This window comes from Trabulsiella odontotermitis (assembly GCF_001297775.1).
GTDB lineage: Bacteria > Pseudomonadota > Gammaproteobacteria > Enterobacterales > Enterobacteriaceae > Trabulsiella > Trabulsiella odontotermitis.
The window spans coordinates 172,362-287,704 of the sequence record NZ_LIFX01000005.1 but is presented as its reverse complement, the minus strand read 5'-3'; the positions used below and the strand labels follow the sequence as shown (position 1 = coordinate 287,704).

Genomic DNA, 115,343 nt, shown 5'->3' with positions numbered 1-115,343 from the left:
GAGCATCTCCACAATCACCAGACCATTATTCAGGCGGTTGAGGTTAATTTTATTAGACGTATTGGAAACGCACACAGGAATAATCGGCACACCCGCCGCCAGTGCAGCGTGAAAAGCGCCGGTTTTAAACGGCAGCAGGCCACGGCCGCGGCTACGCGTTCCTTCCGGGAACATCCAGAAGGAAATCCTGCGTTTTTTGAAGTTTTTGACCACTTCAGCAATGGTGCCGTGCGCTTTCGCCCGGTTGTTGCGGTCAATCAGCAGGTTGCCCGTCAACCAGTACAACTGACCAAAAAACGGGATCCACAGCAGGCTTTTCTTGCCGACGGTGACCGTTGGCGGCTGAACAATGCTTGATGCCGTCACCATGTCGTAGTTGTTCTGGTGGTTAGCAATGTAAATGGCATTACCGTAGCTTTCCGCATCAGCAGGTTTACGCAGCTCCACCTTCAGGCCAAAAAGCGGCGCAAGTCGGCCAAACATATGGCCAAACGTCGCAACGTGTTTGGGATTGCGTGGACTGAACAGACAGTAAATGCAGCCAAAAATGCATACCAGAATGCAGTAGATCACGACGATGATTAATCGAAAAATTAATAACATAACATCCTCTGAAACCCAGGCCCTTGGGTCTTACCGCAAATTCTAACACGCCCCTCAAAAGTCGGGGCGTTTGTTTTTACTCTTCGCTATCGCCAGCGTCAGGGCGCTTCGGTGAGTCGATGTCAATGCGATCGATTTTTTGCAGACCGCGCATCAGCGTACCGCGGCGTCCGCGTTCGCCAGTGACTTTCTGCAACTCTTCCGGACGCAGCTTAATCTTACGCTTACCGACATGAATGGTCAGCGTGCTTTGCGGCGGCACTAAATAAAGGTGCGCCAGGCTGTCGAGACCTTTGGCGGCATCTGCCGAGGCGATGTTGATGATTTTATTGCCCTTGCCTTTCGACAGCTCAGGAAGGTCGCTGACCGGGAACATCAGCATACGACCGGCCGTGGTGATTGCCAGCAGCATGTCGGCGTCATTTTCGATGACCACCGGCGGCATCACCTGTGCGTTTTCCGGCAGAGAAATCACCGCTTTACCGGCACGGTTACGCGCCACCAGATCATTAAAGGTGCAGACAAAACCATAGCCCGCGTCAGACGCCATCAGCAGTTTTTGATCGTCCCCTTCCATCAGCATATGCTCGACGGTCGCACCCGGCGGCAGCGTCAGCTTACCGGTCAGCGGCTCGCCCTGACCGCGCGCCGACGGCAGCGTGATCGGGTCAATCGCGTAGCTACGGCCGGTAGTATCAATAAACACCACGGGCTGGCTGCTCTTGCCTTTCGCCGAGGCTTTCCAGTTGTCGCCGGATTTGTAACTCAGCCCCTGCGCGTCGATGTCGTGCCCTTTCGCGCTACGTACCCAGCCCATCTGCGACAGAACGATGGTCACCGGCTCGGACGGCAGCATGTCGTGCTCGTTCATCGCCTTCGCTTCTTCGCGCTCGTGCAGCGGAGAACGACGCTCGTCGCCGTAGGCTTCGGCATCCGCCTGCAGCTCTTTCTTCAGCAGGGTATTCATTTTGCGTTCAGAGGCGAGAATCGCCTGGATCTGATCGCGCTCTTTTTCCAGATCGCTCTGCTCGCCGCGGATTTTCATCTCTTCCAGTTTAGCGAGATGGCGCAGTTTCAGTTCGAGGATGGCTTCGGCCTGGGTTTCGCTAATGCCGAACCGCGACATCAGCACCGGCTTCGGCTCGTCTTCGCTGCGAATGATGTGGATCACTTCGTCGATGTTGAGGAAGGCTATCAACAAACCTTCAAGAATATGCAGACGACGCAGCACGCGTTCCAGACGATAGTTGAGGCGGCGGGTCACGGTATCGCGACGGAACGCCAGCCACTCTGTCAGGATCTCCAGCAGGTTTTTCACCGCCGGGCGACCATCCAGACCGATCATGTTCAGGTTGATGCGGTAGCTTTTTTCCAGATCCGTCGTGGCAAACAGGTGGTTCATCACCTGCTCCATGTCGACACGGTTGGAGCGCGGCACAATCACCAGACGCGTCGGGTTTTCGTGGTCTGATTCATCGCGCAGGTCGTCAACCATCGGCAGCTTTTTATTGCGCATCTGGCTGGCGATTTGCTCCAGCACACGGGCGCCGGACACCTGGTGTGGCAGCGCGGTAATCACCACGGCGCCGTCTTCTTTTTTCCACACCGCGCGCATGCGTACGGAGCCACGACCATTCTGGTAGATTTTGCGGATTTCGGCGCGCGGGGTAATGATTTCCGCTTCCGTCGGGAAGTCCGGCCCGTGCACGATATCCAGCAGCTCATCCAGCGAGGTTTTCGGTTTTTCGATCAGGGCAATCGCCGCGCTGGCGACTTCGCGCAGGTTATGCGGCGGAATGTCCGTCGCCATCCCGACGGCAATACCGGTGGTGCCGTTCAGCAGGATGTTGGGCAGACGCGCAGGCAGCATTTTCGGCTCCTGCAACGTGCCGTCAAAGTTCGGCACCCAGTCAACGGTTCCCTGCCCCAGCTCGCCCAGCAGCACTTCGGCATATTTCGACAGGCGGGATTCGGTATAACGCATGGCGGCGAAGGATTTCGGATCATCCGGCGCCCCCCAGTTCCCCTGCCCGTCAACCAGCGGGTAGCGGTAGGAGAACGGCTGCGCCATCAGCACCATCGCTTCATAACAGGCGCTGTCGCCGTGCGGATGGTATTTACCGAGGACGTCACCGACAGTACGGGCGGATTTTTTAAACTTGGCGCTGGCGCTCAAACCCAGCTCAGACATCGCATACACGATGCGACGTTGAACCGGCTTCAGGCCATCACCAATGAACGGCAACGCGCGATCCATGATGACGTACATGGAGTAATTGAGGTAGGCGTTTTCCGTAAATTCATGCAGCGCAAGGCGCTCTGCCATATCGCTCATTAACTGTGATTCCTTAATATATGCGCCGGTCTGGTGCAGGCGGCAAAACTACCCGCGATAATACCCTATCTGGCGCGCCGAGTCACAGGGGCGTCTGGCGTGAAAATAACAGACATCCGGGCGATCTCTCGCCCGGATGGAAAAGGGTGCTGCGTTAACGAAAAAACTTAGTTCGTTTTGCTGATCTGTTTGACGTCGATTTCCACCGAGTTCCAGTCTTTATCGACTTCGCCGCGGATCTCAACCTTGTCCTGCGGGGTGACGGTCACGCCGTTCCAGCGCTTGTGATCGATATCGACGTTAATCGTCCCGCTGGCGTCTTTGAAGACGTACAGATCGTCAGAAATACGCTCAACAATGTTGCCGCGCAGCGTCACCCAGGTGTCATCGCGCAGGGTTTTAGCGTTTTCAACAGTGGTGACGGAGCCGTCCGGCCCCTGGAATCCGCCGCTCTGCGTTTGTGTTGCGCCCGGACCGGTAAAGCCGCCCTGATTTGCCGCAAATACCGGGGCAGACATCAGCGCCAGAATGGCTGTCATAGCCGCTAATTTTTTCATTTTTTACTCTCCTTTTTCATCTCTGTGGCGTCCATTACACAGAATAAAACTTAACAACTTCTTAAGGCAAAAAAAGAAATTTTTTTGCTGTACAGCATCGGTTGCGCCGGGTTTACTGGGGGAAGAAACGCTTTACAAGGACGATCTTATGCGCATTTTACTGGTAGAAGACGACAAGCTTATTGGCGATGGACTGAAAACGGGCCTGAGCAAAATGGGCTTTAGCCTCGACTGGTTCACCCGCGGCGACGAAGGCAAAGCTGCGTTGTACGCCGCGCCGTACGATGCGGTCATTCTCGATCTCTCCCTGCCCGGCATTGACGGGCTGGATATTCTGCGCGAATGGCGCGACAAGGGCCGCAGCGAACCGGTGTTGATCCTCACCGCCCGCGATGCGCTGTCACAGCGTGTGGAGGGGCTGCGCCTCGGCGCGGATGACTATCTGTGCAAACCTTTTGCGTTGATTGAAGTGGCGGCGCGTCTCGAAGCGTTGATTCGCCGTTCGCACGGTCAGTCGAGCAATGAACTGCGTCACGGCGCGGTCACGCTCGATCCGGGCAAACTGACAGCGACGCTTTCCGGCGAGCCGCTGGCGCTCAAACCGAAAGAATTTGCCCTGCTGGAGCTGTTGCTGCGCAACGCCGGGCGCGTGCTGCCGCGTAAACTCATTGAAGAGAAACTCTATAACTGGGACGACGATGTCTCCAGTAACGCCGTGGAAGTGCATGTCCACCATCTGCGCCGCAAGCTCGGCACTGATTTTATCCGCACGGTGCACGGCATCGGCTACACCTTAGGTGATGTATGACGCTAATTCGCCAGCTCAGCCTCCGTCTGCGGCTGACCCTGCTGTTTTTCCTGCTGACGCTTGTCGCGTGGGGATGCGCCAGTTTTTTCGCCTGGCAGCAGACCTCGGAGAAACTCGACAAACTGTTCGACACCCAGCAGATGCTGTTCGCCAAACGCCTCAGCGCGATGGATTTTGCGAGTGTGCATTCACTTACCCCGATGGTGGCGGAGCGGAAAAAGATCAAGCACGGCCATCTTGATGATGACGCGCTGGCTTTTGCCATTTTCACCGCCGACGGCAAACGCCTGCTTGATGATGGCGAAAACGGTCGCGACATTCTTTATGACTATCGCCGCGATGGTTTCGACGATGGTCAACTGAAGGACGATGACGATGCATGGCGTTTTCTCTGGCTGACGACGCGCGACGGGCAATACCGCATCGCGGTCGGTCAGGAGTGGGATTACCGCCAGGAGATGGCGCTGGACATCATTACCTCGCAACTGACACCCTGGCTGATCGCGCTGCCGCTGATGCTCATTCTGCTGTTCGTGCTGTTGAGCCGTGAACTGTCGCCGCTGAAAAAGATCGCTCGTTCGCTACAACTGCGTTCGCCGGAATCCGCGGAGCCGCTCGGCACAGAAGGTGTGCCCAGCGAGGTGCGTCCGTTAGTGGATGCGCTGAATCAGTTGTTTCAGCGAACGCATGACATGGTGGTGCGCGAGCGCCGTTTTACCTCCGATGCGGCGCATGAACTGCGCAGTCCGCTGACGGCGCTGAAAGTCCAGACCGAAGTGGCACAACTTTCGGTGGATGATCCTGACGCCCGGGAAAAGGCGCTCGCCCAGTTGCACACCGGCATCGATCGCGCATCAAGGCTGGTCGAACAGTTGCTGACGCTGTCGCGCCTGGATTCGCTGTCGCAGCCTGATGACATCACGCCAATCCCGATGGAAGATCTGTTGCAGTCGGCAGTGATTGATATTTACGCTTCCGCGCAGTCCGCTGGCATCGACGTGCGTCTGCACACTGAAGCGCAGGGCGTTATGCATGCCGGGCAGCCGCTGCTGCTCAGCCTGCTGGTGCGCAATCTGCTCGACAATGCCATTCGTTACAGCCCCCGCGGCAGCCAGGTTGATGTCACCCTCAGCGCCCGTCAGTTTACCGTTCGCGATAACGGCCCCGGCGTGAGTGAAGAGGCGCTGGCGCGCATCGGCGAGCGCTTTTATCGGCCGCCGGGTCAGGATCAAACCGGTAGCGGGCTCGGGCTGTCTATCGTTCGCCGCATTGCCGCGCTGCACCAGATGTCGGTCACCTTTGGCAACGCGCCGGACGGGGGGTTCATCGCGCGTGTGTGCTGGTAAAACGTTTAATTATTGCGCCGGGAGCAAAAGACTTTGCACATTTTGCTCATTTTCCCCTTTCGTTAGTTCGCGTATTATCACTGCCAAACTCGTTACACTGGGAACAAAACATGAGCAACATTTTGATTATCAACGGTGCGAAAAAATTCGCCCATTCCAACGGCCAGTTAAATGACACCCTGACCGAGGTCGCGGACGGCGCGCTGCGCGACGCCGGGCATGATGTTAAAGTCGTTCGCGCGGACAGCGACTACGACATCAAAGAAGAAGTGCAAAAATTCCTCTGGGCTGACGTCATTATCTGGCAGATGCCGGGATGGTGGATGGGTGCGCCGTGGACCGTCAAAAAGTACATCGATGATGTCTTTACCGAAGGTCATGGTTCTCTGTATGCCAGCGATGGCCGCACTCGTTCCGACGCCAGCAAAAAATACGGTTCCGGTGGCCTGATTCAGGGCAAAAAATACATGCTGTCGCTCACCTGGAACGCGCCTGCAGAAGCATTTTCTGACGAAGCGCAGTTCTTCCACGGCGTTGGCGTTGACGGTGTTTACCTGCCGTTCCACAAAGCCAACCAATTCCTGGGAATGGAAGCATTGCCGACGTTTATCGTTCACGACGTGATCAAAATGCCGGATGTCCCCACGTATATCGCAGAATATCGCAAGCATCTGGCTGAAATTTTTGGTTAACTAGACGCAGGTAAAACAAAGGAGTTGAGTTAACCATGTTGACAGTGATTGCAGAAATTCGCACCCGTCCAGGGCAACACCACCGTCAGGCGGTGCTGGATGAGTTCGCGAAAATTATTCCGACCGTGCTAAAAGAAGAAGGCTGCCACGGCTATGCGCCGATGGTCGATCACGCGGCGGGCGTCAGTTTCCAGGCGACAGCGCCGGATTCCATCGTGATGGTGGAGCTGTGGGAAACCGTGGCGCACCTTGAAGCACATCTGCAGACCCCGCACATGAAAGCGTGGAGCGAAGCAGTAAAAGCGAACGTACTCGAAAGCCATATTCGCATTCTGGAGAGCGGGGTTTAATCCCTGCGGTATTGGTTTTACAGGCCCGGTAAGCGTCAGCGCTACCGGGCCTTTTGTTACGCTTCGATATCCGCCATATCGCCTTTTTCCTGCAGCCAGTTACGGCGATCTTCCGACCGTTTTTTAGCCAGCAGCATATCCATCATGGCGGTAGTCTGTTGCTCATCTTCATCGGTGATGATCAACTGCACCAGACGGCGGGTGTTCGGATCAAGCGTGGTTTCGCGCAACTGCATCGGGTTCATCTCGCCCAGCCCTTTAAAGCGCTGCACGTTCGGTTTGCCCTTTTTACGTTTGAGCTGTTCGAGCACACCGGCTTTCTCTTCTTCCGTCAGGGCGTAATAGACCTCTTTGCCGAGATCGATACGGTAAAGCGGCGGCAGTGCGACGTAAACGTGGCCTTCTTTTACCAGCGTGCGGAAGTGCCGTACAAACAGCGCGCACAGCAGCGTGGCGATGTGCAGACCGTCGGAATCCGCATCCGCGAGGATACAAATTTTACCGTAGCGCAACTGGCTGAGATCATCGCTGTCCGGATCGATGCCGATCGCCACAGAGATGTCGTGCACCTCCTGCGAGGCCAGCACTTCGTCAGACGAGACTTCCCATGTATTCAGGATTTTACCTTTGAGCGGCATGATCGCCTGATATTCACGATCGCGCGCCTGCTTGGCGGATCCGCCTGCGGAATCCCCTTCCACGAGGAACAGTTCGGTGCGGTTGAGATCCTGCGCGGTGCAATCCGCCAGTTTGCCTGGCAGCGCCGGGCCACTGGTCAGTTTTTTGCGCACCACTTTCTTCGCCGCGCGCAGACGGCGCTGGGCGCTGGAAATCGCCATTTCGGCCAGCAGCTCTGCGGCCTGGACGTTCTGGTTCAGCCACAGGCTGAAGGCATCTTTCACCACACCTGACACAAACGCCGCGCACTGACGCGAAGAGAGACGCTCTTTCGTCTGCCCGGCGAACTGCGGATCCTGCATTTTCACTGACAGCACGTAAGCGCAGCGATCCCAGATATCTTCCGCCGACAGTTTCACGCCGCGCGGCAGAATATTGCGGTATTCGCAGAATTCACGCATCGCATCCAGCAGCCCCTGACGCAGACCGTTGACGTGCGTACCACCCTGCAGGGTCGGGATCAGGTTGACGTAGCTTTCGGTCAGTAACTCGCCGCCTTCTGGCAGCCACAGCAGCGCCCAGTCCACCGCTTCGGTGTCGCCTTCAAAATTACCGACGAACGGCTTTTCAGGCAGCAACGGCAGACCGTTGACCGCTTCGCTCAGATAGTCGTTCAGACCATCTTCGTAGCGCCAGGTTTGCTCGGTGTTGTTGACGTTATCTTTAAAAACGATTTCGACGCCCGGGCACAGCACCGCTTTAGCTTTCAGCAGATGGGTGAGGCGGGAAACGGAAAAACGCGGGCTGTCGAAGAAGCTTTCGTCCGGCCAGAAATGCACGCTGGTACCGGTGTTGCGTTTGCCGCAGGTACCGGTGATATGGAGATCTTCCACCTTCTCGCCGTTTTCAAAAGCGATGCTGTAGACCTGCGCGTCACGGCGCACGTTCACTTCAACGCGTTTTGACAGGGCGTTCACTACGGAGATCCCCACGCCGTGAAGGCCGCCGGAGAACTGGTAGTTTTTGTTGGAGAACTTACCGCCCGCATGCAGCCGACAGAGGATCAGTTCCACCGCCGGAACACCTTCTTCCGGGTGGATATCCACCGGCATGCCGCGACCGTCGTCGATCACTTCCAGCGACTGATCGGCATGCAGAATAACTTCCACGCGTTTTGCGTGGCCCGCCAGCGCTTCGTCCACGCTGTTATCAATGACTTCCTGCCCCAGATGGTTAGGGCGAGTGGTGTCGGTATACATCCCCGGGCGGCGGCGGACCGGCTCTAGCCCGGTGAGTACCTCAATGGCATCAGCGTTATATGAAGATTGCGTCATGATCTGTTCGTAGATAGTTCAGTTTGCTCAGTGCAAACCCAGGAAATCGATAATCTGTGTGAAATGATCTTCGAAGCCAATAAATGCGTGGTTACCGCCCTCCTCCACCGTCTGACGGCAGGAGGCGTAATACTCTACAGCCTGGCGGTAATCAAGCACTTCGTCACCCGTCTGTTGTAGCAGCCAGATAAGATCCGGCGCCTCCAGCGGGTCGATCTGCATCACCTTGAGATCGTAAATATGGCGTGACTCTAGCACATATTGTTCACCGGTGTAGGGATTCTCATTCTGACCGAGATAGTTTAGCAGCAGTTCAAAGGGTTTAATCGCCGGATTAACGACCACTGCCGGTAACATAAAGCATTGCGACAGCCAGGTGGCATAGTAGCCGCCGAGCGACGAGCCGACCACGCCCAGCGGTTCGCCGCCGAGCTCCAGCACTAACCCTTCCAGCAGTTCAGCCGCTTCCGCCGGAAACGCGGGCAACTGCGGGACCACCATATTGATGTCAGGGTGCGCCTGCGCCAGCCAGTGTTTCATGGCCGTCGCTTTCTCTGAGCGAGGCGAACTGTTGAAACCGTGCAAGTAGAGAAGCGTAGACATGCGTAACCTTAATACCCTTCCGACGCGGTATCGGGACTGAACTGCGCCGCTTCGAGTCGACAAACTTCCGTGGTCAATGTGCCGTCAGGGTACAGCTCGATCCAACGCCAGCCCGGCGCGATGGTATCCAGCGTGAAATTGGCACAGTGCGGTTTAAACTGCACGCAGGTGGATGGCGTTGCCATCATTCGCCGCCCGTTCCAGTCAACGTCCATTTCCTGATGAATATGCCCGCAGAGCAGATTTTTGACCCGCGGATACGCACTCAGCACCTGATCCAGCGCCCCGGCATTACGCAGGCTATGTTGATCAAGCCAGCTGCAACCCGACGGCAGCGGATGATGATGCAACAGCAGTAATGTGTAGCGATCGGCAGAGTCCGCGAGCTTCTGCTCCAGCCATTCAAGCTGGAAGTCACTCAGTTCACCATGCGGGACGCCAAAAACCTGGCTGTCGAGCATGAGGATCTGCCAGTGGTCGCCCACCAGTACGCGCTTTGCGGGAGAGATTCCGGCATCCTGTAAGGTGCTGTACATCGCCGGCTGGAAATCATGATTCCCCGGCAACCAGACACAAGGTGCGGCAAAGCCCGCGATGCCTTCAGCAAAAAGCTGGTAGGCCGCGGAAGAGTGATCCTGTGCCAAATCCCCTGTTGCTACAATCAGGTCACACTCACGCTGTGAGGCGCGGATAGCCTCCAGTACCGCCTGGTAACTTTCCCAGGTGTTCACTCCCAACAGCGTTTCATGTTTCTCAGCAAACAGGTGAGTATCTGTAATTTGTAATATCCTGACCCTGGCCCCACCAGCCAGAGGAAGGTTTAACAGGCTTTCCAAATGGTGTCCTTAGGTTTCACGACGCTTAGTAAACCGGAATCGCCATCGCTCCATGTGCTAAACAATATCGCAGCCAATCAGCGAGAAACTGATTGATTTGATGCTTTTCGTCGCGTTGATGCAACTTCTTATTCGGGTAATCATACCGTGCTTTGAAGCGAAAGATCTGCTGGCTTGAACACACTTCAGCCACCATCGCATCATGATAAAGCCGCACGGTCATTGACGGCAGGCTCCAGTAGCTGATCGCGGGTGCCGTCTGTTCAATTTCCACCAGTGTAGTGTAGCGGGTGGTCTCGGTTATCGTTAACCGATATTGCGCATTCGCCACCTGATAGCTCACCGTTTCGCCGGGTGCGTCTGTACGAGGCAGCAGGCGGCGCAAATGTGCAAAATTAGTCTCGCACAGGCGCATCATTTCTGGAAAGTCAGGTGTATAACGCTTCATTATTTCCACTCGTTTCGTAAAGCCTGATAATGCAGTTGCAGCCATTGCAGAGCGATGACAGACGCTGCGTTGTCGATTTTCCCCTCTTCTACCCATTGATAAGCCTGTTCCCGACTTACCACATGAACCCGAATGTCTTCGTTTTCATCAGCCAGACCGTGAATGCCACTCGCGGTTGAGGCGTCCACTTCGCCCACTAAAATAGACAGGCGCTCGCTGGTTCCCCCCGGACTTGCCAGATAACTCAGCACCGGGCAGGTACGACCGACGATAAGGCCAGCCTCTTCGACCGCTTCGCGGCGGGCGACATCTTCTACCGTTTCGCCCTCTTCTATCATACCGGCAACCATCTCGAGCAACCACGGCGTCTCACTGGAGTCATACGCGGCAATACGGATTTGCTCAACCAGCACGACTTCATCACGTACTGGGTCAAAGGGTAGCAAGACTGCCGCATGACCGCGCTCAAAAATTTCTCGCGTCACTTCGCCGCTCATTTCGCCATTAAACAGACGATGGCGAAAGCGGTAAAGATCAAGCGAAAAAAAACCGCGGTAAAGCGATTCACGTGCAATAATTTCTACATCTTTTTTGGAGAAGGTAACGGCCTGTTCATGAGGCTGAGTCATTATTCGGTCCTGCCAGTGATTGTGGTGAAATTATGGATTTAAAGTCAGTTTGGCTACTGTTTTACTGACCATATGATAGATTGGTGCAAATTAACGCCAGATGGCACATTACGCCAACTTTTTCGAATGGCAGACTCTGGTACAATCGGCGAACATTTTTTTTGAATTAGATCAGCGCTAAATGCTTCACAACAAGGAATGCAAATGAAGAAATTGCTCCCTATCCTTATCGGCCTGAGCCTGTCTGGTTTCAGCGTCATGAGCCAGGCGGAAAACCTGCTTCAAGTGTATCAGCAAGCTCGTGTCAGCAACCCTGACCTGCGTAAATCAGCAGCCGATCGCGATGCCGCATTCGAGAAGATTAACGAAGCGCGCAGCCCACTGCTTCCTCAACTGGGCCTTGGTGCGGACTATGAGTACAGCAACGGTTACCGTGATCAAAACGGTGTTAACTCTAACGCTACCAGTGCGTCTCTGTCACTGACCCAGACGCTGTTTGATATGTCGAAATGGCGTGAGCTCTCGCTACAGGAAAAATCAGCAGGTATTCAGGATGTCACTTATCAGACTGACCAGCAAACACTGATCCTGAACACCGCGACGGCCTACTTCAACGTACTGAGCGCCATTGATTCCCTCTCCTACACTGAAGCGCAGAAACAGGCGATTTACCGCCAGTTGGATCAAACCACTCAGCGCTTTAACGTGGGCCTGGTTGCCATCACTGACGTGCAGAACGCCCGTTCGCAGTACGATAACGTACTGGCCAACGAAGTCACTGCCCGTAACAACCTCGACAACGCCGTTGAATCGCTGCGTCAGGTGACCGGTAATTACTACCCGGAACTGGCATCCCTGAACGTCGACAGCTTCAAAACCGACAAGCCGAACGCGGTCAACGCGCTGCTGAAGGAAGCGGAAAACCGCAACCTGTCGCTGCTGCAGGCGCGTTTAAGCCAGGATCTGGCGCGTGAGCAAATTCGCCTCGCCCAGGACGGCCATCTGCCAACCCTGAGCTTAAGTGCGTCTACCGCCGTGTCTGACACCTCCTACAGCGGTTCCAGCACTGGCGGCGCTAACGCTTCCCGTTATGACGACAGCAACATCGGTCAGAATAAAATCGGCCTGAACTTCTCTCTGCCGCTGTATCAGGGCGGAATGGTTAACTCTCAGGTGAAACAGGCGCAGTACAACTTCGTCGGCGCCAGTGAACAACTGGAAAGCGCGCATCGCAGCGTCGTGCAGACCGTACGTTCTTCCTTTAATAACATCAACGCCTCTATCAGCAGCATCAACGCCTACAAACAGGCCGTGGTGTCTGCCCAGAGTTCGTTAGATGCGATGGAAGCCGGTTACTCGGTGGGTACGCGTACCATTGTTGATGTGCTGGACGCCACCACCACGCTGTATAACGCCAAGCAGCAACTGTCCAGCGCGCGTTATAACTACCTGATTAACCAGCTGAATATCAAATCCGCGCTCGGTACACTGAATGAGCAGGATCTGGTCTCGCTGAACAGTGCACTGGGTAAACCGATCTCCACCACCCCGGAATCGGTGGCGCCGGAAAACCCGCAGCAGGACGCCAGCGCTGATGGCTACAGTGCCAACAACGCAGCGCCAGCGGCGCAGCCTGCCGCGACGCGCACAACGTCCAGCAGCAAGACGGCAAACCCGTTCCGCAATTAATCTTGCCTGTACCCGGCGCCGCCTGTGCGCCGGGTATATGTAAGGCAACGTAAAGATCCCCTCTCTGCCATCCCTGTCGCTTCAATTTCAACCACTCATCCTCTATCCTTGACCACTACCACTGGGTCCTGGAAGACAAAAATGAAACGGACAAAAACTATCAATCATGCGTCATTCCGCAAAAGCTGGGGCGCACGTCATCTGACTCCCGTCGCGCTGGCTGTTACGGCTGTTTTTATGCTGGCAGGCTGCGAAAAAACCGACGAGACGGTTTCTCTGTACCAGAACGCGGACGACTGCTCGGCAGCAAACCCGGGCAAGAGCGCGGAATGCACCACGGCGTACACTAACGCGCTGAAAGAAGCGGAGCGTACGGCACCGAAATACGCCACTCGCGAAGACTGCGTCGCTGAATTCGGCGAAGGTCAGTGCCAGCAAACGCCTGCACAGGCAGGTATGGCACCGGAAAACCAGGCGCAGGCGCAAAGCAGCGGCAGCTTCTGGATGCCGCTGATGGCGGGTTACATGATGGGTCGTCTGATGAGCGGCGGCGCAGGTTTCCAGCAGCAGCCACTGTTCAGCTCACGCAACCCGGCCAGCCCGGCGTACGGTAAATACACCGACGCAGGCGGCAGAAACTACGGCGCCGCACAGCCAGGCCGTACGATGACCGTGCCGAAAACCGCCATGGCGCCGAAACCGGCCACCACATCCACGGTCACCCGTGGCGGGTTTGGCGAATCCGTCGCTAAACAGGCCACCATGCAGCGCAGCGCGTCCGGTACGTCCTCACGTTCGATGGGCGGCTAAGCGACATGGAAAGAGTCAGTATCATCGAGCGCCCGGACTGGCGTGAGAAAGCCACCGAGTTCGGCTTCAATTTCCACACCATGTACGGCGAGCCGTACTGGTGTGAAGAGGCCTATTACAAACTCACCCTGGCGCAGGTGGAAAAACTTGAAGACGTGACCGCCGAACTGCACCAGATGTGTTTGCAGGTAGTCGATAAAGTGATCGCCAGCGACGCGCTGATGGCAAAGTTCCGCATTCCCAAACATACCTGGGGGTTTGTCCGTCAGTCGTGGCAAACCCATCAGCCTTCGCTCTATTCGCGTCTGGATCTGGCGTGGGATGGCGTGGGCGAACCAAAGCTGCTTGAGAATAACGCTGACACCCCTACCTCGCTGTATGAAGCGGCATTTTTCCAGTGGATCTGGCTGGAAGACCAAATCAATGCCGGGAATCTGCCTGACGGGAGCGATCAGTTCAACAGCCTGCAGGAAAAGCTCATCGAACGTTTTGCCGAACTGCGTGAACAGTTTGGCTTCCAGTTGCTGCACATGACCTGCTGCCGCGATACGGTCGAAGATCGCGGTACCGTGCAATATCTGCAGGATTGCGCCGACGAAGCGGGCGTCGCAACCGAATTCCTCTACGTTGATGACATCGGACTGGGTGAAAAAGGCCAGTTTACCGATCTGCAGGATCAGGTGATTGGCAACCTGTTCAAGCTCTATCCGTGGGAATTTATGCTGCGCGAGATGTTCTCCACCAAGCTGGAAGACGCTGGCGTGCGCTGGCTGGAACCCGCATGGAAGAGCATCATCTCCAACAAAGCGTTATTGCCGCTGCTGTGGGAGATGTTCCCCGACCACCCGAATTTGCTGCCTGCCTATTTTGCCGAAGATGATCATCCGCCGATGGACAAATACGTTGTGAAACCCATCTTCTCTCGCGAAGGGGCCAACGTATCGATCGTCGAAAACGGCAAAGTACTTGAAGAAGTGGAAGGCCCGTACGGTGAAGAGGGGATGATCGTCCAGCAGTTCTGGCAGTTACCGAAATTTGGCGACAGCTATACGCTGATTGGCAGCTGGCTTATCAATGATCAGCCCGCCGGGATCGGCATTCGTGAGGACAGAGCGCTGATCACACAGGATCTTTCACGCTTCTATCCTCACATTTTTGTCGAGTAACGATCAGCCGATTTGTACTGACAACATGCTCAATGAGCCCATCTCGAGACCGTCCACCGGGATCGTGATGGGTTCTTCACCATCCCACGCGCCCAGCACATACAGCAGCGGCAGGAAGTGATCCGGCGTCGGGTTAGAGAGAGAACCGCCTTCATGCGCCATGTAATTGACCAATGGATGCTGTTCCACCGGCCCTTTCCAGTCGAGGTTGGCTTTCACGTAGTCGTTAAACGACGTTGCCCACGGGTACGGCGTGTTGTCGCCATGCCAGCGTGCCGTGCGCAGGTTATGCACCACGTTGCCGCTTGCCACCAGCATGATGCCCTCATCACGCAGCGTCGCCAGTTTACGCCCCATTTCCATATGCCAGGCGGCGGGTTTAGTGCTGTCGACACTGAGTTGTACCATCGGAATGTCGGCGTTCGGGTACATCTTGATCAGCACACCCCAGGAGCCGTGGTCAAAGCCCCAGGCTTCTTTATCGAGCGCGACGGGAACGGGTGCCAGCAGCGACACCAGTCGTTCGGCCAGTTCGGGCGATCCCGGTGCCGGATAATGCGTGTCGTACAGCGCCTGCGGGAACCCGCCGAAATCGTGGATCGTTTTCGGGGTCTCCATCGCCGTAACGCCAGTCCCGCGCGTAAACCAGTGCGCAGAGACCACAACGATCGCTTTCGGACGCGGCAATTCCTCGCCCAGACGTTGCCAGGCGCGGGTATAGCGGTTATCTTCCAGCACGTTCATCGGGCTGCCGTGACCAAGAAACAGCGCTGGCATTCGGGTACGAGACATGATGTTATCCTTTGCAGGGAGTTTAAGGTAATGACTCCACATTACCCCTTTTTGGGGAAGGATAAACTCAGATAAGCGTGATGATCTTCATCAAATAGTTTGAATGAACGGATGTTGTCGCAGGAGAATGAAATGTCAGTACCTCTCATCCTGACCCTTTTAGCCGGTGCCGCCACCTTTATTGGCGCCCTGTTGGGTGTGCTCGGCCAGAAGCCGTCCAATCGCCTGCTGGCATTTTCCCTGGGTTTTGCCGCGGGGATCATGCTGCTTATCTCGTTGATGGAAATGCTCCCGGCAGCGCTGGCGACTGAAAATATGTCGCCGATGCTGGGCTACAGCATGTTTATCATTGGCCTGCTGGGTTATTTCGGCCTTGACCGCATTCTGCCGCACGCCCATCCGCAGGATCTCATGCATGGCGATAAAGCCGTGATGCCGCGTAACCTCCGGCGCACCGCCGTGTTGCTGACGCTGGGCATCAGTTTGCACAACTTCCCGGAAGGGATTGCCACTTTCGTCACCGCCAGCAACAACCTCGAACTGGGTATTGGTATTGCGTTTGCCGTGGCATTGCACAATATTCCTGAAGGTCTTGCCGTCGCCGGGCCGGTATATGCCGCGACCGGCTCCCGACGTAAAGCCATACTCTGGGCAGGCGTTTCCGGAATGGCGGAAATTCTCGGCGGCGTGCTGGCCTGGCTTATCCTCGGAAGTCTGGTCTCACCGGTGGTGATGGCCGCCATCATGGCCGCGGTGGCAGGCATTATGGTGGCGCTTTCGGTTGATGAACTGATGCCGCTGGCGAAAGAGATCGATCCCCACAACAACCCGAGCTACGGCGTGTTATGTGGGATGTCAGTGATGGGAATGAGCCTCGTGGCGCTGCAGGCGATGGGTATTGGCTAAACGTCGTGGCGCTGCGAAACGCCCCCGCAGCGCCTTTTGCATGTCATTTGATATAAAAGTGTTTAATTTAATTTCGCCTTAGCGATTTATTTATCATTATGAGAGCATAGCAAGCCAGGAATATTAACGTTATAAATACCTTCAACCTATAACCCAAACAATATACTGTCATATATATCTGCTGACATTTTTTATTTAACGCTCATGACAGAGGAAGTGAATAATAACTTACCCGCGATTTCTCACTGCGACTGCAACCGCGTTCATTCACATCAAATATAATATTAACATTACTACACCTTTTGCTTAGAAAAACTAAAAAGACAACTTTTTCAGCAGTGCTATTCTTCGCCGGAATAACGTTATCGTGTCTCGTTTAGCGACGTCGTTATTACTGCTTTCCTTATTAACAGACAAAGGATTACTCAGAATGTTCAGGAAAATATTAGCCGTAGCATTAACATCGGCGCTCCTCTCCGGTACCGCTTTTGCTGCACCCGACGTTCCGGAGCAAGGTTCAGGTCAGGTGACGTTTTCTGGATGGGTTATCGAATCCCCGTGTTCCATTCAACCCGGTGATGAAGATCTGCAGGTGGATCTCGGCGAAGTCGCCACCAGCGTGCTCAACAGCGAAAAAATGTCATTAGCCACCGACTTCACCATTCATCTTCAGGACTGCATCCTGTCAAAAGAGGTCGACGGGCAAACCGTCACGACCAACAAAGTTGACGTCACGTTTTCCTCCGCCAATGTCAACGCCACCGACTCCAGCCTGATGAAAAACAGCGCAGAAGATAACGAAGGCGGCGCGACCAACGTTGGCGTTCGTATTCTTGATGACGGTAATGAAAAAGTGACACTCGGCGATGCTGTTGCCATTACTTTCCCCAATCTGAATTCCTATCAGGAATTAAACTTCAAAGCCCGCATGGAAAAAACGCCGGATGCTACCGGGGATGCAACACCGGGTAACGTGAATGCCATCGCTAATTATATTCTTAATTATGAATAATACATTTTAGCGTTACCGGAATGGCCGGCGACCCGTTTGCCGGCTTTCAGGATACCCTCTCAAAAGAATGGACTCATGCGCAGATTCCTTTTTTCGCTGATCATCAGATTAGCGGCTTTTGCCAGAAACAGATTATTCATCCTGTTTATTTTCTCGGGTATGCCTGCCGTTTCCCTTGCTGTGGAATTTAATACTGACGCCCTTGATGCCGACGATCGCCAGAACGTCGATCTCAGCCAGTTCGAAAAGAAAAACTACATCTCTCCCGGGCACTATCTGGTACAAATCACCCTGAATAAAAACACCTTACCGGGCGACTGGAACGTCGAATGGCGGGCCACAAACGCGGAAAACGGTACTCAGCTTTGTCTCACCGCCGACCTGCTGTTGCAGTGGGGTTTTGACGACGCTTTTGTCCGTCAACTCAACAGCCGCGGTCAGACGGAATGTCTGGATATCATTGATAAACCTGAATTTAGCGCCAGACTCGATAAATCCACAATGCGCCTGACGTTGACCGCGCCACAATCCTGGATGAAATATCACGCCAAAAACTGGACCCCACCGGAATACTGGGACGAAGGGGTTAACGGCGCGCTTCTCGATTACAACATTTATGCCAGTCAGTACTCGCCTCACGACGGCGACAGCACACAAAGCCTCAGCGCGTACGGCACAGCGGGCATCAACCTGGGCGCGTGGCGTCTGCGTTCTGACTATCAATACAACCAGAACTTTATTAGCGGAAACAGCACCGACACCGACAGCCGTCTGGCGCGTACGTACCTCTTTCGCCCGTTACCGTCGCTGGCGTCAAAATTCACCCTCGGCCAGTACGATCTCAGTTCCGATATTTTCGATACCTTTCACTTCACCGGGACGACGCTTGAAAGCGATGAGAGCATGTTGCCGCCTGATTTACAGGGCTATGCGCCGCAGATCACCGGCATCGCACAGACCAACGCCAAAGTCACTGTTTCGCAGAATGGCCGCGTGCTCTACCAGACCACCGTTACGCCGGGGCCGTTTACCATTTCTGATATGGTCGACACACTGCAGGGGCAAATGGACGTCACCATTGAAGAGGAAGATGGCCGAACCAGCACGTTCCAGGTCGGCTCAGCGTCTGTGCCGTTTCTTACCCGTCAGGGTCAGTTGCGGTACAAAACTTCCGCCGGGAAACCCACCTCAAACAGCCATAACGATGTGCATAATCCGCTGTTCTGGACCGGGGAATTCTCATGGGGCTGGCTGAGCACCACTTCACTGTATGGCGGTGCCATCCTGACCGCCGATGACTATCAGGCGTTCACGTCGGGTATCGGTTTTAACCTCAACGTGCTGGGCGCAGTTTCCTTTGACGTCACGCGTTCGCAGGCCAACCTGACGCAGGAGACGGGCAATGATAGTCAGCATGGTTACAGCTATCGCATGAACTACGCCCGCCGTTTTGACTCCACCGACAGCCAGATAACCTTCGCCGGATACCGCTTCTCTGACAAAAACTATGTGTCGATGAACGAATATCTCGACTACCGTGAAGGCGATGACGGTAGCGATAACGAAAAAGAGAGCTACGTGCTGTCGTTCAGTCAGACCATCGCCCCCTGGGACATGAGCGCCTGGCTGAACATCAGCCGTAATACCTACTGGAATGCGTCAAGTAACACCAGCTACTCGCTTTCCCTCAACCACAGTTTTTCCATTGGCGAGCTGAAAGGGCTCTCCGCGTCGCTGGCCGTCACACGTACCCGCTGGGATGATACCGACGAAAATCAGTACTATTTCTCTCTCTCCGTGCCGTTAAGTACGGGACGCAATCTGGCCTACAACCAGCAGCGCTACGGCGATAACACCACACAGTCGCTGTCGTATTACGACGCTTCTGACCGTGATAACACCTGGAACCTCTCCGTTTCTGCCGATAGCGACCAAATCAGTGAAGGCGAACCGGCATTACGGGGAAGCTATCAGCATTACGCGCCTCCGGGCCGTCTCAGTCTTGCTGCCAGCATGCAACCCAATCACTACTCCTCAATGAATCTGGGCTGGAACAGCGCGATCACCGCCACCCGTTATGGTGTGGCAATGCATGACCGCCCCAGCGGGAATAATGCCCGCATGATGGTCGACGCCAACGGCGTGTCTGGCGTTGAACTGAACCGCGGGCGCACCGTTACTAACGCCTTTGGCATTGCGGTGATCCCGTCGCTCAGTAATTACCAGACCACCACCGTACAGGTTAACAGCAATACACTGCCGGAAGGCGTAGACATCAGCAGCCCGGTGTTCCGGACCACGCTGACGGAAGGCGCCATCGGCTACAAAGCGCTTAACGCCAGTCAGGGGTATCAGATTATGGGCGTGGTCAGGCTGGAAAACGGCACGTTTCCACCGCTGGGCGTTTCCGTTATCGATAGCAAAACTCGCAAAGACGTCGGCCTGATTGCGGACGACGGTTTTGTGTACCTCAGTGGCATCCAGGACAATAGCGTGCTCAGTGTAAGCTGGGGCGAACACACCTGCGAAATGATCCCACCCAACCACAGCAATCTCGACAGCGCACTCATTCTGCCGTGTCGATACACTCACCAGGCCAGAGTAAACCATGAAAGCGACTGATATCGCGAAAGGAATGATCCTTTTTTTGTCAGCCACCAGCCTGACGTACGCGGCCATTTTGCCCGATCGCACCCGGCTTATCCTCAACCAGGGTGATAAAAGCATCTCCCTGCGTCTCAGCAATAAAAGCCCGACGCTACCCTATCTCGCGCAATCCTGGATTGAAGACCAGACCGGGGTGAAAGATCGCGATTATATTTCCACCGTTCCACCGCTGGTCCGGCTTGAGCCGGGCGAGCAGACGCAGGTCAGGCTGATGGGATTGCCCGCGCTTGCCAGACTGCCGTCTGACCGGGAATCGCTGTTTTATTACAACGTCAGAGAGATCCCACCGCGCAGCGAAGGGCAGAACGTCGTGCAGATTGCGATGCAAAGCCGTCTGAAGCTGTTCTGGCGACCAAAAGCCATCCGCCTCAATACCGGACAGTCGCTACCCTGGAAGTCCATCAAACTCTCACGAACCGAAAACGGGTTGCACTTCATGAACAGCACGCCCTACCACATGACCATCGGCTACGTTGGCATTGACGGAAAAACACTGCTGAAAGGCACCACCAGCCTCATGCTTATTCCCTTCAGTGAGCAAACCTTGCCGGTGAAGGATCTGCCCTCGCAGTTTCAGATAGGCTACATCGGTGATTTTGGCGGGCTGAATTTATACAAAGTCAGTTGTAACGCCGTTCAGCGCGAATGCGACAGCCAGCCTGCACAGAAGGGATAAACATGCGTACGTTAGCGCTTTTGTTCACATTGCTGGTGACGTTATTCGCCGCTCCCACCTGGGCTGTTGATTGCTACCAGCGCGTACACGGCGGCCCAACCAACTACACCGTCACATTGCCGCCCTTCATGGTGCCGATCGATGCTCCGCTGGGCAGTAAGATCTGGGAGAGCCGGGATATTAACATCACAGTGTATTGTGATAACGCCCAGAGCTGGTCTTCCGTTAAACCCTCTGAGTCTCTCTTCGCCTGGCTTATGCTGGCCGCGACGAATAACGCTGATGTTCTTGATAATCCTTATTTTACCTTTGGCGTGACCTACAACGGTGTGGATTATACGGGGTCCGATATCGGCATTCCGGCCGGAGCCTGTCTCGACAAGCGACACGATGGCATATATGACACAAACTGTAACGGGGTGACGCCGCAGGAAAACACCACGTTCAACGCGCGCTTTCGCTTGTTCATTCAGCTTAAAGCCACACCCGCTAACACGGACGAACATTTTGACTTCGGCGTGATTAACGTCGTGCAGTTTGACGGTGAAGGCGGGGCGAACCTGATGAGCGACGCGAAAAACCTGCGTTTTAACATTGATGGCCTCGACAACATCACCTTCCTGGATTGCAGTGTCGACATCAGCCTCGAGCCGCAGAATCAGGTTGTCGACTTTGGTGTCCTTTCGCGAAGCGCACTACAGACCACACCAGCAACGCAGTCATTCAGTTTATCCGCCACCAAAGATCTGGCCGCGGGCTGTACACAGTCCTTTGAAGTCGAAACCAGTTTTTACGACAACGACGGCGCGCTGTATGACGCCACGCATCTGAATATGGGAAATGGTCTTTTGCTGCGCATCGCGGACGATACCACGCACACTGATACCCGTTTTAACGTATACCAGCCGTTTGAAACCTTCATTGCGGGGATGGAAGAACGTTTTACCCATGACTATACCGCCGAGCTGACGAAAAACCCGTCGCAGGACATTGCCGTCGGGCCATTCAGTAAAACGGTCACCATCAAGATCAACTATCACTAGAGGCAAAAAAGCCGGGAAATCTCCCGGCTTCTCATCTTCGCAGCAGCGTTAATTTCAGCTGGCTTTACGTTCGTGCTTTTGGCGGTAAGCCACCAGATCTTCGATAGTCACGACGGCCATATTGTGCTCACCAGCAAACTTGATGCACTCCGGCGCGCGCGCCATTGAGCCATCATCATTGGTCAGTTCACACAGCACACCTGCTGGTTTGAAACCTGCCAGCGTCACCAGATCGATAGTGGCTTCCGTGTGACCGCCGCGGGTCAGCACGCCGCCCGGCTGCGCACGCAGCGGGAACACGTGACCAGGACGGTTCAGGTCGGACGGCTTAGCGCCATCCGCAATCGCCGCGCGCACGGTAGTCACGCGATCAGCGGCAGAAACCCCAGTCGTTACGCCTTCAGCGGCTTCGATGGTAACGGTAAAGCCGGTGCCGTAGGCACTGGTGTTGTTCTCAACCATCATCGGCAGATCGAGCTGTTTGCGGCGATCTTCGGTCAGGCACAGACAAACAATGCCGCTGCCGTGACGAATGGTCAGCGCCATTTGTTCAACAGTCATGGTTTCGGCGGCGAAAATCATGTCACCTTCGTTTTCACGATCTTCATCATCCAGCACCATTACACCGCGGCCTTCGCGCAGTGCGGCCAGTGCGTTTTCCACACGTTCGAATGGCGTGCCAAAAGAGGAAAGTAGCGTCTGATTCATGGTAATAAAAACCTCATTAAATTTGTGGTTACCAGAATCAGGGCAGTCTTAGGAGTACCGTACAAGCGGCAAAAAAATAACGTGAGCGGGCGCAAACCCGACTGGATCGTTACTCTCTCCCATCCGGACTTTAACCGTCGGCCCCGGAATTACACCGGATCTGCTGACCTCCTGAAAATTCAGGAGCGCTCGCGGGCTTTCAGCGTAAGCTGATTTACCGCCGGTGGGGAATTTCGCCCCGCCCTGAGAATAAGCGGGTTAACTATAACGCGATTGACTATCCCGGGCAATGCATTGAGTTCAAACATTTGTATTTCTGGTTTATCGACTTCCGTTCAGGCACTACAATGAACATCAGAACAGAGACGATCAGGGAAACTACGATGATTGACCCGAAGAAAATTGAGCAAATCGCCCGCCAGGTACACGAATCGATGCCGAAAGGTCTGCGTGACTTTGGTGACGATGTGGAGAAAAAAATCCGTCAGGTGCTGCAGTCGCAGTTAACCCGGCTGGATCTGGTGAGCCGCGAAGAATTTGATGTGCAAACGCAGGTGCTGCTGCGCACACGCGAGAAACTGGCGCTGCTGGAACAACGCCTCAGTGAGCTGGAAAATCGCGCCAGCGCACCCGCAGCCGTCACACCGCCAGTAGAACAACAGGACTGAAAACAATAACGGGCCTTTCGGCCCGTTGTTACTTAGTGCTCTACCTCAGGGGATCTCACTCTCAGCGCCTGTTGACAGTAAAACTCATAGCGAAAGTAGAACCACTCTCGTTGCGCTTCATCCATATTCCCTGTGACTGCCTCGAGATCAACCGATTGGCCAAGCGAGTGCATTCTGGCAAAGCTACGGGCGATAAAATCGAAATTGTTCAAAATGTAGAGTTCGTGTTGGTTCATCGGCATACTCCTTCAGTCAATGCGTTTCTGAGTCGGCTATATGCTTTTTCCTGCTTCCAGTATTTATCTTACTTTAGGCTAAATGCACGCAAAACGTGCTCATTCATTCGCTAATTTATGCGCTGTGTCATAAACCCACACATTTGTCACGTTTTCTCGACGACGGGCACTGCGCGCCCGGTAAAGAACCGGGCGCGCAGTGTGGTATAGCGGGAGGTTTTTTCAGGAAAGCCTGTGGCGTTACTTGCCGCTGTCTTTCTGAATTTTCTTGATGATATTGGTGGTGGAGCAGCCATCTTCGAAGTTCAGCACCATTACGTCGCCGCCGTTGGCCCAGACTTCTTCGCTACCGGCGATCTCATCCGGCTTGTAATCACCGCCTTTCACCAGTAGGTCCGGCAGGATCCCGGCAATCAGGCGCTGCGGCGTGTCTTCTTCGAAAGAGACCACCCAGTCGACCGATTCCAGCGCGCCCAGCACGATCATCCGCTGTTCCAGCGGGTTAACCGGGCGGCTTTCACCTTTCAGGCGTTTGGTGGAAGCGTCGCTGTTCACTGCCACAATCAGGCGATCACCCAGCTTACGCGCGTTCGCCAGATAAGAGACGTGACCGGCATGCAGAATGTCGAAGACGCCGTTGGTCATCACCACTTTCTCGCCGCGTTTGCGCGCCGCGATAACCGCCTGCTTCAGCTCATCTTCGGTCATCACGCCAAAACCGGTATCGGCACGGCCACGCACCGCGTTTTCCAGTTCGACTGGCGAAACGGTCGAGGTACCGAGTTTGCCAACGACCACGCCCGCCGCCGCATTGGCGAAGTAGCACGCTTCTTCAAGCGTTTTTCCGGCCGCCAGCGTCGCCGCCAGCACGCCAATCACCGTGTCGCCTGCGCCGGTGACGTCATACACTTCCTGCGCCTGCGTCGGCATATGCAGTGCGTCTTTGCCCGGCTGCAGCAGCGTCATGCCCTGCTCAGAACGGGTCACCAGCAGCGCGGACAGCTCAAAATCGGCAATCAGCTTCATGCCGCGCTCAACGATCTGCGCTTCGTCTTTGCACTTACCAACCACGGCTTCGAACTCGGACAGGTTCGGCGTCAGCAAGGTCGCACCGCGATAACGTTCAAATTCCGCGCCTTTCGGGTCGATCAGCACCGGAACACCCGCTTTACGCGCCAGTTGGATCATCGACTGAACGCTGCTCAGCGCGCCTTTGGCGTAGTCGGAAAGCACCAGAGCGCCAATGTTACCCAGCGCCTGCTGAATACGCTCGTGCATTGGTTGCGGGTCAACATCCGCAAACCCTTCTTCGAAATCGAGACGGATCAGTTGCTGGTTGCGCGACAGGACACGCAGTTTGGTAATGGTAGGATGCGTCGGAACAGTAACGAAATCACACTTCACGTTGACGTCCGCCAGCGCTTTACTGAGCGCGCGAGCCGCATCGTCAATCCCGGTCAGCCCGACCAGACGTGCACCAGCACCGAGCGAAGCGATGTTCATCGCCACGTTCGCCGCGCCGCCCGGGCGCTCTTCGATAGTGTCGACTTTCACGACCGGAACCGGCGCTTCTGGTGATATACGGCTGGTCGGCCCATACCAGTAGCGATCCAGCATCACATCCCCGACGACCATGACGCCTGCACGTTCGAACTCTGGCAGCGTTACTTTCATTCCTGACTCCTGAAAGATTCACAATTTGCGCGCGATGATACCACCACTTACTTTGAACCGCACGACTCCACCAGCCACTTCTGCCAGCTGGCACTGACCCGCGCGCGTTCTTCACCGAAGGCATCCTGCGCCACGTGGCCCGCGGATTCCTGCAGCGCCAGATGATGCAGTTCATCACGCAACGTGGTGTAGGCCCGCGTGAGCGCCATCGCTTCGTCTTCATCCATAATGTCGTTCTGCGCCAGCAGTTCGAGGATGCGGACGTTATCGGACCAGCGTGTCAGCTTCGGTTTCAGATGAGCATAGCGCAGCACCAGGTACTGCGTAATAAACTCGATATCGGTAATGCCACCGGCATCGGCTTTAATATCAAAGCGATCGCGGTGTTTATTACCGAGATGAGCGCGCATTTTCTCGCGCATTTCGCGAACATCTGTTTGCAGCTTTTCGCCATCACGCTCAGTGGTGAGCACTTCTTTACGAATCGCATCGAACTGTGCGTGTAACCCCGGATCGCCATATACCACGCGGGCGCGAACCAGCGCCTGATGTTCCCAGGTCCAGGCTTCATTTTTCTGATAATCGGCAAAGGCGTCGGTGGTCGTCACCAGCATGCCTGCCTCGCCGGACGGACGTAAGCGAGCGTCCACTTCGTACAGAATGCCTGACGACGTGCGGGTACTGAAAAGATGCATGATGCGTTGCGCCAGTCGCAGGTAGAACTGACGACCGTCGATTTCCCGCTCGCCATCGGTCATCACGTCCGCCGGGCAATCATGCAGGAATACCAGATCGAGATCAGAGCTGTAACCCAGCTCCCAGCCGCCCAGCTTGCCGTAACCGACCACGGCAAAACCGCGGCCTTCGCGATCGTGCAGGTGTGTCGGTTGCCCGTAACGCGCCACCATTTGTATCCAGGCCTGATGCACAACGGCGTCGATCATCGCTTCCGCCAGCCAGGTTAAGTGATCGCTCACTTTCATTACCGGCAGCGTCCCGGCGATATCGGCTGCCGCTACACGCAATAGTTGCGCCTGTTTGAACTGGCGTAGCGCCTCCAGCTGTTGTTCTTCATCTTCTTCAGGCACCCGCAACAGATACTGGCGCAGATCGTCGCGGTAGGCGTCGGTGGCGGTCGGCTGATACAGCGTGCCGGGATCGAGCAGTTCGTCCAACAGCAGCGGATAACGCGCCAGTTGGCTGGCGACCATCGGTGAGGCGGCGCAGAGTGAAATCAGATGCTTGAGCGCGCCGGGGAACTCGCTCAGCAGCTCAAGATAGGTGGTACGGGTGACAATGCTGGTCAGCAGCGGCGTAATGCGCACCAGCGGCACCGGTGCGTCGTCACGGCTGCAAATTTCGCTCAGCAGATTCGGCATCAGTTGATCCAGCACCTGCCGCCCGCGCGGGCCAATAGAACGCCGATCAAGCTCTTTACGGAAATCAGCGATCAATGCCACCACCTGATGGCGATCGCTGTCGGACAGATGCGCCAGCACTGGCGTGGTGTCCTCTTCCTGCAACGCATCCTGCCACAGCTCGCGCCACAGTTCTGAAATCGCCTCCTCCTGCGACGGCGTTTCGTCATCGCCAATCAGCTCGTTAAAGATACGGCGAACGGCGGTCATATGGGCGGTCAGTTGCGCTTCGAGCGCGGCCCAGTCAGGGAAATGCATCCCCCACGCCAGGCGCGAGCGGTTCAGTTCATCGACCGGTAGCGTCTGGGTTTGTTCGTCATTAATGCTTTGCAGCAGGTTTTCCAGGCGGCGCAGGAACAGATAGGCCACGCGCAGCTGGTCTGCATCACCCTCCGGCAGCAGATGCAGCGCCTCAATGGCTTCCAGCGTCGCCAGTAGCGAGCGCGACTGCAACGACGGCTCGCGACCACCGCGGATCAACTGGAACACCTGCACGACAAACTCGATTTCGCGGATCCCGCCCGCACCCAGCTTGATGTTGTCTTTCAGGCCGCGACGGCGCACCTCACGGGCAATCATCCCTTTCATATTGCGCAGCGACTGGATCACGCTGAAATCGATGTAGCGGCGGAAGACAAACGGTCGCAGCATTGCCCGTAACTCGCTGGCATTGACGTCATCGGCGTCCCCCATCGGGCGCGCTTTGACCATCGCGTAGCGCTCCCAGTCGCGCCCCTGCTCCTGATAGTAATCTTCAAACGCGGCAAAACTCAGCACCAGCGGGCCGCTGTCGCCAAACGGACGCAACCGCATATCAACACGGTAGACAAAGCCGTCCTGCGTCGGCTGGTCGAGCACTTTGATCAGCCGTTGTCCGAGGCGGGTGAAAAACTGTGCGTTATCCAGTTCACGCCGCCCGCCGCGGGTCGAGCCGTGCTCAGGCCAGACAAAAATCAGATCGATATCCGAGGAAAAATTCAGCTCGCCGCCCCCGAGTTTGCCCATCCCGAGGATCAGCAGCGGCTGCGGCACGCCGTCGGCATTACAGGGCGTTCCCCAGTCGCGGCAGCAGGCGTCGTACAGCCAGTCGCGCGAGGCGACGATCAGCGTTTCGGCAAGCGTGCTCAGTTGCTGCAACGTATTTTCTTCGCTCACCAGCGACAGCGTCTGCATCCAGGCGATGCGCACCATAATACGGCGGCGAAACAGCCGCAGCTCGCGCATCAGCGCGGTTTCATCCTGCACGGCAGCCAGCGCCTCGCGCAGCCAGGTGGCGTAATGCGCCTCTTCGCCCGCCTGCGGCGGCGTGCTTTCCAGACTGGAAAGCCAGTCGGGATGTGCCGCCAGACTGTCCTGTACAAAATCACTGAACACCAGTACGGCCTGCGCCTGCAGGCTGAGCGTGGCGACGGGGAAATCTTCCGGCAACCTGTCCACAACGGTCTGCCAGTGTTGCTGTAACGGCGAAGAGAGCGGCATCATAAAAGGTATCCTGCCTGAGTTATCGTTTTCCGCTGTGCAGCCAGAACGGTTCTGCGTTTAACGCTTCATTGCGGAAGAGTTCAATGTCATTACGCTGGCGATGAGCAATCGACTGGCTCAGTCCCTGCCAGGGCTCCAGCCACGCCTGTACGGCGGCCTCAGGGTAATAGCCCGCCAGCAGCATCACACTGTCGAGATCCCGGGCGAGGCGCGGCAACTGATCGGCATAACGATCGCCAAGCGGGTGCGCGAAGGCTTTTTTGAGCTCTGCCGCCACGCGCGAAAGCTGTATGTCGGCAAAACGTTTACAGGAATCAGCCAGCTTTGGCTGCGTTTTTTCGTCGATGAACGGCTGCCAGCCGCGCATCACCAGCCATTCGGTGAGCGTCAGCTTCGCCTGGGCGGTTTGCACGTCATAAACCGCCGTCTGCGCCGACACCGCAGAGGTCAGCGTCGCTTCCGCCAGGGTGAGCTGATCACGCAGGCGCGCGCTGGCTTTGCGGGGCACCAGACCGCCGAACAGCATCAGCGCGTGACGAATACGGGCAATGGCGTTCATGATTTCCGGGCGCGCGCTGTCGTTGCCGCGGATCCACAATTCTTCGTGATACTGCCAGTGCGCCAGCGCATTCTCCAGCGCGGCGGCCATCCCCTGCTCAACACTTGCTTTAGCGACCAGCGGCAGCACGCTCAGCGGTTTGACTTCGCGTTCTGCATTACCCTGCGCCAGATGATAGCCGCGCGCCGCTTTGCTCAGGCTTCCCTGACGCAGCACCGCCAGTCCCACCAGCTGATGCGACAGCTTCAGGACATCTTCCGTCCGCCCGGAGAGTAACTCCAGCTCCAGTTCGCAAATCGGTTCGTGATGCTCACCCGCTTTCACTTCACCGCGATCGAGCGCAATTTCAATACGGCTGTCGCCTTCGTTAACCAGCCATTTTTCGCGTTCGAAATTGGTGCTGAACAGTGGCTGGACGCGGCTCGCCAGATCGGCAGGCAGTTCTCCGTCAGGCCAGACGTCCACCGGGAAGCGGTCAAGCGCCAGCTCGGGCTTGTCGAGTTCAATGTTGTATTCCGGGCGCTGATGCAGCCCGCCTACCACGCGTCCGGCGATCTTCATGGTCATTTCATAACGACCCTGAACGCCACGAATACGCAGGCCCATGTCATGGCGGCGCAGCCAGGTATCGGCGGTTTCGTAGTAGATATTGAGCAACTCCCCGGCGGGATGATGCTCCGTGGTCAGGGTGTTGAGGTGCTGACGCAGCGTTTCCACGCCCTCGTCACAAACAATAAACTTTAATTCGATTTCTTGAGCCATGACTAAACTTCTTATGGTTGCGTTGTCCGAAGTGCCACTGCGGCGAACTTCCCGCGTTCTTTTTTGTCAGTAGATAGTATTTTGCGTCAAATTGCCATGCAACGCGCAGTTTGACCGGGATAAAAGTTTGGCGATGCGGCTGGCGCGACCTGGATGATTCCGATTGATGCAGAATGCTTTGCGTCGTCAGACTGTTGCCACTACTATCGTTCCACTTTTATGACAAAAACGATGACCTGATGCGAAAATTACGCCTGATTGGATTAACTTTACTCGCGCTTAACGTTTCTGTGATGGCTCACGCCGAGGAAAAACGTTACGTCTCTGATGAACTGAACACCTGGGTACGCAGCGGTCCGGGTGATAATTATCGCCTCGTCGGCACGATTAACGCTGGCGAAGAAGTGGCGTTGCTGCAGACCAACAGTGACACGAATTATGGTCAGATTCGTGACAACAGCGGCCGCACCGCGTGGATCCCGCTGAAAGAACTGAGCAACGACCCCAGCCTGCGCACCCGCGTGCCGGATCTCGAAAACCAGGTCCAGACCCTGACTGACAAGCTGAACAACATCGACGCGACCTGGAATCAGCGCACCGCTGAAATGCAGAAAAAAGTCTCTCAGAGCGACAGCGTGATCAACGGCCTGCAACAGGAAAACCAGACGCTGAAAAACCAGCTGATTGTCGCACAGAAGAAAGTGAATGCCGCCAATCTGCAACTGGATGACAAGCAGCGTACCATCATCATGCAATGGTTCATGTATGGCGGCGGCGTGCTGGGTGTTGGTCTGCTGTTAGGCCTCATCCTGCCGCACCTGATCCCCAGCCGCAGACGAAAAGATCGCTGGATGAACTAAGCCCGATTGGTCTTCTCCCCTACACTTACGTATTATCGTAATCTTGCGAGAGCGTTGGGGAGAAGTACGGGTGAAGAGTTATCTGGTCGGTGGTGCGGTTCGTGATGCGTTATTAGGGCTACCGGTCAAAGACAAAGATTGGGTTGTTGTCGGCGCGACGCCGCAGGAGATGCTGGACGCGGGCTATCAACAGGTTGGCCGCGATTTTCCGGTATTCCTGCACCCTGAAACGCATGAAGAGTATGCGCTGGCGCGTACTGAGCGTAAGTCCGGTTCCGGTTATACCGGCTTTACCTGCTATGCCGCGCCCGACGTCACGCTTGAGCAGGATCTGCTGCGCCGTGATTTGACCGTCAACGCGCTGGCCCAGGACGCCGACGGCAACATTATTGACCCTTACCACGGTCAGTCGGATTTACGCCAGCGTCTCCTGCGTCACGTCTCCCCCGCGTTTAGTGAAGATCCGCTGCGTGTATTGCGCGTGGCGCGTTTTGCTGCCCGTTACGCCCATCTCAGTTTTCGTATCGCCGATGAGACCATGGCGCTGATGCGCGACATGACCGACGCGGGCGAACTGGCGCACCTGACGCCGGAACGCGTCTGGAAAGAAACCGAAGGCGCGCTCGGCACCCGCAACCCGCAGGTCTTTTTCCAGACGCTGCGCGACTGCGGCGCATTAAACGTGCTGTTCCCGGAACTGGATGCGCTGTACGGCGTACCGGCACCGGCGAAATGGCACCCGGAAATCGACACCGGCATCCACACCATGATGACGCTCACCATGGCGGCGATGCTCTCTCCTGACATCGATATTCGTTTTGCCACGCTGTGCCACGATCTCGGCAAAGGGCTCACGCCAAAAGCGCTGTGGCCGCGTCATCACGGGCATGGCCCGGCAGGTGTCAAACTGGTTGAACAGCTTTGCGCCCGGTTGCGCGTGCCGAATGAGATGCGTGATCTGGCAAAAGTGGTCGCTGAGTTCCACGATCTCATCCACACCTTCCCCATCCTGAAACCGGCGACCATCGTGAAGCTGTTCGACTCCCTCGACGCCTGGCGCAAGCCGCAGCGTGTGGAGCAACTCACCCTGACCAGCGAAGCAGACGTCCGTGGCCGTACCGGGTTTGAAGCCTGTGATTACCCGCAAGGGCGGTTGCTGCGCGAAGCCTGGGAAGTGGCGAAAAGCGTCGCCAATAAAGCGGTGATTGATGCGGGATTCAAAGGCCCGGAGATTCGGGAAGAGTTAACGCGACGACGCGTTGAGGCCGTCGCGTTATGGAAAGCGTCGCGTTGTCCGCAACCTAAGGCATGATTTACATAAAGACCGCGTACACCGCTGCCGCCACGATAAAACGGTAGATGGCGAACGGGATAAACGAAATCCGTTTAATCAGTTGCAGGAAGGTTTTAATCGCGATCAGCGCCACGATAAACGCCGTCACGAAACCGACCGCAAACATCGGGATATCGCCTGTGGTCAGAAAACCGATGCTTTTGTAGAGATCGAGCGCAGTGGCGCCCATCATCATCGGTACCGCCAGCAGGAAAGAAAATTCAGACGCGGCGTAGCGGCTGACGCCCATCAGCATACCGCCGGAAATGGTCGCGCCAGAGCGGGAGAAACCCGGCCACAGCGCCAGACACTGGAAGCAGCCAATCATAAACGCCTGGCGATAGGTCATGTCATCCAGCCCCTGCGCACGCGGCTCCTTTGGCTTCAGACACTCTGCGGCAATCAGCAGTAAGCCCCCCACCACCAGCGCGTACATCACGTTAACCGGGTTGAACAACGATTTGATGGTGTCGTGAAACACCAGACCGAGCACCACCGCCGGGATCATCCCGAGCAGGATATGAATCAGCGACAAACGCCCTTTCCCGAAGCCTTCATGCGGTTGTCGACCGAAATGAATGCCGATCAGACCAAACAGACGACGCCAGAACATCACCACTACAGCGAGAATGGAGCCTAACTGGATCACCACTTCAAATGTTTTTGCCGTATCACCTTCAAACCCCAGCAGATGACCAACGATGATCATATGGCCGGTACTGGAAACGGGCAAAAATTCTGTCAATCCTTCGACCACACCCAGTATTGCCGCCACCAGCAGCGAGTGCATATCGCTCATTCAATAAACCCTTTTAAAAGACATAAAAAAACGGCGCATGATTCACCGCAGCCGCCAAATTCCCAGTCTTATGACCAGCAAAATTGATTATGGTTTAGCAATGTTGAATTTATATGTTTTCTTTCAGATTTTGGCTACGCTCGATGACCACGCCGACGTTCTTCGCACGCGCCACCGCACCGGGTTTACTGACTTTGATGCGCACCCACGGCGAGTTAAAACGGCTCAACAGCAGCGACGCCACTTCTTCCGCTACGCGCTCCACCAGCGCAAACCGGTTGCCTTCGACATGGCCAACCACCGCCTCGCTGACATCAGCATAGCTCAGGCAGTCCTGAACATCGTCGCTCGCCGCGGCTTTGCGGTTGTCCCACGCCATTTCGATATCGAACACCAGTTGCTGTTCGATGGTCTGTTCCCAGTCGTAAACGCCAATGGTGGTGATTACCGAAAGTTGCTCTATAAATACAATATCCATCACGCCCCGCCTGCTTTTTGCCCAAACCGGATACCACTTCCGGCGAATTATGCGTATTATCCACAGATGCAGAGATTAAAACGATACTTTCAATACGGAACAGCGTTATGAGTGCAATCGCGCCTGGAATGGTTATCCTCGCCTACCTTTGCGGCTCAATCTCCAGCGCCATCCTGGTTTGCCGTATCGCTGGATTGCCGGATCCCCGCGTGAGCGGGTCGGGTAATCCCGGAGCAACCAACGTTTTACGTATGGGCGGCAAAGGAGCAGCCGTAGCAGTTCTGATTTTCGATGTCCTGAAAGGGATGTTGCCGGTCTGGGGCGCGTACATGCTGGGCGTCACCCCGTTCTGGCTCGGCATGATTGCGATTGCCGCCTGCCTCGGCCATATCTGGCCGGTATTCTTCGGTTTTCGCGGCGGAAAAGGCGTTGCCACCGCCTTCGGCGCCATTGCGCCTATCGGCTGGGATCTCACCGGCGTGATGGCAGGCACCTGGTTGCTCACCGTGCTGCTGAGCGGCTATTCATCGCTCGGCGCCATCGTCAGCGCGTTAATCGCGCCGTTCTATGTCTGGTGGTTTAAACCGCAATTCACATTTCCCGTTTCGATGCTCTCCTGCCTGATTTTGCTGCGCCACCACGACAACATTCAGCGTCTGTGGCGGCGTCAGGAACCCAAAATCTGGTCAAAGCTGAAACGCAAGAAAGCGCAAGAAGAAGACCAGGAACAGTAGGCCGGGTAAGCGTAGCGCCCCCGGCAACACATTACGCGGCGGGTAACTCCGCCAGCGGCCAGCGCGGACGCACGGTGACACCGAGATCAGCCCGCGTACCGGCTTTCAGACGCACCATGCCCGCGTAAGCGATCATCGCGCCGTTGTCGGTGCAAAATTCCGGGCGTGCGTAAAACACCTCGCCATGACGCTTTTGCATCATTTCCGCCAGTTTCGCCCGCAATGTGCGGTTGGCGCTGACACCCCCCGCCATCACCAGCCGCTTGAAGCCAGTTTGATCCAGCGCGCGGCGGCACTTGATCATCAGCGTATCGACAACCGCATCCTCAAAAGCACGGGCGATATCCGCGCGCGTTTGATCGTCGTTATCGTTGTCGCGAATGGTATTCGCCGCAAAGGTTTTGAGGCCGGAGAAGCTGAAATCCAGCCCCGGACGGTCAGTCATCGGGCGCGGGAAGACAAAACGCCCTTCCGTACCCTGCGACGCCAGTTTCGACAGCATCGGGCCGCCCGGGTAATCCAGCCCCAGCAGCTTGGCGGTTTTATCAAACGCTTCACCGGCCGCATCGTCAATGGACTCGCCGAGCAGCGTGTACTCGCCAATCCCGGTGACGCTGATCAATTGCGTGTGACCGCCGGACACCAGCAGCGCGACAAACGGGTACTCTGGCGGATTTTCTTCCAGCATCGGCGCCAGCAGGTGCCCTTCCATATGGTGTACCGGAATGGCCGGTACGTTCCAGGCAAACGCCAGCGAACGCCCGACGGTCGCGCCGACCAGCAACGCGCCAACCAGCCCCGGACCGGCGGTATACGCAACCGCATCGATATCTTTCGCTGTCAGGTTCGCTTCTTTCAGCGCGGCCTGAATCAGCGGCACGGTTTTCCGCACGTGATCGCGCGAGGCCAGTTCAGGCACCACGCCGCCGTAATCGGCATGCAATTTCACCTGACTATACAATTGGTTGGCTAACAGCCCGTTAACATCGTCGTAAATGGCGATGCCGGTTTCATCGCAGGATGTTTCAATTCCCAGTACACGCATGACTTGTTTTTACCTCATTTCTGTACCGCGCAGTGTAGGGCGAATGCGGGTCGATGTATACCCTGGGGCGTGAGTTCGTGTATACTCTGCCCCCTTACAAAGGTCCCGTTCAAAAACGGCATTGGTGCTTTACAAAGCAGCGGCAGTTGCAGTAAAATTCCGCACCATTTTGAAATAAGCTGGCGTTGATGCCAGCGGCAAACCGAATTTATTAAAGGTGAGAGTTACATGCCGGTAATTAAAGTACGTGAAAACGAGCCGTTCGACGTAGCACTGCGTCGCTTCAAGCGTTCCTGCGAGAAAGCAGGTGTTCTGGCGGAAGTCCGTCGTCGTGAGTTCTATGAAAAACCGACTACAGAACGCAAACGCGCTAAAGCTTCTGCTGTGAAACGTCACGCGAAGAAACTGGCTCGCGAAAACGCACGCCGTACTCGTCTGTACTAATCTGTAGAGGGCAAGCGCTCTCAATTCAGAACGAGTTGTAGTTGCAAGGCCGTGCTTCCGGAAGGAAAGCGCGGCTTATTTTCGTTTATACCCTTTATAATTCGCGCCTGTCGCGGATCCTGAATGGTATTAATTGAAGGGGCATATGGCCGGACGCATCCCACGTGTTTTTATCAATGACCTGCTGGCGCGAACCGACATCGTCGATCTCATCGACGCGCGGGTAAAGCTGAAAAAGCAGGGCAAAAATTTTCACGCGTGTTGCCCGTTCCATAACGAAAAAACCCCCTCATTCACCGTTAACGGTGAGAAACAGTTTTACCACTGCTTTGGCTGTGGTGCGCACGGCAACGCTATCGACTTTCTAATGAACTACGACAAGCTCGAGTTCGTGGAAACCGTCGAAGAACTGGCGGCCATGCATAACCTCGAAGTGCCTTATGAAGCGGGAAACGGGCCAAGCCAGATAGAGCGCCATCAGCGGCAAAATCTCTATCAACTGATGGACGGCCTGAATACGTTTTACCAACAGTCCCTGACAAACCCTGCCGCAGTCACGGCGCGCCAGTATCTGGAAAAGCGCGGTCTGAGCAGCGACGTGATTAGCCGTTTTGCTATCGGTTATGCGCCGCCCGGCTGGGATAACGTCTTAAAACGTTTCGGTGCGCATGGCGAAAACCGTCAATCATTGATTGATGCGGGCATGTTAGTCACTAACGATCAGGGGCGCAGTTACGACCGTTTCCGCGACCGGGTGATGTTCCCGATCCGCGATAAGCGTGGGCGGGTGATTGGCTTTGGCGGGCGCGTGCTCGGCAACGATACACCCAAATACCTGAACTCGCCGGAAACTGATATTTTCCATAAGGGCCGCCAGTTGTATGGCCTTTATGAAGCGCAGCAGACGGAAGCGGAACCTCAGCGTCTTCTTGTCGTCGAAGGGTATATGGACGTGGTCGCGCTGGCGCAGTATGGCATTAACTATGCCGTCGCGTCGCTGGGCACCTCGACCACTGCCGACCACATTCAATTGCTGTTCCGGGTGACCAACAACGTCATCTGCTGTTATGACGGCGACCGCGCAGGCCGCGATGCCGCCTGGCGTGCGCTGGAAACCGCGCTGCCGTATATGTCAGACGGTCGTCAGTTACGCTTTATGTTTCTGCCTGACGGTGAAGACCCGGATACGCTGGTGCGTAAAGAGGGTAAAGCGGCGTTCGAAGCGCGGATGGAGCAGGCTCAACCGCTCTCCACGTTTTTGTTTAACAGCCTGTTACCGCAGGTCGATTTGAGCACACCGGACGGGCGCGCTCAGCTGAGTACGCTGGCGCTGCCGTTAATCAGCCAGGTGCCGGGTGAAACGCTGCGCATCTATTTGCGCCAGGAGTTGGGTAACAAGCTGGGTATTCTCGATGACGCCCAGCTTGAACGTTTAATGCCGAAACAGGCGGAAAATGGCTCCGCCCGCCCGGCTCCACAGCTAAAACGCACGACCATGCGTATACTTATAGGGTTGCTGGTGCAAAATCCGGATCTGGCGCCGCAGGTTCCCCCGCTGGCGGGGTTGAATCAGGAAAAACTGCCCGGACTTGGCTTATTTGCAGAACTGGTCAACACTTGTCTGTCGCAGCCTGGCCTGACCACCGGACAGCTGCTGGAGCAGTATCGCGGCACAAAAGAGGCCGCAACCCTTGAAAAATTGTCGATGTGGGACGATATAGCTGATAAGGACATTGCAGAAAAAACGTTCACCGACTCGCTCAACCACATGCTGGATTCGTTGCTTGAGCTGCGACAGGAAGAGTTGATAGCTCGTGATCGCACACACGGTTTAAGCAGCGAAGAACGCCGGGAACTCTGGACGATAAGCCAGGAACTGGCGAAAAAATGAATTGCACGGCTTAAGTGCCGATTATCGATCGGGTTGACCCCGACAGCCGCGCTGAGGCGCAGCGGCAATAATATAAGTGGCCCTCGCTTTAAAAGTTGGCGGTTTTTGATTTTCGCCGACCGACACCAACCCAATGAAATAAGTGTGGATACCGTCTTATGGAGCAAAACCCGCAGTCACAGCTGAAGCTGCTTGTCACCCGTGGTAAGGAGCAAGGCTATCTGACCTATGCTGAGGTCAATGACCATCTGCCGGAAGATATCGTCGACTCCGATCAGATCGAAGACATCATCCAAATGATCAACGACATGGGCATCCAGGTGATGGAAGAAGCACCGGATGCCGATGATCTGATGCTGGCTGAAAACACCGCGGACGAAGATGCAGCCGAAGCCGCCGCGCAGGTGCTTTCCAGCGTGGAATCTGAAATCGGCCGGACGACCGATCCGGTGCGCATGTACATGCGTGAAATGGGTACCGTTGAACTGCTGACCCGCGAAGGCGAAATCGACATCGCGAAACGCATCGAAGACGGGATCAACCAGGTTCAGTGCTCCGTTGCAGAATACCCGGAAGCGATCACCTATCTGCTTGAGCAGTACGATCGCGTTGAAGCTGCTGAAGCTCGTCTGTCCGATCTGATCACCGGTTTTGTCGATCCGAACGCCGAAGAAGACATGGCGCCTACCGCGACGCACGTCGGTTCCGAACTCTCTCAGGAAGAGATGGACGACGATGACGACGAAGAAGAGGAAGACGACGACAGCGATTCCAGCGACGACGACAACAGCATCGATCCGGAACTGGCGCGTGAGAAATTCGCCGAGCTGCGCACGCAGTACGAAGTGACGCGCGACACTATCAAAGCCAAAGGCCGCAGCCACGCTGCCGCTCAGGAAGAGATCCTGAAGCTGTCTGAAGTGTTCAAACAGTTCCGCCTGGTACCGAAACAGTTCGACTATCTGGTCAACAGCATGCGCGTCATGATGGACCGCGTTCGTACTCAGGAACGCATCATCATGAAACTGTGTGTTGAACAGTGCAAAATGCCGAAGAAGAACTTCATCACCCTGTTCACCGGCAACGAAACCAGCGAAACCTGGTTCAACGCCGCCATCGCGATGAACAAGCCGTGGTCTGAAAAACTGCACGACGTCGCGGAAGACGTTCAGCGTGGTTTGCAGAAGCTGCACCAGATTGAAGAAGAGACCGGCCTGACCATCGAGCAGGTAAAAGACATCAACCGTCGTATGTCCATCGGTGAAGCGAAAGCCCGCCGTGCGAAGAAAGAGATGGTGGAAGCGAACCTGCGTCTGGTTATTTCTATCGCCAAAAAATACACCAACCGCGGTCTGCAGTTCCTCGACCTGATTCAGGAAGGCAACATCGGCCTGATGAAAGCGGTGGATAAGTTCGAATATCGTCGTGGTTACAAGTTCTCCACCTACGCAACCTGGTGGATCCGTCAGGCGATCACCCGTTCCATCGCCGATCAGGCGCGCACCATCCGTATTCCGGTGCATATGATTGAGACCATCAACAAACTCAACCGTATCTCCCGCCAGATGTTGCAGGAAATGGGTCGCGAACCGACGCCGGAAGAGCTGGCCGAACGCATGCTGATGCCGGAAGACAAAATCCGTAAAGTGCTGAAGATCGCCAAAGAGCCTATCTCCATGGAAACGCCGATCGGCGACGATGAAGATTCGCATCTGGGTGATTTCATCGAGGATACCACCCTCGAGCTGCCGCTGGATTCTGCGACCACCGAGAGCCTGCGTGCTGCCACCCACGACGTACTGGCGGGTCTCACCGCCCGTGAAGCGAAAGTCCTGCGTATGCGTTTCGGTATCGATATGAACACCGACCACACGCTGGAAGAAGTGGGTAAACAGTTTGACGTTACCCGCGAACGTATCCGTCAGATCGAAGCGAAGGCGCTGCGTAAACTGCGTCATCCGAGCCGCTCTGAAGTGCTGCGTAGCTTCCTGGACGATTAATCGGTTCCGGAAAAACAAAAAGCTCCCGACCGGGAGCTTTTTTTTGTGCTGAATTCAGAGCCCGCGCAACACCAGCGCCTCGTCCAGCTCGCGATAGGCCTCAACCAGCTTATCCAGTGTTGCCCGGTTCAGGCCACTCGGATTTGGCAGCACCCATATCTGCGTCGCGCCGATGGAGTTTTGTTGCTTCCCCCACTGTACACCGCGTACGCTGAAGGTCTTTTCGTACGCCTGCTTGCCGAGTATCGCCAGCGCCGCAGGCTGATAGTCTTCTATCTTCTTTACCAGTTCGCGGCCACCGCTACGCAGCTCATGTAGCCCGACGTCGCTCGCCTGCACTGTCGGACGCTCCACCAGCATGGTGATCCCGCAGCGCGTATCCAGCAAGTGATGTTCCTCTTCTGGCGTCAACAGCCGATCCGTAAACCCGGCCTGGTGGATCACTTTCCAGAAGCGATTGCCCGGATGCGCAAAATGAAACCCTTTGTGCGCCGACGACTTGCCGGGGTTGATACCGCAGAACACCACCCGCAATCCTGGCGCCAGAATGTCGTGAATCATACTTACCCCAAACCGACAGAATGAGATCTCAGTATAAAGGATTGAAAAGGCGTTGTTTATAAAAGCACCATGCAAAAGTTTTACGCTGGATCGCCTGCGGGAGTTACTTTATAATCCACCGCCACGGCCCCTTAGCTCAGTGGTTAGAGCAGGCGACTCATAATCGCTTGGTCGCTGGTTCAAGTCCAGCAGGGGCCACCATACCTGATGGGCAGTTGTTACACGTACTATGGCATACATTTGCAAGCCACTTTATGATGCGTGGGGCAACATTCTTGTACTGCAGCGAATCCCAGGACATACTGAGATTAAGGTTACGATGCGCTACGCACATTTTGCCCCAGCCTATCTCAACGAAGCCATACTGTTGAATCCTCTAAACAACATGGATTGAATGATGTTATGGAAAATAAATATAAACATGACTTATACGAAATTCTTTGTTTGAAAACGTTTGGTGAAGCTTTCGAAACTTATCGCGTCGATGATTACGACAAAATGATCATTGAATGGGCAGAAAGAGAGCTAATTTCCGGCAATAGTTCTGAAACATTGTTAATTTTAGCCTCCCTCAATTTAGATAAATATCCTGATTCAAATGAAATTGAGCGCTACCTTCGTGAATATATGCTTGAAACAAACATGGTCATGCCTAGCATCAGCGCTAGTTCAATTATATGGCTAAGGATCAAAGCTTGGTTTCTGATGCATGCCGATACTTCCAAAGAAATAGAGTTACGGCTGCATCAAATCCCGACATTTCACCTATCTCCAAATTCCCGTATCGTCAGCAACATCTGCTGGCAGTTTTACGGCATATACAACGAACTCTATGATGACTGGGGACCTGAATATCCCGCTAAGGCCTCAGCGATGAGCGAAGCAGACATTCTTGATTTTGTGAAATGTCGCGTGAAGCCCTTCTATCGCATTCTCAGCAGTTCAGATTGGGCTGCGGTTCTTGCCCGAGCAGTTTAAGCAATCTAATGCCAGCAGGCCTATTTACTATGCTTTCATATTCCCCACTATTTGACTTACCAAGGCGTTGAAATTGAAGTAACTTATTGTTTTATAATATTTAAATTTGGGACTCATAATCGCTTGGTCGCTGGTTCAAGTCCAGCAGGGGCCACCAGATTTTATCTTTAAAATCATATTTTTATGAAAAACCTTTCATTCTTCTTGTCACTAGCTTCAGCATAAGTGCCGCTGAAGTTTCCTGCCCTGCGATTTACTGCCAGCAATATGGATGCTTCCGTTCTCCTTTCAAGTCGTCGACTTGAATGGTCATCAACGTAAGGCTGAATAGATGAACGTACCAGAAAGCGAGCGATAATATCCCGATAAATGGATAAAGAGATGGCTAACACCAGGCAGGGATAAAATGTTATAAAAACCCGCTTACGTAGGTCAGACAAACAAGAGGATGAGATCAGTAAAAGGCCAGGAATAAAGTTTCCCATTTCGCTTAAGATTACAACTGACTCTCAACTATTTCAGTAGTTTTTCTGGTATAAACACGGCAATTGTCTGGTAGGTTTTTATTCACAAAACTCATCGCACCGACAGTAACGTTATCACCAATTTTCAGCTTGTCACCAATAACGCAGCTATTCGAACCCAGAAAGAAATTATTCCCTATTTCAATTTTCCCGGACTCACCCTTACCGCTATTGCCGATCACTGAGTTCTGCGTAAGCTTCATATTTCGGCCTGCTACAACACGCTTGGACACTACGACACCAACGTGGTGCGCGATGGTTAATCCTTCACCAATATTTGCTCCCAACATAATGTCGCAGGCAAACTGACTCTTTATTCGCGAGTGTACACGGTATGCCATGCGACGGTGGCCATTCTCATACAGATAACTCGCCAGCCGCCACCAAAATACATATTTCAAGCCAGGTTTGTTTCGCAGGCGCGACATAAGACGCAGTACCGAAAATTTCTTATCCAGACCGATAACCTCTACATGCCAGAATCGCTTTAGCTGGGAAAATTTCATCTCTCAAAATCTCTTTTCTTATAATTTCGCATCATGCATGGCCCAGAATGTTCGGACGTCAGAGTAAAATCAAGCAATTATATCCTGATACTTCCTACGGGTCTGCACCGTCTGGTCACCAGCCTGCTCTCCTTCTGAAAGGGTAAGAAGCTTCAGAAGTGCCAGGGCATTTTCCCGTTCCTGGTAATGCTCGTAAGATTCAATAACATACGCTGGGGCACCCTTTCTAATCACCAGAATTGGCTCAGACAAATCGAGAGATGCCGCATTTTTCCTGATGAAATTGATGGTTTCGACTCTCACTGAGCTCTCCTCAAACTGTCATTTTGTGGCCTTAATGTTGACTCCAACAAGGCCACTTACAGGTATCGTCTTTCTGAACACCGCGATTTCTGATTATCGGGTTAATGCACCTGCTCCATCACCACTCGTGGCTCCTTGATATACCCCTCGATCGCATGCACCAGATCGTGCAACAACCCGGTCATTGTGACAGTCAGCGAGTCCGCCAGCGTGCCGCTCAACAGTACCTGCGTCACTCCATGGGCATAAGACACCAGCGTGTCGGTGTCACCCCAGTAGTCGGGAAATACAGAGGGAGAGGCTTCACTCGCCATCAGTTGTTCAATACGGTGCGGGGGTAAATCAGCGTTGCACAGGCGATGCAGCAAAACCAGTGCGTGGGACAGGCGACCACACAGTGCCTGAGACTGCGCAGTGTCATGGCATTCGATCAGCTCATTGACGAAGGCGGAACAGATTTCTGCGACGTCGAACAGATCCGCCGTGGCGGGAATGGGCGTGGATAACAAGCGCTCGATGATGCTATCGGTATAGCGAGTACAATAATTAACAGGACGTGAAGCCATAAGAAAATCTCCGTTGAGTGATGCCGTCACCACCAGAGTTCCTACGCTCTGTAGGTGGTGACACTGGCGGGGGTAGGAATACCGACCTCAACGACATCGGCCAGCCTTTCGGCTGCCCCGCCAGCGCCACCTAATCTTACGATGTACGCCGACCAGACACAAAAAGTTATCTCTGTGCCTTCGTTGAGCTATTCAGGTTCCTACGCCCGGTTACGGATTTTGCCGCAACGCGCACACTCTATATCAGCAATATGCCGCCGAAAAGTGTATTTCACAGAGATAATTTGCTTTTGCGAGCATGCTTCCAGATTATTTGTACAGCGGTGAAACGCATTCACAAAGCATATAATTCTTTCTTATTTTATAGATTTCTCAATATTCCCTTCCGTCGTTATCTCATATCGTACTTCGCCGGATTCCATCTCAAAACTCTGAATTTCCCCTTTACCGTAATTGATCCTCAGGAAGACGTTTTTATCGATACAGCGTGCACTTGCTTTCATGCCATCAAAGCAGTAAAGATCACCGTCTTCATCATCAGCAACGAACCCGCGCCCCACGTCCCAGATAACGATCCCACTCAGGAAGGAGGGATCAATATTATACTTTTTGTACAAGCTATCTTTGTGTTTCATAAACCACTTTATCTTTCCCTGATCTGTAAGGGGGAAATGATCAACAACGATATCCCGGTGCCCGTAATAGAGTTTGCTGACATAAACAATCTGAACAGGCCGCATAGTCCATACTAGTAAAAAACACATCAGCATCAGAAAGAACAGCAGGTATATTTTCTTTTTGTTTTTCATCATTGAAACTCCTGTAATTTCTGTATCGATGAAAAGTTAGTGAAAAAGGGTTTAAACGCATATTGGCAATGTCTTTGAAGGAAAAACCAGATACGAAAAAATCGAAACTGTCTGAAAACCGGATCGAGAATATCATTTTTATCAAGACCGAAATGGTCCTGAGCCTTAAAGTAAACGGTGGAATCCCAACCAAGCTGATGTTTTCTAAATGATAACAGTCTTATCTCCTGCGCATAAATATCATGAATTGAGATACCTAAACCGTTGGTACGATCCTCTCTTCGGGTAAATTTTGGCAATCTTCTATTGTTGATTTCTATTTTCATGTCGAAAAATAGTGAACTATAAGATTCAAAAGCAGCCTGTTTCCCGTATTTTCTGTTAAGCGCAACCTTAATACCTTCAAGGGAATTATTGTATCTTTCAGCAGCAATAAGATCTGAATATGCCATATCTAATTCAGTACTACAGAAGTTTTGCCCATTGCTATATCAAAAATGCTCAATCATGCCGATAACAAGTTTTGCATAGCTACTATTGTAGAATAATTTTGCAAGGTCTTTCATTTCGTTAAATAAAATATCAATACATTCTTCTTTGGTGATTGATGTTCCCGAAATATTAGGAGGAAAGTATCCAACTTCAGAAATATAAGTATCAGGATAATTGTTGTCATATTTAATCAACCGATAGGGATCTACTCGAGAAGAAATATCAGACACACCAAGTGTTTTTAACTCATGTTCATCCATATCTCCGTATTGCATATCATCCGCTGACTTATCATTAAACTGATGTATGGTATGAAAAACAACATGCGGTAACTGCATTATGAGTGACTGTTCATTGTTCATATTCATTCCTTTGATACAAGTTAATTATATATACAAAAATATAATCATTAATGCCTTTGTTTGCGCAGACATTATCCACCAGAAAAAGAATAAATATATTGATTACCTCAAAAAAAAGAAACCGGCGCATCGGCCGGTTTCTCATTCGTGAGGGAAAAACAAAATCAATTATTAACCGGGATCACCGCGCCTTTATACTTAGTCCGGATCCAGTCCTGAATCGCTTTTGAGTGCAGCACATCCACCAGCGCAACGATGTCTTTTTTCTTCTCATCGCCACTGTGGACGGTAATGATGTTGGCGTACGGGTTGTTCTCGCCGCTTTCAACCGCAATCGGATCGTGAACCGGGTCGAGACCAGCGTCGATGGCGTAGTTGGCGTTAATCACCACCGCAGCGCCTTCGTCGTTGTTGTACATCTGCGGCAGCAGAGACGCTTCGACGTTCGGCAGGAACTGCAGTTTTTTCGGGTTATCCACGATGTCGCTGATGCGCGCGTTCACTTTATCCACGCCGGGTTTCAGCTTGATCACACCCTCTTTCTCGAAGATGGAGAGAATACGGCCTTCTTCGGAAACCGCATCACGCATGATGATTTTGCCGCCTTCCGGCAAGTCTTTCAGCGATTTGAATTTTTTCGAGTAAATGCCGATCGGCTCGATGTGGATCGCCCCGGCGCTGACGAAATCGTAATCTTTTTCGCCCGCATGATCTTTCAGCACGCTGTTCAGATACGGAATGTGCTGGAAGTAGTTCGCGTCGATGTCGCGGCTGGCCAGTGCGGTGTTCGGCAGGATGTAGTCCTGGAACGGTCTGATTTCCAGATCGATTCCCTGCTTCGCCAGAATCGGTTTCGCCTGCTCAAGGATTTCCGCGTGCGGCGTGTTGGACGCGCCCACGGTCAGCGTATCGGCCCAGGAGGTAAAGCTCAGGGCGCTCAGGGTAGCGGCGGCGATCAGTGTCAGTGTCTTTTTCATGATGATGGTTCCTGTGTGTAATTAGCGTTTATCTAACAGAGAGGTAATCACGTCGCCGCAGAACTGGATGATGAATACGATGATCAAAATGGTCACCGTCGCCACCAGCGTGACGTCGTTGTGGTTGCGCTGGAATCCTTCCAGATAAGCCAGATTTCCAAGACCACCCGCGCCAATGACGCCCGCCATGGCGCTGTAGCTCACTAAAGCAATCAGCGTCACGGTGATGCCGGACACCAGCGCGGGGGAAGACTCCGGTAACAGCACGCGGAAAATCAGCGTGGAGAGGCGCGCGCCCATCGAGCGCGTGGCTTCGATGACGCCTTTATCCACTTCACGCAGGGCAATTTCGACCAGCCTCGCATAGAATGGCGCGGCGCCGACAATCAGTGCCGGTAAGGCGGCGTTGGCACCGAGAATGGTGCCGATCAGCGTTTTGGTAAACGGGATCAACAGTACAATCAGGATGATGAACGGAATGGAACGAAAGACGTTCACTATCACCGAAATCACGCTGTAAACGGTGCGGTTGTGGAACAGGCCGCCCTTCGCGGTCAGAAACAGCGCCAGCCCGAGCACGATGCCTAATACAAAGGTCGCCACACCGGAGAGCGCGGTCATGTACAGCGTCTCCTGGGTCGCCGCCCACAATTGTTCCCACTTCAGATGCGGGAAAAATGACTCACCCATGTTTGATCACCTCGCTCTCAATGCCGCTTTGCTGCAGATCCGCAAGGATATTGCTGAGCTGATCCTGGGTTGCATTCACATGAACCCACAACTGTCCGAAAACGCCGTGTGCCGTCTGATTCATCTTGCCGTGCAGAATGTTGAACGGCAGGCCGTAACGCAGCGTCAGCTCACCGACCACCGGCTTATGCGTGCTGTGCCCGGTAAAGGTCAGCCTGATGACGTAACCGGTCAGGTCGCTCGCCAGTTCCTGATTGAACGCCTCTTCTTCAGCGTACTGGCTCACCTGACGCACAAACTGGCGGGTGATCGGCTGCTGCGGATGAGTAAACACGCTCAGCACGTCGCCCTCTTCCACCACGCGCCCGTCCTCCATTACCGCCACGCGGTCGCAGATTTTGCGCACCACATGCATCTCATGGGTGATGAGGACGATGGTCAGCGAAAAGCGGCGGTTGATATCCAGCAGTAAGTCGAGGATCTGATCGGTGGTTTGCGGGTCGAGCGCCGAAGTCGCTTCGTCGCACAGCAGCACGTCCGGGCTGTTCGCCAGCGCCCGGGCAATACCCACGCGCTGTTTTTGTCCGCCAGAAAGCTGTGACGGATAGGCGTTCTCACGCCCGGTCAGCCCGACCAGCTCAATCAGTTCCGCCACGCGGCTACGAATCTCCGCTTTTGGCGTCCCGGCGATTTGCATAGAAAAGGCGATGTTTTCGCTGACGGTGCGCGACCACAGCAAATTGAAGTGCTGAAACACCATGCTGATTTTGAGGCGTGCCTGGCGCAGCGCTTCGCCCTTCGCGGCGGAAATGTCGTGACCGTTGACCGTCACGCTGCCCGAGGACGGTTTTTCCAGCCCGTTGAGCAGGCGGATCAGGGTGCTTTTCCCCGCACCGCTGTAACCAATGATGCCGTAAATCTGCCCCTGTTCGATCGACAGACTCACGTTATCGACGGCGGTAATCGGTGCCTTCCCGTGGTCAAAAATTTTCGAAATATTCCTGAGAACAATCATATGGCTGCTTATCCGCTGCTGCGTGTTATTGGTTTTTACTGTGCTTCCGCAAATGGCGGTTTAGCAGTATGGACGTCCAGACGATATAGCGAGTGATGAAGATGTTTCAACAAACAAATCGGTCTTTCTTATAACCAGAAGCAATAACAACAGGAGAGATGCGGGGAAAACCCCTTAGATGAAGTTCAGCAATGGATATCCGAAAAGTGGCAAAGTCTGCGGCGGAGAAGGCAATTTATGGCGAAAAAAAGCGCAAATCTGCCTTCATTCAGACGTCGATACATCTGCACTACTACACGGCCTGCCTTCCACACCGCTGAAACAGCAGGTCATATTCCTTTTAATACTAAAGCGCAGAGAAACGTTCTTTATCAGCCCATTTTCGCAGTCCTACACTCTGCCCATCTTTCTTCACTCAGGGTGAAATGGCATGGCGATTTATCATTCCGTGACCGACCTTATCGGTCATACACCGGTTCTGCAGCTTCACAAACTGGAAGCGGGCGTCTGTGATTTGTTCCTTAAACTGGAAAACCAGAACCCAGGCGGGTCGATTAAAGATCGCGTCGCGCTGTCGATGATTCAGGAAGCGGAAAAACAGGGGCGGTTACAGCCTGGCGGAACCATCGTTGAAGCCACGGCGGGCAACACTGGCCTGGGGCTGGCGCTGATAGCTGCGCAAAAAGGCTACAAGCTGATCCTCGTGGTGCCGGACAAAATGAGTCGCGAGAAGATTTTCCATCTGCGCGCGCTGGGCGTTCAGGTGGTGCTCACCCGCTCCGACGTGGGCAAAGGGCATCCGGCGTACTATCAGGACTACGCGCAGCGGCTGTCGAAGGAGATCCCCGGCGCGTTTTATATTGACCAGTTCAATAACCACGCCAATCCGCTGGCGCACAGCACCACCACCGCGCCGGAATTGTACACGCAGCTCGACGGGCGCATTGATGCCATTGTGGTCGGCGTTGGCTCCGGCGGCACGCTCGGTGGTTTACAGGCGTGGTTTGCCGAACATTCTCCACACACCGAGTTTGTGCTGGCCGATCCGGCAGGTTCGATCCTTGCCGATCAGGTCGAAACCGGCCATTACGACGAGGCGGGATCCTGGCTGGTCGAAGGGATCGGCGAAGATTTTGTCCCGCCGCTGGCGAAGATCGACGGCGTGCAAAAAGCGCTGCGCATCAGTGATCGCGAGGCGTTCACCACCGCCCGCGAACTGCTGAAAGTTGAAGGTATTCTCGCCGGATCATCCACCGGCACGCTGCTGGCGGCGGCGCTGCGCTACTGCCGCGCCCAGACCTCGCCGAAGCGGGTGGTGACCTTTGCCTGCGACAGCGGCAACAAATATCTGTCGAAAATGTTTAACGACGACTGGATGCGCCAGCAGGGGCTGATCTCACGCCCGGAAAACGGCGACTTACGCGATTTTATCGCCCTGCGTCACGATGAAGGCGCGACGGTCACCGCTGCGCCGGATGACACCCTTTCCACCGTGCTGGCGCGCATGCGCTTGTACGACATCTCCCAGTTGCCGGTGCTGGAAAATGATCGCCTCGTCGGCATCGTCGACGAATGGGATCTCATCAGCCACGTCCAGGGCGACAGCCAGCGCTTCGGCCTGCCGGTACGCGACGCGATGACCCGCAACGTGGAACAGCTCGACAAAAGCGCGCCGGAAAGCGCCCTCAAACCGATCTTCGATCGCGGCCTGGTGGCGGTGGTGATGGATAACGAACGTTTTCTTGGCCTCATCACCCGCACCGACGTCTTAACCCACTGGCGTAACCGTTTAGAACAGTAAGGAATCACAATGAAATCTCTCGATACGCTCAGCGTACACAGCGGCACTTTCAGCGACAGCCATGGCGCGGTGATGCCGCCGATTTATGCGACCTCCACCTACGCGCAACCGGCGCCGGGTCAGCACACCGGTTATGAATACTCCCGCAGCGGCAACCCGACGCGCCACGCGCTGGAAAGCGCCATTGCCGAACTGGAAGGCGGCACCCGCGGCTATGCGTTCGCCTCCGGGCTGGCGGGCATTTCAACGGTACTGGAACTGCTGGATAAAGACAGCCATATCGTGGCGGTGGATGACGTCTACGGCGGCACCTACCGGCTGATTGAAAACGTTCGCCGCCGCAGCGCCGGGTTGCAGGTGAGCTGGGTGAAACCGGACGATCTGGCGGCGCTGGAAGCAGCCATTCGCCCGGACACCCGCATGATCTGGGTGGAAACGCCGACCAACCCGCTGCTGAAACTGGCGGATCTGGAAGCGATCGCGGCGATCGCCCGTCGCCATAAACTCATCAGCGTGGCTGACAATACGTTCGCCTCGCCGGTGATCCAGCGCCCGCTGGCGCAGGGGTTTGATATCGTCGTTCATTCGGCCACTAAATATCTTAACGGCCATTCTGATGTGGTGGCCGGGCTGGCGGTGGTGGGCGATAACCCGGAACTGGCCGAGAAATTGGGTTATCTGCAAAACGCGGTCGGTGGCGTACTCGATCCGTTCAGCAGTTTCCTGACGCTGCGCGGCATCCGCACGCTGTCGTTACGCATGGAGCGCCACAGCAGCAACGCACTGGCGCTGGCGCAGTGGCTGGAACAGCAGCCGCAGGTGGAAAAAGTCTGGTTCCCGTGGCTCGAATCACATCCGCACTACGCGCTGGCGCGCCGCCAGATGTCGCAGCCGGGCGGGATGATCTCTGTGGTTATCAAAGGTGATGAACAACAGGCGGCGGCGGTGATCAAAAAGCTGAAGCTGTTTACCCTCGCGGAAAGTCTCGGCGGCGTGGAGAGTCTGGTCAGCCAGCCGTTCAGCATGACCCATGCGTCGATCCCGCTCGAACAGCGACTGGCAAACGGCATCACGCCGCAACTCATCCGCCTCTCGGTCGGCATTGAAGGGCTGGAGGATCTGAAAGCGGACCTGCAACAGGCATTGTCGCAGGCCTGATAACGCCCCCGTCGCAACACAGGTTTGCGGCGGGGAAAATTCCGCGCTGTTCACGACATTGCTCTGACAGTCTGTGTTAAGTCCTGATTTCCTGTCGAATATGTAAACCGCTGAAATAACGTCACTTATATTATGGTATACCGACTAGTGGCACCCGGTTCCGGGTGTTAATCTGCCACACATTCCGACGGTCAGGACGCTGAGCAAACGCCTCATGAGTAAACCCATTAAGCGGCTGGAGATCATCAAAAACGCCATTGAACTGGAAGATGATGACATTATCGCCAGCCAGTTACCGCACCTGAAAAACGAGACTGACGATCCCGTTATTGATGACATCGTGCTGGCGCTGGAGGAAAAGCGCTACGGTGAGGCTGTGGCGGCGATCATGGCCTGGCTGCAAAATCAGCGGGCGATCGTCCACTGGCAGGATCCGCGCATCGCGGCCTGCAAGCTGGAGCTGAAGGCACTGGAAGAGCAGTTGCGTGATCTTATCGACAAGCGCAACGCCCGCATTGCCCGGCTGGATGAGTTTAACGATTTCTACATGTCGCGCCTCGGCCCGCTGATGACCGAAGTGTTGCGGCTGCGCAAGGTGCTGGCGGAAGCCTCGCTACGTAAGCGCGAAGCCGAGATGAATCTGGACGATGATGACATTGTCGCGCGGCGGGCGCGGGATGAGGCGCGCGAGCAATACGAAACCTATCGCGAGCAGCAGCAAAAAGCGCAGAACCGCCGCGATCGTCAGGAAAACATGAGCGAATCCGATCGCCACGAGCTGAAACGGCTGTGGCGGCAGGCCAGCAAATTGTGCCACCCGGATCTGGTGGACGATGCGCTGAAAGCGGAAGCCAACGACATGATGGCGCAGCTCAACCAGGCGCGGCAGCGTGGCGATCTGACCACCATCCGCAGCCTGCTGGCCCGTCTGCAACACGGTCATCAGCCGATGCTCGCCAGCGACCGGCTTAACGATCTGTCGCTGTTGCAGCGTAAAGTCGCGTCGATCCAACAGCAGATCGCCAGCCTGAACACCGAAATGCTGAAACTGGCGAAAGAGAAGTCCTGGCTGCTGGTCTCCACGCTCACCAACCCGGAAGCTTATTTCCGTCAGCAGGAAAAAGCGCTGTCGAACACCATCGCCACACTGCAAAAACAGATCCTCGAATCCGGCTTTGACGAAGTGGCGTAATGCATGCCCTCTCCCCGCCGGGAGAGGGATTATTTCTGATGCCAGTAAGCCTGATAGCGCAGCAGTTGCGGGTCGATTTCCTCAGTTTCAAAGCGGCTGACCAGTGATTTGGTCACCGCCCCTTCGCCAGTCACCCAGATAAAATAATCTTCCGCCGGGACCTGCAACGCCGCCAGCTTTTCGGCCACCGCCTGTTCGCTGTGCCCCACCACCCAGTCGATGTCAAAACCGTCGAGGTAATCCTGATATTCAGCATCCGCCACGGTGACAATTGCTTTCACCTGCGGCGGTTGCGGCAGTTTTTGCAAATCGAGCAATCGGCGGCGCAGCGCGGGCATGCCGGATTCGTCACAGACGTACAGTTGCCAGTGATACTCTTCCGGCACCACCAGCGAGCCACGCGGCCCGCCGATGGTCAGCGTGTCGCCAGCTTTTGCTGTCATTGCCCAACGGCTGGCGATACCGCCGTCGTGAATAAAGAAATCGTACGCCAGTTCGTGACGCGCGGCGTCGTACAGCGGTGTGTAGTCGCGGGTGGCCGGGCGAATATCATCAACCCAGACGATGCCTTCGTCAGTCACCGTTGGCGGGGTAAAAGTATGGCCTGGCTCGGGGAAAAAGAGTTTGGTGTGATCGTCAAAACCGCGCGAGGTAAATCCGTCCAGCGCTTCGCCGCCGAACACAATACGCTGAAAACAGCGACTCACGCGCTCAACGCGCAGTACGGTCAGCTCGCGAAAGCGCAGTTCATTGCGAACGCGCTGCGGGTACTTTTTTGCTTTGTTTGTTGTGGTCATCGTCGCCTTCATGAACGTGAAACAGATATATCTAAAATGGGTGTAAATGATAATGATTGGCAACTGGAAAGAATGCAAGACGTTTTTTGATATAGCCAGAAATAAGCGCAAGAAACGTCAAAGCATAAAAATAAACCGTTTATTATCAATAAATTAAATTTTTATTCGTTTTCTGTATTGCGAAAACGAAAAGTTTAGATATAAATTAGATATATCAAAAACACGATGGAGAACGATCATGCGACACCCTCATGACCACGAACATGAACATGAACATCACGGTATGCGCGGCGGGCGCGGTGGCTGTGGTGGTGGCGGCCGACGTCAGCGCTTTTTCGGTCACGGTGAATTGCGAATGGTGATCCTGGATATCCTGAGCCGCAACGCCAGCCACGGCTATGAACTGATCAAAGCCATCGAAGCGCTGACCCAGGGCCACTACAGCCCGAGTCCGGGCGTGATTTACCCGACGCTCGACCTGCTACAGGATCAGGGTCTTATCACGATTGATGTGGAAGACGGCGGGCGCAAACGTATTGCGATCACCGACGAAGGCTCGCGATGGCTGGCGGAAAATCACGAGCATCTCGGCCATATCCAGATGCGGATGAACGCCAGAATGGTTGGCCACGAGCTGCGCAAAGATCCGCAAATGAAACGGGCGCTGGAGAATTTCAAAGCCGTGCTGGATCTGAAAGTGAATCAGCAGGAACTCAGCGCCGCGCAGTTAAAACAGGTGATTGGCGTGATTGACCGCGCAGCGCTGGAAATCTCTCAGTTAGACTGACGCCTCTGCCGCCGCATCGCGAACGCGGAACACTTTCACCAGTTCGCGTAAATGCAGCGCCTGTTCGTTCAGCGACGTCGCCGCCGCAACAGACTCCTCAACCAGGCAGGAGTTCTGTTGGGTGGTGGAGTCGATAAGCCCGATGGCGCTGTTCACCTGCGAAATGCCTTCCGTCTGTTCCCGGCTGGCCTCGCCGATTTCGCGCAGAATAGTGTTCATCTCTTCGACGTTGTTCACCATGCCAAGCATCAGCACTTCCGCTTTTTCCACCATCGCCATCCCTTCCTGCGCCTGCTGAGTCGAACTTTCGATCAGGCTGCGGATATCGCTCGCCGACGAAGCACTTTTCTGCGCCAGCTGACGCACTTCTCCCGCCACAACCGCAAAGCCGCGACCGTGTTCCCCGGCGCGAGCCGCTTCGACTGCCGCGTTCAGCGCCAGAATGTTGGTCTGGAAAGCGATGGAATCGATCAGGTTGATGATGTCGGACATGCGATTCGACGTCTCGTTAATCGCCCGCATTTTACCGGTCACGTTCTTCATCATCTCGCCGTTGTTGTTAACCACCGTCGCCGCGTTGGCGGAGAGGTCAGCGGCTTCCGCTGTATGCCCGGCGGTGTTTTTCACCGTGGCGGTGATCTGCTCCATTGAGGCGGCGGTCTGTTCCACGGAACTGGCCTGCTCTTCGGTACGCGCTGCCAGATCCTGGTTTCCGGCGACAATCTGCGCCGCCGCGCTGGAGATGCTTTCCGCGCTGTGCTGCACATCCTGCACGATGGTCAGCAGCCGGGATTTCATCTCCATCAGCGCCTGTAACATAACGCCGGTTTCGTCTCTATGGCTGGCGGTGATATTGCGCGTCAGATCGCCATCGGCAATCGAACGGGCAAACGACACCGCCTCGCCCAGCGGACGGGTAATGGCGCGCACGATATACAGGCCGAAGAAGCTACCGACCACAATGCTGAAAATAGCCAGCGCCAGCAGCAGCGCGCGGTTGGTTTTGAAATTGTTCGCCACCTGATCGCCCGACGCCCGCATCTGCTTATCTTCAATAGCGATAAGCTCCATCACTTTCTCTTTATACGCCTGCTGAATACCCAGCGTGGTGGTCATCATTTCCTGAAGCGCCGCCTGGCGATTGCCGTTTTGGATCTCCTGCAAAATGCGAAAGCGAGATTCCAGGAACTGCTGGCGAACCGCGCGGATGCTGGCAAAAATTCGCTGTGATTCGGCGTCCTGCCGTGATTTTGTCAGCTCATCAAGCAGTCGCGTAACGTTAGCGCTGTAGGCATTCAGATCTTTTTGCCGGTCCTGCGTCCAGCGGCCTTGTTCATCCAGCAGGATCAGTTGCTGTGTATTCACGAAGTCGTTGAAGTTGTTGATCAGCAGGTTAGCTTTAACCGTGGTGGGATAATCACTGGTAATGATTGATTGCATTCCATTATTTGCCTGGTTCAGGCTCAACAGCGAAAGCGTTGAACTGGCGATCAGCAGAACGATAAAGAAGCCGAAGGCCAGAAATAATTTTGTGCTGATTTTCACGTTATGTAAGAACATATTTTCTCCGTGGACAGGTTTATATATCCGACGAAGAACGCTATCGGCAGAAAATCATCTAACTTTATGAATTTGATCGTTTTTTCATTAAAAGCACTTTTTGCAAATAGCCAGCAACTATCAATATTCGAGGATCGATCGTTATATAACCTTGTTTCACAGAAAATTGAATATAAGCTAAACAAAACCGTCATATTCCGCAGAATAAATGCAGGACATCATTGCGCGCAATTTAATATAAAATTAACAAATTACTTTCATAACAATTACAAACAAAAACGCCGCTGTCGGAAACCGATAAGCGGCGTTGATACGTTGATATAAAGAACAAGAATGGTGATCAGTGCAGAACGGTAACCGCATCCTGCAAACGACTGGCGCGGTGTTTGACCATCGCCGACACCTGGGCGCTCTCTTCGACCAGCCCGGCGTTTTGTTGGGTGATGGCATCCAGTTCCGCGACCGCGCGGGTCAGATCGTTCAGCCCCGCCGCCTGCTCTGATGTCGAAAGGCTGATCTGGCCAATCAGTTGCGTGACGTTCTGCACCTGCTCAACAATGTCATCCATCGTCCGCCCTGCGGCGTGTACCTGCTCAGCCCCGGACTGCACTTTGCTGGCGCTGGCATCAATCAACTTGCGAATGTCGTTGGCCGCCGTGGCGCTGCGGCTCGCCAGATGACGCACCTCGCCTGCCACCACCGCAAAACCTTTACCCTGCTCGCCCGCCCGCGCTGCCTCGACTGCCGCGTTCAGCGCCAGAATATTGGTCTGGAAGGCGATGTCGTTAATCAGTTTGGTGATCGAACCGATGCGCTGCGTGCTGTCGGCAATCTCATCCATGGTTTTCACCACCGTCTGCATCGCCTGCCCACCCTGGGTGGCGGCACTGCTCGCCGAACTGGAGAGTTTATCCGCCGCCACTGCGGTTTCGGAGTTGCTTTGCACTGACGCCGCCATCTGGCTCATGGTGGCGACCGTCTGCTGCACGTTGACCACCGTCTGCCGCGTGCGGGTGTTGAGATCATCATTCCCTTTCGCCAGCGTATCGCTGCCCTGATGAACGCTGGCGACCTGGCCGGAGACATCGTGGATCAGCCAGCGGCACATCAGCCCCAGTTGACCGACCGCGCGCAGCGTCAGCCCGAGCTCGTCGCTGCGGTTCAGGTGCTCAACGTTGTTACGCTCGCCGGTGGCGATGTTCAGCGCCTGACGGGCGACATTCTCCACCGGGCGAACAATCTGCCACTCCAGAAACAGATCTCCGGCGAGCATCACCAGCATCCCCGCCAGCAGCGTCAACCCGTGGGCATGAGTCAACAGCAGCGCGCCGGTCATCACCAGCCACAGCGCGGCCATCAGACTGCGTACCCGCCAGCGCAGCGGCATGGCAGGCAGTTTTCCCCACCAGCGTTTGTGCACCACCAGTCCTTTATGAATGCGCAAATGACTGCGCCCGGCATTAAGCGCCGCATACAACGGTTCGACGGCAGCGATCTCCTGCTCTGTCGCCCGGGTGCGGATCGACATATAGCCAGTGGTTTTACCGTCGCGCACCATTGGCACCGCATTAGCGCGCACCCAGTAATGGTCGCCATTCTTGCGGCGATTTTTGACAATGCCCGACCACGGTTCCCCTTGTTGCAGGGTGTACCACATATCAGCAAACGCCGCTTTTGGCATGTCGGGATGGCGAACCATATTGTGCGGCTGTCCCGTCAGTTCCTCCAGACGGTAACCGCTGACGTTCACAAAGGTATCATTGGCGTGGGTGATGTAACTTTGCAAATCCGTGGTGGACATGAGGGTGGTGTCATCATCCAGAGGAGTGTTCCGCTGGCTGACGTAAGGCTGGGAAGACATGAGCGCATCCTTTGCAGGTTAGAAGACAATAAAATTTTGTGTAAATGTTATGTCGGCGCTAAAAACTTTAACTTTAGTTGTTAAATTTGATGTAGATCGCAATTTGCCTTTAAACCGTAAACTTTATGCGTATTTTATATTATTGATTCTGAATAATTTCTGTCAGAAACGACTTTTGTGACCGAATTTTATGCGCCCTGTTTTAGTTCAAATTTTGCACTAAATTGATGCAACTGCATGAAAAATAGCTTCTTTCCATCACATCCCGTTTCAGCCATAAACACCGTTTAAATGTTAATGAAATGATAAAATCTTGCGCCTTCACGCTTATCCCTGGTGTTTATCCCGATTTTTGCCGCTTCCCCTGGAATGGCGTAATCCCTGCAATACTTAAATCGGTATCATGTGATACGCGACTCCCCTGGAGCACATTTTGAACAGATTACCTTCCAGCGCATCGGCTCTGGCCTGTACAGCGCACGCACTGAATCTCATCGAAAAGCGAACGCTTGATCATGAGGAAATGAAAGCCCTTAACCGAGAGGTGATTGAAAACTTTAAAGAGCATGTGAACCCGGGGTTTTTAGAGTACCGAAAATCTGTTACTGCCGGCGGGGATTACGGAGCCGTAGAGTGGCAAGCGGGGAGTCTTAATACGCTTGTCGACACCCAGGGTCAGGAATTTATCGACTGCCTGGGAGGTTTTGGAATTTTCAACGTGGGGCACCGTAATCCAGTAGTGGTCTCCGCCGTACAGAATCAACTCGCGAAACAACCGCTTCATAGTCAGGAACTCCTCGATCCGCTACGCTCGATGCTGGCCAAAACGCTGGCCACGCTGACACCGGGCAAACTGAAATACAGCTTCTTCTGCAACAGCGGGACGGAATCGGTTGAGGCGGCGATCAAGCTCGCCAAAGCGTACCAGTCGCCACGCGGCAAATTTACCTTTGTGGCGACCAGCGGCGCTTTCCACGGGAAATCGCTCGGTGCGCTCTCCGCGACGGCGAAATCCACCTTCCGTAAGCCGTTTATGCCGTTACTGCCGGGCTTCCGTCATATTCCGTTTGGCGATATCTCCGCCATGCGCTCAGTCCTCAGCGAGTGTAAAAAGACGGGTGACGACGTAGCGGCGGTTATTCTGGAGCCTATCCAGGGTGAAGGCGGCGTGATCCTGCCACCGCAGGGCTATCTGCCTGCGGTACGTAAGCTGTGCGACGAGTTTGGCGCGCTGTTGATTCTGGACGAAGTGCAGACCGGGATGGGCCGTACCGGCAAGATGTTTGCCTGTGAGCATGAGAACGTGCAACCGGATATCCTCTGTCTGGCGAAGGCGCTGGGCGGCGGCGTGATGCCGATTGGCGCCACGATCGCCACGGAAGAGGTGTTCTCGGTGTTGTTCGACAACCCGTTCCTGCACACCACCACGTTCGGCGGCAACCCGCTGGCCTGTGCGGCGGCGCTGGCGACCATCAACGTGTTGCTGGAGCAAAACCTGCCTGCGCAGGCGGAGCAAAAAGGCGACATGCTGCTGGATGGCTTCCGCTGCCTGGCGCGTGAATACCCGGATCTGGTGCAGGAAGCGCGCGGTAAAGGCATGCTGATGGCGATTGAGTTTGTGGATAACGAAACGGGCTACAGCTTCGCGAGCGAGATGTTCCGCCAGCGGGTGCTTGTTGCCGGTACGCTCAACAACTCGAAAACCATTCGCGTTGAACCGCCGTTGACGCTGACCATCGAGCAGTGCGAGCAGGTGTTGAGATCAGCCCGCAAAGCGCTGGCCGCTATCCGCGTGGCAGTGGAGCAAGAGTAAAGACACTGACAACGCTGAACGTTAACGGGTGGTTGCTCCGGCACCACCCGTTTTTTATTGGCGCAGATCACACTCTGACGCCCCGCCTGAAAAGTACCTGTCGTTGACCCAAAAGTCTCTTCACGAAGTTCCCTCCAGACGCTTCAATTAAACAACAAAAACAAAACATAAAATTAACAATTATTCCGATAATCGTGAAGAGGCCCCTATGAAACCTGAAGCATTCCGCGCTGACGCAACGCGTCCGCTAAACGGCGAAGAGTACCTGAAGAGTCTGCAGGACGGGCGTGAGATCTACATTTACGGCGAACGCGTGAAAGACGTCACGACGCATCCGGCCTTCCGCAACGCCGCCGCCTCGGTGGCGCAACTGTACGATGCGCTGCATACGCCAGCCCTTCAGGATACGCTGTGCTGGAACACCGATACCGGCAGCGGCGGTTACACGCACAAATTCTTCCGCGTGGCGAAAAGTGCCGACGACCTGCGCCAGCAGCGCGACGCCATCGCCGAATGGTCACGCCTGAGCTACGGCTGGATGGGCCGCACGCCGGATTACAAAGCCGCGTTCGGCTGCGCGCTTGGCGCCAACCCGGCTTTCTACGGCCAGTTCGAGCAGAACGCCCGCCACTGGTACAGCCGCATTCAGGAAACCGGCTTGTATTTCAACCACGCCATCGTTAACCCGCCGATCGATCGCCATAAACCTGCCGACGAAGTGAAAGACGTATACGTCAAACTGGAGAAAGAGACCGACGCCGGGATCATCGTCAGCGGGGCGAAAGTGGTGGCGACTAACTCGGCGCTGACCCATTACAACATGATCGGCTTTGGCTCCGCGCAGGTGATGGGCGAAGATCCGGATTTCGCGCTGATGTTCGTCGCGCCGATGGACGCCGATGGCGTGAAACTGATCTCCCGCGCCTCGTATGAAATGGTGGCCGGTGCCACCGGGTCGCCGTTTGACTATCCGCTTTCCAGCCGTTTCGATGAAAACGATGCGATTCTGGTGATGGATAACGTGCTGATCCCGTGGGAAAACGTGCTGATCTACCGCGATTTCGATCGCTGCCGTCGCTGGACGATGGAAGGCGGTTTCGCCCGCATGTACCCGCTACAGGCCTGCGTGCGTCTGGCGGTCAAACTCGATTTCATCACCGCGCTGCTGAAAAAATCCCTCGAATGTACCGGCACCCTGGAATTCCGCGGCGTACAGGCGGATCTCGGCGAAGTGGTGGCGTGGCGCAACATGTTCTGGGCGCTGAGCGACTCGATGTGCGCAGAAGCAACGCCGTGGGTGAACGGCGCCTGGCTGCCGGATCACGCCGCGCTACAGACTTACCGCGTGATGGCACCAATGGCCTACGCCAAAATCAAAAACATCATTGAACGTAACGTGACCAGCGGTCTCATCTACCTGCCGTCCAGTGCCCGCGACCTGAACAACCCGCAGATCGACCAGTATCTGGCGAAATACGTGCGCGGTTCGAACGGTATGGATCATGTCGAACGCATCAAGATCCTCAAGCTGATGTGGGACGCCATTGGCAGCGAGTTCGGCGGTCGTCATGAGCTGTATGAAATCAACTATTCCGGCAGCCAGGACGAAATCCGTCTGCAGTGTCTGCGCCAGGCACAGAGCTCCGGCAACATGGACAAGATGATGGCGATGGTGGACCGCTGCCTGTCTGAGTACGACCAGAATGGCTGGACGGTACCGCATCTGCACAACAACACCGATATCAACATGCTGGATAAGCTGCTCAAACAGTAGCGGGAGGTAAAGATGCACCAGGATGAACAACGACTGCGTTTTCGTGACGCGATGGCAAGCCTGTCGGCGGCGGTGAATATCATCACCACCGAAGGCGACGCCGGTTGCTGCGGGATCACCGCCACGGCGGTCTGTTCGGTGACCGACACGCCGCCGTCGCTGATGGTGTGCATTAACGCCAACAGCGCCATGAACCCGGTGTTTCAGGGCAACGGCAAATTGTGCGTCAATGTACTGAACCATGAGCAGGAACTGATGGCGCGCCACTTCGCGGGCATGACCGGCATGGCGATGGAAGAACGCTTTAAGCTCGGTTGCTGGCAAAAAGGCCTGCTGGCGCAGCCAGTGCTGAAAGGAGCGCTGGCCAGCCTCGAAGGGGAAATCAGCCAGGTGCAGACCATCGGCACCCATCTGGTTTATCTGGTGGAGATCAAGAACATCATCTTACGCGGCGAGGAAGGTCACGGGCTGATTTACTTCAAACGCCGCTTCCACCCGGTAATGCTGGCGCTGGAAGCCGCCGTATAAGCTAAAAACGTGCCCGGCAGCCGTCTGTTGCCGGGCACGTTCACCTCATGCCAGATCCGCTTTCGTCAGCCCGAACGCGGTATCCATCGAGCCCGGTACCGCCCGCGCCGTGATTTGCAGGCGGTTCCATGTGTTGATCACCGCAATCATGAAATTCAGCTCGGCAATCTCGGTTTCGGAAAAATGCTCCGTCAGGTTGCGGTACAGCGCATCGCTGACGCCATGCTCGTTGATGCGTGTCAGCGCTTCGGCAAAGGCGAGCGCCGCTTTTTCACGGGCACTGAACAGCGGCGACTCACGCCAGACCGGCAGATGGTGGATCCGCAGTTCACGCTCGCCGTCGATTTTCGCCTCTTTAACATGCATGTCCAGACAGAAAGCACAGCCGTTCAGTTGCGAAACGCGAATGTCGATCAGGTGTTTCAGCGTCGGCGCGACAGAAACATTACCCGTCGCCATGCTCAGTTCTGACAGCGATTTAACCAGGGCGGGCGTGGCTTTGAAATGGTTTACGCGGGTGCTCATAGACTTTCCTCATTTTGTGCGGCAGGTGAAATTCAATGGGGTAAATGTACGCCGTTGATGACATAGTAAAAAGGTACAAAAACAGCAAAAAGAGGTAGGACATGAAACCGGGATTTCAGGAGATCTATCACCGCTACCGTGACAACATTACGCGCGGCGTGCTGAAGCCAGGCGACAAAGTGCCTGCCATCCGCGTACTGGCGGAAGAACTGAAGGTGGCGCGCAAAACCGTGGAAACGGCTTACGCGATTCTCGTCGGCGAAGGTTATCTGATAAGCCAGGGCGCGCGCGGTACAAGAGTAAACCCCGATTTAAACATTCCGCAGGCACCGCCCTCGCCTGCTGAACAAACCATGGGCGTCTCGCAGGAATCACCCGCCAGCCTGCGCCGACGCTCCGGCTTTTTACGCCCCGGTATTCCGGCGCTGGACAACTTTCCTTATAAGAAATGGCTGCTGCTGGCAGGCCAGGCGGTACGGGCGATGCGACAGGATGAGATGCTCAACCCGCCCGTGCCGGGCTGGTATCCGCTGCGTCAGGCCATCGCCAGTTATCTGAATATTTCCCGCGGGCTCTCCTGCACCGCCGAACAGGTGCTGATCACCAGCGGCTACATCGGCAGCCTGCGCCTGATCATCGATACCCTCGCCAGCCGTAATGACAAAGTGCTGTTTGAAGATCCAGGCTATTTTATGGGGCAGCAATTGCTGAAACGTATTGCGCCGCGCCTCTTTCCTGTTCCGGTAGACAGACAGGGAATTGATACAGACTATCTGCTGCGCCATCACCACGACGCCCGTTTCGCCGTCGTCACGCCGTCGCATCAGAGTCCGCTGGCGGTCACCCTGTCGCTGCCGCGCAAACAGCAGTTGCTCGACTGGGCCGCGCAAAACGACGCATGGATCATTGAAGATGATTACGATGGCGAGTTTCACTACACCCGCAAAGTGCTGCCGTCGCTGAAAAGTCTCGACCAGCATGATCGGGTGATTTTCATCGGTTCCTTCAGCAAAACCATTATGCCGTCGGTGCGCATTGGCTACGTGGTGATGCCCGCCAGCACTATTCCGGCCTTTATTCACAGCGCGGAAATCCTCACCAGCGGCCAGCCGGTACTGATGCAAAAAATCCTTACCGCGTTTCTCAACGAAGGCCACTTTTTCCGGCATCTGAAAAAGATGCGCGCACTGTATCAGACGCGGCGTGAATGGATGATCGCCGCGTTGCAGGCGGTGTATGGCGATCTGTTTTATACCGAGCAAAACGACGGCGGGATGAACATTGTGGCGTTTCTCGCCAAAGGCACCTGCGACCAGGAAATCGTGGCGTGCTGGCAGCAGTACCAGTTGCACGTCAACGCGCTCTCAGACTGGTACAGCGGCACCAGCAAGCGTTACGGGCTGATGATTGGCTACAACAATATTCGCTCTTACGAGGAAGCCTGCGCCCAGTTGCAACAAGCCAGAGCGCAGACGCTGGCGTTGTTGCAGGCGAGCGCAGACTGATTTACGCGCTGACCAGCGATTTCGGCTCCATAAAGGCGCTGATGCCCCATTCGCCCATTTCGCGGCCGACGCCGGAGTGCTTGAAGCCGCCGAACGGCGCTTTCGGTTCATGGGCGAGGGTGTTGATCAGCACCCGACCGGATTCAATCTGTTGCGCCACGTTCTGCGCCCGCACCACATCACTGCCCAGCACCAGCGCGCTCAGGCCATAATGGGTATCGTTGGCGATGGCGATCGCCTCGGCTTCATCGCGGTAGGTAATCACCGACAGCACCGGGCCGAAGATTTCGTCACGGCCGATGGTCATCTGACTCGTCACATCGGTAAACAGCGTCGGGCGGACAAACCAGCCGTCCTGCATGCCGGCCGGACGCCCCTCGCCGCCCGCCAGCAGCCGCGCGCCTTCGTCGATGCCCTTGCGGATATACCCCTGTACGCGCTGCCACTGTTTTTCGCTGACCATCGGCCCGACCTCAGTGGCGGGATCGCGCGGATCGCCGGATCTTACCGCCGCCACGGCCTGCGCCAGCGCGGCTTCGCACTCCGCTTTACGCGATTGCGGCACCAGGATCCGCGTCCCGGCGACACACGCCTGCCCGCTGTTCATAAACCCGGCGGCAATGACCAGCGGCACCGCCTGCGCTAAGTCGGCGTCGTCGAGAATAAGGGTCGGCGATTTACCGCCCAGCTCCAGCGTGACGCGCTTAAAGCTCTCCGCGGCATTGCGCAGGATCGCTTTGCCGGTGTTGGTCGAGCCGGTAAACGAGATTTTCGCTACATCAGAGTGGCGGCTGATGGTCTCGCCCACCGTTTCACCGCGCCCGGTCACGATGTTAAACACGCCTGGCGGCAACCCGGCTTCGCTCAACGCTCTGGTGATCACCTGCGTTTGCAGGGCGCTCATTTCGCTCGGTTTGATCACTGCTGTGCAGCCTGCCGCCAGCGCCGCCGCCAGCTTGCCGCAGATGAATCCGGCGTCGCTGTTCCACGGCGTGATAAGCCCGGCCACGCCCAGCGGCGTCATCTGTACGGTAGCGATACCCGCCCGGGTGGTGAATTCAAACGCGTCCAGCGCTGCCATCGCCTGGGTGATGACGTCAGCCGGGTAACTTGCCATCCACGACGATCGTGAGGCGGGCGCACCATACTCTTCAATAATGGCTTCCAGCAACTCGTCGTGGTGCGCGACCACGGCGGCATGCATCCGTTCAAGCGCCGCAATACGCTGCGCTTTGCTGGTTTTCGACCATTCCGGGAACGCGGCTTTTGCGGCGGCAATCGCCCGTTCAGCGTCCTGTTCATCCGCAAGGCGCACCCGGCCTGTCACCTGTGCCGTCGCCGGGTTGTATAAATCAAAATATTCGCTGCCGTGCGGGGTGACAAATTCGCCGTTGATAAAGATCTGTTCGATAGTACGCATAGTGCCTCCTCAGGCTGTATAGCGTCAGTCTGGCACAGCTTTATCGTGGCGATAATCTGCGCTATGCTGCAAGCGGTGTTTCGATTTTCGGGATAATCTTTATGCATCGTTCAGGACTGACAGAGCTCGAAGTGGTAATGGCGGTCGTGCGCCGGGGCAGTTTTCGCGGCGCGGCACAGGAGCTGGGCATGTCGGCCACGGCGGTCAGCAATGCCATCGCCGGGCTGGAGAGCCGCTTGCAGACGCGGCTGTTTAATCGCACGACCCGCAGCGTAGCGCTGACCGACGCCGGGCAGCGTTTCGTCACACGCATCGGCCCGGCGCTGCAGGAGATCCGCCAGGCGAGCGAAGAGATCTACAGCGATAACGACGAACCGGCCGGAACACTGCGCCTGAACGTGCCGAATAACATCGGCGCGCTGTTCCTTGATGCGTTGCTGATCGACTACATGCGCCGCTATCCGAAAATGCGCGTTGAAACGGTCAGCGAAGCGCGAATGATCGACATCGTGGCGGAAGGTTATGACGCCGGGATCCGCCTCGCCGAATCCGTACCGCAGGATATGATCGCCATCCCGCTGACGCAGGATCTTCGCCAGCGAGTGGTGGCCACGCCGGATTACTTTGCCCGTTATGGCACCCCGGAAACGCCGGACGATCTGCTGCATCATCAGGGCATCGGCATGCGCATGTCGCACGGCGGGATCTACCGCTGGGAGCTGGAGCGGCGGGGAGAACGCTATGAACTGGCGGTGCCGCCACGCTTTGCCACCTCAGATCTTCATGCGTCGATCCAGGTGGTGAAAGCCGGGTTGGGGGTAGGATTTTTACCGGAGCTGTATATTCAGCAGGAACTGGCAAGCGGGGAACTGGTCAGCGTGCTCGATGAATGGGCGCAGCCCTTCGGCGGGCTGCGCCTGTATTATCCTGGCCATCGTCACGTCCCACCCGGATTGCGGGCGCTGGTGGCGCTGGTCAGGGAGCGCGGCGTGTATCCGCACGCGCCCTTAGCCGATATCATGGCGTGATATCCCGATATCTTTGAGTTGCGCTTCGCTCAGGCGGTCGAGCGCCCGACGGGTTTTGTGGATCCGCCACCATTTTGCGATCGCTTTTCCAATCAACGTCAGCCCTAAAAACGGCGCTCTGGGCCGGTTTTCATAAAACTCCATGATGCACCTCTCGTTTCTGTGAGTGAGGGCCTTATCTTCATGGATTGAGGGTGTACGATACAGATTCAGAATACACTTTTCTTTAACATACAGATGCTATAAAACGATATCTGAACTGCTTTTTTTCGCTCGATCTGTACTGGTTTATCTATCTGTATGGTTGAAAGAAGGATACAGCATGACGCGTTACCAACATCTGGCTAATCTGCTTGCCGAACGTATCGAACAGGGGCTGTACCGCCACGGGGAAAAGTTGCCCTCGGTGCGGGCGCTGAGCCAGGAGCATGGCGTCAGCATCAGTACCGTACAGCAGGCCTATCAGAAGCTGGAAGATTTACAGCTCATCACCCCGCAGCCGCGCTCCGGCTATTTTATCGCCCCGCGAAAAGCCCAGCCGCCGGTACCGGCGATGTCGCGCCCGGTACAGCGCCCGGTGGATGTCACCCAATGGGAGCAGGTGCTCACGTTGCTCGATGGGCGTGGCGATAAGTCCATGGCCGCGTTTGGCGGCGGTTCACCGGACGTGTCGCAACCGAGCCTGAAACCGCTGTGGCGCGAGATGAGCCGCATCGTGCAGCATCATCCTGGCGATATTCTGAATTACGACGAACTGGCTGGCCGCCGCGACCTGCGCGAACAGATTGCCCGCCTGATGCTTGATGGCGGTACTGTAGCCACCGCAGATGACATTATCATTACCCAGGGCTGCCATGCGGCGCTCTCCATCGCGCTGTTTTCTGTCTGCAAGCCAGGCGATATCGTTGCCGTCGAATCCCCCTGCTATTACGGCACCATGCAGTTGCTGCGCGGCTTTAACATCAAAGCCATTGAAATTCCGACCGATTCGCAAACCGGGATCAGCATTGAAGCTCTTGAACTGGCGCTGGAGCAGTGGCCGATCAAAGGCGTGATCCTGGTACCTAACTGCAACAATCCGCTGGGCTTTATCATGCCGGATGATCGTAAGCGGGCGATCCTGGCGCTCGCCCAGCGTCATGATCTCGCTATTTTCGAGGATGATATTTACGGCGAGCTGGCAAACGAGTATCCGCGCCCGCGAACGATCAAATCCTGGGATATCGACGGTCGCGTGCTGCTGTGCAGTTCGTTTACCAAAACCATCGCCCCGGGTCTGCGCGTGGGCTGGATTGTGCCGGGCCGCTATCGCGACCGCGTGCTGCATATGAAGTACGCCACCAGCGGCACCACGGTGCCCACCACGCAGATGGCGGTGGCGTCGTTTATTCGCGAAGGCCACTATCACCGCCATGTGCGGCGGATGCGGCAGATCTATCAACAGAACATGGAAACCTACACCTGCTGGGTGCGGCAATATTTTCCCTGTGGCATCTGCGTGACGCGCCCGCAGGGCGGCTTCCTGCTGTGGGTAGAATTGCCAGAGCATGTTGATATGGTCTGCGTCGGCCAGCAACTCGCCCGGCTGAAGATCCAGATCGCCCCCGGTTCGCTGTTTTCCGCCTCCGGGAAATACCGCAACTGCCTGCGACTAAACTGCGGCCTGCCGCCGACGGAACAGCATCAGCGGGTGGTGGCGCAACTGGGGGAAGCCATCCGCGTCGCCATTGAATGGAATAATGCGAGATAAGCATATCGTCTCACAACTCCATGACGGGTCGCTTTCACCGACGGCCATTTGGTGTATGTTCTGAATTATTCAACAATTCAAACCGGTAAAGCGATGAGACGTATTGAAGTAGTGTTGCGGGAACTGGAGCGGCTTACGCGCACCCTGGACGTCAGTGATTTGCAACAGGAGGTGGCATTCACGGCGGAAAGCATCGGGTTTAACCTCGGGCTGGCGCGCAACTCGGTCAGTAAAGATCTTAACCAGCTGTGCAATGACGGGCTGGCGGTGAAAACCCGTGGTCGCCCGGTGTTCTTTTTGCATCGCCAGGCGCTGGAAGATGTGCTCGGCAGAGGGTTATCCGCAACGGAACGGGAACTGCCGTCAGTGTCAGCGCTGCTGCCGCCCTCTGACGAACAGGATGACGATCCCTTCACTGCGCTGGTCGGCCACGACCGCAGCCTGCGCGATGCCGTCGAAAAAGGCAAAGCCGCCGTGCTCTACCCGCAGGGGCTGCACGTACTGCTCACCGGGCCGTCCGGTGTCGGCAAAACGTTTTTCGCCGAACTGATGCACCGTTACGCTTGCGAGCACACCACCGGTAACCTGCCACCGCTGGTCTATTTCAACTGCGCCGAGTACGCCAATAACCCGGAACTGCTCTCCTCGCATCTCTTTGGTCATCGTCAGGGGGCGTTTACCGGCGCCACCAACGATAAAACCGGGTTAGTCGAACAGGCGGACGGCGGCTATCTGCTGCTCGATGAAGTCCATCGCCTGCCGTATGAAGGCCAGGAAAAACTCTTCTCCCTGCTGGATAAAGGCGAGTATCGCCCGCTGGGCTCCAGCGCCAGCGCCCGTAAGATCTCCTTACGCCTGATTTGCGCCACCACCGAACCGGTGAATTCATCGCTGCTGCGCACCTTCCAGCGCCGGTTGCAGGTCAGTATTGATCTGCCCGGCATTCGCGAGCGCTCCGTGGAAGAGCAGGTGGAGCTGATCGTCGGTTTTCTGCAACGGGAAAGCCGCAAGATCGAACGCACGATTGGCATCGATAAAACGCTGTTGCTGTGGCTGCTCAATAAGCCGCTGGAAGGCAATATCGGCCAGCTCAAAAGCGACATTCAGTTTCTCTGCGCGCAGGCGTGGGCCTCGGAAATGGCGACGCACAGCGACATCCTGTGGCTTGATAAAAAACTGGTCGACACGCCGTTTAATGCCACGCCGGAACAACGGCTGCTGGTGGATGCGCTGTTCAGTGGCCGCGCGCAACTGCACATCGACGCCCGCACGCTGCCGCAACTGAAAAGTTCGCTCTCGCCGGGAAGCGATCCGCAGGAAAGCGATCTGTTTTACAGCTTCCTGACCCGTGAATACGTCAATCTGCGCAACAGCAACGTGCCGCCCGCCGAGACGCTGGCGATCCTGAAAAACAAGCTGAGTTCGATTTTTGAATACGGCCTCTACAGCCGTGACAGCGGCACCAATCCGCCGCGCTATGGCGATCAATTTGAAGAACGCGTGACACTGCTGATCGGCTGTGTTGAGCAGGTGCTGGGCTTTGCCCTGCCGGAAAACCTGGTTAATCCGTTGCGAAAACACTTTCTGGCGCTGATCGGTTACGTCCAGCGCGGGCTGATCCCTCAGCTTTACTCCTCGAGCCTGATTCTTGATCGCTGCAAGGACGAATATGAAAATGCGACCCTGCTGTGCCGCAAGATCAATGAGCTGCTGCATATTCAGTGCCCGGCGACGGAAGTGGTCTGGCTGTGCCTGTTCCTGAAAGAGTGCCGTCATTATCGCCAGCGCATCAGCGACAGCCCGGACTGTGGCGCTATCCTGATAGCCCACGGCGCGACGACCGCCACCAGCATGGCGCAGTACGCCAACCGCGTGCTGGAGCGCGAACTGTTCAGTGCCATCGACATGCCCTTCGAGCAGTCGGTACATGACACACTGGAAAAACTGACGCAGATGATCCGCGCCCGCGGCTGGCAGCGGCTGATCCTGATGGTTGATATCGGGTCGCTGGTGCATTTTGGCAGTACCATCAGCAAACTGTTCCAGATAGACGTACTGCTGATGCCCAACATCAGCCTGACCAGCCTGCTGGAGATCGGCCTCGATCTGAACTACGAAACCCGCGACTTGCCACAACTGAACGAGCTGATGCAGAACAAAGGCATTCCGTGCCAGCTCTGTACGCCGCAGCAGGAAAACGTCGGCAACGTGCTGGTGGTCTCCTGCATTACCGGCATGGGCACTGCCGAGAAAATCAAGAAAGTGCTGGAGGAGAGTTTCGGCGAGCTGATGTCGCAGGATACGCGAATGGTGATCCTCGACTACAACGAGGTGCGCAGCCCGGAACGCGTACAGCAGGCGCTGAACCCGCACGAACGGCTGGCGGGGATCGTCGGCACCTTTCAGCCAGGCCTGCCGGATATCCCGTTTATTTCGCTGGAAGAGCTGTTCTCCGAACAGGGGCCGGAACTGGTGCTGAGCCTGCTGACGCCGGATCTGTCCAGCGCCGAGCGTCGTCTTGAAATGGAGCGCAGCGCGTCGCGCTTTATCAGCGCGCTGACCATGGAGAGCATCATCAACCATATTTCGGTGCTCAACCCGCAGCGCATTCTGAAAGAGATGGAAGGCGTGCTGAGCCAGTTACGCACCACGCTTGCCATCAAACCGAGCCGTCAGGTGACACTACGTTTCCTGATCCACTGCTGTTGCATGGTTGAGCGTATCGTCATTAACCGCAAACCGTTACAGATGGCGCTGGAAATGAAGCCCGGGATGGACGCGCGGGCGTTTAGTGGCATCAAATCGGCGTTTCAGCCGGTGGAAGAGGCCTATGCCATCCGCCTTTCTGATGCGGAGTACGTTTATATTTACGAACTGTTGTTCGGTTAAATCACTGTCATACCGCCGGGTAGCGCCCTGCCGCCCGGTTTTTATCCCCTTCCCTTTCCCTGCGTGACACTAACTCTGGCACAACGCTTGCTCTTACCACGGGTGTAAACGAAACCGTGCCAGGAGGCCATTTTGACACCCACTACATCCACTCCGTCCCTGTCCCAAATTCTGCTGCTGACGCATGGCGGCTGGGGGCAACAGCTATGCAACAGTCTGCGCATGGTGATGGGCGAAATCGAAGGCGTGAAGGAGGTTGCGCTGATGCCGGTCGACACGCTGGGGGAGTATTACCAGCGCGTTGAAGCGGTCGTGAAAACGCTGCCCGAAGGCTCGCTGATCCTGACTGATTTTATTGGTGGCACCACCTCCAACGTGGCGGCACGGCTGAGTGCGGATTATCCGGTGGCGGTGATCTCCGGGCTTAACGCCACGCTGTTGCTGGAAGCGCTCGACAAGCGCGAGCACGGACGGTTATCCGATTGCGTCGCAGCGCTGGTGGATGCCGGGCGCAGCAGCTGTCGCGATGTCGTCGCCCATGTTCGTCAATTACAACAACCCTAAACACCACAACAAGGAAAACATTATGGCAAACATCGTCTTATGCCGTATCGACAGCCGCCTCATCCACGGTCAGGTGGTCACAAAGTGGGTCGGCCAGTCTCAGGCGAACCGCATTGTGGTGGTCAGCGATGAACTGGATGCCGATCCGTTTATGAAGAACATCTACCTGATGGCGGCACCGCCGAACATCAAAGTGGATTGCTATGGCAACGACAGTTTCGCGGCAACGTGGAAAGAAAACCGGCTGGGTGATGGCAACGTGCTGGTGCTGTTCCCGTCACTGGCCGCGATTCAACAGGTAGTACAGAACGGTTTTGACGTCGGCACCATTCAGGTGGGCGGACTGGGCGGCGGGCCAAACCGCAAAGCCGTCTTCCAGAACATCACCCTGGATGAGAAAGACGTGGGCATTCTCAAAGATTTGAAAAGTCGTGGAATTCAGGTGTTTTTCCAGACGATCCCGGAAGATAAACCGCAGTCGCTGGACGATATTCTGAAAAAATTCTAACCCTCTAAAATGAGAGAATATTATGGACACTTTGCTTTTTGCGAGCCTGATGGGGTTGTATTACTGGTTCGCCCGTTTACGCCTGGGCTACACCTTCTCAGCGATGCTTCTCCAGCCAGTGGTGGTGGCGGTGTTTGTCGGTCTGCTGCTCGGCAATATGCAGACTGCGATGATCATTGGCGCCGGGATGCAGCTGGTTTACCTCGGGGTCACGTCAACGCCTGGCGGTAACGTGCCTTCCGACCCGGCGCTGGCGGCCTGTATCTCCATTCCGATTGCTGTTCAGGCGGGCATGGAGCCCAACATGGCGATTGCGCTGGCGATCCCGTTCGGCGTGATTGGCGTGTTCCTCGATCAGCTTCGCCGCACGCTGAACGCCGCCTGGGTACACATGGCGGACAAGCATGCCGAAACCGCCAACATGGCGGGGATCATGCGCTGCGCCTTTATCTACCCGGCGCTGCTGGGGCTGGTACTGCGCTTCCCGGTGGTGTTCGCCGCCAACTATTACGGCCAGAGCGTGGTCGAGAAATTCCTCAAACTGATGCCGCAGTGGCTCACCCACTCGTTTGAAATCATGGGCGGGATCCTGCCAGCGCTGGGCTTCGCGATCACCATCATGGTTATCGGTAAACGCAGCCTGCTGCCGTGGTTTATCGGCGGATTCTTCGCGGTGCTCTACCTCAAGGTAGACATCATGGCGATGGCGATTTTCGGCACCTGCGTGGCTTTCCTGATTAAAGGCCTGGCGAAAAATGAAGGAGCAGCATGATGAGCAGCGACGTAATGCAGCATGAACTTGTTGAGCGTGCGCGCGAAAGCCACGCGCTGACGAAAGCGGACATCACCAAAGCCTGGTTTATTTACTGGCTGGGGGCGGAAGTGTCCAACTCCTATGAACGTTTGCAGAGCCTGATTTTCTGCGCCTCGATGACGCCGATTATCAAGAAACTCTATCCGCAAAAAGAGGAACAGGTTGAAGCCCTCAAACGCCACCTGAACTTTTTCAACTCGGAACAGACCTTCGGGGCGGTGATCCAGGGGATCTCCATCGCCATGGAAGAGCAAAAAACCCGTGGCGAGCCAATCAGCGATGCGTCGATCACCGGGATCAAAACCGGTCTGATGGGACCGCTGGCCGGGATGGGCGACTCGATCGTCTGGGCGGCAGTAATGCCGTTGCTGATCGCCATCTTCATTCCGTTTGCCGCCAGCGGTAGCGCTTTTGGCGGGATCGCGCCGCTGATCCTCTACCCGGCAGTGACGCTGGCGATTAGCTACGGATTGATCCACAAAGGCTACACGCTGGGGCGCGACTCCATCGTCGGGCTGTTACAGGGCGGGAGGATAAAAGAGCTTATCTACGGCGCGAACGTGCTCGGCCTCATCATGATGGGCGCACTGTCGGCAAGCTACGTGAAGATCACCACGCCGCTGAAAATCAGCGCCCTGAAAGGCTCGGAAGTGGTGGTTCAGCAGATCCTCGACTCCATCGCCCCCGGTCTGCTGCCGCTGGCGGCGGTGTTTGCCATCTACTTCTATCTGGTGAAAAAAGGACCGCGTTACACCACGATCCTGCTGTCGATTGTGGCGATAAGCGTCGCCTGCTCGCTGCTGGGAGTGTTGTAAGCCATGAGCCAGAACATCTACCAGCAACTGGGGCTGAAACGGGTGATTAACGCCTGCGGTAAAATGACGATCCTCGGCGTCTCCAGTGTGGCGTCCGGGGTGATGCAGGCCACCGCCGAAGCCGCGGGCGCGTTCGTGGAAATCGACAAACTGGTGGATTGTGCGGGAGAACGAGTCTCCCGCCACACCGGCGCAGAAGACAGCTACGTCACCTCCTGCGCCTCTGCCGGTATCGCAATCGCTGTCGCTGCCGCCATTACCCAGGGCGAACCTGACCGCGTGGCGCAAATGCCGGACAGCAGCGGTCTGGCGAACGAAATCCTGATGCTGCGGGGCCATAACGTGGATTATGGCGCGCCGATCACCAGCGCCATCCGCCTCGGCGGCGGACGCGTGGTGGAAGTCGGCGCCAGCAATCTTGCCGCCCGCTGGCAACTGGAACGTGCCGTCAGCGAGCGCACCGCCGCGCTGCTGTTTGTGAAATCACACCACTGCGTGCAGAAAGGGATGCTGACCATCAATGATTTCGTGCAGGTCGCGCGTGCACATAACCTGCCGCTGATCGTCGATGCCGCCGCCGAAGAGGATTTACGTCACTGGGTCGCCAGCGGCGCCGACATGGTGATTTACAGCGGAGCAAAAGCGTTTAACGCGCCGACCTCCGGGTTTATCACCGGCAAACAACGGTGGATCGACGCCTGTAAAGCGCAGCATCACGGCATTGCCCGTGCCATGAAAATCGGCAAGGAGAATATGGTCGGGCTGCTGTTCGCCCTCGACCGTTATCATCTGACGCCGCAAGGCCCCACCGAAGCACAACTGCGCCCCGTCGCGGAGGCGATTTCCGCCCTGCGCGGCATGCAGGCGGATATCGAACAGGACGAAGCCGGACGTGCGATCTGGCGTGTCCGCATCCGTATCTCGCAAAGCGAACTCGGGCTGGATGCCCGCGCGGTCGAAGCGCAACTGCGGGAAGGCGAGATTGCGATTTATACCCGCCGTTATTTCCTGCATGAAGGGGTTTTCAGCATCGACCCACGCACGCTCGCGCCAGGCGAAATGGACATTATCGTCACGCGGCTGAAGGAGATTGCTCAACATGCAACACATTAATTTTTATCGTCAGCGTGTGGCGATCAATGTGCTGGCAAAAGATATTGCCAACGCCCGGGAAATCTATGACGCCGCGGAAGGTCATGCGGTGATCGGCGTCCTTTCGGCGCAGTTTGCCACCCCTGAGGACGGTATTCACGACGTACAACGCTGGATGGATGCCATCCCGTCCATTTCTGTCGGACTGGGCGCGGGCGATCCGGCGCAGTTTTATAAAGCGGCGATGATTGCCGCCCGTGTCCATCCGGCACACGTCAACCAGACCTTTACCGGATGCGGGTTTGCCGCGGGCGCACTGGCCGCCACTGGCGGCATCACCACGCGGATCAACGCGCTGGTAAGCCCTACCGGCGTGCCTGGCGAGGTGATTATTTCCACTGGCGTCAGCAGCAGCCAGGGAAATCCGGCGCGCGTCTCCTGCGATACCGCCGTGCGCATGATGGTGGATATGGGCGCTCATGCGGCGAAATTTTTCCCGATGGGGGGCGAAAAATCGTTGCCGGAACTGAAAGCGCTGACGGAAGCGGCGGTGAACAATGGCATGACGCTGATCGAGCCGACGGGCGGCATCGACCTTGATAATTTTGGCATTATTCTGCAAACCTGTCTGGAGACGGGGATCGCGCAGGCGATGCCGCATGTTTACAGTTCTATCATTGATCCAAACACCGGCAATACACGCCCGGAAGATGTGGCGAAGTTGCTGAGCATCATCAAATCACTGGTATAGCCCGTTTCTCAGGCAGCCCGCAGGGGCTGCTTTTTCTATCATAATGAGTTTACGAATGCTCAATATGATATTCACCACACTGCTGTTTTCCGCCTTCTCCCCCTCTTTGGCCGGACATTTTTTAAGCGCATCACAAATTGACGTCTCATCCACACGTTCTCACGTTTCTGGCGTACTTCTTGCCTCTTTCCTAGATGCTTAAAAGATCACAAGGGGAATATTATGGATGAGCGGGAAGCCACTGCCATCGGCGAGTCGTGTCTGCGTGTGGACGCCATCGCGAAAGTGACCGGACGCGCACGATACACAGATGATTACGTCATGGCAGGGATGTGTTACGCAAAGTATGTTCGCAGTCCCATCGCCCATGGCTACGCAAGCCAGATAGACAGCACCGAAGCTCGCGCCCTGCCCGGCGTGCTGGCGGTGTTCACCTGGGAAGACGTCCCTGAGCTGCCTTTCCCGACGGCAGGCCACGCCTGGACGTTAGATCCTGAAAAACGGGATATCGCCGATCGTTATCTGTTAACTCGCCACGTGCGCCATCACGGCGATGCTGTCGCCATTGTGGTGGCCCGCGACGAACTGACAGCCGAGCGCGCCGCGCATAAGGTGAAAGTGGAGTGGGAAGAGTTGCCGGTGATCACCACGCCAGAAGCGGCAATGGCCGAGGGTGCGGTCGAGATCCACGACGGCGGCAACGTGCTGAAATCGAGCGAGATCAGTGCTGGTGATCCACAACGCGCGATTACCTCTGCGGAATACCAGTTTCAGAACCATTTTCAGACGCCCGTCGTGCAACACTGCCATATGGAAGGCGTCACCAGTTTTGCGTGGATGGAAGAAGATCAGCGCATCACCATCGTCTCCAGTACGCAAATCCCGCATCTCGTGCGACGCATTGTCGCTCAGGCGCTGGGCATGTCGTGGTCAGCGATCCGCGTCATCAAACCCTATGTCGGCGGTGGCTTTGGCAACAAGCAGGATGTGCTGGAAGAGCCGATGGCGGCGTTCCTGACTTCCCGGCTCGGCGGCATTCCGGTCAAAGTGTCGCTCAGCCGTGAAGAGTGCTTTATGGCGACCCGCACCCGCCACGCGTTTACCATTGATGCACAACTGGGCATTGAGCGTGACGGTACGCTGAAAGGCTATTGCATGGACGTGCTCTCTAACACCGGCGCCTACGCCTCGCACGGCCACTCCATCGCCGCGGCAGGCGGCAATAAAATCAGCTATCTCTACCCGCGCAGCGCCTTTGGCTATCGCGCCACCACCTGCTACACCAACCTGCCGACTGCCGGAGCGATGCGTGGCTACGGCGCGCCACAGCTCATTTTCGCGCTGGAATCACTGCTTGATGATGCTGCCACCGCACTGAAACTCGATCCGCTTGATATTCGTCTGCGCAATGCCGCACAGGAAGGCGATATTAACCCGGTCAATAAGAAAACCATCTACAGCGCCGGGCTGCCGGAATGCCTGCGCAAAGGCCGCGAGTTGTTTGAGTGGGATAAACGACGTGCCGAATGCGCTGCGCAGCACGGCAATCTGCGGCGCGGTGTGGGCGTCGCCTGTTTCAGCTATGGCTCCAACACCTGGCCGGTAGGCGTGGAAATTGCCGGGGCGAGGGTGCTGCTGAATCAGGACGGGTTTATTCACGTGCAGAGCGGTGCGACGGAAATCGGCCAGGGCGCCGACACCGTTTTCAGCCAGATGGTGGCGGAAACCGTGGGTGTTCCGGTCAACCAGGTGCGCGTGATTTCCGTGCAGGACACCGACGTAACGCCGTTTGACCCTGGCGCCTTTGGCTCCCGCCAGAGCTATGTCGCCGCCCCGGCGTTGCGCGAGGCCGCACGCCAGTTGCGGGAGAAAATCATTCTTCATGCCGCGGAGATGCTGCACCAGTCGGCGCTGAGCCTGACACTGCGCCACGGCATGATTGCGATGACCGAACGCCCGGAGATGGCGCTGATTTCCGTTGCAGAAGTGGCGATGGACGCGTTCTATCACCCGGAACGCGGCGCGCAGCTCACGGCGGAAGCGTCTGTTAAAACGATCACCAACCCGCCCGCGTTCGGCTGTACGTTTGTCGATCTCACGGTGGACGTGGCGCTGTGCAAAATCACCATCAACCGCATTCTTAACGTCCATGATTCGGGCCGCATTCTCAATCCATTGCTGGCGGAAGGTCAGGTGCATGGCGGCATGGGGATGGGGATTGGCTGGTCGGTGTTTGAAGAGATGATCATCGACGAAACCAGTGGTCTGGTGCGCAATCCGAATCTGCTGGATTACAAAATGCCCACCATGATGGATCTGCCGACGCTGGAAAGCGCCTTTGTCGACAGCTGCGAACCGCAGTCCGCCTACGGGCATAAATCGCTGGGCGAGCCGCCGCTGATTTCCGTTGCCGCCGCCATACGTAACGCGGTGCTGATGGCGACGGGTGTCGGGATCAACACCCTGCCACTCACGCCGAAACGCCTGTTTACCGCGTTTCGTCAGGCCGGATTGATTGAGGGATAATCGCTATGTTTGATATCGAAACGTACCACCGCGCCGCGAACCTGCAGGATGCCGTTACCCTCGCCGCCGGGCATCCGGAAGCCCGGCTCATCGCAGGCGGCACGGATGTACTTATTCAGCTTCACCATCTGAACGACAAATACCGCCACGTGGTCGACATTCACGGGCTGGATGAACTGCGCGGCATTACCCGCAACGACCACGGCGACATCCGCATTGGCTCCGGGACAACCTTTACCGAACTGATTGAAAGCCCGCTGATCCAGCAGTACCTGCCAGCGCTGGCGGCTGCGGCCACGTCGATTGCCGGGCCGCAAATCCGTAATGTCGCGACCTACGGCGGCAACATCTGTAACGGCGCCACCAGCGCGGATTCCGCCACACCATCGCTTATCTACAATGCCTCGCTGGAGATTATCTCAACCCAGGGGACACGCTTTACCCCGGTGCGCGGCTTCCACACCGGTCCGGGCAAAGTGGCGTTGTCGCCAGGCGAGATCGCCGTCGCCTTTCATTTTCCGGCGCAACCCACGACGGGCACCGGCAGCGCCCATTTTAAATACGCGATGCGCGATGCGATGGACATCGCCACGATTGGCTGCGCGGCCTGGTGCCACATTGCCGACGGCGTTTTCCGCGAACTGCGGCTGGCCTTTGGCGTCGCCGCGCCGACGCCGATCCGCTGCGAACAGGCTGAACTCGCCGCACAGAATGCGCCCGTCAATGCGCAAACACTGAGCGCAGTCTGCGAAGCGCTGTTACAGGATGTCTCTCCGCGTTCGTCGTGGCGCGCAGCAAAAGATTTCCGTTTACACCTGATCAAAACCATGGCACAGCGCGTGATAAGCGACGCGGTGGCCCACGCGGGAGGCGTATTATGAATCATGCATCATGGGTGACCGTGGAATGTGCCATTAACGGCGCGCCGTATCAGTTCACGTTGTCTCCGGCGACGCCGCTGTCAGAATTGCTGCGTTCGCATGGGCTGCTCAGCGTCAAACAGGGCTGCTGCGTCGGTGAGTGTGGCGCCTGTACCGTACTGGTTGACGGCATTGCGGTAGACAGTTGTCTCTATCTGGCGGCATGGATTGACGGTAAGCAGATCCGCACGCTGGAGGGGGAAGCCGTGGGCGGGAAACTGTCGCGGGTGCAGGAAGCATTCACGCAATCTGGCGCCGTGCAGTGCGGTTTTTGCACGCCAGGGCTGGTGATGGCGACCACCGCGCTGCTGGCAAAACCTCACGTCAAACCCTTCACGGTGCAGGAAATTCGCCGCGGGCTGGCGGGAAATCTGTGCCGCTGCACCGGCTATCAAATGATTGTTGAGACCGTTCAGGCCTGTGAAGAAGAGCAATAACGAAAACCGGGCAGGTGCAAACCGCACACCTGCCCGATCCTCAGGCGCTCATTAGCTCGTACTTCTTTATTTTGCGATACAGTGTGGCGATGCCGATCCCCAGCTCATCCGCCGCCTGTTTTTTATTGCTGTAGCGGGATAACGCCTCGCGGATCATCTGTTTTTCCATCTCTTCCAGCGGCGTCACGCCCTCTTCCTCTTTCTGGTTGTAGAGCACCGTCACGCTTGCCGTCTCCTGCTCGGGCAGCCTGCCGCTGTTCACCAGGTTTGGCGGCAGGAAGGAGAGATCGATAACCTCACCGGACGGCACCACGTTCACCAGATACTCAATCAGATTGCTCAGCTCACGCAGGTTGCCCGGCCAGCGATACCGCTTGAGCAGCGCAATCACTTCCGGCGCAATACCGGGGTAAACCAGATCCAGCCGCCGGGTGTGCAGATGGAGGAAATAGTGGATCAGCAGTTCGATATCTTCCTGCCGCTCACGCAGCGGTGGCAGCCGCAAAGGAATGACGTTCAGACGATAGTAGAGATCTTCACGGAATTTACCGTCGGCAATGAATTGCTCAAGGTTCTGATTGGTGGCGGAAATAATACGGATATCCACCGATACCGGGTTACTGGAACCTACGGGCTGGATCTCGCGTGCTTCGATGGCGCGCAGCAGTTTGGCCTGCAAGGTGAGCGGCATATCGCCGATTTCATCGAGAAACAGCGTGCCGTGGTTGGCGGCCTGCACCAGGCCGGTTTTACCGTTCGCTGAAGCGCCGGTAAACGCGCCTTTCACGTAGCCAAACAATTCGCTTTCCAGCAGTTGTTCCGGGATGGCGGCGCAGTTGATGGCGATAAAGGGTTTTGATTTACGGTCGCTCAGCTTATGAATGGCTCTCGCCACCACCTCTTTCCCGGTTCCGCTTTCGCCGACGATCAGCACGCTGGAGGGGCTGGGGGCGATGCGACTAATCAGGTTTTTCAGGATCCGCATCGGGCGGCATTCACCGACCAGATGTTCAATCTGCGGTTCGTCCTGCACCGGCGCCAGCGTGGATGAGGAGTGTGACTGATGAAAGGCCATTAAAAACAGCTGCTGATCCTGAATGGAATGCAGCTGACCAATAATCAGCTCGCTATTATCATCAAATGACACCACATGCTGCATATGGCCGCTGGTAAAATTACGTTCAAAGGTCAGCGGGCGAAAATGGACATTTTTACCGAGAATATTCGCCTGCGTAACGCCAAGCACCTTTAATGCCGCCTGATTGACCATTTTCACCTGATTATCCTGGCCGACCACCAGCACACCCTGATCCATATTTTCAATCATGGTGAGAAATACTTTACGGATATTATCGTTGCCGCTTTGGTCATCAAGAAGTCGTGATACAAATATTGACGAAACATGACGAACATAATCAGAAAACGCATGAAGATTATCAGTAATACGTTCCTGTTGCTCATGGGTCACGGCGATGAGACTAATCACCCCGACGCAGGTGTCCTGATAAATCACTGGCGTGCCGAGAAACGCTTTCTCTTTACAGTTATCTTTATTGACACACCCTTCGCAAAGCGGATCAAACCGCGAGTGCGTCACCACTTTTTCTTTCTTCGTTTCAAGAACATAACGAAGTAAACGCGAATCCGCATTCAGCTTGCGCCCGATCGATTTGCCGTATGCGCCGGTACCGGCAACACGGCACAGCGCTTCGTCGACAATCTCGACGTCCAGTTGTAATACACTGGAAAGCATGCGGGCAAAGCGCTGGATCGTGGGCTGGATCTGCATTAGAACTGATAATGTGTTTGAGGGCATCATAGCGTAACCTTTAATATCAATAACTCACTGATATTTATAGAAGTGCGATAATTGTATTTTTATGATTCCATGATACTAACTTAGCGCCAGGCAATATTGATAAAGATGCCCCTTCTTTATCATTCGTTGATAAAAATATGGAAGAAGCATCACATTTTCATATCAATATGAGAATCTTCCCGCCGTTTTTATCAATTTGGCGGAATTTATAGTTTTTGCCGATTTTATTTCCGTAACTATTCAAGAAACGAAGTTTCAGCCGAAAAAAGCCAAACGTTTTCGTTCACGAAATATAAAACAGAACCCCAGGATTTTGTGACAGACATCGCATAAACAGCCTCGTTTATTCTTCAAAAAGCCCGATTCCAGGGAACTGGCACACTTATTGTTAAGCAGTGAATATCGCTGGCAGTCGTTTCCTGGAACGTTCGTTCTTCGACTGCGCAGCCACAAGGTCATAACGCCAGTCATTCACTACCAGGACTTTACGATGAAAACAGTTAACGAGCTGATTAAGGATATCAACACACGCAACTCCCACCTGCACGAGAAAGACTTTCTCCTGACGTGGGAACAAACCCCGGATGAACTGAAGCAGGTACTGGATGTCGCGGCGGCTTTAAAAACGCTGCGGGCCGAGAACATTGCAACCAAAGTGTTCAACAGCGGCCTGGGCATTTCCGTCTTCCGTGATAACTCCACCCGCACCCGCTTCTCTTACGCCTCGGCGCTGAACCTGTTAGGTCTGGCGCAGCAGGATCTCGACGAAGGGAAATCACAGATCGCGCACGGTGAAACGGTGCGTGAAACCGCCAATATGATCTCGTTCTGCGCTGATGCCATCGGTATTCGCGACGACATGTACCTCGGCGCCGGTAACGCCTACATGCGTGAAGTGGGGGCCGCGCTCGACGATGGCTTCAAGCATGGCGTGCTGCCGCAGCGCCCGGCGCTGATCAACCTGCAATGCGACATCGACCACCCGACGCAGTCAATGGCTGACCTCGCCTGGTTACGTGAGCATTTTGGCTCGCTGGAAAACCTGAAAGGCAAGAAAATCGCCATGACCTGGGCTTACTCCCCAAGCTACGGCAAACCGCTCTCGGTACCGCAGGGGATCATCGGTCTGATGACGCGCTTCGGCATGGACGTCACGCTGGCGCACCCGGAAGGCTACGACCTGATCCCGGACGTCATTGAAGTGGCGAAAAATAACGCTAAAGCCTCCGGCGGTAGCTTCACTCAGGTCACCAACATGGCCGAGGCCTTCAAAGATGCCGACATCGTTTATCCGAAATCCTGGGCGCCTTACAAGGTCATGGAAAAACGCACCGAACTGTTGCGCGCCAGCGATCACGATGGCCTGAAAACGCTGGAAAAAGCCTGTCTGGCGCAGAATGCCAACCACAAAGACTGGCACTGCACTGAAGAGATGATGAAGCTGACCCGCAACGGCAACGCTCTCTACATGCACTGTCTGCCCGCGGATATCACCGGCGTGTCCTGTGCCGAAGGGGAAGTGACCGAAGCGGTCTTCGAAAAATACCGCATCGCGACCTACAAAGAGGCGAGCTGGAAGCCGTACATCATCGCCGCCATGATCCTCGCCCGTAAATACGCCCGCCCCGGCGTTCTGCTGGACCAGTTGCTCAAGGAAGCGCAAGCGCGCCTCAAATAACACGTCAGGCCGGCCTGCGGGTCGGTCTGTCACTCACTGTTATGAAGGATAAGGACAGAATATGTCTGCTTTCTCTCTCAAAATTGATATTGCCGACAATCGCTATTTTAACGGCGAGACGTCACCGCTCTTTTCACGCAGGCAGGCGCAACAGGCGCGGCATTTCCATCAGAAAATTACCGGCTATCAGCCGACGCCGCTGTATGCGCTGAAAGACTTGTCAGCCTTGCTGGGCGTAAAAAATATTCTCGTCAAAGACGAGTCGCAACGCTTTGGTCTTAACGCCTTCAAGATGCTTGGCGGCTCTTACGCGATCGCACGGTTGTTGTGTGAAAAATACCAGTTAAACATCAACGATTTTTCCTTCGACACCATCAAAACCACGATCAAAGAAAAAATGACCTTCGCCACCACCACTGACGGTAACCACGGTCGTGGCGTGGCATGGGCGGCCAAACAGCTTGGGCAGAACGCCGTGGTGTACATGCCGAAAGGCTCTGCGCAGGAGCGTGTCGACGCAATCCTGAAACTCGGTGCCGAATGCATCGTCACCGACATGAACTACGACGACACCGTGCGCTACACCATGAAAGTGGCGCAGGAGAATGGCTGGGAAGTGGTGCAGGACACGGCCTGGGAAGGCTACACCAAAATCCCGACCTGGATTATGCAAGGCTACGCCACCCTCGCTGACGAAGCGGTGGAGCAGATGACGTCAATGGGCATCAGCCGCCCCACTCACGTCTTCCTGCAGGCAGGCGTCGGCGCGATGGCGGGCGGCGTGCTGGGTTATCTGGTGGATGTCTACGGCGCCAGCAACCTCCACTCGGTTGTCGTGGAGCCGGAACTGGCCGACTGCATCTACCGTTCCGGCGTGAAGGGGCAAATCGTTAACGTCGGCGGCGACATGGCGACCATCATGGCCGGTCTGGCCTGTGGCGAACCTAACCCGCTCGGCTGGGAAGTGCTGCGTAATTGCGCGACGCAATTTATCTCCTGCCAGGACGCCGTAGCGGCGCTCGGCATGCGCGTGCTCGGCAACCCGTTGGGCCACGATCCGCGGGTGATTTCCGGTGAATCCGGCGCCGTTGGCACCGGCATTCTCGCCGCCATTCATTACCACCCGCAGCGCGACGCCCTGATGCAAAAACTGGGGCTGGACCGCGACTCCGTGGTGCTGGTGATCAGCACCGAAGGCGATACCGACGCGAAACATTATCGGGAAGTGGTCTGGGAAGGCAAACATCCGGCAACACGTTAATCCCACCACATTGATACATATTCGCCCCGTCAGGCGGGGCAGAAAGGACTGGAGAAATTACCGATGGCTAAGCACATTCCATTCAAACTGATTCTGGAAAAAGCAAATCACTATCAGGAAGACATGACCCGTTTTTTACGCGACATGATCGCCATTCCCAGCGAAAGCTGCGATGAAAAACGCGTGATTCACCGCATCAAAGAAGAGATGGAAAAAGTCGGCTTCGATAAAGTGGTTATCGATCCGATGGGCAACATTTTAGGTTATATCGGCCACGGTCCGCGCCTGGTGGCGATGGACGCGCACATCGATACCGTGGGAATCGGCAACATTAAAAACTGGAATTTCGATCCCTACGAAGGGATGGAAACCGATGAGCTGATCGGCGGACGCGGCGCGTCTGACCAGGAAGGTGGCATGGCATCCATGGTGTATGCCGGGAAGATCATCAAAGATCTGGGGCTGGAAGATGAATATACCCTGCTGGTGACCGGTACTGTGCAGGAAGAAGACTGCGACGGCCTGTGCTGGCAGTACATCATTGAACAATCCGGCATCCGCCCGGAGTTTGTTGTCAGTACCGAACCGACCGACTGCCAGATCTACCGTGGCCAGCGCGGTCGCATGGAGATCCGCATTGACGTGCAGGGCGTCAGCTGCCACGGCTCTGCGCCAGAGCGCGGTGATAACGCCATCTTTAAAATGGGCCCCATTCTCAACGACCTGCAGGAGCTTTCCGCGCGTCTCGGTTATGACGAGTTCCTCGGCAAGGGCACACTGACCGTCTCCGAAATCTTCTTCACTTCACCGAGCCGTTGCGCCGTCGCTGACAGCTGCGCGGTCTCCATTGACCGTCGTCTGACCTGGGGCGAAACCTGGGAAGGCGCGCTGGAAGAGATCCGCGCGCTGCCAGCCGTGAAGAAAGCGAATGCCGTGGTGTCAATGTACAACTATGACCGTCCGTCCTGGACCGGCCTGGTTTACCCGACTGAGTGCTATTTCCCGACCTGGAAAGTCGAAGAAGATCACTTCACCGTCAGAGCGCTGAGCAACGCCTATGAAGGGCTGTTTGGACAGTCGCCGGTCGTCGATAAGTGGACCTTCTCCACCAATGGCGTCTCCATTATGGGCCGCCACGGTATTCCGGTGATCGGCTTTGGTCCGGGTAAAGAGCCGGAAGCCCATGCGCCGAACGAGAAAACCTGGAAAGCACATCTGGTGACCTGCGCCGCGATGTACGCTGCCATCCCACTGAGCTGGCTGGCAACAGCGTAATCATCACCTGTAATGCCTCCCGCCACTGTCCTGGCGGGAGGCCGGAGTTTGCAGCTATGCGTGTACTGATTAAAAACGGAACGGTGGTTAACGCTGACGGAAAAGCGAAACAGGATCTGCTCATCGAAAGCGGCATTATTCGCCAGATTGCCGACCACATTTCGCCTGAACTTCCCTGTGAGGTGATCGATGCCGACGGCTGTTATGTGATGCCGGGTGGTGTCGATGTGCATACCCACTTCAATATTGATACGGGCATGGCCCGCAGCTGTGATGATTTTTTTACCGGCACCCGCGCCGCCGCGTGTGGCGGTACAACAACCATCATTGATCACATGGGGTTTGGTCCCGCCGGATGCAAACTGCATCACCAGCTGGAGGTGTATCACGGTTATGCCGCACACAAAGCGGTGATCGACTACAGCTTCCACGGCGTGATCCAACATATCAACCACGCCATTCTGGATGAGATTCCAATGATGGTGGAAGCCGGGATCAGCAGCTTTAAGCTCTACCTGACTTACCAGTACAAACTGAATGATGACGAGGTGCTGCAGGCGCTGCGACATCTTCATCAGGCGGGCGCGCTGACCACCGTTCACCCTGAAAATGACGCGGCTATCCACCGCAAACGCCTCGAATTTCTTGCTGCCGGGAAAACCGCGCCGAAGTATCACGCCCTGAGTCGCCCGGAAGAGTGCGAAGCCGAAGCCATCGCCCGCATGATCAACCTGGCGAAACTGTCAGGCAACGCGCCGCTGTATATCGTCCATCTGTCTAACGGGCTGGGGCTGGATTACCTGCGTCTGGCGCAGGCACGTCACCAGCCAGTGTGGGTGGAAACCTGCCCACAATACCTGTTGCTGGACGACCGCTGCTACGAACGCGAAGACGCGCTGAACTATCTTCTCAGCCCACCGCTGCGCAATGCGCGTAACAACGACGCGCTGTGGTGCGGCATCAGCGACGGCGCAGTCGATGTCGTGGCTACCGACCATTGCACGTTCTCGCATACGCAGCGCCAGCAACTGTCCGGCGGCGATTTCAGCCGTTGTCCGAACGGTTTACCCGGCGTGGAAAACCGCCTGCTGCTGCTGTTCTCCCACGGCGTGATGAGCGGCCGTATTTCGCCCGAACGTTTCGTGGCGCTGACCAGTGCCACACCGGCGAAGCTGTTTGGCCTGTGGCCGCAAAAAGGGCTGCTCGCGCCGGGCGCCGATGGCGACATTGTGATTATCGATCCGCGCCAGCGCACCACCATTCGCCACGCCGAACTGCATGACAACGCGGACTACTCTCCCTGGGAAGGTTTCGAATGCCAGGGCGCCATCCGGCAGACGCTCTCCCACGGCAGAGTCATTTACCACGATGGCGTCTTTTCCGGCGTTGCCGGGCAGGGCCGCTTCCTGCGCCGAAAACCGTTTACCGCACCAACATCACCCGTGGACGGGAGCGTTTCCCTGCCGGGTCAATAACCATAAAGAGAGGAATGGATGAGTAAGAAAATTGTTCTCGCCCTGGGCGGGAATGCCTTAGGCGACGACCTTGCCGGGCAGATGAAAGCGGTCAAACTCACCGCTCAGGCGATTGTGGATCTTATCGCTCAGGGACATCAGGTTGTTGTCACGCACGGTAACGGCCCGCAGGTCGGGATGATCAATCTGGCGTTTGAAGCGGCTGCGAAAACCGAAACGCACACTCCGATGCTGCCGATGTCAGTCTGCGTGGCGCTGAGCCAGGGCTACATTGGTTATGATCTGCAAAACGCGCTGCGTGAAGAGCTACTGTCCCGTGGGATGAACGTCCCGGTGGCGACGCTCATCACGCAGGTTGAAGTCGACGCTAATGATCCGGCATTCCAGAACCCGACGAAGCCGATTGGCTCCTTCTTCAGCAAAGACGACGCGGAGCAGTTGAGCCGCCAGGGCTACACCATGAAAGAGGATGCAGGTCGCGGATATCGCCGCGTCGTGGCTTCGCCGAAGCCCGTCGATATCATCGAAAAAGAATCCGTTAAAGCAATGATGGCCGCCGGTCAGGTGGTGATCACTGTGGGTGGCGGCGGTATTCCGGTAACCCGTGAAGGAAACCATCTGCGCGGCGCCAGCGCGGTGATTGATAAAGACTGGGCCAGCGCGACGCTGGCGGCGATGATTGATGCCGACATGCTGATCATCCTCACCGCCGTGGAAAAAGTGGCGATCAACTTCGGCAAACCGAACGAACAATGGCTTGATCGACTGTCGCTCAGCGATGCTGAACGTTTCATTGCCGAAGGGCATTTTGCGAAAGGATCGATGCTGCCGAAAGTGGAAGCCGCCGCGTCGTTTGCCCGTTCCCGTCCGGGGCGCGAGGCGTTAATTACAGTGCTCAGTAAAGCCAAAGAAGGGATTGAAGGTAAGACCGGCACGGTCATCAGCCAGTAACAACCGGCCCCGGAGCACCGCTACCGGGGCCATTTTTTTATGCCACCGTCACCAGTTCGCGGGTGGATTTCACGCCCTGATGCATCAGCGTCATCAGCGCTTCCAGTACCCCGCCGCCAATCGCTCTGGCTTTGTCAGAAACGCTGGTAAAATCAGCAGACGCCCCGCGCGGATCGATATCACCAATTTTAAAGCCGCTGTTCACCACCAGCCCGTCATTCAACAGCCCGCGCACCATACCCGACAGTGGCGCCAGAATGTCGGTTTCACCGATACGGGCAATCAACTCCCCTTCACTGACGATGTCGCCGAGCTGAACGCAGGCATTCATCACTCCCGCCACCGGCGCGCGGATCACGCGGCGAGACGTGTGACCCTGAATATTGCCGGGAATGCCGGTGTTTTCCTGCGCCGCGCCCTGGTAAATCACCTGCCCTAACCAGTGACCACGGTTGGTTTCGATCACCGCATGGCAGTCTTTTCCGGCGCTGAAACCTGGCCCGAGCGCAATGGTGATCGGCGCCATCTCGCGGCGTGTGCCCATGTTTTCTTTCGCCAGAATGGCATCGACCACACACCCCGGTTTCAGCAGTTCGAGCGACTGGCACAGCGGATCAATCAGTACCGGCACCACTCCGTTGTCGGCAGCACTAATGGCTTCTTCCGCTGACGCAACCCGTCGCGCCGTCACCCCTTCGACCTGCGTTTCACCCTGAAAAACCGCCTGCGCGAATGCGACGCTGCGGCGGATCACGGTCGGTTTTTCCACTTCCAGCATGATGACTTTGAACCCCGCATGCCAGAGACGCAGCGCCACACCGGTGGCGATATCGCCCGCGCCACGGATCACCACGCGCTGATGTTGTGACGGATGCGGCGCCGCCATCATCAACCCGCCTGCGGCGTGATTTTTTACCTGTAAGATCTCCGCCAGCACGCTGATGGCGATTTCATGCGGCGTTTCGGCGCCAATGTTAAACCCCACCGGCGCATGCAAACGCGCGATGTCGTTTTCATCCACACCGTTTTCCCGCATCTGCCGCAGAAAGACCTGCACCTTACGGCGGCTGGCCAGCAACCCGAGCCACGCCACCGGCTGAACAATCAGTTTATCCAGCGCTTCACGGTCTTTATTGTTGGTCGCGATCAGGACGAAGTTGTCGGGTTTGATGTCCAGTTGCTCCACCGCCGCGGAGAAGGAATCGGCATGCAGTAATTCGGCAGAAGGCGGGAAATAGTCAGGATTGAGGCTCTCCGGGTAGATATCGGCGACAGCGATTTCAAAGCCGAGCAGCGCGGCGCCTTGCGCAATCGCGCGATTAACGTGCCCGGCGCCAATCAGCACCAGACGCGGCCGTAAACCGTGAACGCTGATGTAGACCGACATCGCGCCACCGCAGTCGGAACCCACGGCATCGGCGCCATTTCGCGCCATGCGGCCATGAAACATACGCGGTTTCTTTTCTCTCAGCGCGTCGAGCGCTTCATCAATGACTTTGCGCTCCACCATTCCGCCACCGATAGTCCCGCTGATCGTCCCGTCTTCACGCACCAGCATCTGTGCGGAATGGCGCGGCGTGGAGCCCCGGCTGTCAACAATCTGCGCCAGGGCGAACGGTCGGTTTTGTTCTTCGAGTTTTGCAGCTTCTGAGAAAATATTCATAAAAACCTCAATGGATATCCCTTCAATAACGCCGGATGCCCGGCGTCGTTATCTCACCAGTCTGCGTGTAATTGCCGGGGTTTCCTGCACGGCGCCCAACCAGACGACATCGGTCTCGCCGTTATCCAGTACGGCGGAAAACAGCGGCGTGGAGAATTTCTCATTTTGAGAAATCTGGTTCAGCAGCCAGACCCGACGACAGCCTGACGGCGTGCCCTTGAACGCGCCCTGTGGGTGTTTGACCAGCCGACATAACGCCGGGAGATCCAGCGTATTCCCCGGCGCCATGCCGGTGATACGGGAAAACACCGGCCAGCGATGGACATTGTCTGGCCCCACCGGTTGCCCGAGCATTCCCCCGCCCGTGACCGCAATTACGCAATGACTGGTTTGAGGTATGCAAGGTTCGTGCTCATCTGGCGCTTTAATGGCAAAACCGTGAGCACCGTCAGCTTCGACCAGAATAACGTCGCATTCAGCACGCGCCGCCAGCGCATCGAGGGTTTCCGGGGTAAACCCGCGCACTTTGCCGACCTCCGGCAACCAGCGGGAGAAGCAGGCCATCAGCGGTTGTTGCAAGCATGCGGCAGGCAGTTGGGCGGGATCGCGACACAGCATAACGGGGCACCGTTCAGCGGGAAGGAACATATTGGTAGTGGTGGTGATCAGCACGCGTCTGCCCGCCTGACGGAAAAGATCTGCCAGCCAGAACAGCGTGCTGGTTTTTCCCCCTGCGCCGACGGCGGATATCACCAGCGGGCGAACAAATGCGCCCAAATCACAAAACAGGGTTTCACGTTGAGGTATATTTTCCATTCGCTAAACGGCTTCTGGTTATATTGAGTACGCTATGCAACAGATCGACTGTATTATTACCGCTGCGGGATTATCTTCTCGTATGGGACAGTGGAAAATGATGTTACCCTGGCAACAGGGAACAATTCTTGATGCAAGTATTAAAAATGCGATGCAGTTTTGCTCGCGTATTATTTTAGTCACCGGTTTTCGTCGCGATGAGTTACATCAGCGCTATGTGCAAAACGATAATCTTCTGCTGGTAGATAATCCTGATTATGCCGACGGGCTCTTCTCTTCCATCGCCGCAGGCGCCCGCCGGGTGGAGAGTGAATACTGCTTTATTACCCACGGCGACATCCCCTGCCTCAATGAAAAAATCTTCAGTAAACTCTGGGCGTTACGCGGTGATTACGCCCTTATTCCGCACCACAACCATACGCCAGGACACCCGGTGCTGCTCAACCAGTCCACGCTGCAAACCGCCGTGACTCAACGGCAAACCCACTCGATGCGCCACGCCTTGCTGGCCGGGAAACATCGCTGTATCGACATGGAAGAACCGGAAATCATTTTTGATATCGATACGCCGCAAGATTTTATCAACCTGCAAGATAATTATCAGGATTAATTTATCCAGTTAATCGTTTGCGCGCCCGTAAATAAACTCTTCGCAGGCGAATTTATCATTATGATAGTTAAAAATGATATTTGAGAAATATAACCCTCGCGGTGAAATGAGTGAGTGTAATTCTCATTTAACCGACGTGAGATAATTCACAAACCGACCTTAACTTTCGAGACGCTTCACATTTTTTCATTCTTCCTTCCCTCCACGGTAATAACTGGTGCGAATGTTGCTCTGACTAACCCAATCCGCCGGAGTGACTGCCATTCCGGCCATGTTGATTCCACCTGATACACCGCTGTGTATATGAAACTAAGGAGAGGGTTATGGGGGATATCATGCGTCCCATTCCGTTTGAGGAACTTTTGACGCGCATTTTTGATGAATACCAGAACCACCATTCAATTTTCGGTATTCCTGAAGAGCAGTTCTATTCACCGGTGAAAGAGCATCAGCTCAGTGTGTTTGGTGAAACCTGCGCGACGCCGATTGGCCCGGCCGCCGGGCCGCATACCCAGCTCGCGCAAAACATCATTACCTCATGGCTGACGGGTGGGCGATTCATCGAACTGAAAACGGTGCAGATCCTCGACAGGCTGGAGCTGGAAAAGCCCTGTATCGACGCCGAAGACGAGTGCTTCAACACCGAATGGTCCACTGAATTTACGCTGCTGAAAGCCTGGGACGAATACCTGAAAGCCTGGTTTGTGCTGCATCTGCTGGAAACCATCTTCCCGCTCACCCCGACCCGCGCCGGGAAATCCTTCATCTTCAACATGAGCGTGGGCTATAACCTCGACGGTATTAAACAGCCGCCGATGCAGCAGTTCATCGACAACATGATGAACGCCGCCGCGCATCCGAAATTCGCGCTCTATCGCGACACGCTGGACCGCTGGCTGCGCGATGACGCATTCCTCCGCCGCCACCAGCTTGAAGATATTCGCTTCCAGCTCGCCACACTGACGGAGCACATTCCGGCAACAATGGTTCATGGCGTCACCCTGTCGACCATGCACGGCTGCCCGCCGGACGAAATCGAAGCCATCTGCCGCTACATGCTGGAAGAGAAAGGGCTTAACACCTTTGTGAAGCTCAACCCGACGTTGCTGGGCTATCAGCGCGTGCGTGAAATCCTCGATACCTGCGGCTTTGATTATGTCGGCCTGAAAGAAGAGTCTTTCGAGCATGATCTGAAAATCGGCCAGGCGCTGGAGATGCTGCAACGTCTGATGGCGTTGGCGAAAGAGAAAGGACTCGGCTTTGGCGTGAAGCTGACCAACACACTCGGTACCATCAACAACAAAGGCGCGTTGCCGGGCGATGAAATGTACATGTCAGGCCGCGCGCTGTTCCCGCTCTCCATCAACGTCGCCGCCCTGCTCTCCCGCGCGTTCGACGGCAAACTGCCGATCTCCTATTCCGGCGGCGCCAGCCAGCTCACGATCAAAGATATTTTTGAAACCGGCATTCGCCCCATCACCATGGCGACCGATCTGCTGAAACCCGGTGGCTATCTGCGCCTGAGCGAATGCATGCGCGAGCTGGAGCAGGCCGACGGTTGGGAAATGAACCACGTTAATGTCGCCCGCCTGAATGACCTCGCGGAACGTGCCGTCAGCATGGAGTACACACAGAAACACTGGAAACCAGAAGAGCGTATTGATGTCGGCGAAAAACTGCCAATGACGGACTGCTATGTGGCACCGTGCGTCACAGCCTGCGCCATCAAACAAGATATCCCGGAATACATCCGCCTGATGGGCGAGCACCGTTACGCCGATGCGCTGGAACTGATTTACCAGCGTAACGCGCTGCCCGCCATCACTGGCCATATTTGCGATCACCAGTGCCAGTACAACTGCACGCGTCTCGACTACGACAGCGCGCTGAACATTCGCGAACTGAAAAAGGTCGCGCTGGAAAAAGGCTGGAACGAGTATCAGCAGCGCTGGCATAAACCGGCGGGCTCCGGTTCGCTGAACCCGGTCGCGGTGATTGGCGCAGGCCCGGCGGGGCTGGCGGCGGGTTATTTCCTTGCCCGTGCCGGGCACCCGGTGACGCTGTTCGAACGCGAAGAAAATGCGGGTGGCGTGGTCAGAAATATCATTCCGCAATTCCGTATTCCTGGCGAACTCATCCAGCACGACATTGATTTCGTGGTCGCCCACGGCGTTAACATCGTTTACGGCTGCGATCCGCACCTGACGGTGGATCAGCTAAAACAGGAAGGCTTCAGATATGTGCTGGTCGGCACCGGTACCGCGAAAAACAGCGGCGTGAAGCTGGCGGGCGATAACCAGAACGTCTGGAAATCGCTGCAGTTCCTGCGTGATTACAATCTCGGCACATCCTTACAGCTCGGCAAACATGTTGTCGTGGTGGGCGCAGGGAACACCGCAATGGACTGCGCGCGCACCGCACTTCGCATTCCGGGCGTGGAAAAAGCGACGGTCGTCTATCGCCGTTCGCTGCAGGAAATGCCTGCCTGGCGCGAAGAGTACGAAGAGGCGCTGCATGACGGCGTTGAATTCCAGTTCCTCAGTAACCCGGAAAAATTCGATCGCGACGGCACGCTGACTGTACGGGTGATGAAACTGGGCGAGGCCGATGAAAAAGGTCGCCGCCGCCCGGTAGAGACCGACGAAACCCGCACTATGCAGGTTGATACGCTGATCACCGCCATCGGCGAACAACAGGATGCCGACGCGCTGGGCGCGATGGGCGTCCCGCTGGATGCGCGCGGCTGGCCGGAAGTCAACGCCGACGGCGAAACCCGCAAGCCAGACGTGTTCCTGATCGGCGACGTGCAACGCGGCCCGTCTTCGATCGTCTCTGCCATCGGTAACGCCCGTAAAGCCACCGATGTCATTCTTGCGCGGGAAAACATCCGTTCGCATCACGGCGACAAACGCTGGAACAACGTCGATCCGGCAGATATCTATCGCCGCAAAGGATCTATCTCCATCGCGCTGGTGGATAAAGACGACCGCGACGCCTTCGTGGCGCAGGAAGCCTCCCGCTGTCTGGAATGTAACTACGTGTGCAGCAAATGCGTGGATGTGTGCCCAAACCGCGCCAACGTCTCCATTGCCGTGCCGGGGTTCCAGAACCGTTTTCAGACGCTGCATCTCGATGCCTATTGCAACGAATGCGGCAACTGCGCGCAGTTCTGCCCGTGGCAGGGTAAGCCCTACAAAGACAAGCTCACCATTTTCAGCCTGCCTCAGGATTTCGCCAACAGCACCAACCCCGGCTTCCTGGTCGAGGACGCGCGCGTACACGTCCGCCAGGACAACCAGACCTGGGTGCTGAACATCGATGAACAGGGCAGCTTTGAGCAGGTACCGCCGCAGCTTGACGCCACCTGCCGCATCATCAGCCATGTGCATCAGCACCATCACTATCTGCTCGGCAGCGTGGAGGTATAAGCATGTTAATTTTGAAAAATGTCACCGCCGCACAACTCTATCCGGCGATGGTGATGGAAAACGTCGATATCGCCATTGAGGGCGATATCCTCCACGACATCGGCCCCGGACTCAGCCAGCGCTATCCGCAAGCCCAGGTGAAAGAGATGCATGGCCGTCTGGTGATGCCGGGCATCGTCTGCTCGCATAACCATTTTTACTCTGGCCTGTCACGCGGTATTCAGGCCAACATCGCCCCTTGCCCGGACTTCATCTCGACGCTCAAAAATCTGTGGTGGAAACTCGATCGCGCGCTGGATGAAGAATCTCTGTATTACAGCGGGCTGGTGTGCTCGATGGAAGCCATCCGTAGCGGCTGTACCGCAGTTATCGATCACCACGCCTCGCCCAATTACATTGCGGGCTCGCTGAGCCAGTTGCGTAACGCGTTCCTCAAAGTGGGACTGCGCGGCATGACCTGCTTCGAGACCACTGATCGTAACGGCGGTCTGAAAGAGCAACAGGCAGGCGTGGAAGAGAATATCCGCTTCGCCCGTGAAATTGACAGCGCGCGTGAAAAAGGCACGGAACCCTGGCTGGTGGAAGCGCATATCGGCGCCCATGCGCCGTTCACCGTTTCCGACGAAGGGCTGTCGATGCTGCGTGAAGCGGTTAAAGCGACGGATCGCGGGTTACATATCCATGCGGCGGAAGACCGCTATGACGTCTCGCACAGCCACCATCATTACGGCAAAGATCTGCTGGAAAGGCTGGCCGACTATGACCTGATCACCAGTAAAACGCTGGTCGCGCACGGTCTTTATCTTTCTGAAACCGACATTCGTCTGCTCAATGACCACGACGGTTTCCTGGTGCATAACGCCCGTTCCAACATGAACAACCAGGTCGGTTACAACCATCATCTGACGCAAATCCGTAACCTCGCGCTGGGGACGGACGGCATCGGTTCGGACATGTTTGAAGAGATGAAATTCGCCTTCTTCAAACACCGCGACGCTGGCGGCCCGTTATGGCCAGACAGCTTTGCCCGCGCGCTAAGTAACGGCAACGCCCTGCTGAGCCGCAACTTCCACGCCAAATTTGGCCGACTGGAAGCAGGTTACAAGGCTGATCTGACAATCTGCGATTACGCCTCCCCGACGCCGCTCATCGCGGAAAACATTGCCGGTCATATCGCGTTTGGCCTCGGCGCCAGCAGCGTGAACAGCGTGATGGTCAACGGCGTCATGGTCTACGAGGACCGGCAGTTCACCTTTGATTGTGAACCTATCTTTGCCGAAGCCAGGAAGGTTGCCGCCCGGCTATGGCAACGCATGGATGCGCTGAACTAACCCTGTCCCTCCCCGCCCGCCGCGGGGAGGAGCCGAAGAGGATGAATCATGTTAGAGCAATTTTTCCGACCAGACTCCATCGAACAGGCACTGGAGTTGAAACGCCACTACAAAGAGCAGGCCGTCTGGTTTGCCGGTGGCAGCAAGCTCAACGCAGCGCCGGGCCGCACGGATAAACGCATCGCGATTGCCCTCGAAGACCTGTCGCTCGACTGGGCAGACTGGGATAACGGCTGCCTGCGTATTGGCCTCATGACCCGGCTCCAGACGCTGCGAGAGCTGCATTTTATTCCTGACGCCCTGCACGACGCGCTGGGATTCATCGACTCCCGCCATTTGCGAAATCAGTCGACCCTCGGCGGTGAAATCGCCGCGCGGCAGGAGGAATCTGTGCTGCTGCCGGTTTTGCTGGCGTTGGATGCGTTACTGGTTTTTGCCAATGGCGACACCCTGCCGCTGGAAGCCTGGCTTGCCTCGCCCGACGACCAGCTGTTAACGGAAATCATCATTCACGATCCTTTCCGCGCCTGCGCGACCCGCAGGATCAGCCGTTCACATGCCGGGCTCTCCGTGATCACGGCAGCCGTGGCCCTTACCGATGAGGGCGAAACGCGTATCGCGCTGGATGGCGTTGCCGATATCCCGATCCGATTGCGTGACGTCGAAGCCCAGCAACTGGAAGGCGACGCCCTGGAAATGGCCGTTCGCGCCGCCGTATTCCCGCGAGAGGATCTTCGCGGCAGCGTCGCTTACAAACGCTATATCGCTGGCGTTGTCGTGGCGGATCTCTACGCCGACTGCCAGCAGATGGGAGAACAATTAGCATGATCATTCATTTCACTCTGAATGGCGGCGCACGAGAGTTGAAAGTGGCGCCTGGCGAAAACGTCCAGCGCCTGTTGTTCTCGCTCGGTATGCACTCCGTGCGCAACAGCGACGACGGGTTTGGTTTCGCCGGTTCCGATGCCATCCTGTTTAATGGCCGCATCGTTAACGCCTCGCTGCTGATCGCCGCGCAACTGGACCGCGCGACGGTGATCACCGCCGAATCGCTGGGAAGCTGGAATCAGCTGAGCCTGGTGCAGCAGGCGATGGTCGATGTGGGCGTAGTGCAGTCCGGCTTCAACGATCCCGCGGCGGCGCTGATCATCACTGATCTGCTGGAGAGGATCGCCAACCCGACCCGCGAAGAGATTGACGATGCGCTTTCCGGGCTGTTCAGCCGCGATGCGGGCTATCAGCAGTTTTATCAGGTCATCGAACTGGCCGTGGCACGCAAGGAAAACCCGCAGCTTGCCGCCCACTATGCGCCGACGTTCCGTGACGATCTGACCCTGATTGGCAAAGTGCACCCGAAATCCGACGCCGCCAAAATGGTACAGGCGAAACCTTGCTACGTTGAAGACCGGATCACCCCGGACGCCTGCGTGATTAAAATGCTGCGCAGCCCGCACCCGCACGCCATCATCACCCGTCTCGACGTCAGTAAAGCCGAGGCCATGCCCGGCGTCGTTCACGTCATTACACACCTTAACTGCCCGGATATTTACTACACTCCTGGCGGGCAAAGCGCGCCAGAGCCGTCACCGCTCGACAGACGCATGTTCAGCAAAAAGCTGCGCCATGTCGGGGATCGCATCGCCGCCGTGGTAGCAGAAAGTGAAGAAATTGCCCTCGCCGCGCTGAAACTTATCGAGGTGGAATACGAGCTGCTGAAACCAGTGATCTCCATTGATGAGGCGATGGCAGAAGATGCGCCAGTGGTGCATGACGAACCGGTCATTTATGTGGCGGGTGCGCCTGATACGCTGGAAGAGGACAACCGCCACGCGGCACAGCGCGGCGAGCACATGATCATCAACTTCCCGATCGGCTCCCGTCCGCACAAAAACATCGCTGCCAGCCTGCACGGCCACATCGGCGATATGGAACGCGGCTTCGCGGAAGCGGACGTGATTATTGAGCGCACCTACCGTTCCACACAGGCGCAACAATGCCCGACGGAACCGCACATCTGCTTTACCCGCATGGATGGTGATCGGCTGGTGATCCACGCATCCACCCAGGTGCCGTGGCACGTCCGCCGTCAGGTGGCGCGCATCGTCGGCATGAAGCAGAACAAAGTCCACGTGATTAAAGAGCGCGTCGGCGGCGGCTTTGGCTCGAAACAGGACATCCTGCTGGAAGAGGTCTGCGCCTGGGCCACCTGCGTGACCGGTCGCCCGGTCTATTTCCGCTATACCCGCGAAGAGGAGTTTATTGCCAACACCTCGCGTCACGTGGCGAAAGTGACGGTCAAACTGGGTGCCAAAAAAGATGGTCGTCTGACCGCGATCAGCATGGATTTCCGCGCCAATACGGGGCCGTTTGGCAACCACTCACTCACCGTGCCGTCCAATGGCCCGGCATTATCGCTGCCGCTGTACCCCTGCGATAACGTAGATTTCCAGGTCACTACCTACTACAGCAACATGTGCCCGGCGGGGGCGTATCAGGGGTATGGCGCGCCGAAAGGCAACTTTGCCATCACCATGGCGCTGGCGGAGCTGGCCGAACAACTGAATATCGATCAACTGGAGATCATCGAGCGCAACCGCGTGCATGAAGGTCAGCCGCTGAAAATCCTCGGGGCGATCGGTGAAGGTAAAGCGCCGACGTCGGTGCCTACCGCCGCCAGTTGTGCGCTGGAGGAGATCCTCCGTCAGGGGCGTGATCTGATCCAGTGGGATTCCCCAAAACCGCACGACGGCGACTGGCGCATCGGTCGCGGCGTCGCGATCATCATGCAGAAATCAGGGATCCCGGATATCGATCAGGCCAACTGCATGATCAAGCTGGAATCAGATGGCACCTTTATCGTCCATTCCGGCGGAGCGGACATCGGTACCGGACTGGATACCGTGGTCGCCAAGCTGTCCGCGGAAGTGCTGCACTGCCCGTTGGCGGATGTGCATGTTATCTCTGGCGATACCGACCACGGGTTGTTTGATAAAGGTGCGTATGCTTCGTCCGGCACCTGCTTCTCCGGTAACGCGGCGCGAATAGCGGCAGAAAATCTGCGCGAGAAAATTCTGTTCCACGGCGCGCAGATGATCGGCGAACCGCTGGAAGATGTGGTGCTGGTGGCACCGGGTATCGTGCGCGGTCAACGCGGCGAAGTCAGTTTTGCCGAGATCGCCCATAAAGGCGAAACCGGCACTGGCTTTGGCTCGCTGGTGGCGTCGGCCTGCTACATCACGCCCGATTTCGCCTTCCCGTATGGCGCTAACTTCGCAGAAGTGGCGGTGAACCTGCGCAGCGGCGAAATCCGCCTTGAGAAGTTCTATGCCCTGCTCGACTGCGGAACGCCGGTCAACCCGGACCTGGCGCTCGGGCAAATCTACGGCGCCTCTCTGCGCGCCATCGGTCACAGCCTGTCGGAAGAGATCCTCTACGACGACGAAGGCCACCCGATTACCCGCGATCTGCGCAGCTACGGCGCACCGAAAATCGGCGATATACCGCGCGATTTCCGTGCCGTGCTGGTGCCGAGCGATGACAAGGTCGGCCCGTTTGGCGCCAAGTCCATCTCTGAAATTGGCGTCAACGGCGCTGCGCCGTCGATTGCGACCGCCATCCATGACGCCTGCGGCGTGTGGCTGCGCGAATGGCATTTCACTCCGGAGAAAATACTCACCGCACTTGGAAAACTGTAACCACGCGGGGCCGCGCTGCGGCCCCAACACAACCACCGTCAGCCCATGGCTGATGACCACATGACATGAATTCACAGGGCTGTCTGCCCTCGGTATGACGCTGTTACTGGCTAGCAGATAGTTATCAGTTGAATCAGATAATCAAATTTACCAGGAAGGAGTAAAGGGATGTCTGATATTACCCGAACTGATTCAGATCTTATTTATCAGCTGGAAGATAAGCCGCCCGTAAACCAGAGCCTGATTGGCGCAATTACTCATTTGCTCGCCATCTTTGTGCCCATGGTCACCCCGGCGCTTATTGTCGGTACCGCATTACAACTCTCGACCGATACCACTGCTTATCTGGTGTCGATGGCGATGATTGCCTCCGGTGTGGGCACCTGGCTACAGGTCCATCGCTACGGCTGCATCGGCTCCGGATTGCTGTCGATCCAGTCGGTCAATTTTTCTTTTGTTACCGTGATGATTGCGCTCGGTAGCAGCATGAAAAGCGATGGATTACATGAAGAGTTAATCATGTCGTCCCTGCTGGGCGTCTCGTTCGTCGGGGCGTTTCTGGTGGTCGGCTCGTCGTTTATTCTCCCCTACCTCCGGCGCGTCATTACGCCCACGGTCAGCGGCATCGTGGTGCTGATGATCGGCCTGAGCCTGATCAAAGTCGGCATTATCGATTTCGGCGGTGGCTTTGCGGCAAAAAGCAGCGGCACCTTTGGCAACTATCAGAATATCGGTGTCGGTCTGCTGGTTCTGCTGGTGGTCATCGGTTTCAACTGCATGCGCAGCCCGTTACTGCGCATGAGCGGGATCGCCATCGGTTTGCTGGTGGGCTATGTCGTCTCGTTTTTCCTCGGGATGGTGGATTTCAGCAGCCTGAATAATTTGCCGATCATTACCGTACCGCAGCCGTTCAAATATGGTTTTTCCTTTAATTTTCATCACTTCCTGGTGGTCGGCACCATCTATTTGCTGAGCGTGCTGGAAGCGGTGGGCGATATCACCGCCACCGCGATGGTGTCGCAGCGGCCGATCAAAGGCGAAGAGTATGAATCACGGCTGAAAGGCGGCGTGCTGGCAGATGGACTGGTTTCCGTCATTGCCTCTGCGCTTGGCTCCTTACCGCTCACCACCTTTGCGCAAAACAACGGGGTGATCCAGATGACCGGCGTCGCGTCGCGCTACGTCGGGCGCTTTATCGCCATCATGCTGATCGTGCTCGGCCTGTTCCCCGGCTTCGGGCGATTTTTCACAACGATCCCATCGCCGGTGCTTGGCGGCGCCATGACGCTGATGTTCTCGATGATCGCCATCGCCGGGATCCGCATCATCATCTCCAACGGGCTACGGCGCCGGGAAACACTGATCGTTGCCACCTCGTTAGGCCTGGGCCTGGGCGTCTCTTACGATCCCGCTATCTTCCAGGTGCTGCCCGCATCACTTTACGTGCTGGTTGAAAATCCCATCTGTGCCGGAGGGCTGACCGCGATTGCGCTCAACCTGCTCATCCCCCTCAGACGCGACGAGCGCAAAACCGCCGCCACCAGCATCAATGAACTGGAATAACTAAGGAATTATGTATGTCAGGAGAACACACCATTAAAGCCATTCGCGGCGCGTTTCTTGATGTCACCCGCGCGGTGGATCATCCCGAAGAGATCGAATCCGCGCTGCGTTTTGTTGAGGATGGCTTACTACTGGTTCGCAACGGAAAAGTAGAATGGTTTGGTGAGTGGCAGGACGGAAAATCCCGCGTGCCCGCCAGCGTTCGCATTCGTGACTACCGCGGTAAGCTGATTGTGCCGGGCTTCGTCGATACCCACATCCATTATCCGCAGTGCGAAATGGTCGGGGCTTACGGCGAACAGTTGCTGGAATGGCTGAGCAAACACACCTTCCCGACGGAACAGCGCTATGCCGATCTCGATTACGCCCGGGAAATGTCCGCGTTTTTCCTCAAACAACTGCTGCGCAACGGCACCACCACGGCGCTGGTGTTTGGCACTGTACACCCGCAGTCGGTGGATGCGCTGTTCGAGGCGGCCAGCCACATCAATATGCGGCTGATCGCCGGCAAGGTGATGATGGACCGCAACGCGCCGGAATATCTGCTGGATGACGCCGAATCAAGCTATCTACAAAGCAAAGCACTGATTGAACGCTGGCACAAAAATGGCCGTTTGCTCTACGCCATTACGCCGCGCTTCGCTCCTACTTCTACGCCAGAACAGCTGGAAATGGCCCGCAAACTGCGCGAAGAATTTCCCGATACCTGGGTGCATACGCATCTCAGTGAAAACGTGGAAGAAATCGCCTGGGTCAAAGAACTGTTCCCGGAGCGGGAGAGCTACCTTGATGTTTACCACCACTACGGGCTCACGGGGAAAAGATCCGTGTTCGCCCACTGCGTGCATCTGGAAGAGAAAGAGTGGGACTGCCTGAGCCATACGCATTCCGCTATCGCGTTCTGCCCGACCTCTAACCTGTATCTCGGCAGCGGCTTGTTCAATCTGCAAAAAGCCTGGCACAAGAACGTCGCCGTGGGCGTCGGGACCGATATCGGCGCTGGCACCACCTTCAATATGCTGCAAACGCTGAACGAAGCCTACAAAGTCATGCAACTGCAGGGATGCCGGTTGTCAGCGTATGAAGCGTTTTATCTGGCGACGCTGGGCGGTGCCCACTCGCTGGGTCTCGATGACTGTATTGGCAATTTCCATCCAGGCAAAGAGGCCGATTTTGTCGTGCTGGAGCCGACCGCAACGCCGCTTCAACAGCTGCGCTACGACAACTCGGCGTCTCTCATCGATAAGCTGTTCGTCATGATTACCCTGGGCGACGATCGCTCGATTTATCGCACGTATGTCGATGGCCGTCTGGTTTATGAACGTACCTGATAAAAACACTTTCTGCAGGGGATACCACTATGGCAGACGATTCACTACGCACTCCCGGCGCCGCTAACCCGCGCGGTGGCCTGGATGCTTATTTTAAGATTTCCGCACGTGGCAGTTCGGTACGCCAGGAGATTCTGGCGGGCCTGACCACCTTCCTGGCGATGGTTTACTCGGTGATTGTGGTTCCCGGGATGCTGGGCAAAGCCGGGTTTTCACCGGGCGCGGTGTTTGTCGCGACCTGTCTGGTCGCAGGGTTTGGCTCATTGCTGATGGGGCTGTGGGCGAACCTGCCGATGGCGATCGGCTGCGCCATTTCACTGACCGCGTTTACCGCGTTCAGCCTGGTGCTGGGCCAGCACATTTCCATTCCCGTGGCGCTCGGCGCGGTATTCCTGATGGGGGTAATTTTTACCGCCATCTCAGTGACCGGCGTGCGCTCATGGATCTTACGTAATCTGCCGATGGGGATCGCCCACGGCACCGGGATCGGCATCGGTTTGTTCCTGCTGCTGATTGCCGCCAACGGCGTCGGTCTGGTGATCAAAAACCCGCTCGACGGCCTGCCGGTAGCGCTTGGCGCCTTTACCTCCTTCCCGGTGATGATGAGTCTGCTGGGTCTGGCGATGATCTTTGGTCTGGAGAAAAGCAAAATTCCCGGCGGGATCCTGCTGACGATCATCGGGATTTCGATCATCGGCCTGATTTTTGATCCGGCGGTGAAATACCACGGGCTGGTGGCGATGCCGTCGCTGACCGATGACAAAGGCAATTCGCTGATCTTCACCCTCGATATTATGGGCGCGCTGAATCCGTATGTGCTGCCGAGCGTGCTGGCGCTGGTGATGACCGCCGTCTTTGACGCCACCGGCACCATCCGCGCTGTCGCCGGGCAGGCGAACCTGCTGGATGAAAACAATCAGATCATCAACGGCGGCAAAGCGCTGACCAGCGACTCGGTCAGTTCTATCTTCTCCGGGTTGGTCGGCGCGGCACCGGCGGCGGTGTATATCGAATCCGCAGCAGGAACCGCCGCGGGCGGCAAAACCGGTCTCACTGCGGTGGTGGTCGGTGTGCTGTTCCTGCTGGTGCTTTTCCTGTCACCGCTCTCGTACCTGATCCCCGGTTACGCCACCGCACCTGCGCTGATGTACGTCGGGTTGCTGATGCTGAGCAACGTTTCGAAACTCGACTTTAACGACTTCATTGATGCGATGTCGGGTCTGGTGTGCGCGGTGTTTATCGTGCTGACCTGTAATATCGTAACCGGCATCATGCTCGGATTTGTGACGCTGGTGGTCGGGCGCGTGTTTGCGCGGGAATGGCAGAAACTGAATATCGGGACGATCGCTATCGCGGTGGTGCTGGTTGTCTTCTACGCGGGTGGCTGGGCCATCTGACAAACTGCCCGGCGGCAACGCCGGGCATCTCATTACTACAGCCGGTATAACAGGCTGGCATGCTTCACTAACTGCTGCTTTTGCAGCGCCGCTAACGCGTCATCCGTCATGATACGCAACGCGCTCGTCGGGCAGACTTCCACGCAGGCAGGCCCGGCGTCACGTTGACCGCACACATCACACTTCACGATCCGTGGATGACGGTTTTCAGACGTCACGATAGTAATTGCCCCGAACGGGCAGGCCACCGCACAGCTCTGACAACCGATACAGCGCGAATCATCGGCGTCGACGGACTCCTCGCCCATCGTCAGCGCCGCCACCGGACACGCCGCCACACACGGCGCGTTCTCGCACTGGTGACACATCACCGGGACGCTAAGCTGGCTCAGGCGCATCACTGTCAGCCGTGGCAACAGCTGAGCAATGCCCGGCTCATGCTCCAGCGCACAGGCCAGTTCACAAGTACGGCAGCCGATGCAGTCGTCGGCGCTGGCAACGATAAAACGGGTCATACGGCCTCCTTCAGGCGAAAACTCGCCAGCATATCCCGGGCAGCCTGTCGGCCCGCAGCCATCGCGGTCACGACCAGATCCGCGCCATGTACCGCGTCGCCCCCGGCATAAATTCTGGCGTGAGTGGTTTGCGTACTCGTCCGGCCTTTACCGCCGGTGATGATCTGCCCCCAGCGATCCAGCTCAACGCCATGCCCCTGTAACCACGGCATCTCGTGCGCCTGGAACCCGAACGCCATCACCAGCACGTCGGCAGGAAGTTCAAATTCAGAACCTGCTACCGGACGCGGACGCCGCCGCCCGTCAGGCCCCGGCTCGCCCATTTCAGTGCGGATAAGCCCGATGGCGGTCACCTGCCCTTTCCGGTCACGGCTGATGTATTTCGGCTGCACATTGAAGAGGAACTCGACACCCTCTTCACGGGCGTTCACCACCTCTTTTTTCGAGCCGGGCATGCTCAGTTCATCGCGGCGATAGGCACAGGTGACGCTGGCCGCGCCACGGCGAACAGAGGTGCGCAGGCAGTCCATCGCGGTATCGCCGCCGCCCAGTACCACCACCCGCTTGCCGTTAATTTCGGTCAGCGGATATTCCTGACTCTCTTCCAGCCCCATCACCTCGCGGGTACTGGCGATAAGATAAGGCAGCGCCTGAATCACGCCGGTGGCGTCTTCGCCGTCAAGCCCGGCGGCCATCAGCCCATACGTGCCAACGCCGAGGAAAACAGCGTCGTAATTCGCCAGCAAATCGCTGAAGGACACGTCGCGCCCGACCTCATGGTTGAGATGAAAGCGGATCCCCATGTCACTGAAAATCTCGCGCCGCTGGCTCAGTACGGACTTATCGAGCTTGAAAGGCGGAATGCCGAAAGTCAGCAAACCGCCAATTTCCGGGTGGCGATCAAAGACATCCACCTGTACGCCTGCGCGGGCGAGAATATCAGCGCAACCCAGCCCCGCGGGTCCGGCACCAATCACCGCCACCCGTTCGGCGCGCGGAGATACGGCGCTCATGTCCGGCCGCCAGCCCATGGTCAGCGCCGTATCGGTGATGTAGCGCTCCAGGTTGCCGACGGTGACGGCGCCGTGATGATTTTTGAGCGTACAGGCGCCTTCGCAGAGCCTGTCCTGCGGGCACACCCGACCGCAGATCTCCGGCAGTGAACTGCTCTGGTGACACAGTTCGGCGGCCTCAATGATTTTTCCGTCCTTCACCAGACGGATAAAATCCGGGATGTGGTTATGCAGCGGGCAGGTCCAGTTGCACCACGCTTTTTGTGAGCAATACAGGCAGCGCGAACTCTCATAGTTGGCCTCGCTGCAATCCAGCCCGCGGTAGATCTCGGCAAAATGGGTTTTGCGCAATTCTGCCGCTATTTTTTCCGCGCCTTTACGCGGTGGTTTTTTCAGGAATTCACGGCTGTTGGCGGCGGTTGGCTGTTGCGTATTCTGCCCCTGCGCCGCGCGCCGTTGCCTTTCGCGTTGCAACGTCTGCAGCCCGTTTTCATCCATCAGACGCAGTGCCTTCGTCGGGCATACCGCGACGCACTGCTGTTGCCCGGACGGGTGCTGCTGGCAGAGGTCGCATTTCTGCACCAGCGGCGCATCGCCTGCGGTTGCGACCATTTCAATGGCGCCAAACGGACAGGCGATCGCGCAGTTTTTACAGCCGATGCATTTTGCCCTGTCAAGCTGGACGCTGTGGTTATCAAAACGCAGCGCGTTGGTCGGGCAGGAGGTCACGCAGGGCGCGTCGTTGCAATGCCGACAGGTGGTGGTATTGCTCGCGGTCTGTTGCGTGACAACGTGGATGCGGGGGGTAAACTCGTGGCGCGCCAGCGGCCAGCTATCCTGACGGTGCGATGTGACGCAGGCCACTTCACAAACATGACAACCGATGCACTCTGCCGCATCGGCAACAATGAACTTATTCATTCGTGTCCCTTTTCTTGTTTTTGATATCAGCAGGGAACGCAATGCAATAATCAGACGCGTTTTGTTCAGTGCACAAACCATGCAGCGATTTTGCGATGCACCTCAAAAATACGCACAAAAGGCCTGCCGCACGGCTACGCTGACGTGTCGCAAGTGAATCACTGAGAGAGTCAGAATGATTGATTTTCTCTCAATTTGAGAAAAGGTAACGCCCTGCGCTGGCGTGCGGTGCTGTCGCCTTCCTGAGCGACGACGCTTTTCTGTGATAGTCGCCGCATTTCAATGACTTTCCCGCCGTTGTACAAAAAACTGGCACTCCCTAAGCATGCTTTCTCCCGGATTTGTATTGTCACTATTTCGCACTCTGCTCAGCCGATCTCTCAGGATCGCGCTGTTGGATAACAAGGAGATTTAGTTATGAGCGCCATTGATTCTCAGCCACCATCGGTCTCTGGCAGCCCCAACGCAACTGATGAGGTGGATCGTATTTTGTCACCAGGGAAGTTGATCATTCTGGGGTTGCAACATGTTCTGGTTATGTATGCGGGCGCCGTCGCCGTTCCGCTAATGATTGGCGACAGGTTTGGATTGAGTAAAGAGACGATCGCCCTGCTGATCAGTTCCGATCTCTTCTGCTGCGGTATCGTCACGCTGCTGCAGTGTATCGGCGTCGGCCGCTTTATGGGCATCCGACTGCCGGTGATCATGTCGGTCACGTTCGCCGCTGTCACGCCGATGCTGGCCATCGGGATTAACCCCGACATTGGTCTGATGGGGATTTTCGGTGCAACCATTGCCGCGGGGTGTATCACCACGCTGCTCGCCCCGCTCATTGGCCGGTTGATGCCACTGTTTCCGCCGTTAGTGACCGGGGTGGTGATCACCTCCATCGGGCTCAGCATTATTCAGGTGGGGATCGACTGGGCGGCAGGCGGCAAAGGCAACCCGGAATATGGCAACCCGGTTTACCTCGGCATTTCGTTTGCCGTACTGCTGTTTATTTTGCTGGTGACGCGTTTTGCCAAAGGTTTTATGTCCAACGTCGCCGTACTGCTGGGGATCGTCTTTGGTTTCGTGCTGTCGATGCTGATGAACGAAGTGAACCTCACCGGCCTGCATGACGCCAAATGGTTTGCTATCGTCACGCCGCTGGCGCTCGGTACGCCGGTCTTTGACCCGGTGTCGATCCTCACCATGACCGCGGTGATGATCATCGTGTTTATCGAATCCATGGGGATGTTTCTGGCGCTTGGCGAGATCGTCGGACGCAAGCTGACCCCGCAGGATATCATTCGCGGCCTGCGTGTGGACGGTGTCGGCAGTATCTTCGGCGGCATCTTTAACAGCTTCCCGCACACCTCGTTTTCGCAGAACATCGGGCTGGTCAGCGTCACCCGGGTGTACAGCCGCTGGGTGTGTATCGCCTCGGGCGTGATCCTGATTACATTCGGCATGGTGCCCAAAATGGGCGTGCTGGTGGCGTCCATTCCGCAGTTCGTGCTGGGCGGCGCGGGGCTGGTGATGTTCGGGATGGTGCTGGCTACGGGGATCCGCATTCTGGCGAGGATCAACTACACCACCAACCGTTACAACCTGTACATTGTCGCCATCAGCCTCGGGGTGGGCATGACACCAACCCTGTCGCAGAATTTCTTCTCTAAATTCCCATCAGAGCTGCAACCGCTGCTGCACAGCGGGATCATGCTGGCAACGATCAGCGCCGTGCTGCTGAATCTGTTTTTCAATGGCTACCACAAACACAACACCGGGCTGGTGCCTGAAAACCCGAACGCGCCTCATCGTTCGCCGCGTACGGTGCGCATGTGGTTGCTGATGCGGAAGGTGAAAAAAAGCCAGCAGGAGGAGTAACCCCCACGCTGCTGACGGCCCCGGGTCGTCAGCAGATCACATTTCTGGCAGCAAATAATGACCGCGTGAAAAGTCATGTTATCATTCAGCCAGTAAATATCTTTTCATCTCACTCTGAGGCTTTGATGCTGGAGATTGTAACCATCAGATAATCAGCTTCCCGACCCGCCAGGGCCGGACTGGTTATCGCTGCGCTTAAACCTTACGCGAACACCTGCGGGTGTTGGCTCGTTTTTGCACATGATGATTACAGGTATTTTTCAGCATGAATATTTCCCGTCAGGAACAACGTACCCTGCACGTTCTCGCCAAGGGTGGTCGTATCATCCATACCCGCGACGCCTCTGGCCGCGTCACCGCCGTTGAGTGCTATTCCCGCGAAGGGCTGCTGCTCAGCGACTGCACGCTCGCCGTTTTCAAAAAACTCAGAACCAAAAAACTGATCCGTTCGGTGAACGGACAGCCTTACCGCATCAATACCACGGGTCTGAACCACGTGCGTTCCCAACTGGATAACCGCTAAGGAGCGTGAAATGAACACGATGATTTCTCACGAATTTCTCAACGACAACATGATGGGGCCGAATGCCCTGATGCTGGCTGACGAAGTGGCCGGTTCGCTTAACCTGCAGCCCGGCATGCGCGTGCTCGATCTCGCCTGCGGCACCGGGCTGACGTCAATTCACCTCGCCCGGCGCTACGGCGTTGAGATCGTGGCGATGGATTTATGGATTGCCGCCGAAGACAACCGCCAGCGTTTCGCTCAGTTCGGGCTTGAGCAGCAGATCACGGCGTTGCATCAGGACGTCAACGACCTGCCATGTGATCGTCCTTTCCCGAAAGATCACTTTGACGCGCTGATCAGCATCGACGCCTGGCATTATTTCGGCGCCAGCTCGTCGTTTTTCGATACTCACCTCGTGCCGTTTCTCAAACCCGGCGCGCGCGTGGCGGTGGTCGTTCCGGGCCTGAAAGCGCCCTTTAACGACGGCGTTCCGCCTGAGATGGCGCCGTACTGGCAGTCGGGCATGAACTTTTTCACCGTCGACTGGTGGCGACAGTTATGGCAGCAGAGCGCGTTTCTCAGGATGGATCTCTGCACTGAGAGCGAGGTAAACGACGCGGCCTGGCAATCGTGGCTCGGCTGTAATCACCCCTACGCGATCCGTGATCGGGAAATGATGGCCGCGGAAGCGGGTCGCTATTTTAACTTTACCCGCATGACCGGATGGATCGACAAGTAAATCAGTACCCCGTCGGGAGGCGGGGTTTTCAGGGAGAATATATGGATATCAGCGATATCATTTTTATCCGGCGCCCCACGCCGCTCGCTCCTGGCGAGGGCAAAATTCCGTGGGATCATGCCGCCTTCAGCCAGCGCATGCTGGATAACCATTTGTCACAGGATCATGACTGGGCAAGCCGCAAGTTACCGGTGATTGAACAGCAGGTGGCATGGATTGCCCGCCAGCTTCCGGACGTCGGGCAGATTCTGGATCTCGGCTGCGGCCCGGGTCTGTATACCCTGCGTCTGGCACAGCGGGGTTATACCTGTACTGGCGTCGATTTTTCGCCCGCGGCGATCCACTGGGCGCGGCAACAGGCCCACCAGCACGGCCTTGCCATCGACTATCAGCAGCAGGATGTCCGGCATTTTGCCCCGGCGCAGTCATTCGATCTGATCATGATGACCTTCGGTGAAATCAACGTGTTCAGCGCAGAGGATACCCGCGCCCTGCTCCGCCGTTGCGCATCGTGGCTCAAACCCGGCGGAAAGCTGCTGATCGAAGTTCATACGTTTGCGGAAGTGAAACGCCAGGGCGAGGCGGAGCGGAGCTGGCAGCCGTGCCCGGTCGGGTTGTTTGTGGATCGTCCGCATGTGTTGCTCACAGAAAACCAGTGGGATGAGGCCGCGCAGATCAGCACGACGCTCTTCTGGGTGCTTGAGGATAATGGCGTTGTCACACGATTCAGTAGCCAGACGAGAGCATGGCATGACGAACAGTATCAGCAGTTGCTGGCGGACTGCGGCTTCAGCAATATCAGTAAAATCGCAGGCGACGAATGGCCGGTCAGTGATACCTTTGAGGGTAAATTGTTCGCCCTTATGGCGGTTATGACAGGAGACAAACAATGAAAATTGCCCACGTTGCGCTATGGACCCGCAATCTCGACGCGCAGGCCGCATTCTGGCAAACCTTTTTTGGCGGCACGGCGAATGCGAAATACCAGAGCCGTAACAATCCCGGCTTTGAATCGTATTTCATCACCCTCGATGAAGGCCCGACCATTGAGCTGATGACGCTGCCGACGCTGACCGATGCCCCGGACAACAAAGCGATAACCGGCTGGGCGCACGTCGCGCTGAACGTGGGCAGCAAAGCCAGTGTGGATGCGCTTGCCGATCGCGCTCGTCAGCAGGGGATCCTGAAAAGTCCGCCGCGGGTCACCGGCGACGGCTATTACGAAGCTGTGCTGACCGATCCGGACGGCAATCTGATTGAAATTGTGGGAGAGTAACTGACCGGCACGGCGCCGTCAGACGCCGTGCCAACGGTGAAACTTATTCGTCGAAGAACCAGTAACCCTGATTCACCAGTTCGGTCAGTTCAGCCACGAACGCCGGGTTTTGCAGCGCATCGCCCAGTTCGTTCTGGCCGATCATGGTGTAACGGCACAGCGCATCCGCCGCCGTGGCGTCAACCGTTTCGAGGCGTTCGCTGTTGATGAAGAAACTGTCGCCAATGTGCAGCACCCGCAATCCGCTCAGGCGCACCAGCGTTTCACCGCCTATCAGCGCATCGTAGATCTCCTCCGGCGCATACGGCGGTTCCGCCGGTGCGATATCCAGCTCATGACGCGGCGTGGTGGCAAAGCGGCCAAACCACTGAATGAAATCTTCGCGCTGGTTGATCATGTCGATCATCATGTCGCGCAGACGGTCAAGTTCGTACTCTTCCACCCGTCCCGGATGTTCGCGGCAGGTTAAATCGGGATCGCAGTAGTGCTCGCCGCCAAGATCGTTTTCCAGCGCGTAATCGGCAAAGCTGCTGATCAGATCCCGGCCATTTGGCCCGCGGAAGCCCACCGAATAGTTCATTGCGGTTTCATGAGTGAAACCATCGTGCGGGAAGCCTGGCGGAATATAGAGGATATCGCCCGGCTCGAGATCTTCATCAATGATCGGCGTGAACGGATCAACATGCAGCAGCGCCGGATGCGGGCAGAACTGACGCATCGGCAGTTTATCCCCCACGCGCCAGCGACGGCTGCCCATCCCCTGAATGATAAACACATCGTACTGATCGATGTGCGGCCCAACGCCACCACCCGGTACGGAGAAGGAGATCATCAGATCATCCAGACGCCAGTCCGGCAGCACACGGAACGGACGCACCAGTTCAGCGGACGGTGCATGCCAGTGGTTTACGGCCTGCGCCAGCAGCGACCAGCCGGTTTCACCCAGGCCGTCAAAATGTTCAAAAGGACCATTACTGGCCTGCCATTTACCGTCGACGTGACTGACCAGACGGCTGTCGACTTCCGGCTCCATCGCCAGACCGGCCAGCTCATCTGGCGTGATCGGATCGACAAAACCCGGAAAGGCATTTTTCAGAACAACAGGTTGTTTTTGCCAGTACTTTTCTAAAAATTCCGGCCAGTTCAGATTCAGTTGATACGCCATTGATGAATACCCGTAAGAAGAAGACGGGGGATTATAGAGAGAGCCGCCGCGATACCGCTTTGTCATTGGTCAAGGAACGGTTTACCTGATCACTCCGTTTTTCGAAAAATATCGACCGTAACAATATCTTTAAGATTAATCGCACTGATTTGCGAGATATAAATCTCGCCCCAAATTATCTGCGAGTTATAAATGCGTATATATCCCCACATGGAATGTAGTGCTTTGAAGGCAATTTTTGATTTGTTAGCATCCGAATCAGTTCAACGGAGGATAAATAATTAAATAGTGAATGATTCACTCTTTTAATTATTAAATGAACTTTGCTGAAACACCACCAAGAGTTTTTAACACAGAGCGAATTAATGATCGCGAAGTTATGACTCTTTATTTCTCAGGAAATTTGTACAAACAGGATATTGTTATGAATATGAATAAAGTCGCTATGGCTGTTGCTTTCTCTGCTGCTCTGGGTTCTGTGTCAGTTCTCGCAGCTGATACAACGAACGGTATGATTGAATTCCAGGGTGAACTGGTTAATACCGCTTGTGGTCTGGCACCAAACTCAAGCCCGGTCGTCGTTGATTTCGGCCAGATTCCTGTTTCAGCTCTGGCTAATGGCGCGCGCGCTGGCAACGTTCATCAAAACATCGAACTGCAACACTGTGATACCACTGTGGCGCAATCCGCTGTCGTTTCTTACACCCCGACCAGCCTCAACCCGGTTGATGGCACGCTGGCAGCCTTCACTTCTGGCACCGCGTCTGGCGCCGGTATCGGTCTGCGTGACAGTGCCAGCCAGGATGTTACCTGGAGCCAGCCGACCACTGCTGTACAGCTGGTTGATGGTACCAACACCATTCCGTTCGTGGCTTACGTGAAAGCGGAAAGTGCAACGGCAACCGTGATGGCGGGTACGTTCCAGTCCACCATCAACTTCCAGATCGATTATCAGTAATCCTTCAGAAAGACAGAGTGCGGGAGCCTTTCCCGCACTTTATTAAGCATGATGACCGCGTCAGGGAGGGACAGAATGACGATAAGCAAGGCACTCTTTTTGCCCGTTTTTTCATGTGCGCTGCTGGCGTCGCCTGATACTGTCGCCGCAACCGTGACGCCGGGTACGTTAGCGATGAGCGGTGAAATCATCGAAGCGGCCTGCGCGTTTGCCCCCTCGTATCATGACGTTCTGGTGGAATTCGGCGAGATCTCCGCCGGTCATATCAACCAGAGTAAAGAAGTGAGTATCACGCGTCCTTTTCTTATCCAGCTTGCGGGTTGCAGGGTAGTGAAAAGAGAAAATGGCAGCACGCTTTTCCCCTATGCCACCGTGACATTCATGGGTGAAGCCCTGAACTCCGATCCCACCACGCTATTAATTACCGGCGAGGCAGATGGTTTTGGTATTCGTCTGCATGGCCGACACAGCGAAATATTAACGATCGGCAAACCCTCAATGGGATATGAACTCAGTGACGATGATAATACATTGCAATTTACTGCATCACTGGTTCCGGTCCAGGAGCAAAATATTAAAGCTGGTGAGTTCTATGCTGTTGCCCAGGTTTTTATGGATTACAACTAATAAATAAAATTAATAATTCCAGGACGGGACGCAGTATTTTTTCAACAGATTTTTTTGGGACGAAAAATCATGTCGGTTACATTAAAAACAAAAATAACGATAATTGCCCTACAGATAATGAGTATCTGTTATGCCGCAACCACCTACGCCGAAGAGAACGTTGAGTTTAATACCGACGTGCTGGATGCGGCAGACCGCACTCGTATCGATTTGTCCCGTTTTTCAACGGATAACTACGTCACGCCTGGCGATTACCTGCTGGATATCCGTATCAATGGCCAGCCGGTGGGTCAGGAGAAAATTCGTTACGTCGACGCGCCTGAAGGCAAAAGCACCCTGCCGTGTATCACCGGCGATCTGCTGAGCAAACTGGCGTTAAAAGAAGAAGCGCGACTGAAAGTCGAACAACGCTTTGAAAATTGTTACTCCCTGCAAAGCCTGCCGGGCGCCACCGTCAGTAACTATGCCGGCGTGCTGGATATCACCGTCCCGCAGGCATGGATGAAATATAACGATCCGGACTGGACGCCGCCCGAGCGCTGGGATCAGGGCATTGCCGGTTTCATTTTCGACTACAGCCTGAACGGGCAGTTGACCCGGCAATTTGATAACAGCGACAACTACAGTTCACTGTCAGGTTACGGTCAGGCGGGCGTGAATATCGGCGCCTGGCGTTTCCGTGGCGAGTACCAGACCAGTTATTACAGCGACAACCACCAGTTCGATTTCGACTGGAATCAGCTCTATGCCTATCGTCCGCTGCCAATGATGGCCGCCAAACTGACGATGGGTGAAATCTACCTGAACTCGCAGGTTTTCGACACGGTACGTTTTACCGGGGTCAACCTTGCCAGTGACGAGCGCATGTTGCCGCCTGCATTGCAGGGCTATGCGCCTGAAATTCACGGCCTCGCCCGCAGCAACGCCAAAGTCACCGTCAGCCAGAGCGGCCGGGTGATTTATGAGACCACCGTGCCTGCCGGTCCGTTTAACATTCAGGATTTACGCAGTTCAGTGCGTGGCGTGCTGGACGTTCGCGTCGAAGAGCAGGATGGCTCGGTCTCCACCTTCCAGGTGAACACCGCCAACATTCCTTATCTCACGCGTCCGGGCTATGTGCGCTACAACGTCTCCGGCGGTGCGCCGTCTCGATACAACCATAAAATCCAGGGACCGTCGTTCCTGTCCGGTGATTTTTCCTGGGGGATCAGCAACGCCTGGTCGCTGTATGGCGGTTTGCAGTCCTCCGGCAGAGAGTACACCGCAACCTCGCTCGGTATTGGTCGTGACCTCAGCATTCTCGGCGCGATCTCCCTCGATGCCACCGAGTCCTGGAGCCGCAGGCCCGACGGCAAGCGTCTCAAAGGAACCTCGTACAAGCTGAGCTACGCGAAAACGTTTGAAGAGTACGACAGCTCGATCACCTTCGCCGGTTACCGCTTCTCGCAGGAAGATTTCCGTACCATGGCGCAATACCTTGATGAGCGCTATCAGGACTATGGCCATCTGGGGCGTGAAAAAGAGCTCTATACCATCACCGGCAACAAGACCTTCTGGGCTGACGAGCCGGGCAAAGCGACCACCGTGTTTCTCACCTATACGCATCAGAACTACTGGGACAGGCGCAGCCAGGATCGCTACGGTTTCTCGATAGGGCGCTCCTTCCGCATTGGCGATATCAACGGCATTTCCACCAATGTGTCCGCGTATCGCACCGAGTACAAAGGGCGCAGAGACGACTCCATCGCCTTCTCCGTGTCGGTGCCGATTGGCGACAACAAATGGGCAGGTCTCGATATTCAGACCAACAACGGCAAGACCAGCCCGATGGCGTCTTACACCGACAACAGCGATTACAACAATCTGTGGCGTATTCGCGCCGGGGCCAACCAGAACGGTGACGCGAGTGCCGATGGTTACTATCAGCACCGTTCGCAACTGGCTGAAATCAATACCAATGCCAGCTATCAGCATAACCAGTATATGGCGATAGGCACCACCCTGCGCGGCGGCTTTACCGCCACACGCCACGGTGCCGCGCTGCATAACAGCGGCGCCACCATGAACACCGCCCGTGTGATGGTGGATACCAACGGCATCGGCGGCGTACCGCTCAACGGCGAGCGTTCACGCACTAACAGCGCCGGGATTGCCGTGGTACCGGATGTGGTGAGTTACAACAGCTTTGACACCCGCGTGGATGTCGATGCGATGGACGGCAATATCGAACCGTCGAAGGCCATCAGCACCACAACGCTCACCGAAGGCGCAATTGGTTACCAGGCGTTCGGCATGGCGAAAGGGATGAAGATGATGGGCACCCTGCGTCTTGCAGACGGCAGCGAACCGCCCTTCGGCGCGGAAGTGTATAACGGCGATGGCGTCAGCGTGGCGATGGTGATGGAAAACGGGCAGGCCTGGCTTGCCGGGGTGAATCCTGACGAAACGCTGAACGTGATGTGGGGCGGCAAGAAACAGTGTCAGGTCACGATACCGTCTGGCACGACCGGTCAGCAGGCAGACACGCTGCTGCCGTGCCGCCGCTAAGTCGTCATGTAACGAGTTATCTTACTGTAATAAAAGGTCAAAAATGAGCAATAAAAGACATCACGGACGCTGGATTGCCGCTCTCGTACTGAGTGCGATCGGCATCGACGCTCAGGCGGGCGTTTCCCTCGATCGCACCCGCGTCATTATTACGGAAAAAGAGGCGTCATCGAGCGCGAATCTCTCCAATACCAGCCCGGATGTTCCCTTCCTCGCCCAGTCGTGGGTGGAAGATGAACATGGCAAAAAAATCACCGGGCCGCTGATCGTCTTACCCCCGCTGCAGCGCATTAACGGCGGGCAGAAAGGGATTGCCCGCGTCACCAAAACCGCGGGCATTGAAAACCTGCCGAAGGACAGAGAGAGCCTGTTTTATCTCAACGTCCGGGAGATCCCACCCAAGCCGGATAAACCCAACACGCTGCAACTGGCGATGCAGTCACGCATCAAGCTGTTTTACCGGCCAGCGGCGGTGATCCCGAAAAACAGAAGCGATGTCTGGCAGGACCAGGTGATTTTCCAGAAAAACGGCAGCCAGATGACCGCCCAGAACCCGACGCCCTACTACGTGACCATCATTGGCCTGTCGAAAGCGTCGGGAAGCAAAATCACCCGTTTCCCGGGGATCATGATCGCGCCGAAATCCAGCCAGCAGTTCGAGATTACCGAGGCGGGCGTCAGCGATTTTTCGATGATGTATGTGAACGACTACGGCGGTCACCCGGAACTGAAATACCGCTGCGATGGCAACACCTGTAAAGCGCTGCCGTCTGCACAGCAGGGTTAATAAAGAAGGAACCTGACGATGCCAAATAAACTTCCCTTACTCGCCCTGCTGGCAGTGGGCGTGACGTTTCAGACCTGTGCCGACTCGCCGTTGCTGCCCTCGCCCACTACTCAGGATCGTGTCGGCGAAGAGAGCGGCATTGTCCGGTTTCATGGTTCTGTGTATGCCTCGACCTGTGTCCTGACGACGAAAAGCCGTATTCAGGATATTGAGCTCGGCGAGATCAGCGCCCGGCAATTCCATCAGGCAGGCGACCGCAGCCAGCCTGTGCGCTTCACGTTATATCTGAAAGATTGTCTGAAAGGCGCCAGCGAGGCGCGCACCAGCCTCGGCCCGAAAAGCACTGGCGATGACTGGCGGGCTTACAGCACCAGCGAGCAGGCGGTTCAGGTGACCTTCATTGGCGAATCCGATATCAACAACCGCCAGCTGATCCGCACCACAGGGACAACCCAGGGCGCGGGCGTGCGCCTGATGGACATGAAAGGCAACGCGCTGGAGGTAAATCAGACGCACAGA

At 56.0% G+C, this 115,343-nt stretch carries 99 protein-coding genes, 1 tRNA gene, 3 pseudogenes and 1 riboswitch (2 of these 104 cut by a window edge); of the genes and pseudogenes, 65 read left to right on the top strand and 38 right to left on the bottom strand.

Annotation, left to right across the window (positions count from 1 at the left end; genetic code table 11):
* The 3 genes from plsC to AOY23_RS08710 form a co-directional block, all read right to left on the bottom strand.
* On the bottom strand, window positions 1-603 hold the 5' portion of the coding sequence (gene plsC / locus AOY23_RS08720; protein ID WP_054178856.1) for a 1-acylglycerol-3-phosphate O-acyltransferase. Its footprint begins 135 nt before the window's first position; the window shows 603 of its 738 coding nt (coding positions 1-603); it begins with the start codon at window positions 601-603; its stop codon lies beyond the left edge, outside the window.
* 76 nt (window positions 604-679) lie between these two features.
* Window positions 680-2,938, bottom strand: a complete 2,259-nt coding sequence (parC, locus tag AOY23_RS08715) for a DNA topoisomerase IV subunit A (RefSeq protein ID WP_054178857.1) — start codon at window positions 2,936-2,938, stop codon at window positions 680-682.
* Window positions 2,939-3,105: 167 nt separating this feature from the next.
* Entirely contained in the window at window positions 3,106-3,495 is a 390-nt protein-coding gene (locus AOY23_RS08710; protein WP_054178858.1) for a YgiW/YdeI family stress tolerance OB fold protein, read from the bottom strand.
* Between the two features lie 148 nt (window positions 3,496-3,643).
* Here AOY23_RS08710 and qseB point away from each other — a divergent pair, with 148 nt between their 5' ends.
* The 4 genes from qseB to AOY23_RS08690 all read left to right on the top strand — a co-directional run bounded on the left by qseB (window position 3,644) and on the right by AOY23_RS08690 (window position 6,691).
* Complete coding sequence (qseB, locus tag AOY23_RS08705; RefSeq protein WP_054178859.1) at window positions 3,644-4,303, top strand: quorum sensing response regulator transcription factor QseB; 660 nt, start codon at window positions 3,644-3,646, stop codon at window positions 4,301-4,303.
* Window positions 4,300-5,649, top strand: a complete 1,350-nt coding sequence (gene qseC, locus AOY23_RS08700) for a quorum sensing histidine kinase QseC (protein ID WP_054178860.1) — start codon at window positions 4,300-4,302, stop codon at window positions 5,647-5,649. Before qseB ends, qseC begins: the two co-directional genes overlap by 4 nt.
* Before the next feature lie 110 nt (window positions 5,650-5,759).
* The gene (locus AOY23_RS08695; protein ID WP_054178861.1) at window positions 5,760-6,341 is read left to right on the top strand and encodes an NAD(P)H-dependent oxidoreductase; all 582 of its coding nucleotides are present in this window, start codon (window positions 5,760-5,762) and stop codon (window positions 6,339-6,341) included.
* Between the two features lie 35 nt (window positions 6,342-6,376).
* The gene (locus AOY23_RS08690) at window positions 6,377-6,691 is read left to right on the top strand and encodes a putative quinol monooxygenase (RefSeq protein ID WP_054178862.1); all 315 of its coding nucleotides are present in this window, start codon (window positions 6,377-6,379) and stop codon (window positions 6,689-6,691) included.
* Between the two features lie 56 nt (window positions 6,692-6,747).
* Here the strand turns inward: AOY23_RS08690 and parE are convergent, their stop codons facing one another.
* From parE to nudF, 5 genes are read right to left on the bottom strand one after another with little or no spacing between them, the layout of a single operon-like run.
* Window positions 6,748-8,643, bottom strand: coding sequence for a DNA topoisomerase IV subunit B (parE, locus tag AOY23_RS08685; RefSeq protein WP_054178863.1), 1,896 nt, complete (start codon window positions 8,641-8,643; stop codon window positions 6,748-6,750).
* 27 nt (window positions 8,644-8,670) lie between these two features.
* Window positions 8,671-9,246 (bottom strand): esterase YqiA, encoded by a 576-nt coding sequence (yqiA, locus tag AOY23_RS08680; RefSeq protein ID WP_054178864.1) that lies wholly within the window; start codon window positions 9,244-9,246, stop codon window positions 8,671-8,673.
* An 8-nt stretch (window positions 9,247-9,254) separates the two neighbouring features.
* A complete protein-coding gene (cpdA, locus tag AOY23_RS08675) occupies window positions 9,255-10,082 on the bottom strand; it encodes a 3',5'-cyclic-AMP phosphodiesterase (protein ID WP_054178865.1) in 828 nt (275 codons plus the stop codon).
* 25 nt (window positions 10,083-10,107) lie between these two features.
* Window positions 10,108-10,530 carry a DUF1249 family protein gene (locus AOY23_RS08670; protein WP_038161834.1) on the bottom strand — a complete coding sequence of 141 codons (423 nt, stop codon included), beginning with the start codon at window positions 10,528-10,530 and terminating at the stop codon, window positions 10,108-10,110.
* Window positions 10,530-11,159 (bottom strand): ADP-ribose diphosphatase, encoded by a 630-nt coding sequence (nudF, locus tag AOY23_RS08665; protein WP_054178866.1) that lies wholly within the window; start codon window positions 11,157-11,159, stop codon window positions 10,530-10,532. The genes AOY23_RS08670 and nudF overlap by 1 nt, the downstream gene beginning before the upstream one ends.
* Before the next feature lie 204 nt (window positions 11,160-11,363).
* On the opposite strand from nudF, the gene tolC reads away from it, so the two are divergent.
* From tolC to AOY23_RS08650, 3 genes are all read left to right on the top strand, one after another.
* Window positions 11,364-12,848: an outer membrane channel protein TolC gene (tolC, locus tag AOY23_RS08660; protein WP_054178867.1), complete on the top strand. Its 1,485-nt coding sequence runs from the start codon at window positions 11,364-11,366 to the stop codon at window positions 12,846-12,848.
* 141 nt (window positions 12,849-12,989) lie between these two features.
* Window positions 12,990-13,658 (top strand): DUF1190 family protein, encoded by a 669-nt coding sequence (locus tag AOY23_RS08655; RefSeq protein WP_054178868.1) that lies wholly within the window; start codon window positions 12,990-12,992, stop codon window positions 13,656-13,658.
* 5 nt (window positions 13,659-13,663) lie between these two features.
* Entirely contained in the window at window positions 13,664-14,824 is a 1,161-nt protein-coding gene (locus tag AOY23_RS08650) for a glutathionylspermidine synthase family protein (protein WP_054178869.1), read from the top strand.
* 3 nt (window positions 14,825-14,827) lie between these two features.
* Here the strand turns inward: AOY23_RS08650 and ygiD are convergent, their stop codons facing one another.
* Window positions 14,828-15,616 carry a 4,5-DOPA-extradiol-dioxygenase gene (ygiD, locus tag AOY23_RS08645; RefSeq protein ID WP_054178870.1) on the bottom strand — a complete coding sequence of 263 codons (789 nt, stop codon included), beginning with the start codon at window positions 15,614-15,616 and terminating at the stop codon, window positions 14,828-14,830.
* A gap of 132 nt (window positions 15,617-15,748) precedes the next feature.
* Here ygiD and zupT point away from each other — a divergent pair, with 132 nt between their 5' ends.
* The 5 genes from zupT to AOY23_RS08620 all read left to right on the top strand — a co-directional run bounded on the left by zupT (window position 15,749) and on the right by AOY23_RS08620 (window position 21,920).
* Window positions 15,749-16,522, top strand: a complete 774-nt coding sequence (gene zupT / locus AOY23_RS08640; RefSeq protein ID WP_038161804.1) for a zinc transporter ZupT — start codon at window positions 15,749-15,751, stop codon at window positions 16,520-16,522.
* A gap of 430 nt (window positions 16,523-16,952) precedes the next feature.
* A complete protein-coding gene (locus AOY23_RS08635; RefSeq protein ID WP_054178871.1) occupies window positions 16,953-17,534 on the top strand; it encodes a fimbrial-like protein in 582 nt (193 codons plus the stop codon).
* Between the two features lie 75 nt (window positions 17,535-17,609).
* A complete protein-coding gene (locus AOY23_RS08630; RefSeq protein ID WP_081005614.1) occupies window positions 17,610-20,156 on the top strand; it encodes a fimbria/pilus outer membrane usher protein in 2,547 nt (848 codons plus the stop codon).
* On the top strand, window positions 20,143-20,877 hold the full coding sequence (locus AOY23_RS08625; protein ID WP_054178872.1) for a fimbrial biogenesis chaperone: 735 nt from the start codon (window positions 20,143-20,145) through the stop codon (window positions 20,875-20,877). The genes AOY23_RS08630 and AOY23_RS08625 overlap by 14 nt, the downstream gene beginning before the upstream one ends.
* A gap of 2 nt (window positions 20,878-20,879) precedes the next feature.
* A complete protein-coding gene (locus AOY23_RS08620) occupies window positions 20,880-21,920 on the top strand; it encodes a pilus assembly protein (protein ID WP_054178873.1) in 1,041 nt (346 codons plus the stop codon).
* A gap of 54 nt (window positions 21,921-21,974) precedes the next feature.
* On the opposite strand, the gene ribB is transcribed toward AOY23_RS08620, so the two are convergent.
* Entirely contained in the window at window positions 21,975-22,628 is a 654-nt protein-coding gene (ribB, locus tag AOY23_RS08615) for a 3,4-dihydroxy-2-butanone-4-phosphate synthase (RefSeq protein WP_054178874.1), read from the bottom strand.
* A gap of 107 nt (window positions 22,629-22,735) precedes the next feature.
* Window positions 22,736-22,883, bottom strand: a riboswitch (FMN riboswitch).
* 128 nt (window positions 22,884-23,011) lie between these two features.
* On the opposite strand from ribB, the gene ubiK reads away from it, so the two are divergent.
* Complete coding sequence (ubiK, locus tag AOY23_RS08610) at window positions 23,012-23,296, top strand: ubiquinone biosynthesis accessory factor UbiK (protein WP_054178875.1); 285 nt, start codon at window positions 23,012-23,014, stop codon at window positions 23,294-23,296.
* 32 nt (window positions 23,297-23,328) lie between these two features.
* Here the strand turns inward: ubiK and glgS are convergent, their stop codons facing one another.
* From glgS to AOY23_RS08590, 4 genes are all read right to left on the bottom strand, one after another.
* Window positions 23,329-23,538: a cell surface composition regulator GlgS gene (gene glgS, locus AOY23_RS08605; protein WP_235501643.1), complete on the bottom strand. Its 210-nt coding sequence runs from the start codon at window positions 23,536-23,538 to the stop codon at window positions 23,329-23,331.
* 234 nt (window positions 23,539-23,772) lie between these two features.
* On the bottom strand, window positions 23,773-25,206 hold the full coding sequence (gene hldE / locus AOY23_RS08600; RefSeq protein WP_054178877.1) for a bifunctional D-glycero-beta-D-manno-heptose-7-phosphate kinase/D-glycero-beta-D-manno-heptose 1-phosphate adenylyltransferase HldE: 1,434 nt from the start codon (window positions 25,204-25,206) through the stop codon (window positions 23,773-23,775).
* Between the two features lie 47 nt (window positions 25,207-25,253).
* Window positions 25,254-28,106, bottom strand: a complete 2,853-nt coding sequence (gene glnE, locus AOY23_RS08595) for a bifunctional [glutamate--ammonia ligase]-adenylyl-L-tyrosine phosphorylase/[glutamate--ammonia-ligase] adenylyltransferase (RefSeq protein WP_054178878.1) — start codon at window positions 28,104-28,106, stop codon at window positions 25,254-25,256.
* Between the two features lie 19 nt (window positions 28,107-28,125).
* Entirely contained in the window at window positions 28,126-29,427 is a 1,302-nt protein-coding gene (locus AOY23_RS08590) for a CYTH domain-containing protein (protein ID WP_054178879.1), read from the bottom strand.
* Window positions 29,428-29,666: 239 nt separating this feature from the next.
* Between AOY23_RS08590 and AOY23_RS08585 the strand changes: the two genes are divergently transcribed.
* Together AOY23_RS08585 and AOY23_RS08580 are read left to right on the top strand one after the other, a co-directional pair.
* Window positions 29,667-30,287, top strand: a complete 621-nt coding sequence (locus AOY23_RS08585) for a TIGR04211 family SH3 domain-containing protein (protein WP_054178880.1) — start codon at window positions 29,667-29,669, stop codon at window positions 30,285-30,287.
* A gap of 70 nt (window positions 30,288-30,357) precedes the next feature.
* Window positions 30,358-31,599 carry a multifunctional CCA addition/repair protein gene (locus AOY23_RS08580; RefSeq protein ID WP_054178881.1) on the top strand — a complete coding sequence of 414 codons (1,242 nt, stop codon included), beginning with the start codon at window positions 30,358-30,360 and terminating at the stop codon, window positions 31,597-31,599.
* Between the two features lies 1 nt (window position 31,600).
* Here the strand turns inward: AOY23_RS08580 and bacA are convergent, their stop codons facing one another.
* Together bacA and folB are read right to left on the bottom strand one after the other, a co-directional pair.
* Window positions 31,601-32,419: an undecaprenyl-diphosphate phosphatase gene (bacA, locus tag AOY23_RS08575; protein WP_054178882.1), complete on the bottom strand. Its 819-nt coding sequence runs from the start codon at window positions 32,417-32,419 to the stop codon at window positions 31,601-31,603.
* A gap of 109 nt (window positions 32,420-32,528) precedes the next feature.
* On the bottom strand, window positions 32,529-32,897 hold the full coding sequence (gene folB, locus AOY23_RS08570) for a bifunctional dihydroneopterin aldolase/7,8-dihydroneopterin epimerase (protein ID WP_054178883.1): 369 nt from the start codon (window positions 32,895-32,897) through the stop codon (window positions 32,529-32,531).
* 107 nt (window positions 32,898-33,004) lie between these two features.
* On the opposite strand from folB, the gene plsY reads away from it, so the two are divergent.
* Window positions 33,005-33,631 (top strand): glycerol-3-phosphate 1-O-acyltransferase PlsY, encoded by a 627-nt coding sequence (plsY, locus tag AOY23_RS08565; protein ID WP_054178884.1) that lies wholly within the window; start codon window positions 33,005-33,007, stop codon window positions 33,629-33,631.
* Window positions 33,632-33,662: 31 nt separating this feature from the next.
* On the opposite strand, the gene tsaD is transcribed toward plsY, so the two are convergent.
* Window positions 33,663-34,676, bottom strand: a complete 1,014-nt coding sequence (tsaD, locus tag AOY23_RS08560; RefSeq protein WP_038161769.1) for a tRNA (adenosine(37)-N6)-threonylcarbamoyltransferase complex transferase subunit TsaD — start codon at window positions 34,674-34,676, stop codon at window positions 33,663-33,665.
* Window positions 34,677-34,904: 228 nt separating this feature from the next.
* Here tsaD and rpsU point away from each other — a divergent pair, with 228 nt between their 5' ends.
* The 3 genes from rpsU (at window position 34,905) to rpoD (ending at window position 39,011) form a co-directional block, all read left to right on the top strand.
* Complete coding sequence (gene rpsU, locus AOY23_RS08555; protein WP_001144069.1) at window positions 34,905-35,120, top strand: 30S ribosomal protein S21; 216 nt, start codon at window positions 34,905-34,907, stop codon at window positions 35,118-35,120.
* 145 nt (window positions 35,121-35,265) lie between these two features.
* Window positions 35,266-37,011, top strand: coding sequence for a DNA primase (dnaG, locus tag AOY23_RS08550; protein WP_054178885.1), 1,746 nt, complete (start codon window positions 35,266-35,268; stop codon window positions 37,009-37,011).
* 158 nt (window positions 37,012-37,169) lie between these two features.
* A complete protein-coding gene (gene rpoD, locus AOY23_RS08545) occupies window positions 37,170-39,011 on the top strand; it encodes an RNA polymerase sigma factor RpoD (RefSeq protein ID WP_054178886.1) in 1,842 nt (613 codons plus the stop codon).
* Window positions 39,012-39,065: 54 nt separating this feature from the next.
* On the opposite strand, the gene mug is transcribed toward rpoD, so the two are convergent.
* Window positions 39,066-39,572 carry a G/U mismatch-specific DNA glycosylase gene (gene mug, locus AOY23_RS08540; RefSeq protein ID WP_054178887.1) on the bottom strand — a complete coding sequence of 169 codons (507 nt, stop codon included), beginning with the start codon at window positions 39,570-39,572 and terminating at the stop codon, window positions 39,066-39,068.
* Between the two features lie 125 nt (window positions 39,573-39,697).
* On the opposite strand from mug, the gene AOY23_RS08535 reads away from it, so the two are divergent.
* The 3 genes and pseudogenes from AOY23_RS08535 (at window position 39,698) to AOY23_RS08530 (ending at window position 40,550) form a co-directional block, all read left to right on the top strand.
* Window positions 39,698-39,773 (top strand) — tRNA-Ile (locus AOY23_RS08535).
* Window positions 39,761-39,966 (top strand): annotated as a pseudogene (locus tag AOY23_RS22995) (site-specific integrase); the annotation flags it as partial. The gene AOY23_RS08535 and the pseudogene AOY23_RS22995, both read left to right, overlap by 13 nt.
* 8 nt (window positions 39,967-39,974) lie before the next feature.
* The gene (locus AOY23_RS08530) at window positions 39,975-40,550 is read left to right on the top strand and encodes a hypothetical protein (protein WP_054178888.1); all 576 of its coding nucleotides are present in this window, start codon (window positions 39,975-39,977) and stop codon (window positions 40,548-40,550) included.
* A 496-nt stretch (window positions 40,551-41,046) separates the two neighbouring features.
* Here the strand turns inward: AOY23_RS08530 and AOY23_RS08525 are convergent, their stop codons facing one another.
* From AOY23_RS08525 to AOY23_RS08485, 8 genes and pseudogenes are all read right to left on the bottom strand, one after another.
* Window positions 41,047-41,580 (bottom strand): hypothetical protein, encoded by a 534-nt coding sequence (locus tag AOY23_RS08525; RefSeq protein ID WP_054178889.1) that lies wholly within the window; start codon window positions 41,578-41,580, stop codon window positions 41,047-41,049.
* A 69-nt stretch (window positions 41,581-41,649) separates the two neighbouring features.
* On the bottom strand, window positions 41,650-41,883 hold the full coding sequence (locus tag AOY23_RS08520; protein WP_054178890.1) for a prevent-host-death protein: 234 nt from the start codon (window positions 41,881-41,883) through the stop codon (window positions 41,650-41,652).
* 101 nt (window positions 41,884-41,984) lie between these two features.
* The gene (locus tag AOY23_RS08515; RefSeq protein WP_054178891.1) at window positions 41,985-42,449 is read right to left on the bottom strand and encodes a hypothetical protein; all 465 of its coding nucleotides are present in this window, start codon (window positions 42,447-42,449) and stop codon (window positions 41,985-41,987) included.
* A 356-nt stretch (window positions 42,450-42,805) separates the two neighbouring features.
* Window positions 42,806-43,261 carry a DUF943 family protein gene (locus AOY23_RS08510; protein WP_054178892.1) on the bottom strand — a complete coding sequence of 152 codons (456 nt, stop codon included), beginning with the start codon at window positions 43,259-43,261 and terminating at the stop codon, window positions 42,806-42,808.
* Window positions 43,258-44,088: pseudogene (locus tag AOY23_RS22990) on the bottom strand (DUF3289 family protein). Before AOY23_RS22990 ends, AOY23_RS08510 begins: the two are co-directional and overlap by 4 nt.
* Before the next feature lie 188 nt (window positions 44,089-44,276).
* Window positions 44,277-45,089, bottom strand: coding sequence for a MetQ/NlpA family ABC transporter substrate-binding protein (locus AOY23_RS08495; RefSeq protein WP_054178895.1), 813 nt, complete (start codon window positions 45,087-45,089; stop codon window positions 44,277-44,279).
* A gap of 21 nt (window positions 45,090-45,110) precedes the next feature.
* Complete coding sequence (locus tag AOY23_RS08490; protein ID WP_054178896.1) at window positions 45,111-45,779, bottom strand: methionine ABC transporter permease; 669 nt, start codon at window positions 45,777-45,779, stop codon at window positions 45,111-45,113.
* Complete coding sequence (locus AOY23_RS08485; protein ID WP_054178897.1) at window positions 45,772-46,794, bottom strand: methionine ABC transporter ATP-binding protein; 1,023 nt, start codon at window positions 46,792-46,794, stop codon at window positions 45,772-45,774. The genes AOY23_RS08490 and AOY23_RS08485 overlap by 8 nt, the downstream gene beginning before the upstream one ends.
* Before the next feature lie 430 nt (window positions 46,795-47,224).
* Between AOY23_RS08485 and AOY23_RS08480 the strand changes: the two genes are divergently transcribed.
* The 3 genes from AOY23_RS08480 to AOY23_RS08470 all read left to right on the top strand — a co-directional run bounded on the left by AOY23_RS08480 (window position 47,225) and on the right by AOY23_RS08470 (window position 50,945).
* Window positions 47,225-48,595: a pyridoxal-phosphate dependent enzyme gene (locus tag AOY23_RS08480; RefSeq protein ID WP_054178898.1), complete on the top strand. Its 1,371-nt coding sequence runs from the start codon at window positions 47,225-47,227 to the stop codon at window positions 48,593-48,595.
* Between the two features lie 9 nt (window positions 48,596-48,604).
* A complete protein-coding gene (locus AOY23_RS08475) occupies window positions 48,605-49,753 on the top strand; it encodes a trans-sulfuration enzyme family protein (protein ID WP_054178899.1) in 1,149 nt (382 codons plus the stop codon).
* Between the two features lie 214 nt (window positions 49,754-49,967).
* A complete protein-coding gene (locus AOY23_RS08470) occupies window positions 49,968-50,945 on the top strand; it encodes a DNA repair protein (protein WP_054178900.1) in 978 nt (325 codons plus the stop codon).
* A 29-nt stretch (window positions 50,946-50,974) separates the two neighbouring features.
* Here the strand turns inward: AOY23_RS08470 and AOY23_RS08465 are convergent, their stop codons facing one another.
* Window positions 50,975-51,742 (bottom strand): siderophore-interacting protein, encoded by a 768-nt coding sequence (locus tag AOY23_RS08465; protein WP_054178901.1) that lies wholly within the window; start codon window positions 51,740-51,742, stop codon window positions 50,975-50,977.
* Window positions 51,743-51,980: 238 nt separating this feature from the next.
* Between AOY23_RS08465 and AOY23_RS08460 the strand changes: the two genes are divergently transcribed.
* On the top strand, window positions 51,981-52,529 hold the full coding sequence (locus tag AOY23_RS08460; protein WP_081005606.1) for a PadR family transcriptional regulator: 549 nt from the start codon (window positions 51,981-51,983) through the stop codon (window positions 52,527-52,529).
* On the opposite strand, the gene AOY23_RS08455 is transcribed toward AOY23_RS08460, so the two are convergent.
* Together AOY23_RS08455 and AOY23_RS08450 are read right to left on the bottom strand one after the other, a co-directional pair.
* Window positions 52,521-54,089 carry a methyl-accepting chemotaxis protein gene (locus AOY23_RS08455; protein ID WP_054178902.1) on the bottom strand — a complete coding sequence of 523 codons (1,569 nt, stop codon included), beginning with the start codon at window positions 54,087-54,089 and terminating at the stop codon, window positions 52,521-52,523. The genes AOY23_RS08460 and AOY23_RS08455 overlap by 9 nt on opposite strands.
* A gap of 340 nt (window positions 54,090-54,429) precedes the next feature.
* Complete coding sequence (locus AOY23_RS08450) at window positions 54,430-55,950, bottom strand: methyl-accepting chemotaxis protein (RefSeq protein WP_054178903.1); 1,521 nt, start codon at window positions 55,948-55,950, stop codon at window positions 54,430-54,432.
* Between the two features lie 433 nt (window positions 55,951-56,383).
* Here AOY23_RS08450 and ygjG point away from each other — a divergent pair, with 433 nt between their 5' ends.
* The 3 genes from ygjG to AOY23_RS08435 all read left to right on the top strand — a co-directional run bounded on the left by ygjG (window position 56,384) and on the right by AOY23_RS08435 (window position 60,065).
* Complete coding sequence (gene ygjG / locus AOY23_RS08445; protein ID WP_054178904.1) at window positions 56,384-57,763, top strand: putrescine aminotransferase; 1,380 nt, start codon at window positions 56,384-56,386, stop codon at window positions 57,761-57,763.
* A 208-nt stretch (window positions 57,764-57,971) separates the two neighbouring features.
* Window positions 57,972-59,537 carry a 4-hydroxyphenylacetate 3-monooxygenase, oxygenase component gene (hpaB, locus tag AOY23_RS08440; RefSeq protein WP_054178905.1) on the top strand — a complete coding sequence of 522 codons (1,566 nt, stop codon included), beginning with the start codon at window positions 57,972-57,974 and terminating at the stop codon, window positions 59,535-59,537.
* Between the two features lie 12 nt (window positions 59,538-59,549).
* A complete protein-coding gene (locus tag AOY23_RS08435; protein WP_054178906.1) occupies window positions 59,550-60,065 on the top strand; it encodes a 4-hydroxyphenylacetate 3-monooxygenase reductase subunit in 516 nt (171 codons plus the stop codon).
* A gap of 45 nt (window positions 60,066-60,110) precedes the next feature.
* On the opposite strand, the gene AOY23_RS08430 is transcribed toward AOY23_RS08435, so the two are convergent.
* Window positions 60,111-60,590 carry a carboxymuconolactone decarboxylase family protein gene (locus AOY23_RS08430; RefSeq protein WP_054178907.1) on the bottom strand — a complete coding sequence of 160 codons (480 nt, stop codon included), beginning with the start codon at window positions 60,588-60,590 and terminating at the stop codon, window positions 60,111-60,113.
* A 101-nt stretch (window positions 60,591-60,691) separates the two neighbouring features.
* Between AOY23_RS08430 and pdxR the strand changes: the two genes are divergently transcribed.
* Window positions 60,692-62,095, top strand: a complete 1,404-nt coding sequence (gene pdxR / locus AOY23_RS08425; RefSeq protein WP_054178908.1) for a MocR-like pyridoxine biosynthesis transcription factor PdxR — start codon at window positions 60,692-60,694, stop codon at window positions 62,093-62,095.
* A gap of 1 nt (window position 62,096) precedes the next feature.
* Here pdxR and AOY23_RS08420 read toward each other — a convergent pair whose 3' ends face one another.
* Complete coding sequence (locus tag AOY23_RS08420) at window positions 62,097-63,515, bottom strand: aldehyde dehydrogenase family protein (protein WP_054178909.1); 1,419 nt, start codon at window positions 63,513-63,515, stop codon at window positions 62,097-62,099.
* Window positions 63,516-63,616: 101 nt separating this feature from the next.
* Here AOY23_RS08420 and AOY23_RS08415 point away from each other — a divergent pair, with 101 nt between their 5' ends.
* Window positions 63,617-64,543 (top strand): LysR family transcriptional regulator, encoded by a 927-nt coding sequence (locus tag AOY23_RS08415; RefSeq protein WP_054178910.1) that lies wholly within the window; start codon window positions 63,617-63,619, stop codon window positions 64,541-64,543.
* Here AOY23_RS08415 and AOY23_RS21655 read toward each other — a convergent pair.
* Window positions 64,523-64,687, bottom strand: a complete 165-nt coding sequence (locus AOY23_RS21655) for a DUF1127 domain-containing protein (protein WP_072012047.1) — start codon at window positions 64,685-64,687, stop codon at window positions 64,523-64,525. The two genes, AOY23_RS08415 and AOY23_RS21655, sit on opposite strands and share 21 nt — an antisense overlap.
* A gap of 178 nt (window positions 64,688-64,865) precedes the next feature.
* Between AOY23_RS21655 and AOY23_RS08410 the strand changes: the two genes are divergently transcribed.
* The 11 genes from AOY23_RS08410 to xdhC all read left to right on the top strand — a co-directional run bounded on the left by AOY23_RS08410 (window position 64,866) and on the right by xdhC (window position 77,609).
* A complete protein-coding gene (locus AOY23_RS08410) occupies window positions 64,866-66,293 on the top strand; it encodes an aminotransferase-like domain-containing protein (RefSeq protein WP_054178911.1) in 1,428 nt (475 codons plus the stop codon).
* 93 nt (window positions 66,294-66,386) lie between these two features.
* The gene (gene dagR / locus AOY23_RS08405; protein ID WP_054178912.1) at window positions 66,387-69,182 is read left to right on the top strand and encodes a transcriptional regulator DagR; all 2,796 of its coding nucleotides are present in this window, start codon (window positions 66,387-66,389) and stop codon (window positions 69,180-69,182) included.
* A 159-nt stretch (window positions 69,183-69,341) separates the two neighbouring features.
* The gene (locus tag AOY23_RS08400; RefSeq protein WP_152958499.1) at window positions 69,342-69,746 is read left to right on the top strand and encodes a PTS sugar transporter subunit IIA; all 405 of its coding nucleotides are present in this window, start codon (window positions 69,342-69,344) and stop codon (window positions 69,744-69,746) included.
* Window positions 69,747-69,768: 22 nt separating this feature from the next.
* Entirely contained in the window at window positions 69,769-70,254 is a 486-nt protein-coding gene (locus AOY23_RS08395; protein ID WP_038162670.1) for a PTS sugar transporter subunit IIB, read from the top strand.
* A gap of 22 nt (window positions 70,255-70,276) precedes the next feature.
* The gene (locus AOY23_RS08390; RefSeq protein ID WP_038162668.1) at window positions 70,277-71,026 is read left to right on the top strand and encodes a PTS mannose/fructose/sorbose/N-acetylgalactosamine transporter subunit IIC; all 750 of its coding nucleotides are present in this window, start codon (window positions 70,277-70,279) and stop codon (window positions 71,024-71,026) included.
* Window positions 71,023-71,883: a PTS system mannose/fructose/sorbose family transporter subunit IID gene (locus AOY23_RS08385; RefSeq protein WP_161804017.1), complete on the top strand. Its 861-nt coding sequence runs from the start codon at window positions 71,023-71,025 to the stop codon at window positions 71,881-71,883. Before AOY23_RS08390 ends, AOY23_RS08385 begins: the two co-directional genes overlap by 4 nt.
* Window positions 71,884-71,886: 3 nt before the next feature.
* Window positions 71,887-72,996 (top strand): D-glucosaminate-6-phosphate ammonia lyase, encoded by a 1,110-nt coding sequence (gene dgaE, locus AOY23_RS08380; RefSeq protein WP_054178914.1) that lies wholly within the window; start codon window positions 71,887-71,889, stop codon window positions 72,994-72,996.
* Window positions 72,983-73,726, top strand: a complete 744-nt coding sequence (gene dagF / locus AOY23_RS08375) for a 2-dehydro-3-deoxy-phosphogluconate aldolase (RefSeq protein ID WP_054178915.1) — start codon at window positions 72,983-72,985, stop codon at window positions 73,724-73,726. Before dgaE ends, dagF begins: the two co-directional genes overlap by 14 nt.
* Before the next feature lie 222 nt (window positions 73,727-73,948).
* Complete coding sequence (gene xdhA, locus AOY23_RS08370; RefSeq protein ID WP_054178916.1) at window positions 73,949-76,252, top strand: xanthine dehydrogenase molybdenum-binding subunit XdhA; 2,304 nt, start codon at window positions 73,949-73,951, stop codon at window positions 76,250-76,252.
* Between the two features lie 5 nt (window positions 76,253-76,257).
* Window positions 76,258-77,133 carry a xanthine dehydrogenase FAD-binding subunit XdhB gene (xdhB, locus tag AOY23_RS08365; RefSeq protein ID WP_054178917.1) on the top strand — a complete coding sequence of 292 codons (876 nt, stop codon included), beginning with the start codon at window positions 76,258-76,260 and terminating at the stop codon, window positions 77,131-77,133.
* Window positions 77,130-77,609, top strand: coding sequence for a xanthine dehydrogenase iron sulfur-binding subunit XdhC (gene xdhC / locus AOY23_RS08360; RefSeq protein ID WP_054178918.1), 480 nt, complete (start codon window positions 77,130-77,132; stop codon window positions 77,607-77,609). The genes xdhB and xdhC overlap by 4 nt, the downstream gene beginning before the upstream one ends.
* A 40-nt stretch (window positions 77,610-77,649) precedes the next feature.
* On the opposite strand, the gene AOY23_RS08355 is transcribed toward xdhC, so the two are convergent.
* Window positions 77,650-79,428, bottom strand: a complete 1,779-nt coding sequence (locus tag AOY23_RS08355) for a sigma-54 interaction domain-containing protein (RefSeq protein ID WP_054178919.1) — start codon at window positions 79,426-79,428, stop codon at window positions 77,650-77,652.
* Window positions 79,429-79,918: 490 nt separating this feature from the next.
* On the opposite strand from AOY23_RS08355, the gene ygeW reads away from it, so the two are divergent.
* The 5 genes from ygeW to arcC all read left to right on the top strand — a co-directional run bounded on the left by ygeW (window position 79,919) and on the right by arcC (window position 86,068).
* Window positions 79,919-81,106, top strand: coding sequence for a knotted carbamoyltransferase YgeW (gene ygeW, locus AOY23_RS08350; RefSeq protein WP_054178920.1), 1,188 nt, complete (start codon window positions 79,919-79,921; stop codon window positions 81,104-81,106).
* Window positions 81,107-81,167: 61 nt separating this feature from the next.
* Window positions 81,168-82,367 carry a diaminopropionate ammonia-lyase gene (gene dpaL / locus AOY23_RS08345; protein ID WP_054178921.1) on the top strand — a complete coding sequence of 400 codons (1,200 nt, stop codon included), beginning with the start codon at window positions 81,168-81,170 and terminating at the stop codon, window positions 82,365-82,367.
* Between the two features lie 63 nt (window positions 82,368-82,430).
* A complete protein-coding gene (locus AOY23_RS08340) occupies window positions 82,431-83,642 on the top strand; it encodes a YgeY family selenium metabolism-linked hydrolase (protein ID WP_054178922.1) in 1,212 nt (403 codons plus the stop codon).
* A 56-nt stretch (window positions 83,643-83,698) separates the two neighbouring features.
* Window positions 83,699-85,117 (top strand): dihydropyrimidinase, encoded by a 1,419-nt coding sequence (gene hydA / locus AOY23_RS08335; RefSeq protein ID WP_054178923.1) that lies wholly within the window; start codon window positions 83,699-83,701, stop codon window positions 85,115-85,117.
* A gap of 18 nt (window positions 85,118-85,135) precedes the next feature.
* The gene (arcC, locus tag AOY23_RS08330; RefSeq protein WP_054178924.1) at window positions 85,136-86,068 is read left to right on the top strand and encodes a carbamate kinase; all 933 of its coding nucleotides are present in this window, start codon (window positions 85,136-85,138) and stop codon (window positions 86,066-86,068) included.
* 37 nt (window positions 86,069-86,105) lie between these two features.
* Here arcC and yqeB read toward each other — a convergent pair whose 3' ends face one another.
* Window positions 86,106-87,731, bottom strand: coding sequence for a selenium-dependent molybdenum cofactor biosynthesis protein YqeB (gene yqeB / locus AOY23_RS08325; RefSeq protein WP_054178925.1), 1,626 nt, complete (start codon window positions 87,729-87,731; stop codon window positions 86,106-86,108).
* Window positions 87,732-87,779: 48 nt separating this feature from the next.
* Entirely contained in the window at window positions 87,780-88,547 is a 768-nt protein-coding gene (gene yqeC, locus AOY23_RS08320) for a selenium cofactor biosynthesis protein YqeC (protein WP_054178926.1), read from the bottom strand.
* Window positions 88,548-88,581: 34 nt separating this feature from the next.
* Here yqeC and mocA point away from each other — a divergent pair, with 34 nt between their 5' ends.
* The 8 genes from mocA (at window position 88,582) to AOY23_RS08280 (ending at window position 101,902) form a co-directional block, all read left to right on the top strand.
* Window positions 88,582-89,157 carry a molybdenum cofactor cytidylyltransferase gene (mocA, locus tag AOY23_RS08315; RefSeq protein WP_054178927.1) on the top strand — a complete coding sequence of 192 codons (576 nt, stop codon included), beginning with the start codon at window positions 88,582-88,584 and terminating at the stop codon, window positions 89,155-89,157.
* Window positions 89,158-89,480: 323 nt separating this feature from the next.
* Entirely contained in the window at window positions 89,481-92,585 is a 3,105-nt protein-coding gene (gene ygfK, locus AOY23_RS08310; protein WP_054178928.1) for a putative selenate reductase subunit YgfK, read from the top strand.
* Window positions 92,582-93,916, top strand: coding sequence for a putative aminohydrolase SsnA (gene ssnA / locus AOY23_RS08305; RefSeq protein WP_054178929.1), 1,335 nt, complete (start codon window positions 92,582-92,584; stop codon window positions 93,914-93,916). Before ygfK ends, ssnA begins: the two co-directional genes overlap by 4 nt.
* Before the next feature lie 48 nt (window positions 93,917-93,964).
* Window positions 93,965-94,744, top strand: coding sequence for a molybdopterin-dependent oxidoreductase FAD-binding subunit (gene ygfM / locus AOY23_RS08300; protein ID WP_054178930.1), 780 nt, complete (start codon window positions 93,965-93,967; stop codon window positions 94,742-94,744).
* Window positions 94,741-97,611, top strand: coding sequence for a molybdopterin-dependent oxidoreductase Mo/Fe-S-binding subunit (locus AOY23_RS08295; RefSeq protein ID WP_054178931.1), 2,871 nt, complete (start codon window positions 94,741-94,743; stop codon window positions 97,609-97,611). Before ygfM ends, AOY23_RS08295 begins: the two co-directional genes overlap by 4 nt.
* A 168-nt stretch (window positions 97,612-97,779) precedes the next feature.
* A complete protein-coding gene (locus AOY23_RS08290) occupies window positions 97,780-99,174 on the top strand; it encodes a nucleobase:cation symporter-2 family protein (RefSeq protein WP_054178932.1) in 1,395 nt (464 codons plus the stop codon).
* Window positions 99,175-99,188: 14 nt separating this feature from the next.
* Window positions 99,189-100,505, top strand: coding sequence for a guanine deaminase (gene guaD, locus AOY23_RS08285; protein WP_054178933.1), 1,317 nt, complete (start codon window positions 99,189-99,191; stop codon window positions 100,503-100,505).
* A 29-nt stretch (window positions 100,506-100,534) separates the two neighbouring features.
* The gene (locus AOY23_RS08280; protein WP_054178934.1) at window positions 100,535-101,902 is read left to right on the top strand and encodes an NCS2 family permease; all 1,368 of its coding nucleotides are present in this window, start codon (window positions 100,535-100,537) and stop codon (window positions 101,900-101,902) included.
* Between the two features lie 35 nt (window positions 101,903-101,937).
* Here the strand turns inward: AOY23_RS08280 and AOY23_RS08275 are convergent, their stop codons facing one another.
* On the bottom strand, window positions 101,938-102,417 hold the full coding sequence (locus tag AOY23_RS08275) for a 4Fe-4S dicluster domain-containing protein (RefSeq protein WP_054178935.1): 480 nt from the start codon (window positions 102,415-102,417) through the stop codon (window positions 101,938-101,940).
* Window positions 102,414-104,351 (bottom strand): formate-dependent uric acid utilization protein YgfT, encoded by a 1,938-nt coding sequence (gene ygfT / locus AOY23_RS08270; RefSeq protein ID WP_054178936.1) that lies wholly within the window; start codon window positions 104,349-104,351, stop codon window positions 102,414-102,416. The genes AOY23_RS08275 and ygfT overlap by 4 nt, the downstream gene beginning before the upstream one ends.
* 417 nt (window positions 104,352-104,768) lie before the next feature.
* On the opposite strand from ygfT, the gene AOY23_RS08265 reads away from it, so the two are divergent.
* The 5 genes and pseudogenes from AOY23_RS08265 (at window position 104,769) to AOY23_RS08245 (ending at window position 108,740) form a co-directional block, all read left to right on the top strand.
* Window positions 104,769-106,220: a nucleobase:cation symporter-2 family protein gene (locus AOY23_RS08265; RefSeq protein WP_054178937.1), complete on the top strand. Its 1,452-nt coding sequence runs from the start codon at window positions 104,769-104,771 to the stop codon at window positions 106,218-106,220.
* 265 nt (window positions 106,221-106,485) lie between these two features.
* Window positions 106,486-106,743, top strand: a complete 258-nt coding sequence (locus tag AOY23_RS08260; RefSeq protein WP_054178938.1) for a YjhX family toxin — start codon at window positions 106,486-106,488, stop codon at window positions 106,741-106,743.
* A gap of 10 nt (window positions 106,744-106,753) precedes the next feature.
* Entirely contained in the window at window positions 106,754-107,464 is a 711-nt protein-coding gene (locus AOY23_RS08255) for an SAM-dependent methyltransferase (protein WP_054178939.1), read from the top strand.
* Between the two features lie 41 nt (window positions 107,465-107,505).
* Window positions 107,506-108,333, top strand: a pseudogene (locus AOY23_RS08250) (class I SAM-dependent methyltransferase); the annotation flags it as partial.
* 20 nt (window positions 108,334-108,353) lie between these two features.
* Window positions 108,354-108,740, top strand: coding sequence for a VOC family protein (locus AOY23_RS08245; RefSeq protein ID WP_054178941.1), 387 nt, complete (start codon window positions 108,354-108,356; stop codon window positions 108,738-108,740).
* A gap of 43 nt (window positions 108,741-108,783) precedes the next feature.
* Here the strand turns inward: AOY23_RS08245 and AOY23_RS08240 are convergent, their stop codons facing one another.
* Complete coding sequence (locus tag AOY23_RS08240; protein ID WP_054178942.1) at window positions 108,784-109,905, bottom strand: ribosomal protein uL16 3-hydroxylase; 1,122 nt, start codon at window positions 109,903-109,905, stop codon at window positions 108,784-108,786.
* Between the two features lie 424 nt (window positions 109,906-110,329).
* Here AOY23_RS08240 and AOY23_RS08235 point away from each other — a divergent pair, with 424 nt between their 5' ends.
* From AOY23_RS08235 to AOY23_RS08215, 5 genes are all read left to right on the top strand, one after another.
* Window positions 110,330-110,863 (top strand): fimbrial protein, encoded by a 534-nt coding sequence (locus AOY23_RS08235; RefSeq protein ID WP_054178943.1) that lies wholly within the window; start codon window positions 110,330-110,332, stop codon window positions 110,861-110,863.
* 75 nt (window positions 110,864-110,938) lie between these two features.
* Entirely contained in the window at window positions 110,939-111,490 is a 552-nt protein-coding gene (locus AOY23_RS08230; protein WP_054178944.1) for a fimbrial protein, read from the top strand.
* Between the two features lie 69 nt (window positions 111,491-111,559).
* Window positions 111,560-114,037, top strand: coding sequence for a fimbria/pilus outer membrane usher protein (locus AOY23_RS08225; RefSeq protein ID WP_054178945.1), 2,478 nt, complete (start codon window positions 111,560-111,562; stop codon window positions 114,035-114,037).
* A 43-nt stretch (window positions 114,038-114,080) separates the two neighbouring features.
* Window positions 114,081-114,824 carry a fimbrial biogenesis chaperone gene (locus tag AOY23_RS08220; RefSeq protein ID WP_054178946.1) on the top strand — a complete coding sequence of 248 codons (744 nt, stop codon included), beginning with the start codon at window positions 114,081-114,083 and terminating at the stop codon, window positions 114,822-114,824.
* Window positions 114,825-114,842: 18 nt separating this feature from the next.
* On the top strand, window positions 114,843-115,343 hold the 5' portion of the coding sequence (locus tag AOY23_RS08215; protein ID WP_054178947.1) for a fimbrial protein. Its footprint extends 123 nt past the window's final position; the window shows 501 of its 624 coding nt (coding positions 1-501); its start codon is at window positions 114,843-114,845; its stop codon lies beyond the right edge, outside the window.

What these genes read in the sequence shown, in the direction of transcription:
- hldE (WP_054178877.1), bottom strand. Translation starts at nt 25,206, where the DNA reads ATGAAAGTAACGCTGCCAGAGTTCGAACGTGCAGGCGTCATGGTCGTC.
- xdhB (WP_054178917.1), top strand. Translation starts at nt 76,258, where the DNA reads ATGTTTGATATCGAAACGTACCACCGCGCCGCGAACCTGCAGGATGCC.
- AOY23_RS08630 (WP_081005614.1), top strand. Translation starts at nt 17,610, where the DNA reads ATGCGCAGATTCCTTTTTTCGCTGATCATCAGATTAGCGGCTTTTGCC.
- ygeW (WP_054178920.1), top strand. Translation starts at nt 79,919, where the DNA reads ATGAAAACAGTTAACGAGCTGATTAAGGATATCAACACACGCAACTCC.
- AOY23_RS08590 (WP_054178879.1), bottom strand. Translation starts at nt 29,427, where the DNA reads ATGGCTCAAGAAATCGAATTAAAGTTTATTGTTTGTGACGAGGGCGTG.
- dagR (WP_054178912.1), top strand. Translation starts at nt 66,387, where the DNA reads ATGAGACGTATTGAAGTAGTGTTGCGGGAACTGGAGCGGCTTACGCGC.
- AOY23_RS08710 (WP_054178858.1), bottom strand. Translation starts at nt 3,495, where the DNA reads ATGAAAAAATTAGCGGCTATGACAGCCATTCTGGCGCTGATGTCTGCC.
- qseB (WP_054178859.1), top strand. Translation starts at nt 3,644, where the DNA reads ATGCGCATTTTACTGGTAGAAGACGACAAGCTTATTGGCGATGGACTG.
- AOY23_RS08220 (WP_054178946.1), top strand. Translation starts at nt 114,081, where the DNA reads ATGAGCAATAAAAGACATCACGGACGCTGGATTGCCGCTCTCGTACTG.
- yqeB (WP_054178925.1), bottom strand. Translation starts at nt 87,731, where the DNA reads ATGAATATTTTCTCAGAAGCTGCAAAACTCGAAGAACAAAACCGACCG.
- tolC (WP_054178867.1), top strand. Translation starts at nt 11,364, where the DNA reads ATGAAGAAATTGCTCCCTATCCTTATCGGCCTGAGCCTGTCTGGTTTC.
- AOY23_RS08485 (WP_054178897.1), bottom strand. Translation starts at nt 46,794, where the DNA reads ATGATTGTTCTCAGGAATATTTCGAAAATTTTTGACCACGGGAAGGCA.
- tsaD (WP_038161769.1), bottom strand. Translation starts at nt 34,676, where the DNA reads ATGCGTGTACTGGGAATTGAAACATCCTGCGATGAAACCGGCATCGCC.
- bacA (WP_054178882.1), bottom strand. Translation starts at nt 32,419, where the DNA reads ATGAGCGATATGCACTCGCTGCTGGTGGCGGCAATACTGGGTGTGGTC.
- yqiA (WP_054178864.1), bottom strand. Translation starts at nt 9,246, where the DNA reads ATGTCTACGCTTCTCTACTTGCACGGTTTCAACAGTTCGCCTCGCTCA.
- AOY23_RS08530 (WP_054178888.1), top strand. Translation starts at nt 39,975, where the DNA reads ATGGAAAATAAATATAAACATGACTTATACGAAATTCTTTGTTTGAAA.
- AOY23_RS08495 (WP_054178895.1), bottom strand. Translation starts at nt 45,089, where the DNA reads ATGAAAAAGACACTGACACTGATCGCCGCCGCTACCCTGAGCGCCCTG.
- hydA (WP_054178923.1), top strand. Translation starts at nt 83,699, where the DNA reads ATGCGTGTACTGATTAAAAACGGAACGGTGGTTAACGCTGACGGAAAA.
- AOY23_RS08280 (WP_054178934.1), top strand. Translation starts at nt 100,535, where the DNA reads ATGGCAGACGATTCACTACGCACTCCCGGCGCCGCTAACCCGCGCGGT.
- AOY23_RS08515 (WP_054178891.1), bottom strand. Translation starts at nt 42,449, where the DNA reads ATGGCTTCACGTCCTGTTAATTATTGTACTCGCTATACCGATAGCATC.
- arcC (WP_054178924.1), top strand. Translation starts at nt 85,136, where the DNA reads ATGAGTAAGAAAATTGTTCTCGCCCTGGGCGGGAATGCCTTAGGCGAC.
- AOY23_RS08255 (WP_054178939.1), top strand. Translation starts at nt 106,754, where the DNA reads ATGAACACGATGATTTCTCACGAATTTCTCAACGACAACATGATGGGG.
- glnE (WP_054178878.1), bottom strand. Translation starts at nt 28,106, where the DNA reads ATGATGCCGCTCTCTTCGCCGTTACAGCAACACTGGCAGACCGTTGTG.
- ubiK (WP_054178875.1), top strand. Translation starts at nt 23,012, where the DNA reads ATGATTGACCCGAAGAAAATTGAGCAAATCGCCCGCCAGGTACACGAA.
- AOY23_RS08390 (WP_038162668.1), top strand. Translation starts at nt 70,277, where the DNA reads ATGGACACTTTGCTTTTTGCGAGCCTGATGGGGTTGTATTACTGGTTC.
- dgaE (WP_054178914.1), top strand. Translation starts at nt 71,887, where the DNA reads ATGAGCCAGAACATCTACCAGCAACTGGGGCTGAAACGGGTGATTAAC.
- AOY23_RS08290 (WP_054178932.1), top strand. Translation starts at nt 97,780, where the DNA reads ATGTCTGATATTACCCGAACTGATTCAGATCTTATTTATCAGCTGGAA.
- mug (WP_054178887.1), bottom strand. Translation starts at nt 39,572, where the DNA reads ATGATTCACGACATTCTGGCGCCAGGATTGCGGGTGGTGTTCTGCGGT.
- mocA (WP_054178927.1), top strand. Translation starts at nt 88,582, where the DNA reads ATGCAACAGATCGACTGTATTATTACCGCTGCGGGATTATCTTCTCGT.
- guaD (WP_054178933.1), top strand. Translation starts at nt 99,189, where the DNA reads ATGTCAGGAGAACACACCATTAAAGCCATTCGCGGCGCGTTTCTTGAT.
- AOY23_RS08450 (WP_054178903.1), bottom strand. Translation starts at nt 55,950, where the DNA reads ATGTCTTCCCAGCCTTACGTCAGCCAGCGGAACACTCCTCTGGATGAT.
- AOY23_RS08620 (WP_054178873.1), top strand. Translation starts at nt 20,880, where the DNA reads ATGCGTACGTTAGCGCTTTTGTTCACATTGCTGGTGACGTTATTCGCC.
- AOY23_RS08655 (WP_054178868.1), top strand. Translation starts at nt 12,990, where the DNA reads ATGAAACGGACAAAAACTATCAATCATGCGTCATTCCGCAAAAGCTGG.
- dagF (WP_054178915.1), top strand. Translation starts at nt 72,983, where the DNA reads ATGCAACACATTAATTTTTATCGTCAGCGTGTGGCGATCAATGTGCTG.
- AOY23_RS08695 (WP_054178861.1), top strand. Translation starts at nt 5,760, where the DNA reads ATGAGCAACATTTTGATTATCAACGGTGCGAAAAAATTCGCCCATTCC.
- AOY23_RS08465 (WP_054178901.1), bottom strand. Translation starts at nt 51,742, where the DNA reads ATGACCACAACAAACAAAGCAAAAAAGTACCCGCAGCGCGTTCGCAAT.
- AOY23_RS08230 (WP_054178944.1), top strand. Translation starts at nt 110,939, where the DNA reads ATGACGATAAGCAAGGCACTCTTTTTGCCCGTTTTTTCATGTGCGCTG.
- AOY23_RS08525 (WP_054178889.1), bottom strand. Translation starts at nt 41,580, where the DNA reads ATGAAATTTTCCCAGCTAAAGCGATTCTGGCATGTAGAGGTTATCGGT.
- AOY23_RS08265 (WP_054178937.1), top strand. Translation starts at nt 104,769, where the DNA reads ATGAGCGCCATTGATTCTCAGCCACCATCGGTCTCTGGCAGCCCCAAC.
- glgS (WP_235501643.1), bottom strand. Translation starts at nt 23,538, where the DNA reads ATGCCGATGAACCAACACGAACTCTACATTTTGAACAATTTCGATTTT.
- pdxR (WP_054178908.1), top strand. Translation starts at nt 60,692, where the DNA reads ATGAAACCGGGATTTCAGGAGATCTATCACCGCTACCGTGACAACATT.
- qseC (WP_054178860.1), top strand. Translation starts at nt 4,300, where the DNA reads ATGACGCTAATTCGCCAGCTCAGCCTCCGTCTGCGGCTGACCCTGCTG.
- AOY23_RS08225 (WP_054178945.1), top strand. Translation starts at nt 111,560, where the DNA reads ATGTCGGTTACATTAAAAACAAAAATAACGATAATTGCCCTACAGATA.
- AOY23_RS08395 (WP_038162670.1), top strand. Translation starts at nt 69,769, where the DNA reads ATGGCAAACATCGTCTTATGCCGTATCGACAGCCGCCTCATCCACGGT.
- folB (WP_054178883.1), bottom strand. Translation starts at nt 32,897, where the DNA reads ATGGATATTGTATTTATAGAGCAACTTTCGGTAATCACCACCATTGGC.
- AOY23_RS08275 (WP_054178935.1), bottom strand. Translation starts at nt 102,417, where the DNA reads ATGACCCGTTTTATCGTTGCCAGCGCCGACGACTGCATCGGCTGCCGT.
- AOY23_RS08340 (WP_054178922.1), top strand. Translation starts at nt 82,431, where the DNA reads ATGGCTAAGCACATTCCATTCAAACTGATTCTGGAAAAAGCAAATCAC.
- AOY23_RS08480 (WP_054178898.1), top strand. Translation starts at nt 47,225, where the DNA reads ATGGCGATTTATCATTCCGTGACCGACCTTATCGGTCATACACCGGTT.
- AOY23_RS08585 (WP_054178880.1), top strand. Translation starts at nt 29,667, where the DNA reads ATGCGAAAATTACGCCTGATTGGATTAACTTTACTCGCGCTTAACGTT.
- AOY23_RS08460 (WP_081005606.1), top strand. Translation starts at nt 51,981, where the DNA reads ATGCGACACCCTCATGACCACGAACATGAACATGAACATCACGGTATG.
- rpsU (WP_001144069.1), top strand. Translation starts at nt 34,905, where the DNA reads ATGCCGGTAATTAAAGTACGTGAAAACGAGCCGTTCGACGTAGCACTG.
- xdhC (WP_054178918.1), top strand. Translation starts at nt 77,130, where the DNA reads ATGAATCATGCATCATGGGTGACCGTGGAATGTGCCATTAACGGCGCG.
- AOY23_RS08510 (WP_054178892.1), bottom strand. Translation starts at nt 43,261, where the DNA reads ATGATGAAAAACAAAAAGAAAATATACCTGCTGTTCTTTCTGATGCTG.
- AOY23_RS08475 (WP_054178899.1), top strand. Translation starts at nt 48,605, where the DNA reads ATGAAATCTCTCGATACGCTCAGCGTACACAGCGGCACTTTCAGCGAC.
- zupT (WP_038161804.1), top strand. Translation starts at nt 15,749, where the DNA reads ATGTCAGTACCTCTCATCCTGACCCTTTTAGCCGGTGCCGCCACCTTT.
- yqeC (WP_054178926.1), bottom strand. Translation starts at nt 88,547, where the DNA reads ATGGAAAATATACCTCAACGTGAAACCCTGTTTTGTGATTTGGGCGCA.
- AOY23_RS08260 (WP_054178938.1), top strand. Translation starts at nt 106,486, where the DNA reads ATGAATATTTCCCGTCAGGAACAACGTACCCTGCACGTTCTCGCCAAG.
- ygiD (WP_054178870.1), bottom strand. Translation starts at nt 15,616, where the DNA reads ATGTCTCGTACCCGAATGCCAGCGCTGTTTCTTGGTCACGGCAGCCCG.
- nudF (WP_054178866.1), bottom strand. Translation starts at nt 11,159, where the DNA reads ATGACTCAGCCTCATGAACAGGCCGTTACCTTCTCCAAAAAAGATGTA.
- AOY23_RS08420 (WP_054178909.1), bottom strand. Translation starts at nt 63,515, where the DNA reads ATGCGTACTATCGAACAGATCTTTATCAACGGCGAATTTGTCACCCCG.
- rpoD (WP_054178886.1), top strand. Translation starts at nt 37,170, where the DNA reads ATGGAGCAAAACCCGCAGTCACAGCTGAAGCTGCTTGTCACCCGTGGT.
- AOY23_RS08635 (WP_054178871.1), top strand. Translation starts at nt 16,953, where the DNA reads ATGTTCAGGAAAATATTAGCCGTAGCATTAACATCGGCGCTCCTCTCC.
- AOY23_RS08235 (WP_054178943.1), top strand. Translation starts at nt 110,330, where the DNA reads ATGAATATGAATAAAGTCGCTATGGCTGTTGCTTTCTCTGCTGCTCTG.
- dnaG (WP_054178885.1), top strand. Translation starts at nt 35,266, where the DNA reads ATGGCCGGACGCATCCCACGTGTTTTTATCAATGACCTGCTGGCGCGA.
- AOY23_RS08295 (WP_054178931.1), top strand. Translation starts at nt 94,741, where the DNA reads ATGATCATTCATTTCACTCTGAATGGCGGCGCACGAGAGTTGAAAGTG.
- AOY23_RS08415 (WP_054178910.1), top strand. Translation starts at nt 63,617, where the DNA reads ATGCATCGTTCAGGACTGACAGAGCTCGAAGTGGTAATGGCGGTCGTG.
- parE (WP_054178863.1), bottom strand. Translation starts at nt 8,643, where the DNA reads ATGACGCAATCTTCATATAACGCTGATGCCATTGAGGTACTCACCGGG.
- hpaB (WP_054178905.1), top strand. Translation starts at nt 57,972, where the DNA reads ATGAAACCTGAAGCATTCCGCGCTGACGCAACGCGTCCGCTAAACGGC.
- parC (WP_054178857.1), bottom strand. Translation starts at nt 2,938, where the DNA reads ATGAGCGATATGGCAGAGCGCCTTGCGCTGCATGAATTTACGGAAAAC.
- AOY23_RS08240 (WP_054178942.1), bottom strand. Translation starts at nt 109,905, where the DNA reads ATGGCGTATCAACTGAATCTGAACTGGCCGGAATTTTTAGAAAAGTAC.
- ygfK (WP_054178928.1), top strand. Translation starts at nt 89,481, where the DNA reads ATGGGGGATATCATGCGTCCCATTCCGTTTGAGGAACTTTTGACGCGC.
- AOY23_RS08355 (WP_054178919.1), bottom strand. Translation starts at nt 79,428, where the DNA reads ATGATGCCCTCAAACACATTATCAGTTCTAATGCAGATCCAGCCCACG.
- AOY23_RS08650 (WP_054178869.1), top strand. Translation starts at nt 13,664, where the DNA reads ATGGAAAGAGTCAGTATCATCGAGCGCCCGGACTGGCGTGAGAAAGCC.
- xdhA (WP_054178916.1), top strand. Translation starts at nt 73,949, where the DNA reads ATGGATGAGCGGGAAGCCACTGCCATCGGCGAGTCGTGTCTGCGTGTG.
- AOY23_RS08490 (WP_054178896.1), bottom strand. Translation starts at nt 45,779, where the DNA reads ATGGGTGAGTCATTTTTCCCGCATCTGAAGTGGGAACAATTGTGGGCG.
- AOY23_RS08410 (WP_054178911.1), top strand. Translation starts at nt 64,866, where the DNA reads ATGACGCGTTACCAACATCTGGCTAATCTGCTTGCCGAACGTATCGAA.
- ygfM (WP_054178930.1), top strand. Translation starts at nt 93,965, where the DNA reads ATGTTAGAGCAATTTTTCCGACCAGACTCCATCGAACAGGCACTGGAG.
- dpaL (WP_054178921.1), top strand. Translation starts at nt 81,168, where the DNA reads ATGTCTGCTTTCTCTCTCAAAATTGATATTGCCGACAATCGCTATTTT.
- AOY23_RS08245 (WP_054178941.1), top strand. Translation starts at nt 108,354, where the DNA reads ATGAAAATTGCCCACGTTGCGCTATGGACCCGCAATCTCGACGCGCAG.
- ribB (WP_054178874.1), bottom strand. Translation starts at nt 22,628, where the DNA reads ATGAATCAGACGCTACTTTCCTCTTTTGGCACGCCATTCGAACGTGTG.
- AOY23_RS08455 (WP_054178902.1), bottom strand. Translation starts at nt 54,089, where the DNA reads ATGTTCTTACATAACGTGAAAATCAGCACAAAATTATTTCTGGCCTTC.
- AOY23_RS08385 (WP_161804017.1), top strand. Translation starts at nt 71,023, where the DNA reads ATGATGAGCAGCGACGTAATGCAGCATGAACTTGTTGAGCGTGCGCGC.
- AOY23_RS08625 (WP_054178872.1), top strand. Translation starts at nt 20,143, where the DNA reads ATGAAAGCGACTGATATCGCGAAAGGAATGATCCTTTTTTTGTCAGCC.
- plsY (WP_054178884.1), top strand. Translation starts at nt 33,005, where the DNA reads ATGAGTGCAATCGCGCCTGGAATGGTTATCCTCGCCTACCTTTGCGGC.
- AOY23_RS08670 (WP_038161834.1), bottom strand. Translation starts at nt 10,530, where the DNA reads ATGAAGCGTTATACACCTGACTTTCCAGAAATGATGCGCCTGTGCGAG.
- ygfT (WP_054178936.1), bottom strand. Translation starts at nt 104,351, where the DNA reads ATGAATAAGTTCATTGTTGCCGATGCGGCAGAGTGCATCGGTTGTCAT.
- AOY23_RS08435 (WP_054178906.1), top strand. Translation starts at nt 59,550, where the DNA reads ATGCACCAGGATGAACAACGACTGCGTTTTCGTGACGCGATGGCAAGC.
- AOY23_RS21655 (WP_072012047.1), bottom strand. Translation starts at nt 64,687, where the DNA reads ATGGAGTTTTATGAAAACCGGCCCAGAGCGCCGTTTTTAGGGCTGACG.
- AOY23_RS08430 (WP_054178907.1), bottom strand. Translation starts at nt 60,590, where the DNA reads ATGAGCACCCGCGTAAACCATTTCAAAGCCACGCCCGCCCTGGTTAAA.
- AOY23_RS08470 (WP_054178900.1), top strand. Translation starts at nt 49,968, where the DNA reads ATGAGTAAACCCATTAAGCGGCTGGAGATCATCAAAAACGCCATTGAA.
- AOY23_RS08690 (WP_054178862.1), top strand. Translation starts at nt 6,377, where the DNA reads ATGTTGACAGTGATTGCAGAAATTCGCACCCGTCCAGGGCAACACCAC.